Source organism: Crocosphaera sp. UHCC 0190, assembly GCF_034932065.1.
Classification (GTDB): domain Bacteria; phylum Cyanobacteriota; class Cyanobacteriia; order Cyanobacteriales; family Microcystaceae; genus UHCC-0190.
Map to the genome: position 1 here is coordinate 57,672 of NZ_JAYGHP010000004.1, position 115,343 is coordinate 173,014.

Consider the following 115,343-nt stretch of genomic DNA (forward strand, 5'->3'; position numbering starts at 1 on the left):
CAGAAACGCCCCCACCTTCCCCAGCAGAGAAGAAATGGGTAGCGATCGCTTCTCCCATGGTAGGAACATTTTATCGCGCTCCGGCACCGGATGAAGCTGCCTTTGTAGAAGTAGGCGATCGCGTGAGTAATGGCCAGACGGTTTGTATTATTGAAGCGATGAAATTGATGAATGAAATTGAGGCGGAAACCACAGGGGAAGTGATGGAAGTGGTAGTTGCTAATGGGGAACCTGTCGAATATGGACAAACTTTAATGTGGGTGAATCCTAGTTAACCTGAGTTCATAATATGAAATCGCGCTTATTTTTGCTACAAATGACTGGAAGGGAGCAAGGGGAACAATTATTTGTAGCATTTTTTTACTTGATATTAGATGAATTATGAATTCTTTAGGAAAGGTTTCAATCCTTCGATTAATGATTGCGATTAAATCGTTCTATGGACTGTTTTAAAGCGTCGGAAGACTTTTGAGTTATTAGGTAGGCTTTAAAGGGTTCTTTTTGGCTTAAATAGTTGGTATAAATGGCTTGAAGATAGGGAGCAAAGTCTGAATTTTTCGCAATATAGGTTTCAAAAAAGGCTAAAGTTAAGGCATTATTGTATTGACTTAATAATTCAGGACTGGGAAGAGTTAAATTAGGAACAGAACCAATTAAGTCGGTAATTCCTGCATCTAAATTTGAGAAATCAAGGTGAGCTTGTCCTTCAATTAGGACTAAATATTTATGGGGAGTGGTAAACCAAGGAAAAGAGCGAACCTGTTCAAAAATAGCGGGAGTCGCGGGATCATACGTTCCTGCTCCAATAAATACAGGGATCTGAATTTTACTTAGTCCTTTTTGCCCAAAAATACTACTATTAACGGGGTTGACAGCTAAAATTGCTGTGACTCTTTCATCCCGAAAATCATAATCTTTCCTTTCTAATTTTAAGGCGCGACATTGAAGTAATAAGGAAGTATTTAAGTAACTCAATTCTTGGTTACATTCCTGTTTTAAATTATCAAAATTAAGGGTAGCTCCTGCAATTGCTAAAGCAGTATAACCGCCGAAAGAATGCCCGACTACACCGACATTTTTTAAGTCTAATTTTCCCTCAAAGTCTATCTTATTGCGTCGCTCTAATTGGTCAATAACATAACTAATATCTTGAGGACGGTTGACAAATTCCTTAACCTCAAACACTTCCCTTCTGTACCCTTCTAAAAGATTTTGAATTTGTTGGTAATCACTGCCTGGATGTTGAGGAATAACAACAACAAAACCATAGGATGCAAGATAGTTTGCTTCTTTCAAAAAATCTTCAGGACGAGAGGCTAACCCATGAGAAAAAATGATGACAGGTGTTTTATCTTGTCTCAACTTTTGGGGTCTATAAATATCAACATAAAAACGACGATTTCTTTTTTTATCAGTAAGTAACCAGGTTTGTTTGGGGGAAATGTCAAATTGTCCAGGTTTGGTAATATCTAGTAATTGACTAAAATAAACCTGGGGAGATTTTTTGGCTTCAAGGTTTGAAAGAATGGCAATTTCTTCTGTGAAAAATTCTGTTCCTTTAATCACAGTTTCTATAGCTTCAGATAAAGCGATAGAGGATTCAATATCAATTTGCATATTGGTAGGAAGTTTTTTGAGAAAATTAATTAGGGTTAATCCTTCCGGCTCAAAAGCTGCTTGTACCATCGCTCCTCGCAGGGCATATTTACCATTACGTCCCCCTTGAATAGCCACATAATTACCAAAAAGCTTGAGAATTTCTTCTCCAATTTCTGTATTAAAAAAACGAGAAAGTTGAACGGGACTCACGGGGGAAGCTTGAATCAGTGCTTGTCGAAAATTGGCTTTTTGTTCTTCATCAACCCCTGCCATATTAAGATAAAATTCTAAGTTGTCATCAATAATTCCCTCTCTGGCAAATTTTTCTAAAGAATTGACTCTAACTGATAGGTTTAATGAACCATAGATTAAGTAGATTTTTTCGGCTGCTTGGATAGGTAAAATTGTTAGTAAAATAGCTAGAATACTCAGGGGTAAAGAAATCAGAAACGGTTTAAATAACCAATAATTAAAAGCCATAACTTAGCGGGTGAGAGGATAGCTAAAAAACAGGATTGACGTTTTTAGACAAATTAAAAACATTCGTCTAAAATTGTTCTATTTACATTGTAAATTTTTTTCTGTAACTTGAATTAAAATTATGGGATGATGACCTATAATAATCTTTAACTGTTATATGTTGATGACAATGTCTAAAAATTTATCTTATTGGTTATTAGGTCTATTATTGATTGTGACGACAACAACCATAACCCAATATTTTCAAGTAGGAATGATGGGATTAACTGTATTTATTTTAGCCTATTTAACCAAAGGAATGCGACGCAGTAAACTTAAAAATCACATTCCATCAAACGCGCGAGAAAAAAGTTAGCTAATTTAGTTCCGTAGGGAGAAACCCACCATTGCATGGGTAATTGACCTTGGGGTGCGGATAAACTAAAATTCATAGTATCATAGTCTTTTAGTCCTAATTTCTTGGGGTCATCTTTCCAGCCAAATTTAAACGCAGCTTCCGATAAAACCTTAAAACTTCCTTCCATAACTGACTGAGGTGTTCCCCCCACTTCTTGATAAATTTTTAGTTGAATACTAAACCCAAAATGCTCATTACTATAGCTACACCATAGTCGATCAATAACTTTCAAGACATGACTTGGATAGGTTTTTAGATCTCCAGGAGTTAGATCGTCTTGTGAAGCTTTTCCTTCTACTTCTAACATAACTTTCATGGTTTCTTGATCTGCTTCTTTGAAGTTTCCTGCTGCTAATAATTCCTGTAATTTTTCATAGCGATAAACATCCGGTAATAACAACAGAACTTTCTCTAATCTTTGCTCTAGTTGTGTAATTCGTTTCGTCAATTCTAGTTCTTTTTGACTGGGTTCATTGAAGTCAATCTTAGAATCTAATTCGGTCATATTTTAAAAATCCTAGGGTTAATTTAAAAGGCGAAAAGAATCGAAAAAGCTGAGAATATTGGTCGAAATTTGCTCAACATTATTATTTTGTCCAGCCGCCAAAACATAAATTTTTTGATTAATGAGATAAACCCGGAAACTAATAAGTTCATCTTCATGTTTCATGGTTAATTCTTGACCTAAATATTGTTGCCAAGTAATATCTTTATCTGTTAATAAAATAAAATTTGTCTGTTTAACAATACCCTCTCTTACTGCTAACAATAACTGAGTTGGGTTAGCCAGTTGAGAGGAGGATAAATCCTCAGAATAGGCAGCAACAAAGCGATAGGGTTTGGGTTGAGTAGCAAACACTTCAAAGGATAAATTACTCTTACCTAAATCTAGGATAATCGTTTCCAGACTTTGGATTCCTTGAGGCATCCAAACTGAAAAATTACCATCTCTAAAGAGAAATTTTTGCCATTGCAATTGTCCGCTATCAATGGTTAAAATTTGGGCCGGATGTTCAATTTCTGTTGCCGGGGTTTCCGGTTGTTGTTGCAGTCGTTGAATTTCCTGTTCCATTAATAGTTGTCCATCTCGAAAAAAAGTCGGACGATCAAATCTTCCTTGGGCCAAAACTTGACTTATGGGATCACACAAACAACCTAAAATCAGAAGAAATCGTAAAAAATTCACACTTAAGCTAATTCGCATTCAATTAATCGCATAAAACAAAAAGTCGCCATTTTAAACCCATAAGGAGACTTCCACCAAATTGCCGGAAAACAACCTACTGGAGCCGATAAGCTAAACTCTAAATTATCATAGTTATCCCCTTGCCATTGTCCATTTTTGCGCCAACCAACGCGATCGCCATATTTCTCCAGGATATCGACATTTTGACTGCGTAGGCTGTCTATATTGCCCCCGACTTCCTCATACAGACTCAACTGTACACTAAACCCAAAGCGATCGCCGCTATAGTCTCGCCACAGTCTATCAATGACCTGGAGAATATTACAGGGCAATTTCGTCATATCATTAGGAGTCATGTTGTCTCGATCTCTGTTGACTGCTTCGAGGATGACTTGGGTGGTTTCTTGATCTGCTTCTTTGAATTTTCCTGCTTTTAATAAGGCTTGTAATTGGCTATATCTGTCAATATCCGAGACTAATTTCAGTTTTTCTTCTAAATCAGCGACTCTATCCGTCAAAGCTTGCAATTGGGTGAAAATTTCGCATAATTCAGGGTGAGTTTCTAGGGTAAATGGGTCAGACATAATTAGGATGAAACCTCATATTGATGATATCTTAAGAAAGTTCAGACAAATCTCAGGAAATTCTCAGTTCTCCTCGTTTTAATGATCTTACAACTTAAGCAGACAGGAAATTCTCGGCAGTTTGTTGATCATTTGAGCATTGCTTTTAATTTCTCTATTCTAGTTTACAAAAAGGAACGCATTCTGTGACTGATATGGTGACTTCCCAATCTTCCCTTAATTCTCCTCTTTATGATATCGAAAAAACTGTCTTTGAACGCTATCAAGAAGGGGCAAAAGTGCAACAACCTAGTTTATGTTGTCCCACTGACTATGATGGTAAGTATTTAGAGATTTTACCCCAAGAAATTATTGAAAAAGATTATGGTTGTGGTGATCCAACTCGCTATGTATCTGAAGGGGAAACGGTTTTAGATTTGGGTTCGGGAACGGGAAAAAATTGCTACATTCTGGCCCAAAAAGTCGGTGCTAAGGGTCAGGTTATTGGGGTTGATTTTAATGATGAAATGTTAAAAATTTCCCGCAAGTATCAACTGGAAATTGCTGACAAAATAGGTTATAAAAATACTCAATTTGTCAAGGGTAAAATACAAGATTTAACCTTAAATTTAGATCAAGTTCAGACTTGGTTATCTAACCATCCAATTCAATCAATTGAACAATTAAGTCAGTTTGAATCTGAATGCGATCGCTTGCGTAAAAATTCCCCACTGATTGCTGATAATAGCATTGATGTGGTCATTTCTAATTGTGTTTTAAATTTAGTTCATCCCCAGGATAAAGCACAGCTATTTCAAGAGCTTTATCGGGTCTTAAAACGGGGAGGAAGGGCTGTTATTTCTGATATTGTTTGTGATGAAAATCCTACCGCAGAAATTCTCAATGATCCCGATTTATGGAGTGGTTGTATTGCTGGTGCATTCCGTGAAGAAGAATTTTTAAAAATGTTTGAAAATGTGGGATTTTATGGCATTGAAATTCTCGCACGAGAGGAAACTCCTTGGCAGGTTATTGATGGGATTGAATTTCGTTCCATGACGGTTCGTGCTTATAAAGGGAAGGAAGGCCCTTGTTTAGAACGCAAGCAATCTATTATTTACAAAGGCCCTTGGAAACAGGTACAAGATGATGATGGACATATTTTTTGTCGGGGTGAAAGGATGGCAGTTTGTGACAAAACTTATCAGATTTTAACTCGTCCTGAAAGTCCTTATCAAACAGAGATTATTCCCGTGCCTCCCTATCAAGAAATACCCCTAGAAGAAGCCACAGACTTTAGTTGTAAAAACAAAGCAATTCGTCATCCAAAAGAGACAAAAGGGGCCGATTATAAACTAACAGAAACCAACCCAGTAATGGACTGTTGTAGTCCAGGAGAATGTTGTTAATTAATGAATCAGAATGAGAAGAATTTTAGATAAATTACTATTCTTCTCTTAATTATTTATCATGATTTTTAGGAATAAAGATGGTTACTTTAAATTCTCAATCAATTATCCCATTTACTCAAACAACAAAGCAACCCCTTACTAAACAAAAAATTACAGTATTACAAATCAATTTAGGGAAACGTTGTAATCTTGCTTGTAACCATTGTCATGTAGAAGCAGGGCCAAAACGAACAGAAGAATTATCCCCTGAAATTTGTCAACAATTAATCGAATTAATTAACCGTTTTCCTCAAATAAAAACCGTTGATTTAACGGGAGGCGCACCAGAAATGAATTATGGGTTTCGTCCCTTGGTAGAAGCGGCTAAAAAAGCCCAAAAAGAGGTAATTGTACGCTCTAACTTAACCATCTATTTTGAGCCTAATTTTGAAGATTTACCAGAATATTTTGCTAAAAATAAATTAAGAATCATTGCTTCTTTACCTTGCTATTTAGAGGGAAATGTGGATAAACAAAGGGGTAAAGGAGTTTATAATGAGTCAATTCATGCTATTCAACTATTAAATAAATTAGGGTATGGAAACGATTCTAATTTAGTGTTAGATTTAGTTTATAATCCCCCTATCCCTAGAAATGAAAACTTTTCTTTAACCCCTGACCAAATTAAATTAGAAAAGGACTATAAAACATTCCTTTGGGATAATTTTAAGATTGTTTTTAATCATCTCTTTACTATCACGAACATTCCCATAGGTAGAACTAAACATTATTTACAAAATCAACATTTATATGTTCCTTATCTCAAGTTTTTAGAATCTCATTATAACCCAGGAACTATCGAGCATTTAATGTGTCGTAATGAACTATCAATTGATTACTTAGGCAACATTTATGATTGTGATTTTAATCAAATGGAAAATTTACCCGCTACCTTACCCAGTGGAGAAAAATTAACCTTAGAAAAGCTGTTAAGTCTAGAAAACTTAGACATAATTAATGAGATAAAAACGGCCCCTTATTGTTATGGATGTACAGCAGGAAGTGGTTCAAGTTGTGGAGGTTCCTTGATTTAATTAATAGATCAATAATGAAAAAATAATGTTTAAACTGGGAGGAATAGCTGTGTTAACTGCTGCTTTGATAATCGCTAATAAACAATTAGAAATATCTAGTTTGCTCAATATCAATGAAATCTTACAAAACACTTTACAATGGATAGATAGCCTAGGAAATATTGGTTATCTTGTCTTTATTCTTGTTTATGTGTTAGCAGCAGTTTTCTTGATTTCCGGGGCGATTTTAACCCTTGGTGCTGGTATTATTTTTAATGTAGTAAAAGGCTCAATTCTAGTCTCTATTGCCTCAACTTTAGGCGCAACAGTTGCCTTTTTAATTGGAAGATATTTAGCTAGAGGATGGGTAATAAAACAGCTTGAAAAATACCCTAAATTTCAAGCAATTGATAATGCCGTCGCTCAAGAAGGTTGGAAAATTGTGGGGTTAACTCGTCTTTCTCCTCTGTTTCCTTTTGTTATTTTAAATTATGCGTTTGGTATTACAAAAGTTTCTTTAAAAGACTATATTTTAGCTTCCTGGATAGGAATGATGCCTGGTACTATTATGTACGTTTATCTTGGTTCTTTAATTGGTAATATTGCCACTCTAGGGGCAGGAGAAAGAGCAAAAACACCCTTAGAATGGGGCTTATATATTGTCGGATTAATTGCCACAGTTTTAGTGACAGTTTATGTAACTAAAATTGCCCAGAAAGCCTTAAATAATCAGATTGAAGAAGTATCCGTAAAAAGAGAATTATGAATAGACAATTATTGAAATTATCAACAAATAAAAAGTCAAAAAAACTCTTAAAATATGCTAATTTGTTTATCATTCTTTCTATCACTTTTTTATTATATTTATGTTTTTTTGGCCCATTAAACATCGTTTTTAATCATCACTTTTGGGTTAAATCTTTACAAACTTATGATTGTTGTACCGTTCCCTTATTTATTAATGCCTACATTATTCTCACAGTTTTAGGAATTCCTGGAACAGTTTTGACCATCGTTGGCGGCATTCTTTTTGGCATTATTTGGGGAACCATTTGGTCAGTTATTGGAGCTACATTAGGGGCCTTAGGGGCATTTTTGATGGCTCGTTATTTGTTACGAGATTATGTAACTAAAAAATTCAATAAGACAGGCATATTAGCTCAATTTCAACAAGCCATATTAAAGCAACCAATTCAATTTGTTTTAAGCATTAGACTAGCCCCAATTTCACCGTTTAATGTGGTTAACTTTCTGTTTGGTTTAACTCCCATTAATTGGTTATCTTATACCGGGGCAACCTTGATCGGAATTATCCCAGGAACTTTCGCTTATAATTGGTTAGGAGTCAGTGGAAATAAAGCATTACAAGGCAGTGATCGCTTTTCTTTTTTCCTGGCATTAGGTTTTTTATCACTACTATCGATTATTCCTTTTGTTTTCCGTGGTTTCTCATCCATCAAATCAAGTCAATAATTGTACTAATTGAGATAATTGTTGTTGATTAAATGCTTGGCGCAAACTGCTAGCAATATTTTGAGGATCTAAACTGACTAAAATATAAGGCAGTTTGGCGGCTGCTAGTTGCTGTAATGCTTCACTTGGTTGAATTTTTTCACTTTTTCCTAATTCAATATAATCGCTTCCCTGCTTCAATTCTTTAATGACAACAGGGGCTAAAGTACGATAGGAATGTTGAGGATTTGCAATGGCATCAGCAGCAATTTCTGTTAAAATTTTCCAGCTTTTCTCCTGGGGAAAAACTTGACCTAATTGAGTACATAATTTCTGAAGCATTTGACGATTTTCGGAGTTTGTTTTCTCTTTAAATAGAGACAACATTTGCTTGAGTAAGTCTTTAACTTGCTCAAAACTATCTTCATCACTTTCAGAACTTATTGCGGATGTTCCTCCATCTAGAATTTGATTGAGATAAGTTTGAAGTTCCACAAAAAATGGTTCTGACTGTTGAACAATAACATCAGCTTCTTCGGGTTTTAGACCAAAAGTCCCCTGGAGTTTGTCAACTAAATTTTGTAAAACATCATAGGCTTTTAAGAACAAGGATTCTAACTTTTGATCCGTGGGAACTGTATTTTCTTTCAGAATTTTAAAAGCATCTTCTAAACGATGAGCAATCTTTTGAATACTGCCATAGCCTAACATGGCCGCTCCCCCTTTAATAGAATGGGCTGCCCGAAACATTTCATTGAGTCTTTCTTGATCTTTGACGACAGCAGATAATTCTAAAAGCCCAGTTTCAAGGGTTTCTAAATGTTCTTTGGCTTCTTCAATGAAATAACCGAGTATTTTTTGCTGATCCAAAATTGTTTCCCCCTATTACCAATAAAGTTGTCCTGATTTGATGAAGGCAACCCATACTAAAGCCTACAGTTTTAGCATTCCCTAAAATGGACAAAAAATAACAGGGAGAAAATTATATTATCTTATGGTTTCTTGATCAGGCTTAACGCTCCGATCAAGCTACCAAAGGCTAAAATACCCACCACGGGCGAACTTTCAGGGATAGCAAGGCTTTGGAAGGCGAGATCGCCAATAAATTGATGGGTAGCAGTCGAGGGGTGCAAATCATCCCAAAACAGATATTGATCGGGATTGTCGCATTGAGAAGGCACTGCTGGTGGGGGAGTAAATAAGGGAGAATTGACCAAGCAAGGGGCATCAACAACGTTAAAGCCAAAATCAGTGGGACGGGTAATGGCATTCTCAAATAAAGAGGCAATATCGAGCAATTTTAGATCAATGCCAGGAAGTAGGCGCAAATTATCAATAGATTGGGATAGGAGAAAATTATGACCTGCTGTAACTTGATTTAAGCTATTAACCACTTCTGTCCCTCGGCTAAGGGCTAAAGGGGTTTGACCAAGGGCTGGTAAATTCCCGACCAAAAAATGGCGAGAACCCAGGTTGTACAAGGTTTCTACGGCTGCCGAAAGATTCGCTACTGGCTCACTGGGATCAGTAATTCCACCCCCTAAATAATCATTGGCTCCAGCCCAAAGAATATATAATGCGTTAGGATCTGCGGTGCTATTTGCTGTTTGAAATTGAGTAATTTGTTGCTCTAATCCAACTAAACCAGGTAAGGTGATGGGAAAAGTATTTTCCTCACCTGTTGTCGCGCTATTAGTAGAAAAATTAACGCCGTTTTCATTAGTACCCCCCGCTAAAATGGAGACAGGTGGGAGGGGAATTCCTAGACGGTTTGTTAAGCGATCAAGCCAAATGTCGCCGTTAGCAAATCGTCCATTAACATAGCCTAAACTCTCAGGTGGCACAATGGGAATTAAGGGGTTGCTTTCATTCGCTGCTGTGGTAATTAACAGCGTGTTTCCCGTGTCTGAAAGGGAGTCACCAAAACCATAAATTCGGGAAAAAGCAGAGGCTAAGGCAGGATTAGGAAAAAGAGACGCGATTGCTAAGCTTAGGGAGCTAGTTAAGCATATACTGGAATAGAATTTCAACATTTTAATTTGGGGTGTAACAATTCATTCTTATCTGTTTTTTTAAACGTTAACTATTGATTGTCACTATCTGGAATATTGATACAAAAGTTTACATCTTAAGGAGTATTTTTCAAGATATTCAATGCTTTTAAGTCTCCTCAACTCTTGATGAGATGAGTATAATTGTAATCAGAATAATTAAGGTAAAAATGTCTAATCTAGTAACATTAAAATCAGAATATCGGTGTTTTGGCGGCACAGTAGCTTATTATACCCATCAGTCTCAATGCTGTAACAGTCCGATGAATTTTGCGGTTTATTTGCCACCTCAAACAGCGACACAAAAAGTGCCTGTTTTATATTATTTATCAGGATTAACTTGTACGGAAGAAAATTTTACTGTAAAAGCTGGCGCACAACGTTATGCGGCTGAATATGGAATCATTTTAGTTGCCCCAGATACCAGTCCCCGACAGACAGGAATTCCAGAAGAAGATGACACTTGGGACATCGGTAGTGGAGCAGGATTTTATGTTAATGCAACCGTAAATCCTTGGAAAAAACACTATCATATGTATGATTATGTCGTGCATGAGTTGCCCGAATTAATAACCAAAGTTTTTCCTGTAAAAGCAGAAAAGCAAAGCATTTTTGGTCATTCAATGGGAGGACATGGGGCGTTAATTTGTGCCTTGAAAAACCCTGATAAATATTGTTCTGTCTCCGCATTTGCTCCTATTACAGCACCGATGAAATGTCCTTGGGGACAGAAAGCATTCAAAACTTATTTAGGGGATGATTCATCTATTTATTCCCATTATGATGCGAGTGAATTGGTGAGGAAACACCCTTTAAAATATCCAATTTTAATTGATCAAGGGACGGCTGATCAATTTTATGAGCAGCAGCAATTATTACCAGAAATTTTTCAACAAGCTTGTCAACAATCAGGACAAGAACTTATCTTAAGATTTCAGGAAGGCTATGATCATAGTTACTTTATGATCGCCAGTTTTATGGCAGATCATATCCGATTTCATGCTCAAGTTTTAGGTGATTGAAGCTAATTCATCTGCGATTTTTTGCTGGTTTAAGTCTCTACCAATAAAGACTAAACGAGTTGTTTTTTGTTCATCAGGTTTCCAAAATCGATCATAAAAAGTGTCAAAGCGATCGCCAACTCCTTGTAATACTAAGCGCATCGGTTTATTAGGAACATTGACAAAGCCTTTAATGCGATAAATTTCGGTTTTTTTAACAATTTCTTTGAGGGTTTCAACTAAAGTTTTAGGATCAAAAGCTTGATTAACAATAATCTGAATTGAGTTAATTTCATCATCATGATCGTGTTCTTCTTCTTCGTCATGATGACTGGGACGACTGTCTAAATTATCCTCTACAGCAGCATTAAAACCTAATAAAATATCAGGATTAATTTCTCCTTGATGACAGGAAATAACCTTAACTCCAGGACGTAATTCTTGAGATAACCAGGCTTTAATTTGAGTTAGTTGGGTGTTGTCAACCAAATCGGTTTTTGTTAATAAAACCAAATCAGCACAAGCTAATTGATCCTCAAATAATTCTTCAATTGGAGTTTCATGTTCCAGGTTAGGATCGGCTTTTCTTTGCGCTTCTAATGCTTCTAAATCTCCGACTAATGTTCCTGATGCTAAGGCTTGACAGTCCACTACTGTGATCACACCATCTACCGTTGCACTGTTACGAATTTCGGGCCAACGGAAGGCTTGAACTAAGGGTTTTGGTAAGGCCAAACCAGAGGTTTCAATTAACATACAATCAAGGGACTCTCGCCGTTCTAAAAGCTGTTGCATCGTGGGATAAAATTCTTCTTGAACAGTGCAACATAAGCAACCATTTGTCAGTTCTATAATATTATCATTGGGGTTATCCCCTTCCTCACAAATTTGGCAATCTCTAAGTAATTCTCCATCAATTCCTACCTCTCCAAATTCATTGACTAAAACGGCAATACGTCGGTTTTGATTATTTTGTAAAAGGTGACGAAGCAGAGTGGTTTTACCTGCGCCAAGAAAGCCTGTAATGACAGTAACGGGTATTTTGTGCATCGAGTAATTCCATCAGATAAACATTCTTTTTAAAGCGTATCATAGTTGGTTGATCTTGAAAATGAAATCAATAATTCTTTAACTTAGGGCATCTTATTATGATTATAACTTAGTTCCACAAATCTTACAAAAATTGGCATCTCGATCATGAAATCTTAAACCACAATGGGAACAAATATGATTGCTTTGTTGAGTCTGTTGTAAAAATTTTTGAGTTAAGATGCTAATTTGCCAAGGAATTAAAATAACACCAGAAAAAATCATAATAACTGTGACAATTCTGCCAGCTTCAGACAAGGGAATAACATCACCAAAACCGACAGTTGTCATGGTGACAATAGAAAAATATAAGGCATCAAAAAAGTTCTTAAAAACCCCAGGATTACTATAATGTTCGACTTGATAAATTGCCCCTGAATAAATAAAAATTAGAGAAAATAAAATCAAAAATATTCTCACTAAAATCATTCCGTCGTCAGATTTTATCCGAAAAATAGATGTTTCAAAATCAATCAAACGAAATAATCTTAAAACTCTAAACCAGCGCAGAATACGAATATAACGAATATCAAGAAACCCGACAAATAAAGGTAATATAGAAAGTAAATCTACAAAAGAGAAAAAGCTGAATAAAAAGCTTTTTTTTGAATCTGCACACCAAAACCGTAGAATATATTCAACAGTAAATATTCCTAAAATAACAGTATCTAATTGTTTTAAAAAAACAAATATTGATGGAGGTATTGAATAAGTTTCAATCACAAAAATAGATGAAGAAAGCAAAATTAGTCCAAGAATAATAAAATTGATAGTAATACCAATTGCACTATCAAAATCATCAATATAATAAGTAATTTTTTCCTTAATTACACCTATTTTATTTTCCATATTTATTTAAAAATCATCTTTCATTTTCCTAAGTTTACCAAACAATCTAACCGGATTATTAATACCTAATACAGCTTGTAAAATAGGTTGATCCCATCGTAAAAAAGGATTCGTTTTCTTTTCTTCTCCTAATAAAGAAGGAACGGTTGCTTTTCCTAGATAACGGTTTTTCTCTACTTGATGATAACGGGTTTGTAAATCAAGATTATTGGGATCAACAGTTAAAGCAAATTGAAGATTATTTAAGGTATATTCATGAGCGCACCAAACACGAGTATTATCAGGTAAGTTTCGCAGTTTTGTTAATGATTGAACCATTTGACTTGGGGTTCCTTCAAATAACCGTCCACACCCTCCTGCAAATAGAGTATCACCACAAAATAAGTCTCCTATTTCTTCTGATGAATTAGGCGAAAAATAGTAAGCAATATGAGCAAAAGTATGACCAGGAAGAAAATAAATTTCTGCTATATTACCAGCAAATTCTACTTGATCACCTTCCTTTAAATATACTTGTTGTCCGGGAATTCTGCCTTTGTCCTTACTACCTCCATAAACAATAAGATTAGGAAACTTTTGTATTAACGCTTTATTGCCTCCAATATGATCGGAATGATGATGAGTATTGAAAATAGCGACTAATTTTGCCTCTAATTTATCTAAACATTCTATAACAGATTGAGATTCCCCTGGATCGACAACAGCAGCCTGATTAGTTTGGGGATCATGCAGTAAAAATATATAATTAGTGGAGAAGGCAGGAAGTCTTTTAATTTCCATTGTGTTTCTGGTAAAACTTGTCTATATTTAGTGTAATATAAATTGAGTAGCTTGAGATATTTACTCCAGTTACTTTAACTTTCATAGGATAGTTATGCCAAAAGTAGAAAATAATGAAAATAACGCAAATTGTTGATCGGTTACGGGAACTAACCCAAGTTAATGTCCAAAATAATTGGTTGGCAACTTCAGAACAGATCTCTCCCAATTCAATTAATTTTAATAAGTTACAAGTAATTGAAGCTAATGATCAAGGATATTTAACGTGGGAAGCAGGACATAAAGTTAAATGGTTAATACAAAAAATCCTGATTCCTGAACAGATGAAAGGTTATCTTTTACAGGGACTAAGCTTAAGATTATCCTTAGCTTGGTGGGCAGAAATTGCTCAAATTTTTGTCAATGGAAATCTAGTTCAAGAAGGGGATTTATTTGATTCTTCAGCGAGAATTTTATTAAGTACATCAGTTCAACCAGGACAGGAAATTATTGTCGCTTTACGCTTAGTGAGTCCAGGTCATGATCTTGGGGCATTAATGAATTCTTTATTGCTTTATGAAAGTGATTATAATTCCATTGATCCTGGATTTGTTGCCGATGAAATAACTATATTATACAATTATTTATCTAAGTTTAAATCAGAACAATTAGAATTATTGGAACAGGAAGTTAATAAAATAAACTGGAGTAATGTCAATAATACTAATAAGTTTAATGGTGAATTAATTAAGTTACGTCAAAGTTTACAACCCTTAAGTGATAGGATTCAACAGCGTAATTTTAACATAGTAGGTCATGCTCATTTAGACATGGCTTGGTTATGGACAGTTGACGAAACTTGGGAGGTTGCAGAACGGACATTTCGTTCCGTAATAAATTTACAAAAAGATTTTCCTTACCTCACATTTGGCCATACAACCCCTGTTCTTTATGAATGGATAGAAAAACATCGTCCCGAATTATTTAAGCAGATTCAAGCCTCATATAAAGCAGGTAGATGGGAAATTTTAGGGGGAATGTGGGTCGAACCAGATGTTAATTTAGTGTCAGGGGAATCCATTGTTAGACAACTTTTGTACGGACAAAGATATATTAAAGAAAAGTTTGGTAATATTACTCAAGTCGCTTGGTTAATTGATAGTTTTGGCTTTTGTTTACAGTTACCCCAAATTTTAAAACAGAGTGGGATTGATTATTTTGTAACAGGAAAACTTCACTGGAATAATAGTTTTAAATTCCCTCATGGTGTCTTTTGGTGGAAGTCTCTTGATGGCACAAAATTATTAACACTTATGTCTCCTCCTAATGTGGAAGGAGTGATGAATACTCATCCGATTACGATGACTAATTATAGTATTAAATGGGAGCAACAAACGGGGTTAAAAGAAATATTTTGGATTCCAGGAGTTGGCGATCATGGCGGTGGGCCAACCCGTGATATGTTAGAAGTTAGTAAACGTTGGCAACAGTCTCCTTTCTTTCCTAAAATTGATTTTATCACCGCTAAAAATTACCTTGATAAAGTTAATAATAGCATTGATAGCAGATCAGATATTCCGGTTTGGGATGACGAATTATATTTAGATTTACATCGCGGTTGTTATACGACTCATGCAGATCAAAAATATTTTAACCGTCGCAGTGAAGAATTATTATATAAAGCAGAATTATGGTCATCTTTAGTCGCAATAATTGAGAAAAAATCAGTTGATAATGAAATCAAGAATAAGCTAGAATTTGCTTGGAAAAAAGTCTTATTTAATCAGTTTCACGATATCTTACCAGGAACCTCTATTGCTGATGTTTTTGTACAAGCAAATGAAGATTGGCAAATAGTACAAAACATTGGCAATGATATTTTAGAAGATGCTTTACAGTGTATCATTAATTCTATTAAATACCCCTCTCCTCCTCAGATAAATGCTCAACCTATTGTTATTTTTAATCACCTAAACTGGCAAAGATCTGAAGTTGTAGAAATTGATGTTATTGATAACAACTGGAATGTTTATGATCTCGAAGGGGAAAAATTACTATCCCAAATATCCAGTGAGAATAAACTATTATTTTTAGCTGAAAATATCCCCTCTGTTGGTTATCGGGTTTTTTGGTTAGTCCCTGGTAAAAGTTATGTAGAAGTTCAGAAAATATTGCAGCAAAATGTAACTATTTTAGAGAACAAATATTTAAGAGTTAAGATTAATTCAGATACAGGAAACCTTGATAGTATTTATGACAAAATTAATGATATAGAAGTTTTAAAAGGACAAGGAAACCAGTTACAAAGTTTTCAAGATAAAGGACAATATTGGGATGCTTGGAATATTGACCCTGAATATCACAATTATCCTCTACCTGACACAGAATTAAAATCTATTGAAACCCTAGAAACTGGCCCTATTAAATGGCGAATTAGAGTAATTAGACAATTAGGTAATTCAGAATTTTCTCAAGACTATATCTTACAAATAAATTCACCTATTTTAACGATAAAAACTCAAGTAAATTGGCAAGAAACTTATGTTTTAGTCAAGGCATCTTTTCCCCTAAACTTAACAGGTGATTATACCAGTTATGAAATTCCTTTTGGAACTATTCAACGCACGAATTTTCCTAAAACTCCTCAACAAAAAGCAAAATGGGAAGTTCCAGCCTTGAGATGGGCTGATTTAACAGATAATAGCAATAACTATGGGGTCAGCTTATTAAATGACTGTAAATATGGTTATGATAGTCAAGGCGATCGCTTACGACTGACTTTATTAAAAAGTCCCCGTTGGCCTGATCCAAATTGTGACAAAGGGAACCATCAATTTACCTATGGTATTTATCCCCATAAAGCAACATGGAAAGATGCAAAAACAGTCCACAAAGGTTATGAATTTAATATTCCTTTACAGGTTGTAATTCCTAATAATAAATCTGATAATATGGGGATATTGCTGCCTATTTTTCAGGGATTAGAAATAGAACCGAATAACCTAATTTTAGCTGCCTTTAAACCAGCAGAAGATGGCTCAAATAGTTGGGTTTTGCGGTGTTATGAATCTGAAGGAGAATTAGCTAATATTCAGATTAATAGTGATTTAGGATTAAGTTTAGGTGAACAACTAAACTTATTAGAAGAAGCTGTTAATCAAGAAGATAATATCAAACCTTGGAAAATTGTTAGTTTTCGTGTAGGGGTCAACGGCCGTTGACCCCTACCATAGATTTATTCCTCAACTTTTTCCAGCATTTCGTTGATATCCTAAGAGATTAGTGAAAACTCGTAAATTCAGTATTCCCCAGTTTCTAGGGAAAGACACCATGAAGTTTCTAGTCGCAGTTGATTGTTCCGAGTCCACGGAAAAAGTTGTCAAAAAGGCTGAAGAAATGGCCCAAGCATTTTCAGCTAAACTATGGCTTTTACATATTGCAGAACCCGAACCAGATTTTTTGGGATTTGACACCGGGCCACAATCAGTCCGAGATCATGTGGCCAAAAGATTTCAGGCTGAACATTCTCAGATTCAAGCGATCGCAGAAAAATTACGAAACACAGGGATAGATACGACGGCCCTTCTGATACAAGGTTCAACAGTAGAAACCATTCTTAAAGAAGCAGCTAAGCTTGATGTAGATATGATTATTATCGGTTCTCATGGACGAAACCCCATATCTGAAATATTTTGGGGTAGTGTTAGCAAAGGAGTGGTATCTAAGTCTGAATGTCCAATTCTGATTATTCCAACCCATTGAAATGGAAAGTTAACAGCATAGAAATCCTCTAAAAATCAGGTAATTAACTGTAGGGGCAATTCATGAATTGCCCCTACACAACCCTTAAATCTTAGCCTCTTCTAAGATCAATTTAGAACGCTTCACAGTATCAGGAATACTAATCGGATAATCTCCCGTAAAACAAGCAGAACAGAAACTATTGGGATCTTCTCCCGTCACATCTAACATTCCTTGCCAACTTAAATAAGCTAAGGAGTCAACCCCAATTTGTTGACAGATTTCTTCAACGGATTTTGTGGCCGCAATTAATTGACTTTGGTTATCCGTATCGATACCATAAAAACAAGGATGGGTAACAGGAGGAGAGGAAATTCTCATGTGTACTTCTTTAGCCCCTGCATCTCGCAACGCCTTAACAATTTTACGGCTAGTGGTTCCCCGTACAATGGAATCATCCACCATGATGACCCGTTTACCATTTAACACATCTTTGAGGGGGTTTAACTTCATTTTGATCCCAGATTCCCTCATCTTTTGCGTCGGTTGAATAAAAGTCCGTCCCACATAACGATTTTTAATCAACCCTTCTCCATAAGGAATACCCGATACCTCAGAAAACCCGATCGCCGCAGGAATACCAGAGTCGGGAACCCCCATCACTAAATCCGCTTTCACACAAGATTCTCTGGCTAATTGGTGTCCTAAACGTACCCGATAACTATACAATGTCTCATCGTGCATCCAGCTATCAGGACGGGCAAAATAGATCATCTCAAAGATACATAATTTTCGTTGCGGTTCGGCTGCCCAATGGAAAGAGGCTAACCCCTCCTCTGTGATCCACACCAGTTCCCCTGGTTCCACATCCCGCAAATATTCTGCCCCAATAATGTCTAATCCGCAAGTTTCCGAGGACAGCACATAACGCAGAGGATCACCGTCTAAAACACCAATCACCAGAGGACGAATGCCATGGGGATCTCTGACACCCATGATCCCTTGGGGGGTTCCGATCACTAAACTGTAAGCCCCAGAACAGAGTTGAAAAGCACTAATTGCCCCCTCTAACCAGTCCTTCCCTTGATCAACTTCTTGGGCGATCGCCACTGCAATCATCTCGGAATCGGTGCTAGTATTGAAGTCACAGCCCCGTTTTTCTAAGATTTGACGCAATTCTAAGGTATTGACAAGATTGCCATTATGTGCTAGGGCTAAATTTCCGAGGCGGGTTTTGAGGACAGCAGGTTGAGCATTGGCTCTATGACTTGAGCCTGTGGTAGAGTAGCGAGTGTGTCCAACGGCTAATTTGCCTGTCAATTGATCTAAGGTTTCTTCTTTAAAGACTTGAGACACTAGCCCCATGTCTTTGTGTAAATGTATGACATCCCCTTCTAGGGTAGCAATACCGGCCGATTCTTGGCCGCGATGTTGTAGGGCATATAATCCAAAATAGGTAAGCTTAGCCACTTGTCTTTCGGGGGCATATACCCCAAAAACCCCACAAGCTTCTTCCGGTTTATCTAAGGGGTAATCAGAACAATCAACATCAACAGGGTTGTTTAATAACTGATGAGTTAGGGAGGGTTTTTTTTTGGCAGTCATGCTAGGGGTTAACTCCTGAAAGCAGCATTAGGGAGAATAGGTAGGGGAAGGTTACGCGAGGATAATTAAAGAATTCTTAACAAATATTTAACTTAATCTTACCAGGGATTGACAGGTTTAGAGGCTCCAAGAAAATTTAGTTATTTGGGCGATCGCCTTCAACATTTCAGCCTTTTCTCGGCTTGACCTAGTTTAGACTGCCTTGATCTTAACAAATATCTTAAGTTTCAATATTTAGTACAGATATATCTAGCACTAGGGTTTTAGATAATGCGATCGCCTTTTATTAGTCCTTATTTTCGCCAACTCAAGGACAAGATATTGCTGTTTTCAAAGACTTTTTTTATGCCCGAAACAAGGGTTTATAAGCGTACAGATTCTCCATTATCCATATAATATCATGTCAAGTCAAGTTTGACAAGCATTTTTTACAACCATTTTCTGTGATAAAATCACAATAAAAGGGTAATTATGGGATATTAGATTTAGAGAAAAAAACATTAGTTGCGCTTAAGGTTTAAGGGTTCCTCCTCGAATCACCCAACCAACTAAACCACTGATAGTTGACGTTATAGTGATAATTACTATTTGTCTCCAGTTCTTCAGTTCCCCTACCTTTTCAGCTAAATCTGGGATTTTATCCATTGATGGTTTCCAGTCTGCTTGACGAGTTTCGATGACAGCTAATCTTTCTTTGATCTCTGTTTGACCTTTTTCTAAAGTTTTCTGTCCCTCCTCTAAAGTTTTCTGTCCCCCCTCTAAAGTTTTTTGTCCCTCCTCTAACCGATCAAAACGATCATTTATCAAGTCTTCTAGTCGTTTGAGATCATTCTCTGTTACTTTTGACATTGTTTGATTTTCCAATTAGATCGATTCTACTTCTAACTTTATTGTACACTTATACACTATTTGGCAATAAGGATTTATGGTTCTACCGAACTTGCCATGTAAAATTAATAAATGAACACAGGCTAAAGCCTTATTCTATAAGCACAAAGGCTGTCTACACAGCCTAATTCTAAGCCTGGGTAGCCAGGCTTTGTTCCTATAGCTTAACCCGATCGGGTTTAAGCCTATAATTTTTAATCGTTTTACATCCTAGGTTCGGTAGAGCCGGATTTATAGGGATAACATCATTCATTTTATCCCAATTTATTAAACAAATTAACTTTTTAATCTTCTTTCAATTGCATTTGACCAAACATCAATAATATTCTTAACTTCTACATTAATAACTGATGAATTATCAGACAAAACAACAGTTAGTTTATTAGATGTTACCTGACCTATCTTTTGCCAATTATTGACTGATTTCTGACGTAGATAAGTTTCCCAGGTTTCCTCATATTCAGGACTAACAGAGACAATAATTTGACCGCAAACTTCCCCAAATAATAAAGTATCTAAACGCATCTTATTATTATGATTAAGCTTGATTTCTGCCCCTAAATTTCCACTAATACAACATTCAGCTAAGGCAATAGTTAACCCACCTTCTGCACAATCATGGGCCGATTTTATCCAACCTTGACGAATTCCATCACGACAAACACTCTGTACCGAACGTTCAGTACAAAAATCAACAATCGGGGGCTTTCCTGCCACAATTTTATGAAGACTCGCTAAATATTCCGAGGCTCCCAAAGTGGGCTTTTGGTCAACCCCTAATAAATAAATTATATCTCCTTCTTTTTGCCAGCCTTGCCCAGAAATTTTCGTAATATCTGGTATTAAACCTACCATTCCGATGACGGGGGTGGGATAAATAGGTTGAGGTTTTCCTTGACTATCAACTGTCTCATTATACAGAGAAACATTACCCCCTGTAACTGGTGTATTTAGTTCTTGACAGCCTTCAGAAATACCTTGACAAGCTAAGGCTAATTGCCAATAACCAATCGCATTTTCAGGACTACCAAAATTCAAATTATCCGTAATAGCTAAGGGTTCGGCCCCCACACAACTGAGGTTTCTTGCCGCTTCTGCAACAGCAGCTTTTGCCCCTTCTAAGGGGTCTAAATAAACATAACGAGAATTACAGTCAGTGGTAGCAGCAACCCCTATTTTACAACTATCAGGTTTAGCCTCAATGGGACGAATACGAATGACTGCGGCATCTGCCCCACCTGGTAACATTACCGTATTATTTTGTACTTGATGATCGTATTGACGGTAAACCCATTTTTTAGAGGCAATAGAAGGAACATCCAATAAAGTTAAAAGGACATCATTCCATGTTCTAAATTCCCCGTTAATCTCAATGCCTTCTGCTGTATAGTCAGGTAAACTTTCCTCTGTCCATTGCCAAGCTTTTTGGGCGTATTCTGGGGGCGTTTCTAGCAACTGATGATGATAAATTGGGGTATTATCTGCTAAGGCGTTGGCGGGAATTTCTGCGGCAATTTCTCCCTTAAAGAAAATTCTCACAATGGGATCACTTATCACTTCTCCTGCTACTACTGCTTGCAGTCCCCAACGGTGAAAAATATCAATTAATTCCTGTTCCCTGCCCTTTTTTGCCACAAATAACATTCGTTCTTGGGACTCAGATAATAAGTATTCATAAGGAACCATTCCTGTCTCCCGAACTGGAATCTTATCTAAGTCTAATTCAATGCCAACTCCTCCATTTGCCGCCATTTCAGAGGTAGAACAAGTAATTCCTGCCGCTCCCATATCTTGGGCCGCTACCACTGCACCCGTTTTAAAGGCTTCTAAACAAGCTTCAATTAAAGACTTTTCTAGGAAAGGATCACCAACTTGAACAGCAGGGCGATCATCCATTGATTTATCGGTTAATTCTGCACTGGCAAAACTGGCCCCACCCATGCCATCTCTACCCGTAGTTGAACCCACATACAATACAGGATTACCAATACCTGAAGCTCCCGATTTAACGATGTCTTCAGTCTCCAGCAAACCCAAGGCCATGGCATTAACTAAAGGGTTGCCATTGTAAGCAGGATCAAAGTAAACTTCACCCCCTACAGTTGCGACCCCAACGCAATTACCATAGTGGGATATCCCCTCAACAACTCCCGCAAAAATTCGTCGGTTTCGGGCATTTTCTAAGTTCCCAAACCGCAAAGAATTTAAACTAGCAATGGGACGCGCACCCATAGTAAAAATATCCCGTAAAATTCCCCCTACTCCTGTTGCTGCCCCCTGAAAAGGTTCGACAGCAGACGGATGATTATGGGACTCAATTTTAAAGGCTAATCTTAACCCGTCTCCTAAGTCAACCACTCCTGCATTTTCTCCCGGCCCCACTAAAATGCGATCGCCTTCTGTGGGAAACTGTTTGAGGAGAGGACGAGAATTTTTATAACAACAGTGTTCTGACCACATCACCCCAAACATCCCTAATTCTGCTTTGTTGGGGTGTCTTCCTAACCGTTTGACGATTTCTTCATATTCCTGGGGTTTGAGTCCTTCTGCGGCTATTTCTTCGGGGGTAAAGGGTGCAGTCATGGGGTTTTATAGGGGTTGTAGTGCCAGCAATGTTTTATTGTATCGGGAATTGGCAATTTACGGGGGTAACTGGGTTATTTTTTAATAATTTATTGTCTCTAATTCTCTATTCTAGACATTTTTGAGTTACTTATGTTGATAAAGATTAAGGGTAAAATTATCTAATTCCCAAGTTCCTAATAAGGGTTGAGTTTGTTGCAGTTGATAGTAAGGTTCTAAAACTGTTTTTACTTGCTGTTTTTCTTGTTCTGTACTCGTTTTACCCCAAACGGGACGCGCACTATCTAACCAAATAACTCTTTGGTATTGATTGGGTTTTTGGCTTAAGCTTTTTTCTAAATCAGTCCCAATTTTATCAGATTTTTGCGCGAGTAAACTAATGGGAGAAGTGCTAGGAAGATAATAAGCTAAGCGTAAAATATGGCCCCAAGCTGGAGAATTGATCACAATTAATGTGGGGGTATTCGGTTGCTGATTAATGATATCGGCGACTTGATGAAACATCCAACGGGGACGGAAACTAAAATCAGCGATGCTAATAGTTAAATATAAGATTAGCATGACTAAAATTGCCGGGTTTTTAAACTTACCTGTCACCTTTTCGATGGCAATAACTAATAACAATAAACAACCAGGAAGTACAAAAATAACGGAACGTCCCCAGCCAAAACCCAAAGTAAATTTGCCTGTGATAACGTCCAAAGTTAACATAATGATTAAAGGGAATATTCCTAACAGTAACCCGATAATTAGAAGACGATATTCTTGCTTTTTGTATAAAAACCAACTACAGCAGCTTAAGACAATAAGGACTAAAATCCCCCCGAATGTTGTCACAAAAGTGGGTAAAATACTCACCCAGTCTCCTAATAATAAATGAATTCCTAATACATCAATAAATTCCTGTAGATGTTTCAAGGTTGCTGCTAACAAACCATTGGGACTAGCAAATCTTTCTAAATCTGCATTTCTTAATTGTTGTCTGGTTCCCCATAATAACCAAGGAATTGTCACAAGAATACTGGTAGTTAAATAAAGAGCATATTGCCACCATCTTTGTCTATCTAAATAGAAAACAAGTGCAGCTAATACCAAAAACCAGCAAGCAAAATAATAAAAAGTCATAAATCCTGCTGCTGCTGAAATGATTAATAATAATATCCATAAAAGTTTAGATAATTTGGGATGATTAGAGTTATCTTGACAAGTATTAACAGAAATTAATTCCATTAAAGACCAACTACTTAATAAAACCCAAAATATGAGCGAACCATACATTCTTACGTTTAAAGAATGAAAAAGATAATAAGGATTTAACCCTAATAATGCGGCAAATAATAACCCTCCTTGATTACCTAATAAATATCGTCCCAACCCATAAGCACAAACGAGAGAACCCAGACTAAATAATGCTATAATACTCCGCATTGCTGCCTCAGAATTACCCCATAGTCTTAACCAAAAATGTTGTTCTAGAAAGAAGAGAAAAGGATGGGGTTCAGCCACTAATCCTTTCAGAAAATTTGCCAAAGTTTTCACTGAGTCAGTAGGATTATTTTCAAGAGGAATTTTTAATAAATCACTGTAATTTGCTAATAATACTGGGACATCTTTAGGGGGTTGATAATTGATTTTTTGCCCTGTAGAAAGTAATAAGGATAATACCTCATCATACCAAAATTCTCGACTTTCTAAATTTATAAGTCTCAGGATGACAGCAATAGCAATGGCACTTAAAAGAATGATATTAATGGTTTTTTTTGAGAGTTGCATCACTTAGTTTTCCTTAGACTGTTGAGTTAGCAAATTTGATAGATATAAACCTTCGCGCATTGCTATTGTACTAATTTTGCCGAGATAATTTTTCTAATGAAACCCCATAAATTGGATACTTACCAAATTTATTGATAAACTTGAATTGAATTATAAACCATTTATTGTTAACTTGGAAGCTTAAGTTTTTTGTTGATTCATTAGGAAGATCACAGGAACGATTAGAATAACAAATATAAATAAACTCTTGATATCCCTTATTTAATAAAATAGCTGACAAAAGCTTTAAATCTTTTTCTGTATTAGCTTTCAAAAATATTTTTTTATCTTTTAATGCAGGTTCTAATACTTGACCAACAAATTGATTAGATATCATAATTATTTTACGGTCATCTTCACTTAAAAATTCAAGGGATGGTATTACATCAGTATGAGCTTTTTTGAGATAAAGTGTGGCTGAATAAGTATTAGTATAAATACAGATAACCAGTAAAAATGTAAACAATGAAACATAAATAGTTTTGAGAATTTTATTGTTAATTGTTTGGCTAGAATTAAACTGATAAATAACCCAGATAGAAACAAGGGGAATTAAATTTAATAAAAAGCGAGTACCCCATTGTTTTCCACCAGGAATTAACCCGGCACTTCCTCCGGGAACCATTAAAGAAACCCCAGCAATAAATAATAAACAAACTAAACCAATTATGACTTGTAAATAGTCTGATGACACTTTTTCTTTTTTTAAAATAATCTGGACAATAATTAAGCTACAAAAAGCAGTGATAGGGAAGAATTGTAGAAAGGCTTGTGTTAATTGTTTAAAATTAGTAGTTGCTTCTTTTAATCTATCTATTAAAGAGGCTTTTTCAATGACTTGAATCCCATGAATTCCCAAATAATGATGATAGATTAACTGATTACAAATAAAAAACAGACTAACAGATGATACCGTTGAAATCAAAAAAATATTTTTCTGAGTTATCGATAATTTAAATGGGTTTAATTCAAGTGAATTAATAAATTTCATAGGAGGAATAAACTTAATTATCTCAGGTAAATAAATTAACAATAAAACCAGGAAAACAGCCGATAAACATTCGGGTCTAAACCAAACCGAAAATCCCAATAAAAAACCACTAATAATAATTAATAAATTAAAAAATCTTGATGTATTTTGAATGATCAAAGGCAAAAAAGTACCTGCAAAAACCAGAAAAACAGCCAAGGTATGTTCCCAATACATTGCACTATATACTGTTAGAGGAGAACCAAAAATTAATAAAATTAAAGCCAGAGAAGTTATCAAAGAATTAAATTTTAACCAAAGACAAACCCGATAAAAAAGTCCCCAAATTCCCAAAGTAGTCAGCAAAGGAATTATATATAAACCTCGATATCCAAAAAGATTATAAAAAGGAGCAGTAATCAAAGGAAAACTAAAGGGAAATGTGATATAATAAAGACCATCAATATCATAGAAAAAAGGTTTCTCATAAGGATATAAACCTTGACTCCAAAGCTGCTGTACCCAAGACTCAGAAGGAGGTAATAAATCAAAGCGAAATTGTCCCGTACTTAACTGTTGTGCCAACAATGATTTTAGTCCAGCATCCCCACTAAAATAAACCCCTTTCGGAATCTGTGCCTGAAGATAAACAAGAAACAATATTCCCGCTACAATAGTAAATATTGGTAGAAATGATCCTTTAATCTTCATAAAACTCCTGTGATTAATCAAATTGAATCCATAACAGCTATTTTAGACCAAGCAGAAAACAAAATAGACTTATCAGAATTAGAGGGAGTTACGCTTCTTTCTCAAACGGAAGAAATCGTCATTAATAAAATTCGGCAAACTGCTGATAAACTCCGTCAAAAACAAGTGGGAGACACCGTTACTTATGTCATCAATCGTAATATAAATTTTACCAATATTTGTGAGCAACATTGTAACTTTTGTGCCTTTCGACGAGATGCGGGAGATGATGGCGCATTTTGGCTTAATATCGGACAAATTCTCGAAAAAGCTGCCGATGCTGTCCAAATAGGAGCCACAGAAATTTGTATGCAAGGAGGGTTAAACCCTGAAGCAAAATTACAGGGAAAATCCTTAAACTATTATCAACGATTACTTAGCAGTTTAAAACAAGAATTTCCTCAACTTCATTTACACGCTTTTTCTCCCCAAGAAATCCAATTTATTGCCAGGGAAGATAAGATTAGTTATGCTGAGGTTATTATAGCCTTAAAAGAGTCCGGTTTGGGGTCAATGCCAGGCACGGCTGCAGAAGTTTTAGATGATAGGGTAAGACGCATTATTTGTCCTGAAAAAATTGATACTGAAACCTGGTTAGAAATTATTGGTTTGGCCCATAGTTTAGGAGTTAATACCACCAGTACCATGTTATGTGGTCATATTGAAACACCACAGCAACAAATACAACATTTTAGGCATTTAATAAACTTACAAAAAGTAGCCATTGAAAATAATTATCCCGCTAAAATTACTGAGTTTATTTTATTACCGTTTGTGGGACAAGATGCACCGCAAGCATTACGAAAACGGGTGAATAGAGATCAACCTAGTTTAGAATCAACCTTATTATTAACAGCAGTTTCCAGAATTTTCTTAGGAAACTGGATAAAAAATCATCAACCAAGTTGGGTTAAACTAGGTTTAAATGGAGCATTACAAGCTTTAAACTGGGGTTGTAATGACATTGGAGGAACTTTAATGGAAGAACATATTACCACCATGGCTGGTGCAATGGGAGGAACTTTTATGGAGGTAGAAACCTTACAAAATGGGATCAAATCTCTCAACCGTCCCTATCAGCAACGAGGTACATTATATGAAGTTTATCATTAATTCACTTAATTAAATCTATCCCTTTGCAACTTGCCGCGACAATTAAAAATTAATCAACCCCTGATCAAAAATGGCAAAAATTGGGAATACTAACCTTAGTATCCTTATCACTTTCCATTATGAAACTAAAACTAATTGCTTGGGGTATTGGTATTACAACCGTCGCTGCAACAGGTTTTGTCGGACTGGTTTACCTGGTAAACTTACCCTATCCTATGATTCGCCGCCCCGTCTCAAAAGTTGCCCCTTTATTATTATTACCCAGTTATATTGAGATGGATCATAATTACCGAGAAGCGATCGCTCACGTGGAACAAGCGGATCAATTAATTCACCATGTTTCTAGTTTTGATGATATCACATTAGGGGAAAAAAAAGTTAAAATTGCCCAACAAAATTTAGATAAATTACCCGTTTGGTTTATTGGATATGAACCCAAACGCTATTGTCAAATGTTTAGTTGTAGTTGGCAGTTTACCCTTGATGAATTTGAAGCAGCAAGAAAGCAAATTGGACGAATGGAAGCGATTATTTTTCAACAAAAAAATGCTTACAATACTTATCAGCAAGCGGCAGGGAATTTACAACAAGCCCAAAAAGACTATCAAACCGCTATTAACCCACAGCAAAAACAAACCATTCTTACCAATTGGCAACATTCCTTAGATGAACTGCAACAACTTCCTGCTGATACCTTTGCTGCTACTTTAGCAAGTAACCAATTAGAAATGTATCAAAGAGATTTTCAAGCAGTAGCAGGAGATATGGATGGACTAAAAAAAGGAAATACCATGATTCAAGCAGCACAACAATTCTCTTTAGCAGCAACAAACCTTTGTAAAAATCCTCCTCATCCAGTTGAAAAATGGCAACAATGTGATAAATTATGGCAACAAGCAATTGAACGATTAGAAAAAATCTCTCCTGAAGAAACTAGCTATTTAGCAACTCAAACTCTCTTGGCACAATATCAAAGTAATTTGGGTATAATCAAAATTCGAGAGAAAATAGAAGCAGATTCAGTAGACGCATTAGAAACAGCAAAAGACGAAATACAACGCCGTCAAACATCCTATGCAAAAAGAATTGAACCAGAAGAAAAAGGAACCTTTGTCAGTGAATTACAAGGGACAATTGATCAATTAAAAGAAGTCCAAACAGGAACAAGTAGCTATCAAGAATCCCAGGGATTATTAAAATTAGCGCAAGCAAAATTACAGGAAGTATCAAAATGATGATAAATTGGGTTTCTTTCTCTCAATATTTACAGATAGGGACAATTTAGTTAACAATAGATAAGAGATACTTTATCCTGCTTATCTATGTCTAAACCCCAAACCGCCCCAAACCAAACCTATCATGCTATTTTAGAGACATTAAACCACCTGATTGAAGTAGTAGCAAAATTGCGATCGCCTGATGGTGGATGTCCTTGGGATTTAGCCCAAACCCCCCAAACTTTGATACCATACATAATAGAAGAAGCCTATGAGGTAGTTCATGCCATCAGAAGCGAAGATCAAAATGCCATTGCAGAGGAATTAGGAGACTTACTATTACAAGTAGTATTACAGGCACAAATTGCTGATGATCATGGACATTTTAACTTAAAAGAAGTGGCGCAAGGTATCACCGAAAAGTTAATTCGTCGTCACCCTCATGTCTTTGGAGATGTAACAGTTAAAGATGGAGAAGAAGTGGGACAAAATTGGGAAAAAATCAAAGCAGAAGAGAAGGGAGAAACCCCAGAAATTTCTCAATTATTGAGTCGAAAACTAGCTCATTACAATCGAACTTTACCCCCCTTAATGGCAAGTAGTAAAATCTCAATTAAAGCAGCAAAAGCAGGATTTGAATGGGAAAATATTGAAGGGGTTTGGGATAAATTTTCAGAAGAATTAGCCGAATTTAAAGAGGCATTAGAAACCGATAATCAAGAACATCAACAATCAGAATTAGGAGATTTACTCTTTACCATAATTAACCTGGCGAGGTGGTATGGTTTAGATGCGTCTGAAGCATTAGCAGGAACAAATGAACGGTTTATTCAACGTCTTTCCAAAATGGAAACATTTGCCGATCGCCCCTTAACTGATTATAGCCTAGAAGAATTAGAAAACCTGTGGCAACAAGCCAAGAAAAAATTAAACCAATAAGCTATAATTCAAGAACAGCTAGAACAATTTTTATGACATTAGATCAAGAAAAAGCCAAAACCCCTTCTCTATCTGAACAGCAAAAAAACAACAAAAATACCCGATGGAAAGCTTTATGGGAGAATGTACAAATTATTGTCATTGCTCTAATTTTAGCCTTTATTATTCGTACCTTTATTGCTGAACCCCGCTATATTCCCTCAGAGTCTATGTATCCCACCTTAGAAAAAGGTGATCGCTTAGTAGTTGAAAAAGTTTCTTACTATTTTCATGCTCCCCAACCAGGAGATATTATTGTGTTTGAACCCCCCATTCAATTACAATTACAAGGGTATAAAAAAGAGCAAGCATTTATTAAAAGAGTCATTGCCAAAGGAGGAGAAACCGTTGCCGTTAATAATGGCAAAGTCTATCTTAATAATCAACCCCTTGATGAAAAATATATCCTAGAATCTCCTGATTATAACTTACAACCCGTCCAAGTTCCCGAAGGCTATTTATTTGTCATGGGAGATAATCGTAACAATAGTAATGATTCTCATGTCTGGGGATTTTTACCCGAACGAAATGTGATTGGTAATGCTGTTTTTAGATTCTTTCCTTTCAATCGAATTGGCAGTATTGTCAAGGGAAATTAAAACGAAAACTCAATAACAATTAACTTATAGTAAAATATTATTAAGGATCTTTCTTCCCCAATTGTTTAACCCGATTAACCACTCAAGAGGAGATTTCTGTAGATGGCTGCTACCGATTATAAAGATTACTATGCCATACTAGGAGTGAGCAAAAACGCCAGCGCGGACGAAATTAAAAAGGCGTTTCGGAAACTAGCGGTTAAATATCACCCAGACAGAAACCCTGACAATAAAGAAGCAGAAGAACGCTTTAAAGAAATTAGTGAAGCCTACGAAGTGCTATTCGATAGCGAAAAACGCCAAAAATACGACCAATTTGGGCAATATTGGAAACAAGCTGACCAAAGTGGCTGGCCCGGCGGCAGTAACGTCGGTGTCGATATGGGAGGCTTTGACTTTAGCCAGTATGGTAACTTTGAAGAATTTATCAATGAATTATTAGGACGCTTTTCTACCCCTGGTGGCCCTGGAACCGGAAATTATAGCTACCGTACCACCACAGGCCCTACAGGCTATAATCCTTATAGTAGCGGCTTTGATAGCCAAACCCCTGCCCCTAACCGAGAAGCAACCCTGCGTCTCACCTTTTCAGAAGCCTTTCGTGGGGTACAAAAACGCCTCAATTTAGGCAATGAAATCATAGATGTGCGAATTCCTGCGGGGGCCAAAACCGGAAGTCGGGTTAGGGTAAGGGGAAAAGGGGCCGCCAGTCCTTACAGTCAAAATCGAGGAGACTTGTATCTGAATGTGGAACTTGAACCCCATTCCTTCTTCCAATTTGAGGATGATAACTTAGTCTGTGAAGTGCCTATTACCCCAGATGAAGCAGTTTTAGGAACAGCAGTGGAAGTTCCTACCCCTGATGGCATGGTGACGGTTAAAATTCCCCCTGGTATTCGTTCTGGCCAGTCCCTACGTTTACGGGGAAAAGGATGGATACACCCCAAAGATGGACGGGGAGATCAATTAGTTAAAATTGTGGTTGATACGCCCCAAAACCTCACTGCTACCGAACGAGACTATTACGAGAAAATTCGTGAAAGTCGTACCTATAACCCCCGTAGCCATTTATCCAGCATTCGGTTGTAGGGGTAATTCATGAATTACCCCTAAAGATAGAGTCTTTTATGGCAAAATTTGAGAACCAGTCCAACTACGGGTGACTAATTGCCCATAGGTCACTGAATCAGCATCCTTGGCTAATAAGGTGTTACCTTGAGGCGTAACCGCCACCACCGGCCAATCTTCATCCCCTAACATTCCTGAGCGAAACAAGACTTCATTGCCATTATTATCATTCCATCCTAAAAGAATCGCCGTTTGATGATCCTGGGGTTTTGGGGTGGGGGTAACTGTGGTGGTTTGATTCGTGTCTCGCTCCCAAATGACAGCATAATCTGTCACATCAGAAGTGCTAAAAAATCCTTCCATTTGACGAGATAATAAGCGATCGCCATTAGATGACCAAGAAACAGGTATTAAAATTGACATAATCCCTGGTTCATTTTCCGGGTTTTCCCCATCGTGCAAATGCTTGGCCAGGGGAGAGTCTGGTCGAATGACTTGTAATTCTCCTGTCTGTAAATTCTCCAAAAACATCACACTCGTGGCTTGAGACTCATGGAGTTCCGGTGTCGCTATCATGGAAATACGGGTATAAGCCGCATATTGGCCATCAGGAGACAGTAAAGCTTGACTGCGATAGTATCTTTGTCCAACTGTCCCTTTGCTGCTAAATTCTTGCTGAGTTTCGATTAACCACTGCCAAGGAACAGGAAAAGGACTATCTAGGGGGTCATTAGGTACAGTGGATGACTGCGATTCAGTCTCACCCTCAAATTGAGCCAGGGATGACTCCAAAGAAACCGTTTCTACTCCATAATCCATCTCAGGGGGAATAAAATTAGTTTCTGCATGAACAGATAAAGGCGTAGCGAGTAACCATCCCGTTAATAAACAACCAGCAGAGATGGTAGAAGGAAACCATTGATGAGCCAAGAAGCGTTTAAACATAGGAGTTAGAAAACGGGAGAATATAGCGTGAGCAATCTTGGCGAGGAGTAGAAATGAGTAAGTGAGCGATCGCGCTTGGGTTAGGGAATTAACCTACCAATAGCAGGAGTCAGAAGTCAGAAGTAAAACCCTATACCCTTAGTCTCTGAAGAAGATTGCAGTGTTCCTTCTAGTTTAAAAGACTTCACGTTTTTGAAGAAGGAAAATGTTGCACAATGTTAACCAATGCCAATAGACTTAACTTGTTGACTTTTAAGTTCTATACTGAGTGGTATTCGTTGTCAAGATTTTTTTAAGCATCTTAATTATTTAGCCCGATTTAACCCGCAATTGTTACATCAATTTAACGAAAGGGGCCCGAAAGTCCCAAAACATTGCAAAATGTAAAGAACAAGTTGCTCTGATCTATCCCTTGATAACTACCCGTGACTGAACAGTTAATTCAACCGAAAGATGCTATACAACGGCTAACCCTAATTTTCGTAGCCGTTATTGTTGTTGTTATTGTGGTCATGGTTGGTTCCTATCTCCATCAAATTTCTGATCCCTATATTAATCAAGTGTTATCTCTGACAGGAAATATCGAAAGAGGTCAGGCAATGTTTGAAATTAATTGTGCGGGATGTCATGGATTAAAAGCAGATGGCAGTGTGGGGCCGAGTTTACATCATGTTCAAAAGCATAAATCTAAACTCAGTCTGATTCGTCAAGTAACCAGCGGCCAAACCCCACCGATGCCACAATTTCAACCAAATCCCCAAGAAATGTCAGATTTATTGAGTTATTTAGAAACACTTTAAAATAGAAAGATGATTTAGACAAAAATAGGTAAAAATAATGGTTATTTCCTCGATAAACACCCAACCATTTTCACGAATTTTAGACCAGTTAAACAATTATAATCTTGAAAGTGATCAACTATTGATTTTAAGTGGTATCCCTTGGGAAATTTATGCTGATTTATTACAATATTTGGGAGATTCACCTTTATTTCGAGTTATTTATGATCAGGGAATTTTACAAATTATGTCCCCCAGTAGTCGTCATGAAATTGACAAAGAAAATATTGGAATCTTGTTAGAAACCTATTTATTAGAAATGGGAATTAGATTTTATTCTTTAGGTTCAACAACCTGGCGGAGTCATCATGTAAAAAAAGGAATTGAAGCCGATAAATCCTATTGTTTTGGTCAGAGAAAAGATTTGCCTGATTTAGCCATTGAAGTCGTTATTACTAGCGGGGGAATTAATACCCTAACAATTTATCAAGCCTTAGCAATTCCTGAAGTTTGGTTTTGGCAAAATAGACGGTTAAAAGTGCATTCTTTAGTCAATGGAACCTATACAGAATCTAATCAAAGTAAGTTATTACCTAACCTAGATTTAGACTTGTTAACCAGTTACATAGAATGGGATGAACCCTTTGATGCTGTCTTAGAATTTAAGAAAAAGATTAAAAAAATTGATTAATCCATCCCCACACTTTCTAACGCTAACTTCACGTTTTTTCTCACAGAATTAGCCGAAATATGTAATGATTCCCTTTCTTGTTCCGTCAGTTGAACCTCTAAAATCCGTTTCACCCCGCGACATCCCAAGAGACAAGGAACTCCAAGATAAATATCCTCCAACCCATATTCTCCCGTCAAATAAGCCGCCGTTGGTAATAAACGAGATTGATCTCGTAAAATAGTTTCCACCATCAAACAAGCAGAAGAAGCGGGCGCATAATAAGCCCCTCCCGTTTGTAATAATTTCACCACCTCAGCCCCACCATTGCGCGTCCTTTCCACCAAACGCTCAATAGTAGCTTGGTCCAACAATTCAGGAATAGGAACCCCGTTAACCGTACAGTAACGAGGTAAAGGTAACATCAAGTCCCCATGACCCCCCAAAACCAACGCCGTCACATTGGCCGTTGAGATACCCAATTCCATGGCAATAAAAGTCTGTAAGCGGGAAGAGTCCAAAACCCCGGCCATTCCCATCACCCGTTGGGGAGGCAGTCCCGTCGCCTTCCAAGCCAAATAGGTCATCACATCGAGGGGGTTGGTAATGATAATAAAAATGGCATCAGGAGAGTATTTAATCCCTTGCTGAGCCGCATTAACGACAATTTTGGCATTAATTGCCATTAGGTCATCCCGACTGATACCAGGGGTTCTGGCTCGCCCTGCGGTAATCACAACGACATCAGATCCTGCTGTCTCCTCATAATTATTCGTGCCAATAACTTTGCTATTATGGGACTCAATGCCTTGAGCCGCCATTAAATCCAGGGCAATGCCTTGGGGTAAGCCTTCAACAATATCCAGTAACACCACATCGGCTAGATCTTTTTCGGCAATGCGTTGGGCTAAGGTGCGTCCGACATTGCCCGCACCAATGACGGAAACACGAAAGGATTGACAAGGAAGCAGGGAGTCATGGGAGACAGTCATGATTATAGTAAATTGACGCTTATTCTAAAGGTTCTAGTTGGTCGATGCGTAGCCAAACACTGGGGGTAGGGACTGAAAACCTAACTAGGGCGTATTCGTCAGTCAGTTCAAGAATTTCTCCCTTGGTTTCAAACATATAGGGAGGAAAACGGGTATCACTGGCCTTGGCTTCCAGGCTATTATTTAGCTGTTCTCTTACAGCGCGAACTAATGCACCTTTTTTTATTTTAGCTGCCATGATGGTTCATTATGGGAATTTTCCTTACTAAGTTTCGATTGTACACGCAATCTCTAGACAAGGTTCCTTAAAAATTTGTAATTTTTTGAGTCAGATGCCTTCTTCCTCCTGCCTCTAAATCATTAAGTATTTTTGTTCTGATGCAAGATCTCAGTTAAAATGAGAAACGGACATTCTAACGAGACACTTGAGAATATACATGGATATTCGTGGGACAGATACCCCCTTATTAGACTGGAGTGGAGATGCACTCGCTCTTGGTTTATTTGAAAATGCCACAGAGATAACGGGAGAATTAAAGCAGTTAGACGAAAAACTGGGGAGAACTCTACAAGAATTAATTACAGAAGCAGAATTTGAAGGAAAATCTGGGACTAGCGCAGTCACTCGCGTTGGTGGTCAGAGTTCTGTCCGTAAAATCATTTTAGTCGGTTTAGGCAAAGCGGATGAGCTAAAATCAAACACCCTGCGCTTAGGGGCAGCAGCGATCGTCCGTTTAGCCAAAAAAGAGAAAGTCAAAACCCTAGCCATCAGTTTACCCTTGGTGAATGATGATGCAGCAACCACCACGGCTGCGATCGCCGAAGGGTTAATCTTACCCTTACATCAAGATAACCGCTTCAAGTCCGAACCCGAAGACAAACCCATGAAACTAGAAACCGTAGACATTTTAGGGGTGGGGGAACAAGGGGAAACCATTAAACGGGCCCAAATTGTTTGTTCTGGGGTCATTTTAGCCAGGGAATTAGTAGCGGCCCCTGCTAATAGCGTAACTCCTGTTACCTTTGCTGAAACTGCCCAAAAAATCGCCACAGACTACGGGTTAGGAATCGAAATTTTAGAACAAGAAGACTGTGAAAAGTTAGGCATGGGGGCATTTTTAGGGGTTGCCAAAGCTTCTGATTTACCGCCTAAATTCATTCATTTAACCTATAAACCAGCAGCAACCCCCAAACGCAAAGTCGCTATTGTGGGTAAAAGTCTAACCTTTGACTCTGGGGGTTTAAACCTGAAAGTGTCAGGGAGTGGCATTGAAACCATGAAAATGGACATGGGAGGTGGGGCCGCGACTTTGGGGGCCGCCCAAGCGATCGCCCAATTAAAGCCCGATGTAGAGGTGCATTTTGTTTGTGCAGCTACGGAAAATATGATCAGTGGGCGGGCCCTGCACCCTGGGGATGTTTTAACTGCTTCAAACGGCAAAACTATCGAAGTTAATAATACTGATGCTGAGGGACGGTTAACCTTGGCTGATGCTTTGGTATTTGCCGAAAAATTAGAAGTTGATGCGATCGTAGATTTAGCTACTCTTACCGGGGCCTGTATTGTTGCTTTAGGAGACAATATTTCTGGGTTATGGAGTACAGATGATAATTTAGCCGGAGAAATTAAAGCCGCAGCAGAAGCAGCCGGGGAAAAGTTCTGGGAAATGCCCTTAGAAGAAAAGTATTTTGAGGGGTTAAAATCTCCCATTGCAGATATGAAAAATACGGGGCCAAGGGCCGGGGGTTCGATTACGGCTGCGTTATTTTTAAAGCAGTTTATTAAGGAGACTCCTTGGGCCCATTTAGATGTGGCCGGGCCAGTTTGGGGTGACAAGGAAAATGGGGTTAATAATGCAGGGGCGACGGGTTTTCCGGTGCGTACCCTGGTTAATTGGGTGTTAAGTTAATACAGAAGGTGGGAGTGTCAAATTGTAGGTTGGGTTGAGGTAACGAAACCCAACATTTCTCACCAACAATCTTAATTTTTCTGAAAGCGGCGATGTTGTTCAAGCAATGTAGAAAACTCCTCAGCATTTACTGATCCATATAATTCGTTTTTAGGTTGAGCATCAACACGATCCATTAATGCTTGAAATGCTGCTTGATCACCTCGATTTTCTAGAACATATTTTTTCAGTTCTTCCATGGTCATCATTTGAAACTTAGATTTCATTAACAAATCTCCAATTTCCATTAGGGTAAATCTCAATCAAAATTTACTCTCCGGTTATAATTATTGCATTTCCAGTCCTCTGATCTAAACGTACCATATCCACAGAAAGGTACATACTTGTGAGGTTCTGACAAAGCTCGAAGCATCGAAACGCCTGTTGAGTTGTTGGCAAATATTCCGCCCCCCTTGACTATAACTTAATTTATCTCACGATACAGTGCGATCTGCTCCGCAGTGCCTTCGGCAACGCCGATTTTGTAGTGGGTTGTTTCAACTAAATTGGTGCATTAGTAGAGTGGGCATTGCCCACCCTACAATAATTAACGGCCAGGCATCGTGTATTTAAAGTTCGTTGGTCCCGTATAACCAGAAACTTTGGCCAATTTTTCAGGAAGTTGGGCTCCTGAGAGTCTTTCTCCCTTAATATCCCAAGTAGGAAAAGATTCAATTTTAGCCGCCGCACAAGCATCAGGCTGAGGATTTTTCCCTCTGGGATCACATTCAATATACGTTATTTCTTGGACTGCTGCTTCTCCCAATAACTGTTTTTGTTCATAACAGTGGGGACACCAAAAGGCCCCATACATTTTGCCTCCAACCTTAGTGAGATTTTGGGCTAAAGCAATTTCTGCTTCCCCTGACTCTGTAGTGATTTTCCAACCATCAGGAGGCTGAGGGGCAGTAGTTGTTGTTTCAATGGGTAAACGTCCTTCAGCCGTTGGCCCGTTAACATTAGCATAAACTCCCAAGGTTCCGACTAAGGTAATCATCGCAACGACAATGGGAATAAAAAAGATTTGACCCACTTCTTCCCATTCTCGACCAAAAATACTTAATCCCATTAAACTAAGGGAGAAGATAGCAGATCCAATACAGTAATAACAAACAGACTGCAATTCAGTGGCTAAAATATACATTAAATAGCCACTAAAAACCGCCATAGAAGTTCCCCCTGCTAAGAGGAATAACCATGTCCACTCATCTAATTGTTTTCTGAAACTTTTATTACTTTCCGGTTTAATTAATAAAGGCCCCAAGGCAGCCGTGGCCATACTACTATAAGCAAGAAACCCAAATAAACTTAAGGGTAAGCCAAAAACAAGGGCATAGGGACTATCAAGAACACTTTTACATCCAGAGACGAAGTTTTCCGCATCTCCGGCCCCACAGGCTACTTCCCCCCCACTTAGTTTCGTAATGGTGAGATAGGCGGTTAGAATCGCCCCCGCAATGGCGATCGCACCGATGATCGGACGGGACCAACGATAAATCCAAGGAACAGAACGTCTACGACTCATAATAGTTACGATTTAGCAAATCATCATTACTGCTGATTTTAGCAAGGTCTTACGTTGTCAGTTTGAGAGGTTGCTGAGATTTTGATTTTTCTTTAGATGCACTCACTTGTTGGGCCGCTTCTACAAATTGGGCCACCCGAATGGGATCAATGGGTTCGCTGATTTTGCCATGACGTTTCAGGGAACTGGCCACAATTACCCCATCTGCTGCGGTCATTAATTGTTCAATATTATCCCAATTAGCCCCACTCCCAATAAAGACAGGGGTTCCTTTAGCAGCGGCCACAGCTAATTCTAAGTCTTCGAGACTGGGGGGACTACCTGTGGCCCACCCTGAGAGAATGACCCCATCAGCAAGTCCTCGTTCAATGGTATCTTGAACTGCTGTGGTTAAGTTGGGAGTTCCTAAGGGTCGGGCGTGTTTGACTAAAACATCGGCTAAAATGGCCACGTCGGCAGCTAATTCCCGGCGATACTTTAGTAATTCATGGGCCCGCCCTTCAATTAACCCTTGATCGGTGGCCATAATGCCCGTTAAGACGTTGACACGGATAAATTGGGCATTAATCGTAGACGCGATCGCCATCGCCCCTAATGCGTCATTTCTTAGCAAGTTAATGCCCACAGGAACCACCACCAGGTTTTTGATGCGATCGACAATTAAGGTCATGGCACTAATTACGGCCGGATCTACCCGATCTTTGGTAAAGGGGGCATCAAAGAAGTTTTCGACAATAATACCATTTACCCCCCCTGCGGCCAGGGCGGTGGCTTCTTGTTCAGCCCGTTCAATGACTGCTGTTAAACTGCCTCCCCAACGGGCAGAAGTGGGCAGGGGTAAGAGGTGAACGACACCAATAATTGGGTTTGTCGTGTTGAATGTTTGAGTCAAGTCCACTGAATCTACCTAATGGTCGACTACGGTTGATGCCGTCTGAATTGAGAACCAACTACAAATTGTATCTTAATTGGGAACCGATCAAGAAGTCAGAAGTTGTCGGGGCGGGTTTTTGTCGAAAATCGATGATTCTCACCAATCGGTTAAATTAACTCGCCCGCATAAAAGTCAGACGTTAATTTTTGATGATAAGTCTAAGCTGAAAACGCCTTATTATCTTGAGCAAATAACCAGTCTAAATTAGCTTTAATCATTAATTTTGTCTGATGGTTTCTTGGAGGTGCTTGTCTGATTTTAGCTTCATAACTCTTGCACTACAGTAGGCCAATGCACTACCCACCTTATCCCTTTTCAACTTTAATCGTTCAATAATCTATATTTTGAATTAAATATTATTAAAATACTTGACTTCCCCCCCCTTGTGCTATGGTTGCGGCGTTGATGTCAAATTTTCTAAATTTAATCGTTTTTGAGAAATGAGAAAATCTTTGAACCTAACTTTAGCTGGCGTGATTTTAGGGACAAGCACACCTCTGTTATTAGCTGGAGAAACTTTAGCAGCTACCCTACCTAATTTAGCCCCAGGTTCCCAGTTTCGCTACGTCTTTGTGACTTCTGAAACTCGTGATCCTAGCAGCACTGACATTTCCGACTATAATACTTTTGTCAATAATGTTGCTGTTCTAGGGACTGAAACTAGCAATATTCAGGGAGATTGGAAAGCGATTGTTTCTACGGCTACTACCAATGCTAAGGTTAATACTAATACCCTTGGAGATGCTGGAGTTCCTATCTTTCGAGTTGATGGGGTAAAAGTCGCTGATGACTATAGTGATTTGTGGGATTTTAGTATAGATAATCCCATCAACATTACTGAAAATGGCGTTGTAGGAGGCACGTTTTTCGTATATACAGGCTCTCCCGACATCTTGGTATAAAATGTATAATCAGCTACAATACTTAAGATGGTGGGTTACGACGCGGATTAAAACTTATTAGTTTTTCATCAAAATCATAGCCGCGTCTAACCCACCCTACGAATTATAAGCTTTACTTATCACCACAAGTACGGGAGAGCCTCCCTGTATGCCATCTCTTCTATTCAAGAGGTTCCAGCAGCAGTTCCCGAACCCTTAACTATTTTAGGTGCAGGAACGGCTGTTGCCTTTGGTTCTGCTTTCAAAAGAAAATTGTCTCAAAAGCCGGCGAAACGAAGTTAATTATCATAATTCGTGGGCATAACGGTATTATCTTTGTACAAGTTTGATGATTGCTGTTTCTGATGGTAGGGGTCAATGGCCGTTGACCCCTACAAGGTTTAGGAAGATAATAAAGTTAGTTCCCTAGCAATATTTCAGATAGGAGTTTAACTGATGAGTCAAACACCCATCACTGTGACTTACTCGTTAGAAGAAATTTTAAAGGAGATCAACGGTAAATTAGACACCCTTCAAAAAGATGTTAATGATCTCAAAATAGGACAAGTGAGATTAGAAGAAAAATTAACAGGAGAAATCAAAGCCCTTGATATAGAAGTCAAAGGAATTAATAAGAGATTGGATAGCCAAGAGTTTATCAATCGTTCTGTGGCAGTTGGCTTTATTTTAGCGATTGGGACAGGGATAATTAAACTATTCTTCCCAAACTTTCCTAACTTACCCCATTAATTAAGACTTTCCCTCGTTAATAATTAATGATCACCAGTGTATTTCTCTACTGTGATCAAACATTAAACCTAAATAACATCACATCTCCTTCTTTAACGACATATTCTTTACCCTCGCTACGCACTAAGCCTTTTTCTTTCGCAACCGTCATGGTTTTACAAACAACTAAATCATCATAAGCGACGGTTTCAGCGCGAATAAATCCCCGTTCAAAATCCGTATGAATAACTCCTGCTGCTTGGGGTGCTTTCATCCCTGCATGAATTGTCCAAGCGCGAGTTTCTTGGGGGCCAGTGGTTAAATAAGTCCTTAAACCCAATAATTCATAAGTTGCTCTAATTAAGGATTTTAAACCCCCTTCTTTGACTCCTAATGCTTCTAAATAATCCGCTTTTTCTTCGTCGGGAATTTCTACTAATTCTGATTCTACTTGAGCAGAAACAATGACAACTTTTGCCTTATCAATAGCGGCAATTTTTTTGACTTCCTCTACCCAATCATTCCCTGTAGCTAAGTCATCTTCTGACACATTAGCAGCATAAATAATCGGTTTACGGGTGAGAAGTTCCAAGGGTTTAATTAATTCGTCTTCTTCTTCTGTTAACTCAACATGACGGGCCCCAATTCCTTCATTCAGCGCAGCGACAATCTTCTCTAATGCGGGTATTTCTTCTTGGCCTTCTTTTTTGCCCTTAACTTGTTTTCTCACCCGTTCTAGGCGTTTTTCGGCTTGATATAGGTCAGCTAAGGCAAGCTCTAAATTGATGACTTCGATGTCTCTAGTGGGGTCAACGGAACCGGAAACGTGAATAATATCATCATCATCGAAACAGCGCACGACGTGAACAATAGCATCTACTTCCCGTATATTAGCTAAGAATTGGTTGCCTAAACCTTCTCCTTGACTTGCGCCTTTAACTAATCCGGCAATATCCACAAATTCCATGCGGGTAGGGACAATTTTCTCTGATTTTGAAAGTTCTGCTAGGATGGTTAATCTTTCGTCAGGAACAGCGACAACCCCCACATTCGGTTCTATGGTACAAAAGGGGAAGTTAGCAGCCTCTGCCTTGGCATTGGCAACTAGGGCGTTAAATAGGGTCGATTTACCGACATTGGGCAGTCCAACTATTCCAGCTTTTAGCATTTATCGCTTATTCATGATCAATGAGTCCTTATTCATTATCAGTGATCAATGAAAAATAATCAATTTACCTATTGTCTTTTAAGAATTAATTGCTTGACGATAAGCACGAACCATTTGCGGTTCTTCAGCAGGATCAATATATTCGGCTAATTTATTCAAATCAAGTTCAGATAATAATTGACTTTGCGATGTTTCTTGATACCCTTCATCGGTATTAATCAACTGATAAAGGGTAAATTTACCCCCTTGCCAAAATAATACTTCAGGAACGCTTCTTTTTTATAAGTTGCTGAACCACACCCGTATAAATCAATCTCTTTTTCTAGGGCATAAATTTCAATTAAACGTCCAATCAGCGTTTTGATCATTTCATCTTCTGGAGAATTGGTCATAATTTCAAGATTTCCTTCCAGATAACTTAAACGCACTAATGGTTTATGATTGAACATTTGTACAAGATTTTCGTATTCTTCCCAAGTCATATTGCTTAAGTGAATACGGGGTTCTGCTATAATCGAATTGAAAAGTTTTTCTAGATCCGATGTTGCAATATCTAAGGTAACTTTCATACTTGTTTTCTGTTAAAAATGATTCTTGATGATTCAATCATGATAACGGGAAAATTTTCAGAACCAAAATTTAGGTTGTAGCGATCGCATCTCTGAAAAAAGTCCCCTCACTATCTTTCAGTCTATAATCCCACAAAATAGGTAGTTTTGCGTTAAATCTGATTTTTGGCATAAACAGGCCTGAGACTATCATTCGTTAGTCTATCATAAGTGCCTCAAGTGGCGCAAGCTCGTTGCTCAATTTTTCTGATTTTTACCTCGACGGGACTCTTTTGGACTTTTTGAATATATATAAATTATTCAAAACAATAAAATTTATATGATAAGCAAAATTTATACGAAAGAATATTTTAAGATATCTTGGGCAATTGTGTCTTTAATTTCACTCATGGGTCATTAAAATTTGCAGCATTTTTTCCCCTAAAAGTTCTGGTTGTTCAATCATGGACATATGACCACAATTAGGGAGTTCAATCACATTATTTCCTTGATAATTAAAAAGTTCATGAAAACTCGCCAAATACTGGACATATTTCGGTTCCATTACCGTATCTTGTTCCCCTGCAAAAAAATAAACAGGTTGCTGTAAACGGGCAACAATTTGAGGTAATAAATGGACTTCATTTTCTGTAGTAGAATCCAATAAAGATCCTAATGCTGCTTTGGTATCTGCTCTCATTAAATCTAACACTCTTTGTCTTCCCCAACGTCTTTCTAGGGGACTTGCCACCATAATTCTTGAAAAGAGAATGTCAATTAATGGAACATAAGACAACCAACTAGGACGCAGTTTAACCAACTGTTTTCCCGCAGAACGAAACCGTTCAAATTCTTCTTTTAAATAAATTCCACCCCCCGCATTTAAACAAATCACTCCTTGGACTCTTTCAGAACAAATATCCGCACCCCATAAGGCAATACTTCCCCCTAAAGAATGACCAATTAACCAAGCTCGTTCAATGCCGAATTTCTGCAATAAAATGTTGAGATCTTGAGCATAAGCTGCTAAAGTATAGGGGGACAAATCTTGAACCCCTAGAGTCGTTTCTTCCGATTGAGTGGGGCAATTCATTGAAGAGTAAGCCTCAGAAGATACTGAATGAGAATCCCCAAATCCTCTGAGATCGTAAATAAGACAGGCATAATCGGGGGATAGCTGTTCAATTAAGGGCAACCAATATTGACGGCTTAATAACCAGCCATGAATGAAGATTAAAACAGGTGTAGAAGGCTTGGGAGAAGGAGAAGTTAGCTCGTAGGCGTGTGGAACTCCCAAGATATCAATAGTCGGCATATATTTATCCTACCCTATGGGTAAGTCATGATCGGGTTAACAGTCAAAATAACTCAACAATAATGGCCCGTTTCTAGTATAAATTATAAAGAACCGTAATGCTTAACTTTAGGATCAGGAATCATGGAAAATTTTGCCAAAGGACTTGAATAATGCTGTTTATCAAATCACTATTAATTTTACTAATCAAAGGGTATCGAAAATTTATTTCCCCTTTATTTCTACCCAGTTGTCGCTTTCAACCAACTTGTTCTCAGTATACATTAGAAGCGATTGAAAGGTTTGGTGTTTTTCAAGGAAGTTGGTTAGGAATTAAACGAATTTTGCGCTGTCATCCTCTACATCCTGGTGGTTATGATCCCGTTCCTCCTATTAATAATAATGGCTCAAAACTGAAATAGGAACAATCTATATATATGATTAACTTAAGAAAGGCCATTTACTATGAATATGTTGATAATATTACTGTAGAAATTTTTGATAAATATAAGTGGGGACTAAGACGCTTAGGGGTAAATTTTTCCCAGGAACTTTTAGAAACGATTGTCTATTGTCCGCAAAATTTAGAAAGTACCTTAATGGCCTTTTGTGCTTGGGTTTTATGGTTAAAAGCAAAAGGTGAAAAAACTGATGCTCACAACTTATCCGAAACCTTAATCAATGCGTTACGCTCAGAACAGGGTTGGAAACCTTTTGAGTTTCAAGCAGCATTTCTGGCAGAACATCATGACATTTTAGCGAGTCCGAAAGACGCAATTTGGGAAGTAGCAGGTCAACAGTTAGGAGAAACTGTAAGAAATCGACTCATTGCTGATATTTCAGAAGAGGGGGAAATTTTGTTTCAAACCAATCTCATGCTTAATGAGAAAGAAAAGCAACAAATTGATGAGTTAAAAACCTATATTGCTGATTTGTACCTATAAGTCTGCTAAGCTTTCCCTGAGAAGAGTAAGTCCAAGTAACTAAAAATTACTCTCAATAAAACTCAAACACATTGTAAAGATTGTTTGCTGAAATCTGTAAAGAATCTGTCCTTATTGGCAAAAATACCCTTATTTTTAGATTAGAATGTAGGTCTTGTTGATTAAGAGTTTACTTATGAGGCGCAAGATTATGGGGGTTGATTAGCACCACTCCCAATTAAATTGAGGTGTGAGGATTCCTATCATGTTAAAGTCAATTGCTTCAATAATCAAGATAACACCTGCTGTCCTGGGTGTTCTGTGTTTTTTAATACCATCAGCGATCGCGGCTCCTGACCAAGAAAGTCTTTTTGACGAGAAAGAGGAAAATCGAGAAACCGTCTCTCCCCATGAAGCATTAGGGGTTATCCGTAACCGTCCCCAACTGCAAACCCCCCTTAACCGAGATCACTCAAAACAGTTTGAGGACTCAGGAACGACCCCTTCCATGGGCCAAGTTACCAGTATCTCGGAATTACAGGATGTGTCCCCAACAGACTGGGCCTATGAAGCATTAAGAAGTTTAGTAGAACGCTATGGTTGTATTGTGGGATATCCCGATCGCACCTATCGCGGAAACCGGGCCTTAAGTCGTTGGGAATTTGCTGCGGGGTTAAATGCTTGTCTCAATACCATTGAACGACTCCTACAAGAAAATGTAGCGGTTTTACGGGAAGATATCGAGAAATTAAAGCGTTTGGCCCAAGAATTTGAGCAAGAATTAGCCGCTTTAGGGGCCAGAGTTGGTAATCTAGAACAACGGGTTTCTTATCTCGAAGATCATCAATTTTCCACCACCACCAAGTTAAATGGAGAAGTGATTGTTACTCTCTCTGGTGCTTGGGGGGAACGGGCCCTCGATTTCCGTGAGCAAGATTTGTTCGACCAAGGGTTACTGGAAAGACGACGGATTGATGATCGTGGAGTCATTGGTCATCGGACGCGCTATAACTTTGATACCAGCTTTACGGGGGAAGATTTACTAAAAACCCGTTTTGAAAGCGGAACCATTGTTAATTGGTCAGACCCCACGGGAACGGAAATGGCCCGTCTGGGTCATGATTCTCAAAGCGATAGCACCACGTTTATTGATGATGTCTATTATCGTTTTCCCATTGGTAACTTAACGACTTGGGTGGGGGCTAATTCTTTAGATATTGATGATATCTTTGATGTGGGCAACCCTTTCCTCTTTGCAGAAGAATCAGGGGCCCTCTCTCGCTTCATTCGTTATAATCCTCTGACGTTTCGGGGGTCGGAAGGCCGAGGTATCGGGTTAAACTACAAGTTTAATGAAGTGTTTACCCTCAGAGGTCTTTATCTAGCTGGTAATGGGAATGATCCCTCTTTGGGTAATGGTTTGTTTAATGGTAATTACAGTACGGGGGCCCAATTAGGGATTTATCCTGACGATGCTCTCAGTTTTACCCTGACCTTCTTACATACCTATTTTGCCAATGGAGAGTCAGATATTTCGTCGAGTACGGGTAGTTATGTGGAACCTGATAACCAAACCTCCCAAACAGGTCAAGGGATTGGTAAAGACCCCTTTTTAGGGGCCCCAACTATTCGAGATAGTTATGGCATTACAGGAAACTGGCGGATTAATGAGACATTTAACTTCTCTGCTTGGGGAGGTTATGCCCTGGCCAGGGCCCAAGGGTCGGATGCAGATGGCAATAGTCGTAAAGGGTTTGGGGCTGATGTTTGGGTCTGGAGTGCTGCCCTTTCTGTGGTTGATTTGGGTAAGGAAGGAGCCGTTTTAAGTGTTGCGGGTGGTTCCATTACTAATACACGGCGTATTGATGCTCTTACGGGAGATTTGGCCGTTCCTGACCAAGATACCCCCTATATTGTGGAAACCCAGTATAAGTATCCAATCAACGATAATATCTTGATTACTCCTGGGGTTTATGTGATTCTGCAACCCGATGGTAATAACAATAACAATAGCATTTGGGTTGGTGCGATTCGGACGACTTTCACTTTTTAATTATCAAAAATTCTTTCCCTTTTCTCACAGGAGAGGGGGAAGATTTTTTTTGTTACAAAAATCAACAATCCGGTCTTAAAATCAGTTTTTGCCAAAGCAAGCCTGTGACTTTGCTCCATCAGTGTATCATAAGTACCTCAAAAGGCGCAAGTTCGTTGAGCCATTTTTGCCGATTTTCTCTCTCAGGATGACAAATCAAGGTTTTCAGCTTATATTAGATATTTAAAATGTAAATTGCATTACAATAATTTTTTATGATATAACAAGTAGAGGCAATTCATGAATTACCCCGACACAGAGGAGTATTCCCTATTTCAAGAATTACTCAAAATTATTGCCCAAATTCTAACCGTGCTTGTTCTACCATCTCAACTGTTACCTCGTCTAACCCCGCGGCCCTAGCTAATTCTTCGATACGTTGTCTGGCTTGGGTTCGTACAAAAAACGGAATATTTTTGAGTTTTGCTTGAGCGTCTGCCGTCCAACGGGGACTGTCTTCGATATTAAAATTATTCATAGTTTTCTCTATTTACCTAACTCCTAACTTGATTTTATCATGGTCAGTTGTCTAGAAAATCTTGCATTAACAAATAGTAAAAAAATCATCCTATCCCCACTTATAAAGTTAACCTAACAATTAAATCAGAGAATGAGAATAAATTGAGTCAATGAATAATCAAAGTGATCAGTGGTCAATTGTCCGTCAAACTTTCCAAAAAATTTGGGGGTATGAAAATTTTAGATCTCCTCAAGGAGAAATTATTGAATGTTTATTAAATGCTCAAGATGCAATTATCGTGATACCAACAGGAGCAGGAAAATCCTTATGTTTTCAACTTCCTGCTTTATTACAAAAAGGATTAACTTTAGTAATTTCTCCCTTAGTTGCCTTGATGGAAAATCAAGTTTATGAGCTAAAACAAAAGCAGTTACCTGCAGATTTATTACATAATGAGATTCCTAAACCTCAACGAAAAAAGACTTTAGAAAAGGTCAAAAAACAACAAATAAGATTACTTTACTTATCCCCAGAAACCTTATTAAGTCCTCCTATTTGGGAAATATTAAAAAGTCCTGAACTTAAAATTAATGGACTAATTTTAGATGAAGCCCATTGTTTAGTGGAGTGGGGAGAAACCTTTCGTCCTGCCTATGGACGTTTAGGGGCAGTTAGACAAGCATTATTATTAAATAAACCCCCAGATACTAAAATTGCGATCGCAGCGTTTACAGCCACAGCAGACCTCAGAACTCAGGGAATTATTCAACGGGTTTTACAATTAGAAAATCCGCAAAAATTTTGTCTCAGTCCCTATCGTGCTAATCTCAATTTAAAGGTTAAAATAGCTTGGACTCCTCGCTGTCGGAATCATCAACTTTTAAACTTTATTCAAAGTCATCAAAAACAAAGTGGATTAATTTATATTCGTTCTCGTCGAGAGAGTGAAAGTCTAAGTCAATGGTTAGCCTCTCTTAATTATAAAAATACAGCTTATCATGCAGGTTTAAGTCCCCAGCAAAGACGAGAAATTGAACAAAGATGGTTAGAAGAAAACTTACAATTTGTGGTATGTACTTCAGCCTTTGGGTTAGGAATTAATAAACCGAATGTGCGCTGGGTTGTTCATTTTCAAGCCCCTTTTTTACTATCAGAATATTTACAAGAAATTGGACGAGGAGGAAGAGATGGGAAAAAGACAGACAATTTAACTTTAATCAGTGAACCCACAGGATGGCTTGATTCCAGTGATCAACAAAAAAGACAGTATTTTTTAAAGCAATTAGAGAAACAATATCAACAGGCAAAAAATTATGTTAAGAGAATACCCCAAGAAGGAAATATACAAGACATTACCCAAGAAATACCCCAAGGAGAAATCATTTTATCATTATTACATCGTTGGGGACAATTACAATGGTTAGACCCCTTTCATTATCGTCTCAAATCATCTTCTATGTCTGTTAATTTAGCTAAAATCAAGCAAATATCTCAACAAGCTTCTCAACAAATGAATCAATATTTAATGACTCGTAATTGTCGTTGGCAATATTTATTAAATGCCTTTGGTTTTCCAGAAGAAGCAAAGGGGTGGAACTGTGGTCATTGTGATAATTGCCGTCGTCATTAAAATTGAGTTTTATTTAAAATTATTGAAGAAACTCTCTCATATACTCATTAACTAATTGAGGTTTTTCTTGTTGAACCCAGTGACTACAATTAGGAATATATTTGAGGGTAAGGTTTTCTACATAATCTTCTGTTCCATAGGTTAATTCTTTCCCTAATGCGGTATCATTTTCACCCCAAATCATTAACACAGATATTGATAGCTTTTTCCAGGGCTGTTCTGAGGTTTTAAAGACTCCTTGAAAGATATTTCTATAGTAATTTAACATAGCAGTTAATGCCCCTGGTTTTGCTGCTGCTTCTCTATAACAATCTAAATCTTCTTGACTAAAAGCACTTTGATCGACTACAGTCTTTTTAAAGATAGAGGCAATTAATTGATAATTATTTCTTTGTAATAACCACTCTGGCAATTTAGGCAGTTGAAAGGCAAATATATACCAACTTTTTGATAATTGCTGAAGGGTTTTTAAACTCTGTTTAAATTTGGCTGGATGGGGAAGATTCATTACAATTAACTTCTCAACCATCTCAGGATAAGAATTGACAAAATACCAAGCAATAGCTCCTCCCCAATCATGGGCCACTAAGATACAATTATCATAGCCTAATCCTTTAATTACTCCTTCAATATCCTTCACTAATTCACTAATATGATAAGCCTTTAAAGCTTGGGGTTTATCACTTTTATTATAACCTCTTAAATCTAAAGCAACGACATTATAATTCTGAGAAAATTCAGCAATTTGATATCGCCAAGAATACCAAAATTCAGGAAAGCCATGCAACATTAACATCAATTTACCCTGTCCTTTAGTTACATAATGTAATTCGATACCGTTACTTTGAATGTAACCCTCTTGCCAACCTTTTTCTAAAGTATAGTTAACCATGTTTTTTAAGGATTTTTAGAAATATAGTAATAATATAGACGAGATAGGGCGGGTTTATTGAACAAATGGCCTTGCCACAGGGTCAACCATTCGAGGCGCGATCGCCATTTTAAAAGAACAAAACCGGAAATCTTCTTAAGGATTTGCGATTGGACGTTACATTGACCGCTAAAATGAGCTACTGCAACCATAAGAAAAAATAACCGATCACCCCTACAGAAACGAATTATGGCAAAAGTTCTTGTATCCGACCCCATTGACCAAGTAGGTATCGATATCCTCTCCCAAGTGGCGCAAGTAGACGTTAAAACAGGACTGCCCGCCGAAGAATTAGTTAAGATTATCCCTGAATACGATGCCTTGATGCTTCGTTCTGGAACCCGTGTCACCAAAGAAATTATTGAAGCTGGTACTCAACTCAAAATCATTGGTAGAGCGGGCGTAGGGGTCGATAATATTGATGTTCCTGCTGCTACCCGTCAGGGTATTGTCGTGGTTAACTCTCCCGAAGGCAATACCATTGCTGCGGCAGAACACGCCTTAGCCATGATGTTATCCCTATCACGCTATATCCCTGATGCTAACCAGTCCGTCAAGCATAAAAAATGGGATCGCAAAAAATTCGTGGGGGCCGAAGTTTACAAAAAAACCTTGGGCGTAGTAGGGTTAGGGAAAATTGGTTCCCATGTAGCCAACGTGGCCAAGTCAATGGGCATGAAACTCTTGGCTTATGATCCTTTTATCTCCCAAGATCGGGCCGAACAGTTAGGTTGTACCCTAGTTGATCTCGATCTACTCTTCTCCGAATCGGATTATATTACCCTACATATCCCCAAAACCACCGAAACCAATCATCTCATCAACAAAGAAGCCTTGGCCAAGATGAAACCGACTACCCGCATTATTAACTGTGCGCGGGGCGGTATTATTGATGAGGATGCTCTAGCTGAAGCCTTGGCCGCCGGTCAAATTGCCGGGGCCGCTTTAGATGTGTTTGAAGAAGAACCCCTAGGAGAGTCCAAACTCAGAGACTTAGATAATATAATTCTGACTCCCCATTTAGGCGCATCTACGGCAGAAGCACAGGTAAATGTGGCCATTGATGTGGCAGAACAAATTCGAGATGTTCTCTTAGGTTTACCTGCTCGTTCTGCGGTTAATATTCCCGGACTCACCCCCGATGTCATGGAAAAAATGCGCCCTTATTTGCAATTAGCAGAAACCTTGGGCAATTTGGTGGGACAATTAGCAGGAGGACGCATTGAACGCTTAACGGTGCGCTTACAAGGGGAATTAGCTACCAGTAACAGTCAACCCATTGTTGTCGCTTCCATTAAGGGGTTACTATCCCAAGCCTTGCGAGAACGGGTAAATTATGTCAATGCTGCCATTGAAGCGAAAGAACGAGGTATCCGTATCATTGAAACCCGTGATGCTGCCATTCGGGACTATTCTGGTTCTCTCCATCTTTCGGCCCAAGGTTCTATGGGTGAACATTCTGTGACGGGTGCGTTATTGAGTGATGGCGAAATTCGCATTACTGATGTGGATGGTTTCCCCATTAACGTGCCTCCCAGTAACTATATGTTATTTACTGTTCACCGGGATATGCCAGGGATTATTGGGAAAATTGGCTCTCTGTTGGGCAGTTTTAACGTTAATATCGCCAGTATGCAAGTGGGACGCAAAATTGTCCGAGGTGATGCTGTTATGGCTGTGAGTTTGGATGATCCTTTACCTGAAGGACTGCTTTCTGAAATTATTAAAGTGGCCGGCATTCGAGACGCTTATACCGTTAAACTGTAACTACTGTAGGGGCGAATGGCCATTCGCCCCTGTTTCTGTTAATGTTTACCGTAGGATTCCATGTCAACTAGCTGGTGGGAAATTAGTGTCTTATGTCACCCCAATTTGGAAGAATCCATTTTTTGGCGGTTAGAAAAGTTTGGCTGTTCGGGAACCTCCAGGGAAATTAAAGGAAAATCCTATATTATTCGGGCCTATGTTCCTCAAATTAAATATCAATCTTTGGATATCTCGGCCTTATCCCTTTGGTTACAACAGGATGCTTTAGTATTAGAATTGCCCCAACCCCTCACCCGTTGGAAGTCGATTGAAGATGAAGACTGGTCTAGCAGTTGGAAACAATATTGGGAACCCACAGAAGTTGGCGATCGCTTTCTCATTTATCCGGCCTGGTTAACTCCCCCAGAAAAAACTGACCGGATCATTCTCCGTCTTGATCCTGGGGTGGCTTTTGGGACGGGAACTCATGCTACCACGCAACTTTGTTTAGAGTCCCTAGAAATGCGTTTATCTGATGTGCAACATGAGCTAGTTATTGCTGATATTGGGTCAGGATCGGGTATTCTTTCTATTGGGGCTATTTTGTTAGGCGCAACAAAAGTTTATGCGGTGGATACTGATCCTTTGACCATTAAAGCAGCCCAAGAAAACCGTGAACTTAATCAAATTTCTGCTGATTCTTTAGTGATTAATCAAGGCAGTGTTGAAAAATTATTAGAATTGCTTCCTGAAGGGGTAGATGGAATTGTTTGTAATATTTTAGCTGAAGTAATTATTGAGTTGATTCCTGCATTTTCTAAATTGGCAAAACCTCAATCTTGGGGGGTTTTAAGTGGGATTTTATTAGAACAATCTCAGGCGATCGCTGATACCCTAGAACAACATGGATGGGTGGTGGCTGCCCTCTGGAAACGTCAACAATGGTGTTGTATTCAAATTCGCAAAGCTCAAGATTAGGCTGAAAATTGGATTTAATCATGGCTCCATCATCATAATCCACCAAATTAGTCCTGTCAGCTATGCTCCATAACTCCCTAAATATGATTTTTTTGTTAAGTTTTGTTAAAAATAATTGCAAAAAGTTGCTCTTTCTGGCTTGATAGATAGGTGAGGAAAGTAATTATTACCTTAATAAACATGATTAATAGGGACTAATTAAATATTAGTTATGTTAGGAAGAGAGAGATCTAGAGTTAGGATATTTCTTGACAAAAGATTGAATCTATCTGCATTAATTTTTAGCTAACTTTTTTAGGAGATTTTTAGGAAATGCTCAACAAATTATTGCGTCGTGGGAAGAAAGAAGAATTTTTCTTAGAATTAGATGAATCAAAAGGAGTTCCCCCAGCAGAGGTAAGCGTAACTGCGGCAACGGAAACCCCTGCCCCTCAAGCTGAGATAGTAGCTGTGGTTGTTGAAGAAGAATCGACTAAAGCAGAAGGCAAGAAAAAAAGCAAGAAAACATCAGTTAAAAAAGCAGCAAAAAAACAAGATCCCAAACCAGAAGTTGTTGCCCCAATGCCAGTGGTTGTTAAAAAACAAGAACCCCAAGAAGTCGAATTTGCCACTAAATTTTTCATGGTTCCCACCTCTCGTCGTCGTCCCGGCCCGAGTTTAAATACTTTTAAAACAATGGCCCGTCAAGTCAAAACCCCTCGTGGTTAAGCTTGAGATGAAAAGTTTAATTAACTGTTAAGTTTCGTTTTGGTTGTAGTCTAGAACCCCAGTTCTAGGCTATTTTTTATATGTTTGGTCTTTCCTTGATTATTTATGCAAATTCTCTTTTTACATCCCAATTTTCCCGCCCAATTTCGTCATCTGGCTACTGAGTTGGCTAAAAATCCGAAAAATCGGGTTGTCTTTGGCACAAAGCGCAAGGAAGGGCAAATTCAAGGGGTTGTAAAAGCTATCTATACCCCTTCCCGTGAAGCCCGTCCCGAAACCCATCATTATGTGCGACCTTTGGAAAATGCGGTATTACAGGGCCAGGCGGTTTATCGCATTGCTGAACAATTGAAGAGTCAAGGGTTTGTGCCTGATGTAGTCTATGGCCATTCAGGGTGGGGGCCGACTCTTTTTATTAAGGATATCTTCCCAAAAGCTGAATTATTATGCTTCTTTGAATGGTTTTATCATGCCCATGGAACCGATGCAGATTTTGATCCCAAAGAGCCCTTAAATGCCGATGCTGAGGCGAAAATTCGCATTAAAAATAGCCCTATTTTAACAGATTTATATAGTTGCGATCGCGGGTTATCTCCTACTTATTGGCAACGAGAACAATTCCCTCCAGAATTCCATTCTAAAATTACGGTGCGTCATGATGGGGTTGATACGGACTATTTTAAACCCATACCTGGGGCAAAATTAGTTTTAAATGATAAAAAATTAGACTTATCAGAAGTAGAAGAAATTGTTACTTATGTGGGGCGAGGAATGGAACCTTATCGGGGGTTTCCTCAGTTTATGGAAGCGGTTTCTATTTTATTAAAAAGACGACCAAATTGTCATGTGGTAATAGTAGGAGAGGACAGAGTTGCTTATGGGCGATCGCTACCGGATGGAAAAACTTATAAACAGTTGATGTTAGAAACATTTTCCTATGATTTATCTCGTCTTCATTTTACAGGATCTTTACCTTATTCTGAATATTTGAAAGTGATACAAGCTTCCTCCGTTCATGTTTATTTAACCCGTCCTTTTGTCTTATCTTGGTCGATGTTAGAAGCCATGTCTACAGGTTGTGTAATTCTGGGTTCCAATACGCCTCCGGTTCAGGAAGTGATCGAAGATGGGGTCAATGGGTTATTAGTAGATTTCTTTGCCGTTGATAGAATAGTTGAGCGCATTGAGGAAGTTTTAGAGCATCCTGATAAGATGGCAAAATTGCGGGTAAAAGCGAGGGAAACCGTGCAAGAAAGATATGCTTTAGCTAAGTTATTACCTGAACATATTAAGTGGATTTGTCAGAAACCTTAAACTAATAGGGCTGCCTCAATTTGTTCTAACCACCCTTGCCAACATTTTTCTCCTTGCACTTCCAATAATTGAGCATATTTTTCTGTCTCTTGACGTAACTCAGCTACCGTTACCCCAGGGGCATGATTAATCTCACAAGCATGACCAATAAACCAACGTTCTAAGCCATTTTTCGTCACTTCTGGATGAAATTGTATGGCCAGTCCACAGTTACCCCAAGCAAAGGCTTGATTAGGATATTTCTCACTAGAGGCTAAATGGGTTGCACCTTGGGGTAAATCAAAGGTATCACCATGCCAATGTAATACTGTTTCTCCTGGTTGGGCTAAATATCTCAAAGAAGATGCTGCCCCGGCTGCCGTTAGTTGAATGGGAAACCAACCAATTTCTTTTTCATTGCCTGGATAAACTTTTGCCCCCAAAGCTCTGGCCATTAGTTGCGCTCCCAAACAGATCCCCAAAGTAGGTGCATCAACCTTTAAACGTTGTTCTAAGAGGTGCAATTCATCTTTAATGAAGGGATAATCTTGGTCATCATAAGCACCAATGGGGCCACCGAGAATAATCACTAATTCGGGTTCGAGTGGGTTAATATTGCTTAAATCATCAGATCCAGCCTCTAAGTAAGTGATCTCATAGCCTTTGGCTTGTAATACGGGAGCTAAAGAACCGAGATCCTCGAACATCAAATGTCTAATAACCAATGCTTGTTTCATCTTCCTATTTCCTGTTTATCAATCAACGTAGGGTGGGCATTGCCCACCTTACTCAAACTTTTTAATCTTCAATTTTTGGTTGAAACTTTAAGGAAACCCCATTCATACAATATCGTTGTCCAGTGGGTTTCGGTCCATCGGCAAAAACGTGACCCAAATGACCACCACAACGGCTACAATGAACTTCAGTTCTAGTCATAAAGAAAGAGCGATCTACTGTTGTTTCAATTGCTCCTTCGATGGGGTTAAAAAAGCTAGGCCAACCCGTTCCACTATCATATTTTGTATCAGAAGTAAACACAGGTTGTCCACATCCAGCACATTCATAAATCCCCTCACCATATTGTTTATCAAGGGGACTGGCTCCAGCCCTTTCTGTACCATGTTTACGCAAAACATTAAACTGTTCTGGGTCAAGAATTTCTTGCCATTCTTGTTCTGTTTTTGAGACTTCAAATTGTTTATCTGAGGTTTTCATGATGATTACTTTCCTGTGGTTAAGATTCATGGGTTTAAGAGGATTAAACCCTAATAAAATTGCTGTATGCTCATTCCTATTCTATATCAATTGTCGTCGGAGAACCTTCCCCTTGACCCTTACTAGATAGGGGTTTCCGGTAGTCCATATAAAGGCGATCGCGCCACAGGAAAAAGCTATCATAAGCGGTATTATCTGCTAAACCAGGAATTCCCTTACCTTTCAGTGCATTAGGAATGTCTAAATAGTCGCCCCCAGGTTGTTTCAAAATAATACTTAATCCCGCAACTGCCAAATCAGCTAAGGTCGGTTCATCTCCCACTAAATAGGAACGATGTTGTAAAATAAGACTGAGGGCTTCTAAATCTTGTTTCAGGGCTTTGTTGGCTTCCTTAACGGCATCTGGCCCGAACCCTGCACCAGTTCCTAAAATACTTAATAAATCCCCAGGGACTGCCCCTAATATAGTTTTTAGGAAATCTGGTACTTCTTTTGGTAACATAGAAGTACGGAAATTCGGGTTTTGATTTAACGCCCCAACAAAAGCAATTCTTCCCTTAACTCCAATAGATTCATCTGCCCATTCCTCAATCAATAAACATTGACCCCGTAATAAAGGATCAGTAGGAATAATGGGTTTTTCAGGATATTTTCTATCTAAATAAAAGGCGATTTCTGTTGAATCAGCGATGATGGTATCTCCATCCTTTAAAACCGGAACTTGTCTTTGACCCGACATTTTATAAAGTTCTAACTGTCCAATGCCTGGGGTAACTTCGATTTTGCGATACTCTAACCCTTTGTAATCGAGAATCAATCGGACTTTCTCAGAATATTGAGAGATCTCAAATTGATATAATTCCAGCATCGGGCTTTCTCTCCTCAAGAATAAGAATAATTACCCTTTACTGTAACGTTTTTTAATGATTTTGCCACTAATTATTTTACAGGTAGAACCTCTCAGGAAAAATATGTTATAATGGGAAAACAGACAAAATAAATAGTCATCAATTCTTTAAAAATCTGCAATTTTTCAACAAATCAATTGAGATTAACTAACACCATGACAGTTAATCTTTGACATCGAGTATAAAACACAGCATAGAAAAGTTAGAACAAGGGAAAAGGTTATATCGATTATAAGCAAGTTGTTATATCTTCTCTTGACCCTTTCTGTCTACTTCCCTAAGATTATCGGAGGGTAAAATAGTGACAAAAAAGCGATCGCGGCGACGAATCATTGTTATGGGGGCAGCCGGACGGGACTTTCATAATTTTAATCAAGTTTACCGTCAGAATCCAGAGGTAGAAGTTATCGCCTTTACTGCTGCCCAAATATCAGGCATTGCCAACCGTTCCTACCCCCCTATTTTAGCAGGTTCTCTCTATCCAGAGGGCATTCCTATTGTTGATGAAACCCAATTAGAAACCTTATGTCAACAAGAAAACATCGATCAAGTCATCTTTGCTTATAGCGATGTCACCCATAGTCAAGTGATGCACATTGCCTCTCGTGTTTTAGTGGCCGGGGCTGACTTTTTATTATTAGGGCCCGAACATACCATGTTAACCGCTAAGGTTCCGGTAATTGCCGTTTCTGCGGTGCGAACAGGTTGCGGGAAATCTCAAACCACTCGCTGGTTATCCAAATTATTGCGACAAAAAGGCCTAAAAGTCGCTATTATCCGTCATCCTATGCCTTACGGTGACTTAGAAAAACAAAGGGTGCAACGTTTCACCACCTTAGAAGACTTAACCCAGGCGAATTGTACCATTGAAGAACGGGAAGAATACGAACCTCATTTGGTTGTTGGTAACATCGTCTATGCTGGGGTAGATTATGAACTGATCGTTAAACAAGCCCAAGAGGAAGCTGATATCATTGTTTGGGATGGAGGAAATAACGATTTTCCCTTCATTCGTCCTGATTTACACATTGTTTTAGTTGATCCCTTGCGGCCGGGAAACGAAACCACCCATCATCCAGGGGAAGTGGTGTTACGCATGGCCGATGTGGTGATTATTGCCAAGGTAGACGCGGCTGCTGATGCTGATATTCAACAGGTGAGGGAAACGGTACAACAGGTTAACCCCAAAGCCCTCATTATTCGTGGTAAATCGCCCATTACCTTAGAAAACCCCGAATTAGTGCGAGATCGCCGAGTTTTAGTGGTAGAAGATGGCCCCACCACCACCCATGGAGGAATGGCCTACGGGGCCGGTTATATTGCAGCAACTCGGGCCCATGCAGCAGCAATTGTTGATCCCCGTCCCTATGCGGTGGCTGAAATTGCCAAGATTTATGAAAAATACCCGCATATCGGGCCAGTATTACCAGCAATGGGCTATTTTCCTGCCCAATTAAAAGCCTTAGAGGATACCATTAATCATGCAGAGGTTGATGTCGTTATTGCTGCTACACCAAGTAATTTAGGGGCATTAATTCAAGTCAATAAACCGATCATTCGGGCCCGCTATGAATTTGCTGAGGCCCAAACCCCAGGGTTAGGCGATCGCATCGAACAATTTTTAACTACGATCTTGTAGGGGTAATTCATGAATTACCCCTACTATGTGTAACAAATTGTAAAATTGAAAAAGTAAATTTAGACAAAGTGTCTCTTAAACTATGTTATTGCGGCCTGAACAACGAGAAAAACTCGATCCTACCAATGATCAGGATTTTTATGCCTTTCCCCGTTTTGTCACTCATGTTGATCAGGGATTTATTGACCAATTAACGACTCTTTATCGGCAACGTTTGCAACCGAACACCCGTATTTTAGATTTAATGAGTAGTTGGGTGTCCCATCTTCCTGATGATATAGAATTTTCCCATATAGAAGGCCATGGAATGAATCAAGAAGAGTTGGACAAAAATCCTCGTCTTGATCATTATTTTGTCCAAAATCTTAATGATAATCCTAAATTCCCCCTAGATAATGCTAGTTTTGATGCCGTATTAATTGCAGTTTCTGTCCAATATTTACAGTATCCTGAAGCTATTTTTTCGGAGATTCATCGTATTCTTAAACCTGGTGGTATTGTGATTATTAGTTTTTCTAATCGAATGTTTTATCAAAAAGCGATTACTATTTGGCGTGATGGCACGGATTTAAGCAGAATTCAATTAGTTAAAGGGTATTTTCAAGAGGTTTCAGGATTTAACAAACCAGAAATCATTAGTAATACATCTCCCCTACCCAGTTTCTTACAAATATTAGGAATAATTGGCTCAGATCCCTTCTATGCTGTGATTAGCAGCAAAAAGTAATCACAATCAGATCAAAACAAAACTCAATCTGAAATATTTCCATACGACCCAGATTGAGGAGTTTATTGAAATTTTAAGTTTTCTAAAGTTCCTTGATTAAACCATCAAGAAACGTTAGATTATAGAGGAAGATAATAGACAGATCACAAAATTAAGATTAAGTTAAAAAAACAAAAAATAGCACATTTTCCATGATAATAAATAATAGAGACGAATCCAAGAGATTTCGAGATAATTGTAAGGTTTTCCGTGGCTTTATTGATCAAATTAGTGGAAAAATCTCAGATGAGTAATCAAACCCTGATTTCTAACTTCTCCCGTTCCCGTATTTCTATTTCCTCACAAGTGATTGATGAAATGAAAGAGGAACCAATGAGGGACACGAATATGTTACAAACAATACAAATTCCTTGGTGGATTATTATTCATACAAATGTTCCTCTTTGTACTTACTATTTTGGACCTTTTGACAACTTAGAAGAAGCCAATAATGCTCAATTGGGCTACATTGAAGACTTAAATCAAGAAAAGGCTCAAGACATCAAAGTGATTATAAAACAGTGTCAACCCACAAATTTAACCATCATGAAGGGATAAATCATGTAAAATAAAAAAGTTGTATTCGGTAACACAGGCAGTGATCGAACGTTATACCCTGCCCGAAATGGGCCAACTCTGGACAGATACTTATAAGTTGAAAACCTGGCTACAAGTAGAAATTGCTGTCTGTGAAGCACAAGCCGAATTAGGATATATCCCCAAAGACGCGGTAGAAGAAATCAAAGCCAAAGCCAATTTTGACCCCCAACGGGTACTAGAAATTGAGGCAGAAGTGCGTCATGATGTGATTGCTTTCCTGACCAATGTTAATGAATATGTGGGAGATGCTGGCCGTTACATCCATTTAGGGTTGACCAGTTCAGATGTTCTAGATACAGCCCTCGCCTTGCAGATGGTGGCCAGTCTTAATTTGATTTTAGAACAGCTAGAAGACCTAATCCAAGCGATCCGATATCAGGCGCAACAACATCGTAACACGGTGATGGTAGGGCGATCCCATGGTATCCATGCGGAACCGATCACCTTTGGGTTTAAATTGGCGGGATGGTTAGCAGAAGTCTTGCGGAACCGTGAACGGTTAATTAATTTACGTCAGTCGATTTCTGTTGGCAAAATATCAGGGGCCGTGGGAACTTATGCTAATGTTGACCCAAGGGTAGAAGCTTTGTCCTGTCAGTATTTGGGACTTGAACCTGATCTCGCTTCCACTCAGGTTATTTCCCGCGATCGCCATGCAGAATTTGTGCAACAATTAGCCTTATTAGCGGCATCTTTAGAACGCTTTTCAGTTGAAATTCGGAACCTGCAACGGACTGATGTTTTAGAGGTGGAAGAATACTTTTCTAAGGGACAAAAAGGGTCTTCTGCTATGCCTCATAAGCGCAACCCGATCCGTTCTGAAAGGTTGACAGGCATGGCCCGTATTATTAGAGGATATACAGTAGCGGCTTTAGAAAACGTTGCTTTGTGGCATGAAAGAGACATTTCTCATAGTTCTGTAGAACGGGTGATGTTACCAGATACTTGTATTTTGACCCATTTTATGTTAAAAGAAACCACTGATTTAATTAAGAATTTATTGGTGTATCCTGATAACATGAAACGGAATATGAATGTTTATGGTGGGGTCATATTTAGTCAACGGGTGTTATTATCTTTAGTAGAAAAAGGCATGATGCGGGAAGAAGCTTATCGAGTGGTACAAAGTTGCGCCCATAAAGCTTGGAATAAAGAGGATGGTAACTTTCATGATTTAATTAGCAAAGATGCCCAGGTGACTCAATATTTGTCATCTGAAGAGATTGAAAAATGTTTTGATCCTCAACATCATTTACAAAATTTAGACACAATTTATCAACGGTTAGGAATTTAAAAAATGCGGCTCTCCCGACATCATGGAGAAAAATGTTTGTTTATGTTACATTATGGGCGCAAGCGTTGCGCCCCTACAGTGGGATAAATTTCGTTTTTGTAGGGGCGTATGGCATACGCCCTTTTTCGATAAGATGCGCTTATCACCATAAGTACGGGAGCCAAAAATATTAAGCTTTATTAGCTTTCTTTTGAGCAAGTTTACGATTGAAAGCAGTACCGAAAGCAAGAGCAGCAACAGCACCAAGCATAGTTAAAGGTAAGGATTGGGGGTAGTGTTAGAGTTAGGGAATAGATTAACGACACTATTAGTCGCTAATACGCTTGTTTTTGTGCTATCTAATAAGTCAATGGTTAAATCAAAATCCCGTGAAAAAGGTTGTGAAACTCCTCCATTGGTAAAAATATAGGCATCAAGACTAATTTCACTTAAGTTTATCGCTTGTGAACCAACTGCTACAGTAATATCAGTCGTCCAAGGCCCTCCAGTGTGCAGGTTGCGATTGACTGCAAATAGGTTTTGTGTATCCGTAGTATCAAACAAATTAAAAGTGTATATAAGAGAAGGGGGGAAGTCAAGGGTAAATTTATCTTTTTAGAATTATATATATTTTGCAAGGAAAGGAATATATTAGTAGCAATAAAAGCTCAATATTTCCTCAATTTAATCTCGTTGAAAAAATTCCAGAAACCTTACAATCTGCCCAAAAAATAGGGAGTGCCAAAGCATTAAAAAAGTTTCGGATCTGGGTTCAACAAATAATTAATCACTAAATCGGTAATTTATTGTAAAATAGGAGGCCGTGATTAAAAGTATAATTAAGTCTAAGGAGTAGGAACAATGGCCAAACGAGTTCAAGTAGTATTGAATCAACCCATCAATAAATTAGGGAAAATTGGCGATCTTGTGGAAGTAGCCCCAGGATATGCGAGAAATTACCTCATTCCCCAAAAATTAGGGGTTATGGCGACACCTGGTATTCTCAAACAGGTAGAACAACGTAGAGCAAAAGAAAAAGAGCGTCTCTTAGCCGAAAAACAAGAAGCACAATCACGGAAAACAGCCCTCGAAACCATTGGACGCTTCACCATTCGCAAGCAAGTTGGGGAAGGGGAAGCCATTTTTGGTACTGTTACCAACCAAGATGTTGCTGATGCAATTCAAACAGCGACTAACCAAGAAGTAGATCGTCGTGGTATTACTTTACCCGAAATTAGTCAAACTGGGTTCTATAAAGCTACCGTTAAACTTCATCCTGAAGTCAGTGCTGAAGTGGAAATTCAAGTTGCACCCCTCTAGAATATTGAGGATTTTTGATTGTGCATACTTAAGCTAAAGCGCATTTAAAATGCGTTTTAGCCAGGCCAAAGGCACTTAAAAAGAAATATTATATTCCACATGATATACAGATTTCTCGTAGGGGTTTAACACTGTTAAACCGACACACTGTTAAACCATTGGCATAAATGGTTCTACCGAACCTACCATGTAAAACTATTAGAAATTATACGCTTAAACCCTTAAGGGTTAAGCTATAAAGACAAAACCCGCCTACGCGGGTTTAATTTAGCCTCCGAAGGGAGGCTTCGTTTATATAGCATCAGACTTTAGTCTGTCTGTCGATGTTAATTTAACATAACAAGTTCGGTAGAACCGCATAAATAAAGGACATAATACTATTATGTCCCTACGTAAGTCTTTATCCTTTGATTAGATCATTGATATTAACAAGCAAGATAGTTGTGTTACCTAGAAGAAAAAGGAACCACATCATGAAAACGACTAATATCAATATAATACTTACCGTCAGGCGATCGCCTGAAAATATCAACTAATTTCTGATCCCATAAAATTTGTTGATGATTATAAAAATAACGGGCATGAATAGTTTGAGAAAAGGTTTCATCAAGTCCCGTTAATGTCACCCAAAGTTCTGTTTCTTCTTCTGCTAGTAACTCAGAAGATGTCCCAAATAACGGACTTTTTTCATCAATGGGGTGCATTATTTGCCAACTTAATCCAAAAATTGGGGTCTGCGATCGCAATAATTCAAGGTCATAAAAACGACGCATATAATGACCTTCACTACTGATTTCATTACGAACTAAACTAACGCGAATTTGCGCCTCTAAAATTTGATTTTCTCGTTGGTTAGCTGCGCGAAATATCAGAGTAGGAACCCCATTGAAAGGACAAATAACCGCCACTTGACTAAACAAAACTCTAGCAGTGGGACGAGAAAACCTGGCAAACATTAACCCTGTTAAAATAGTTAATAATAATAGTCCTGTCCATACTTCTAAGGTAACTAAAATTTGAGCATAGAGGGTTTCAGGATACATTGAACCATAACCCACAGTAGATAAGGTTTGAATACTAAAGAAAAAAGCATCTTTAAATGATCCTGATTTCGCGTTAACAATACCTTCTCCTGTGGTTAAATAAGCAGAAGCAAAGATAATATTAATCCCCAAATAAAAAATAGTAGTTAATAGCAAAAATCTTGGCCAAGAAAGGGCTAATAACCAATGATATAAATCATTTCTTGCTGGATGAAGTAAATCGATTTGTTGTAGCGGGTTTTTCGGTTTTATTGGTTTTAAAGAAGATTTGTTTCGGAAAAAAAAGTGATCTCCTCGAAACAATATTTTTTGGAGTTTAAAGTTTTTCATTATACTGTTTCTTTATCTTTTTTTGCCTCTTTAGTAAAGCGAACTTCATACACCATTAATCAATATCTCCCAATACTTCATCTAGGGAATAGGTGTCATTTTTGGCAATTTGTTGTAAGGATCTTTGTAAGCTTTCTCTTAAGTCTGGAATAGAAAGTAATTCGATGGTTTCTTGGAGACTTTCATAACTTTTTTGAGAAATGAGAATAGCAGAATCTTGTTGACTTTCTATTTCATATATTTTATTTTCTTCGATAACCGATTTAACGAGGTTCATCAAATCTTCTGAGAGATGGGTGATTTTTAGCTTTTCCATCATGTAAATTTCTACTGCTGGTTAAATGTATCCAGTAACATCATATCGTTTTAGCTTTAATCTTTTCCCTTCAGTCTTATCACCCAGTAATCTAGAATACATCCCCTTAATATGCCCTAATCGCTTAAATTATATTAATTTTCCAGAAAATACTTGACTTTCCCCCCCCCCGTGCTAGGTTGCGCTGAAAGCCATTATTTTTTGTTGAGGAGCAATCATGTCTTTAAAAACGTCTTTAGCTGTTGCGGCTACCGCCATTAGTTTAACTGCCTTCACCTCTCCTGCTCAAGCTGCTTTGTTCAATTTTTCCTATACTTTAATTGGTGGGGATGTTCTCTCTGGGATGTTGGATGGAGATGTGCAAGGAGACGGAGACACAGTGAGTGTTAACTCTATCTCTATGCCCCTGTTTAATGGCGTTGCTGGCCCTGATTTGCCTTTTGTCGTTAGTAATAGCGCAGGGCCGAGCTTACCTGCAACCGTCAGTTTTAGTGGTTCTGTGATGGATATCATTGCTTGTACTAACTCAGACTGTGGTGATGGTTTTCTGTTTGATGGGTCCATGTACATTAGTGGTGTGTCTTACGGTGATGCTTTTGAACCATACAACCCTAACAACTGGAGCTTAACAGCTAAAGCAACTGAAGCAGTCCCCGAACCTGGTAGCGTTGTTGCCTTATTAGGTTTAGGGTTAGGCGCATTGGCTTTGAATGGCAAAAAACAAGCTTAATTTATGGTTATTCTCGATAATTAAATTTGTGGGGGTTAACGGTGTTAACCCTTATTTTTGGTTGTGATGACACTTTTTACGGTTGCTACTTTTTGAAAATTCATTTAGACTTAAAAGTATAGTTTCTTGATTGTTTTTAACACACATAAAATGATTCAAAAATCCCATGATTAATAGTATCAAACAAAAAGCGATTGTCGGTAAAAATGGCAAAATTGAACTCTCAGAAACCGAGTTAGAAGAAGGGTCGATAGTAGAGGTTATTGTCCTAGTAGAATCTTTAACAGAAGAAGACGAAACTGATTATTTATTACGTTCTCAAGCTAATAAGAAACAGTTGCTTGACGCATTAGAAAATGTCAAACAAGGTCAAGTGATTTCTGTGGATTTGCATGAATATGAGAAAAGTTTCCTTTGAAATGAAAGCCTTTGAACAATTGCAAATACATATTACCCCAGAACTTCACCGTAAACTTGCTATTGAAGCTACCGAAAATAAAGTAAGTTTAAATGGTTATGTGAGCCGTAAATTAGCTGCTAATTCTTGATATTTATTGATTTTCATTTATAATTTAAAGTTAATTCTAAACAATTAGTTAGAGGAAAAAAATGCCTAGTTATCCTGGAATTTCAAGTGAAGCGTTTCGTCATCCCCTTGATAAACAAGCGGAACAAACTTTAAGAAGTGTTCCTGGTTTTGATTTGGTTGCGACTAGCTTTATGGAATATCTCTATGAACGACCACAACAAATCTCTTTGATGGGCAATAGTATTAAAGTTGGCCCGAGGCAATATTCCACACTTTATGGAATTTTTCGAGAAGCGGTTTATGATTTAGATATTAGTCCTGAACCCTTAATTTATGTGAGTCAAAATCCCATTGCAAATGCTTATTCTTTAGGTAAACAGCAACCCTATATTGTCTTAAATGCGGGTCTTTTAGACTTATCTGATGAAATTGAATTAAGAACTGTAGTTGCCCATGAATTAGGTCATATAAAATGTGAACATAGTTTGTTAATTCAAATGGGAATTTGGGCGATGGGGGCCGCTTCTTTGCTGGGGGAATTAACTTTAGGTTTGGGAAATATTATTAGTACAGGATTGATTTTTGCTTTTTATGAATGGCGAAGAAAAGCCGAATTATCAGCAGATCGCGCCGCTTTATTAGTGATAGATGATCCTGAACCTATTTTTAGAATGATGATGAAAATGGCAGGAGGAAGTCATAAATATGCCCATGAATGTCATTTAGATGAGTTCTTAAAACAAGCAGAAAAATACAGAGAATTAGATGAAGATGATCTCAATCAAGTCTATAAATTTTTGATTTATAATGGAGGGAATGGAGTCTTTTTATCCCATCCTTTTCCGGTTGATAGAGTTCATTATTTACAAAATTGGGCTACTTCTAGGGAATATCAAGATATTCGCCAAGGTAACTATAAAAGGTCAGAAAAAAGTGGTTCTGTAGAAGTGGACACAAATAGTGAAGCTGAAAATTTGCGCCGACAAATTGAACAACTTCAGCAGGAAATTGAGAACTTAAAATCTCAAGATAATCAGGCATAAATAGTTTTAATAGTCAAAGCCTGTAGAGGCAATTCATCAATTGCCCCTACAATATTAATTTTGATCAAGGGCTTCTAGTTTAACCTGAATTAATTCTTGAATTTTCAGAATCACCCCTTATCTCCAAGGAAAAAAAGTTAGGGAATAAAGATATTTCTTAACAACACTTCTCAAGAAGAGATTGAGCTTTTGAATTGGGGCTTTGTAGACGCATCTTAAACTTAACATAATCTGCTTGTTCGTGTCCTTTATTTTTGCTCATCCTGCCCAAAATTCACAAAAACTTGCTAATTTATTGATAATTGCTGAGATTGAAATTCCTACTCTCTATTAGCAAAGCTTAATTTTGTGTAATAACTTACCTTCTCTCAAAAAAGTTGTCGTTAAACTAGAGACTATCGAAGGAGCCAAGTAAAGCCTATGGTAACGCTGCTAGAAAATCCCTTTCGCGTTGGATTACGCCAAGAAAGAACCCCAGAACCCTTAATACTCGTGATTTTTGGGGCTTCTGGCGATCTCACGCAACGCAAACTCGTTCCTGCCCTCTACAAAATGAAACAGGAACGACGACTACCCCCGGAATTAACCGTCGTTGGGGTAGCTCGTCGAGATTGGAGTCATGACTATTTTAGAGAACAAATGCGTCAGGGAATCGAAGAATTTTCTGACGGCATTGGTAGTGAAGAAATCTGGGCAGACTTTGCCGAAGGACTATACTACTGCTCCGGTAACATGGATGAAGCCGAGAGCTATCAAAAATTAAAAGTCTTTTTAGAAGAATTAGACGGCAAACGAGGAACCAGAGGCAACCGCGTCTTTTATCTTTCCGTTGCGCCTAATTTCTTCCCCCCTGGTATCAAACAACTAGGGGCTGCCGGGATGTTAAGTGATCCCATGAAACATCGTATTGTTATTGAAAAGCCCTTTGGAAAAGACCTCAGTTCCGCCCAGGTACTCAACCGCATTGTTCAAAAGGTTTGTAAAGAAGAACAAGTCTATCGCATTGACCACTACTTAGGGAAAGAAACCGTTCAAAACCTCTTGGTGTTCCGGTTTGCCAATGCTATTTTTGAACCCTTGTGGAACCGTCAATTTGTCGATCATGTACAAATAACCGTTGCTGAAACCGTCGGGGTAGAAGATCGGGCCGGTTATTACGATCATTCTGGGGCCTTGCGGGATATGCTGCAAAATCACCTAATGCAGATATTCTGTTTAACGGCAATGGATGCTCCCAACGCCCTCAGTGCTGACAGTATCCGTAACGAAAAAGTCAAGGTACTGCAAGCCACCCATTTAGCCGATATTCATAACCTGGAAAAATCAGCCATTCGGGGACAATATAAAGCAGGGTGGATGAAAGGAAAACCCGTCGCAGGGTATCTCGAAGAACCGGGAGTTGACCCCAATTCTTCAACTCCCACCTATGTGGCCATGAAACTGATGATCGATAACTGGCGATGGACAGGGGTTCCCTTCTATCTGAGAACAGGAAAACGCTTACCCAAAAAAGTTAGCGAGATCACCATTCAATTCAAAGATGTCCCCTTACACATTTTCCAATCAGCGGCCAATCAAAGCATTCCCAATATCTTGAGTATGCGGATACAACCCAATGAAGGAATTGCGCTGAGGTTTGAAGCCAAAATGCCAGGGTCAGAACTACGCACCCGCACCGTAGAAATGGACTTTGACTATGGTTCCTCCTTTGGAATGACCAGTGCTGATGCTTATCATCGTCTCCTATTGGATGCCATGTTAGGAGATCAAACCCTCTTTACCCGTGCTGATGAGGTAGAAGAAGCCTGGCGCGTGGTAACGCCTGTTCTCTCCGCTTGGGATGGCCCGGCAGAACCCAATAGCGTTCCCCAATATGAAGCCGGAACCTGGGAACCCGCAGAAGCCGAATTCTTGATTAACCGTGATGGCCGTCGTTGGCGACGCTTGTAATGTTCTGTAGGGGCGAACGGCCGTTCGCCTCTACAAAAATATCAAATTCCCAGTAACTCCCCAAACAGCTATGACCACTCAAACTCCCCCTCTCGTTTCCTTACAAGACCCCAAAGATGTCTCGATTGATGTCATTGAGGCAGAATTACGCAGTATTTGGAACGCTTACAGCAATAATGAAGATGGTATTGTGGCAACCCGCGCCACCACCTTCACTTTTATTGTTTATGAACCCGAACCCACTCAATATCTCTTAGCGGTTTTAGGCTTTTATACCGGCCCTATTGATGGTATTGCCGGGCCCCGTACCACTGCTGCCATTAAATCGGCTCAAAAAGCCTACGGACTGGAAATTACGGGCAAATCTAATCAAGCATTTATTGAAAAATTACAAGCAGAATTTGAGAAAGTCAAAGCAGAAGGTCAATTAAGCGATGCTCAACAAATGGTCGCTAAGGCATATTCTCCTGACTTAGAAGGAACTGGGGTAACTGATAGTATTGCTGCTTCTAACCCCTGCCGTATTATTACCCTCTGTCCCACTGTTGGCGAAGATGAAGGGGTCAAAGTTCAAGTATCTGCCTACTGTCCCATTAATAAGCGCAGTCAAAATACCCTAATCTGTTGTGAATATATTACCCTACGGGGAACTGCTGCCGCTTTAGAAAGAATTGGCGGTATTATCTCGGAATTGACCATCAGTGGACTGCCTACCTTTGTTTGGTGGAAAGCAAGTCCTCAACCCGAATATGGACTATTTAAACGCTTAGCCTCTCAAGGGGATACAGTTATCGTTGACTCTAGTACCTTTAGTAGTCCCGAAGAAAACCTTTTAGAAATTGGCCAAATGTTGGAACAGAATATTCCCCTGGCTGATTTAAACTGGGGAAGAATTGCCCCCTGGCAAGAATTAACGGCGGCTGCTTTTGATCCTCCAGAGCGTCGCGGTGCTGTTCTAGAAGTTGACCGCGTTACTATTGATTATGAACGAGGAAATGCTTCTCAAGCCTTGATGTATTTGGGATGGGTGGCCACCCGTTTACAGTGGCGGCCTGTTGCCTATGAATATGAAGGAGGGGACTATGATATTCGTCGCATTAAATTCCTCAACAATGAACAGAATACCATTGAGGCAGAATTAGCGGGGGTTCCCTTGGCAGACTGGGGAGACGTTTTAGGGGACTTAATTAGTCTTAAATTAAGTTCTACTAACCTACAAGCTGACTGTTGTACCGTGTTGTGTTCCGGGACTACCGGATGTATGCGTATGGAGGCATCAGGTGGGGCCCAAGCTTGTCGTATTGAACAAGTAACTTCCTTAGCGGATCAAAATACGGAACACCTATTAGGAAGACAACTGCAACGGTGGGGAACTGATCCTCTCTATGAGGAAAGTTTAAAAGTTACTATGGCTATCCTGAAATTAGCTAATAATAACTAATTGATTGTTATTATTTTTGGGGCGGGTTTTAGGGGTAAAGTTACTTTTAAAACTCGTCCTTTCTATTGAGCATAACCGAACAAATAGGCGATCGCCATCATATGAGATTTTTGTTAAACTATTTAGCATAGTCCCGAATATCAACACTAATACAGAACTGAACGTAATAGCCATCTGCCCCCCGTACTAATCTAACTCTTTTAATCTGATCAACAGGGTAAAAGTTTAATAATTTCGAGAGAACGAATCGCACAACATCCGTGTAACGGGGGTCTTCACCCCGACATTAAAAGATAAGGAAGAAGCTTGCCAAGAAGCAGCCGAAAACTACGAAGAACTTCTAATTACTCTATGAAGCAATGTCAGTAGGTCGGCATATACCAACGTCTTCCTTCAGAAATCCGTAATTTGGCAGACAAAAATTTTCCACCTGTAAATTTTGGGGCGGGTTTTGAGGGTAAAGTGACCTTTGAAACCCCCTCTTTTTATATTATGATCACAAGTCATAATTACAAATTGAGTGGCAACATAGTTTGCCACTCTTTTAAACTAATGGGAGCTAAATTTTTATGGAACATTCACTTGGATTTGGCATTACACCTGATTCAAAGACAACAGATTTTTTGTCTACCTCTTTACGCAAAAAACTAGCCTCTATTACTGTAATAGGGTTCAGTCTGGGAATGCTACAGGGTGGAATGGCCAATGCCCTATCCTTTCAAGGATTGGGTGATTTCCCTGGCGGTGATCTACTCCTTTCCACTCCTGTGCACAGCATCCCCACACTCCCCAACGATCCTTTCTTCAGCGTGTCCCTTGGGGGATCAAAGGATGGCTTAATAGCCGTCGGTGCTGGTAACTCCGTTAATGGTTATGAGGCATTCCGTTGGACAGAGGAGGACGGGATGATCGGTTTAGGAAGCCTCATTGGGACTCGTGGTTTAGAGCTAGGTCGTTCATACTACAGTATGGCCAGGGACACATCTCAAGATGGTTCAGTTATCGTCGGTCGTAGCAATTCAGTCAATGGTCTTGAAGCTTTCCGTTGGACCCAAGAAACTGGGATGGTCGGTCTTGGCGATCTCCCTGGAGGGGATTTCTACAGCATAGCTTTTGGGACATCGAACGACGGCTCGGTGGTGATTGGTTCTAGCAAATCCGCCAGTGGGGAAGAGGCATTTCGTTGGACTCAGGAGAGTGGGATGGTCAGTCTCGGCGATCTCCCTGGTGGTGGTTTCTACAGCATAGCTCAAGGAATATCAGCAGACGGCTCCATCATCGTCGGTGGTGGCCGCTCCGCCAATGGAAATGAGGCGTTCCTTTGGACCCAAGAAACTGGGATGGTCGGTCTTGGCGATCTCCCTAATGGTGGTTTTTTTAGCTCGGCCCAAGGAATATCGGGGGATGGCTCGGTTGTTATTGGTCAAAGCCGTGGTGATCGAGGGATTGAAGCCTTCCGCTGGACTCAGGAGAGCGGGATGGTCGGTCTCGGTGATCTCCCTGGTGGTGGTGTCTATAGCCTAGCTAGAAGTGCATCCTTTGACGGGTCCACAATTGTTGGTTTTGGCAGAACTCTCAATGGGAATGAGGCTTTTATCTGGGATGTCACCAATGGAATGAGAAGCGTTCGGGAAGTTCTAGTTGGCTTCGAAATTAATATGACAGGATGGGCATTAATTGAGGCGAGGGGAATTTCTTCCGACGGGACAAAAATCGTCGGTTTTGGCATAAATCCCGATGGAAAAGCCGAGGCATGGTTGGCTGACCTCACTCCGAATCAACTTCCTAACAACTCTATACTTCATAACAATTTTGTATCTACAGTACAAACATCTGAACCTTCTCTGTCTGCAGTACAAACACCTGAACCTACACCGAACTTTGCATTCCTCTCTGTCAACATTTTCGGTATAGCCTCATTTTTCTGGCGCAAACGCCAGAAAAATCTCTCATAATCAACCTAAAAGGCAAGAGTAAGTAGTCGTATATTAATAAACAATGCTGTGTTAAGAAATATTAATGAGACTTAAAGCCTTTGCCGTTGCCTATTACCTGTGTCCTGTTGCCTAACCTCACAATTAACTTGCTTGTAAATAAGCAATTCAAACCTTCATATCAGACCAAATTATTAGCAAAACTCACTCATTATGCACCTGTAACTTTTGGCCAATCTGCCCAAATTGCTAAGGTTAATCCTGGAGAATAAATATTAACAAACATGGTTTGACCATCAGGGGAAAAACACACTCCAGCAAACTCACTATTATTATAGGCATTACGGGCTAAACGATAACATTCTCCTTGAGGTGTTACTCCAATTAAAAACTGTTCTCCTGCGCCATCTTCACAAACAATTAAATCCCCAAAAGGTGCTAAGGTTAAATTATCGGGATAATCTAAAATTTCTGCTCCAGGAGATTCCACAAATAAAGAGATAGTTTCCTTAGCAGGATTATAACGAAAAATTTGTCCTTTTTCTGCATTTCCCCCACTGGTACAGGTGAAATAAAACTCACCCTTTGCTAAGCAAATACCTTCCCCTCTTTTAAAAATTGCTGCCCCTTTCTTTTGGGCTTCATAACGCAGAGTATCGTCATCAGGATCAACATTTTCAATTTGTACCCATTTGACAGATTTAGGTTGATTTAAAGGATAATTTTTACTGGTATCAATGCTGGGCATTTCTTCAATAACTAAGGCTTCTAAAATTCCTCCCGCTTGTAGATTTCCTGGTTGTCGGGGACGGAAACGATAGAAACAACTATCATTTTGGTCTTCTGTTTGATAAATGTAACCTGTGCTGGGGTCAACTGCAATGGCCTCATGACGAAATCTTCCCATAGCAGTTAAAGCGATTGGTTTTGCTATTTTGCTTTGAGAGGAAACTTCAAAATTGTAGCCATGTTTAACCGAAACATTGTCAGGATTTTCCTGAGAATTTAATTGAGGTGTCGAGATTTCTTCTTCACAACTAATCCAAGAATGCCAAGGGGTAGCACCTCCTGCACAATTGCGGTTTGTTCCTGCTAAAGAGACAAATTCTTGGGCTAAAGTACGATTCTTATTAATAATTAAAGTTGTGGTTCCTCCTTGAGATAAATGATCGTATTTATGTTCTTTTGATGCTATAACTCCAGGAAATTCATGGGGACTTAATTCATGATTCCGAATTAAAATTATTTGTCCATTTTCTCCTGGAAATGCTGCCATTCCATCAAAACTTGTCGGTACAGAAGTGCCATCACTCATGGATTTTCCTACCTGAGAAATCACTTGATATTGCCATCCTTTGGGCAGATCTAAGATACCATTAGGATCGGAAATTAATTTACCAAATTTTTCCGTTTCGGTTGTTTGTCCATTGGCCACGCGAGTATAATAATTTTTAAGGGAAACAGCCGCAACTCCTGTGGTTATACTTATTCCTGCTAAGCTGAGAAAATTTCTTCGAGATAACACCATATTAACAATAAACCCTTGGTAAACCCTAACCCTATTATACTTTTTGAGGGTCACGTTATTTTTAGATTAAGAATAGAACAATTAATGATTAATAATAAGTTCATATTAACTATTGTTAGATGGGTTCGCTGTAACAGCCATTAGTCCCCAAATCATCCCAAAACGAAATTTAGTTGCACGATAAATATTAAAACCAGCAGATACCAACAACTGATGTAATTCTGCTTGAGTATAGCATTTTTGATGAGCAGGATCAAAAATTTGTAATATCCAATCACAGATTCTACAAATAAGATAATCTTTACTCCAGTCAAGAATTATGAGCTTACCATTGGGTTTAAGAACTCTTTTCATTTCTGCTAATGCTATTTGGGGTTTGTCAAAATAATGAAAAGCATTTGCTGATATTACCACATCGAAAGAATGATTTATGAAATGCAGTGAATGAACTGAACCTTCGTATAACTCTACGTTAGCATAAGTCTGATATTTTGACCTAGCGATAGTCAACATTTTTTCTGATATATCAATTCCCGTAATTTTCTGTGTCGGATTTTTATCGAGTAAGAGTCGCTCAAATTCACCTGTACCACAAGCAACATCTAAAACTGTAGCCTGGGGAGCAATTTCTTCCCAATTGTGGAGGAATTTAAGGGTATTAACAATGTAATTTCGCCACCGTACATCGTAGATATCAGCAAGTTTATTATATTGATTTCGCACTTTCACTTCATTCATATCAATTATCAACTATTCCTCATATCCCATCATTTGTAATTGATATAAACTGTGATATAGTCCATTGTTATCTAATAATTCTTCGTGAGTTCCTGACTCTATAATCTCTCCTTGCTTTAAAACAAAAATCCGATCAACATCCCGAATTGTTGAGAGTCTGTGAGCGATAATAATTGCCGTTCTATTAGTTAATAAATGTTCTAATGCTTCTTGAATAAACGCTTCTGTTTTCACATCTAAATTAGCTGTTGCCTCATCTAAAATTAAGACATGAGGATGACGAATGGCAACCCGTGCAAAGGCTAATAATTGTTTTTGTCCTCCTGATAAATTGGTTCCTCTTTCCCTTAATTGTGTATTATATCCTTGGGGAAGCTCTTCAATAAAACGATCAACATTTGTTAATCTTGCTGCTTCTTTAACTTCTTCTAGAGAATAGTCTTCTCCTAGGGTAATATTCCGTTTAACATCCCCAGCAAACAGAAAACTTTCTTGTAGAATTATCCCCACATATTGGCGTAATTCCTTCTTAGAAATCTCTCGAATATCAACCCCATCAATTAAAATTCTGCCCTCAGTTGGTTCATGAAGACGAGATAAAAGACGAATAATTGAACTTTTTCCTGCTCCCGTTGGCCCCACTAAAGCAACCTTTTCCCCTGGTGAAATGGTAAAATTTAATCCTTTGAGAACAAACTCATCTGGTTTATAACCAAACCAAACATTATCAAAGCAAATTTCTCCGACTTTTTCCTGATATTTACGACTCGATAAAAACTGAATATCTTGCTCTGATTCTTTGATTTCAATGGGTTCTTGCATTAATTCTGTAATCCTTTCAATTGCAGTAAAACCCGCTTGAAACATGGTAAATTTATCTGCAAATTGACGTAATGGATTAAACAAACGTTGAGCATATAAAATAAAAGCAGAAAGGGTTCCAAAAGAAATCGTATTGTTGGTAATAAAAATTCCCCCTAACCAAATTACACTTGCGATCGCTACCAAACTAATCCATTCTAAAGTAGCAGAAACGGCAGAATCATAAAAAATAGTTTTATCCGTTGCTTGGCGATAATCTTGATTAATCACCCGAAATAATTCACTATTAAATCGTTCTCGTCGAAATAATTGTACTACATTAATGCCGACAATATTTTCTTGCAGCATGGAATTAAGGTCTGATAATTTTTCCCGTGATTTATAATTTGCTTTCCGATATTGCCCTTGAAAATATACAATTAATCCTGCAATGGGAACCATCATTAATAACAGCATTAACGCTAATTTTACCTCTAGGGTAAACATTGTTATGATAATCACTAAAATATAAATTGCATCGCTAATAACCCCAATCGCCCCACTAGCAAAAACATCCCCCAATGCTTCAACATCACTGGTTAAACGAGTTACTAACCGCCCCACAGGAGTCCGATTAAAAAAACTGGTTCCCAAAGACATCACATAGGTAAACAAATCTTCCCGAATTTCTGCCGTAATATTCTGTCCTAATTGTTGAACAATATACCCTTGAAAAGAAGTACAAATTAGACGAATAACAATGGTTATTAGTAAAAGACTGCTCAAAAATTGTAGCCCTTTTGCCACAGAAAGCTGTTCTAAAAATCCCCAAGTAGACTCTTGACGTAAGACAGAAATCGCCTGTCCAATAATTAGGGGTTGTATCGCACCCGCAACCGTTAATGGCAATAATAAAAGCGCGGAAAGCAATAATAAACGGGGATGACGACGCACATAAGGCAATAACTTTAAGATCAGGCCGCCATCACTTTCACGAATACGATGGACAGATTTAGCAGGATTTGACGGGGAAGAAAAAGCCATAGGGAAATTGAAAATTATTAATCATTGTTACTTAAGTTAACATTTGTCTAGGGATAATTGTTGAATTATCCCGACTAGGAATGATTAATGATTAACCAAAGGTGGGATCAAAAACTGGCGATCGCAGACCCTTTCTAACTGGGCCGCTACCCGTATTAATGTCAACTCATCGGCTGGTTTTCCCACTAATTGAACCCCCACAGGCAAACCATTGTCATCTTGTCCCATAGGCAAGGTTATAGCGGGTAAACCACAGGCATTAAAGGCCGGACAAGGGGCTACCCAATGCTGAATTTTGACTAAGGTTTCTTCGGGGGATAAATTCGCCCATTCTCCAACTTTGATCGGTTGATGTAAATAAACAGGCAAAACTAACAAATCAAAATGATCAAAAAATGCGACAATTTTACGGGAAATAAGCTGCATTTGACGGACTGCCTGTAAATAGTCTCCTGCACTTCCGGCCTGTTCTTTTAACCAATAATTAAAAGGACTTAAGGCTGCGTCAGGAAGTCCCGCGGCCCCTACCCCTGCTTGCCAAACCTTGATAAACGGTTCAATCAATTCCTCAATGGAAGGACATCCCATTTCTAAATGATGGCCCATAGTTCCTAATAATTTAACGCCTTGTTCAACTGCCGCTTTAACGACGGGTTCCGCTTGATTAAACGGGGGAATATCATAAGTATAGGCAATTCTTAGGGGAGGTGAAACCTGTTGTGTCGCGGCTAAAAAGGGAATTTCGGGAGGGGGCAACCAATAGGGATCACCTGTAATATAACCAGACATCACATCTAACAAGGCCGCAGCGTCAGCCACAGTTCGGGCCAAGGGGCCATTACTGGAAATACCGCTTTGATAGTCTCCCACCGGGGCATGGGAAATTCTACCTTTAGCGGGTTTGATCCCCACTAAGCCACAACAAGCAGCCGGGCCACGAACGGAACCCCCTCCGTCGGAACCTTGGGCAATGGGGCATAAACCCGCAGCAACAGCGGCCGCTGCCCCACCGCTTGACCCCCCTGATGTATAGTCTGGGTTCCAGGGGTTACGGGTTGGGGGAAACCCTGGGGGTTCTGTGTAAGGAAATGATCCCAGTTCCGAGGTGGCGGTTTTGCCCAGAATAATGAACCCTGCCCCTTTTAAACGCATCGTTACCCCATCATCATAGTCAACGATGTTGTTTTTTAGGGCAGCAACTCCATAGGTGACGGGCATTCCTGCTACTGCGTTGAGATCTTTGATCCCTGTGGGAACCCCAAAAAATGGGGGCAGCAATTTGAGATCAGATGTATTAATCAGTTGTTCGGTTTTGGTTTTGGCATCAGCTAGGGCCATGTCTACGGCCACAGTGAAAAAACTACCGAGTTGGGAGTCATAGCGGGCGATGCGATCGAGATACAGTTGGGTTAATTCTAAGGGAGAAATTGTGCGATCGCGGATTAGTTGGGCCAATTCTAAAGCAGGTTTAAAGGCTAATTCAACAGAATTCATGACAATTTTTTTAATATTTTTGTTTTCAGATCAGGATACAAAATTAATTACCCAGAATATTGTAGGGGCGGGTTTTTGTTAGAATCTATGATTCCCACAAATAGGTTAAATCAACCCGCCCCATCTTATTACCCAAATATAATTATTAAATCTCTCGATCAAAGCCAAATTTGTCCCGAATTTCGGCATTAAAATACTGTCCTTTTGAGGGAGTTGTTTCTAACTCTTTATACACCGCTTCTGGTACGTCATTATATTTGTAAATACTCCCGTTAACAAATTCAACTTTGAGGATTTTTTTATCGCCATCATAGTCAAAAGATTTAAGGGCAGCACTCTGACTTTTTAGCAGGGGAAAGGCGATGACATCCCGAATACTTGCGGAATCTGTTAATAACATAATTAGGCGATCAATGCCAATTCCTAAGCCTCCTGTGGGGGGCATTCCATATTCTAAAGCAGTTAGGAAATCTTCATCTACACTATGGGCTTCTAAATCTCCGGCTGCTTTTTGGGAAGCTTGTTCTTCTAATCTTTGTCGTTGATCAATGGGGTCAGTTAATTCTGAAAAACTATTGGCTAATTCTCGACCCACAACATATAATTCAAACCGTTCTACTAATCCTGGTTTGCTGCGATGGGGCTTAGCTAAAGGTGAAATTTCTACAGGAAAATCAAGAATAAACGTTGGTTGAATTAGGGTAGATTCAACGGTTTGTTCAAAGGCTTCATTGAGTAATTTACCGAGAGAAGTACAGCCATCAGGAATGGCTAATCCTGCTTTTTTCATGGCTTTTTTGCCTTCTTCTAAGGTCTTAAATTTATCAAAATCTAAGCCGCTTTTCTCTTTAACAATATCGTGCATTGTTACCCGTCGCCAAGGGGTTGATAAGTCAATTTCTTCCTCTTGATATGTAATATTTAATGTGCCTAAAACTTCTTTCGCTGCTGTGGCAATAATCTCCTCAGTTAGCCTCATCATATCATTATAATCTGCATAAGCTTGATATAATTCAATGGAAGTAAATTCAGGATTATGTTTGGTAGAAACCCCTTCATTACGAAAGATTCTGCCCATTTCAAATACTTTTTCAAAACCACCCACGATCAACCGTTTGAGATGTAATTCTGTGGCAATTCTGAGATATAAATCCATCTCTAAGGTGTTATGATAAGTAATGAAAGGTCGAGCCTCTGCTCCTCCTGCTTCTGATTGTAAAACTGGGGTTTCTATTTCAATAAATCCCTGTTGATCTAAGTAGCGACGAATAGAAGCCGTAATCTCAGCCCGACGGCGAAAAGTTTGCCTAACTTGAGGATTAACAATTAAGTCTACATAACGCTGACGATAACGTTTTTCTGTATCTGTTAACCCATGCCATTTATCCGGTAAAGGTAACAGAGATTTGGTTAAAATAGTGTATTCTTTTACCTTAACGGAAAGTTCTCCTTTTTCCGTTCTTTTAATGATTCCTTGGACTCCAATAATGTCCCCAGTGTCGGTTAACTTTTTGAGGTGATCAAAGGCATTTTCAAGATCACTCATGTAATCTTGAATTTCTTTTTTATCTAAATATAATTGAATAGTTCCTGTTTCGTCTTGTAAACTAAAAAAAGCCAATTTTCCAAAGACACGACGGGCGATAATTCTGCCCGCGATCGCAACATTTACCTCAATTTCTTCCCCATCTTTGAGACTTGCATATTTATCTTGTAATTGTGCCGCATTATGGGTAGATTCCCATTGATAAGCATAAGGGTTTAACCCTAATTCTTTCAACTGTTCAACTTTTTCAAGACGGGTAGCACGAATTTCTTCTAAACTAGAGGCAGATTGGGGTTCTCGTTGAGGTTGATTGGAAGACATTGTTAAAATAACTCGAAAAAAGCAAAAAAAGATTAAGCTATGGTCAAATCAGGTTTACCCTTATTAACCCAGGCTTTTATTATAACTGATTAATTCATCTTGATCATTAAATATTTTACTATTTTTTAGCATCTAATATAAACTCTTGCCAATCATGATCGACCATTTATTTTTCGACTCGATTAAAATACTGTTTTTATTATTTACTAACAGCTATCATTGGTTAGTCAGTTACTGGGAGAATTTTCAACTTACCCTTAATTAATATCAGATAAAAACTTTTTTTAAGGCATATTTTTCCCCTTGTTTTTTACCCTTAAAAGCTGGCAATAAATTACGAGATGCCATGCACCTTAAGTTACCAAAACTCTCATCAAATTCGACCAAAATTATAGCCCAAAAAAGCAGTTATTTGGTTTGGATAGATGAAGCAGAAATAATCATTTCAGCAATTAAGCAATTAATGAAAGTATAATAATACTGACAAATATTATCTTACCAAAATCCCCGTTTACCGCTAGGCATAACAGTTCGCCAATTAGTTTTAGCCAGAGAGATTTGAGCCTCAGTAACTTGGGCAGAACTCAGATCAACCCCACAGAGATTTGCCCCCTGTAAATTAGCATATTTTAAGTTCGCCCCACAGAGATTTGCGCCTCTTAAATCTGCCCCATCTAAATTAGCATAACCCAGATAAGCTTCACTCAAATTAGCATTTTTCATACTTGCCTGACTTAAATCAGCCCTTCCCAAATCAGCACGAGATAATTCTGCCCCTTGTAGATTAACACGACTCAATTTAGACTCATAGCAATTAATACCTGGCAAAAATGCTTTAGCTAAATTCAGTTCATTTAATTCTTGATTAGCAAAATCTCGTCTTCCTTTTTCATAAGCAGCTAACAGGGTTTTTTCCTGCCATTTCTTTGCTTTCTTAGCAGAAGATGCTTCTTTTGAGGGAGTCGAACCATTGCTGCGGCGACGACTACCCCCTTGTCCTTGAGCAATATTGTAACTAACATTAGCCGCCGGACTAACCCCACCTTCCACAGAAGTCGAAACAACCCGCCCCACCTCTGTAGAAACCGCCGAAACGGGACTGCGTTTAGAGATATGGGTATTCGTAGACGGGGAAAAACGGCCCGTAGTTGAGGAGGGAGTGATTATCCCTGTGCTTGTCGGAGTGGAGGCATTCGTATTAAACCCTGAAATCATGGTCGTCATGCTATCTTGCATCCCCTGTTCATAGGGGGCCATAGCCATAGCATCTAAAACCTCCTGAGCCGACTTGTAGCGATGTTTGACAGAGACTTCTAACATTTTTTTGAGAACCTTGGACAAAGATTCACCAATATCAACGTAGGGTTCCCAAGCAATTTCCCCCGTTTCGGGATCGCAACCAATATCTTTAGGGGTTTTGGCTGTCAATAAGTAAACGCAGGTGACACCAACCGCATAAATATCACTAGAATAGACGGGACGCATGGCCATTTGTTCAGGGGGAGCAAACCCGGCTGTTCCCACGGCAAAGGCGGTAAAAGCCGTTTGTGCTGAGGCATTACTGGCTACCATCGAGTTAACTTGGTTTTTAACGGCACCAAAGTCGATTAATACCATTTTGCTGTCTTTTTGGCTGCGAATGAGGTTAGCGGGTTTAATATCGCGGTGAATCACTTTCTGGGAGTGAATATATTGCAAAATGGGGAGGAGTTCCGTCAAAAATTGCTTAATTCCGGCTTCACTGAAAGGGCCTTTTTTCTTGACCTCTTGATGAAGGTTATAACCTTTGACATATTCTTGAACCAAATAAAATTCCTGATTCTGCTCAAAGAAATCCAATAATCGGGGAACTTGAGGATGATTTCCCACAATTCCCAAGGTATGGGCCTCACGCTCAAATAATTCCTTGGCCATTTTATAGACTTGAGGATCATCGGTTGCTGGCCTTAATTGTTTTACCACACAAATTGGATTCCCTGGAAGGGAGAGATCAGCTGCCCCAAAGGTTGCACCAAAGCCGCCTTTTCCTAGAATGCCTAGGGGTTGATAACGGTTGTTTAGTCGCAGTTGAGAGCCACAGGATTGACAAACCTGGACATTATTGGGGTTTTTCGGCTGGGCGCAAGACGGGTTTACACAGTAGCTCATTCAATCTCACCGATGTCACATTTTGGACTTTGACCAATCGGATTCAAAAGCGGTCAAGATCACCGAAGTTTAGTCATCTAGTTTTAATATTCCCCAAGTTTCTCCAAAAGTAACAGGTAGGGAAGAATAATCTCCACTAAAACCTCACTCAACAAAAATTCTGCCCTGAGGACGATCATAAAACCCCGTCGGATAATTAGGTAAACTGTCAATCATCTCCCCTAATTAGATAAATAATATAGATTATAATTTACTTAATATAAATACAAGTCGTTTCCAGATACGATTATCAATGATTAATTCCCCAGAAGAAAACCCTACCCAGAGAATTGCGACAACTAAAGATCCTCACGCTGATTATCGTCACCTTGATTTTGAGAAACTCACTCCCATGAATCAACATTATGTGACGGTAAAAAGACAATATCCTAATGCGTTATTAATGTACCGTGTCGGGGATTTTTTTGAATGTTTTTTTCAGGATGCGGTCACAATTTCTCAAGAATTAGAAATATCTTTAACCAGTAAAGAAGGGGGTAGAGAAATTGGACGGGTTGCCATGACAGGGGTTCCTCATCATGCTTTAGATCGTTATAGTCGCTTATTAGTAGAAAAAGGCTACGCTGTGGTTATTTGTGATCAAGTAGAAGACTCGGCTCAAGCTGCGGCTGAAGGGCGAATGGTAGACCGACAAATTACTAAATTACTAACGCCTGGAACCTTAACTGATGACGGGATGTTATCGGCAAAACGTAACAATTTTTTAGCGGCTGTTGTCATTGCAGGGGAACATTGGGGCCTTGCCTATGCTGATATTTCAACGGGGGAATTTTTTACAACTCAATCAAAAGAATTATCAAATTTAAACTTAGAATTATTACGCTTACAACCCTCAGAAATTTTAATTCCCACTAATGCCCCTGATCTGAATAGTTTATTACGTCCTGGGGAGAAATCTGAGTATTTAGCTGAAGTTTTGCCCGACTGTTTTTGTTATTCCCTGCGATCGCAAACAATTTTTACATTAAATGAAGCCAAACCTAGACTTTTAATTACCTTTGGAGTACGCTCCTTAGAAGGGATGGGATGTGAACATTTACCCCTAGCAATTCGTGCAGCTGGAGGGTTATTAGAATATATAGAAGATACCCAAAAAGCCCATCAAGTTCCCCTACAACTTTTACGGACTTATAATCAGGTTGACTTTCTTATTTTAGACCATCAAACCCGTCGCAATTTAGAAATTACTCAAACCGTAAGAGATGGAAGTTTTCATGGGTCTTTATTATGGGCATTAGATCGCACTTGTACTGCGATGGGAGGACGAGCATTACGCCGTTGGTTATTAGAACCCTTACTCACAATTAAAGGAATTAATGCGAGACAGGATACAATTCAAGAATTATTTGAAAACCCCTCATTAAGACAAGATTTACGACAGTTATTACGGGGTATTTATGATTTAGAGCGCATTAGTGGAAGAGTAGGAGCAGGAACAGCAAATGCCAGAGATTTATTATCCTTAGCAGAGTCATTAGTTAAGTTAAAAGACTTAGCTGAATTAGCCCAAGAAGGCAGTTCACCCTATTTAAAAGCCCTGCAAAATATTCCTCCTGAATTAGAAAAACTTGGTCAATATGTGATTGATCATTTAGTAGAATCTCCTCCTTTACATTTAAAAGATGGGGGGGTAATTCGAGATGGGATTAATGCTGATTTAGATGCCATGCGTCATCGTCTGCAAGATGATCGTCAATGGTTAGCCAATTTAGAATTAACAGAACGACAAAGGACAGGAGTTCCTAATCTTAAAGTCGGATATAATAAGACCTTTGGTTATTATTTAAGTTTACCTCGTAGTAAAGCAGAACAGGCCCCGAATAATTATGTAAGAAAACAAACCTTAACCAATGAAGAACGTTATATCACGCCTGAATTAAAAGAGCGAGAAACCCGCATTTTAACGGCACAAGATGACCTCAATAAATTAGAATATGATGTTTTTGTCGAATTGCGTTTAAAAGTGGCTCAGAAAGCCCAAGAAATTCGGCAAATTGCGAAAGCGGTTGCTGCGGTTGATGTGTTATCGGGATTAGCAGAAATTGCGGTTTTTAAAGCCTATTGTCGTCCAGAAGTGGTTGAGGGTAGACTCATCGAAATTAAGGACGGTAGACATCCCGTTGTTGAACAATCTTTGGCCGCAGGTTTATTTGTTCCTAATTCAACTTTTATGGGAGATAATCAAGGAGAAGGAACCCCTGATTTAATTATTTTAACGGGCCCAAATGCCAGTGGAAAAAGCTGTTTTTTAAGACAAGTGGGACTGATTCAATTAATGGCCCAAACCGGAAGTTTTGTGCCAGCAACCTCTGCAAAATTAGGCATCAGTGATCGCATTTTTACCCGTGTGGGGGCAGTGGATGATTTAGCCACAGGACAATCAACCTTTATGGTAGAAATGAATGAAACGGCTAATATTCTCAATCATGCAACTCAAAAATCCTTGATTTTGTTAGACGAAATTGGCAGGGGAACGGCTACCTTTGATGGACTTTCTATTGCTTGGGCCGTGGCGGAATATTTAGCAACAGAAATTCAAGGCAGAACTATTTTTGCCACCCATTATCATGAATTAAATGAACTTGCATCCATTCTTAGTAATGTGGCAAATTATCAAGTTACAGTACAAGAATTAGCCCATGAAATTATCTTTTTACATCAAGTTCGTCCAGGGGGTGCAGATAAATCTTATGGTATAGAAGCGGGAAGATTAGCGGGTTTACCCCCTTCAGTGATTAGTCGTGCTAAACAGGTAATGAATCAGATAGAAAAACATAGTAAAATAGCTTTAGGTTTACGTAAAGGCATCAAAAAAGTCAGTCCTATTAAGGATAATAAAACCCAAGAAGAATTAATTGAACAATTAGATATTTTTGGGAATTAGTTTTGATACACTCGTAATAATACCAATTTCCTAAAGTCAAGCTACATATTTTTCTAGGGGTCAACGGCCGTTGACCCCTACAACATCTTCAGCTTTAATTACTGTAGGTTGTAATACTGTAAGATGAAAGTCTTTGCGCGTTTTAGCACTCAAAAATTTACGTTGTAAAGTTTCCCATTCTTGCCATTTCTGATAACGGTTTTCCCGTAAAATTTGAGAACACATAGGCATCTTTTCTATGATATTATCACCAAACACATTATCAAGAAACTCAGCTAAAACAAAACTATCTTGAATATCTCCTAATACTGTTTGTATATCTTTGATATCTGTGAGATAATCTTGATATGTATCCCCATAAAAATGCGTAAATAGTTCCATATTATAGCGGGTTCGTTTGGCTTCTTTCCTTAAATCATGCAAAATCAGACCTTGTTGCATTAATAAAGTTTCTACTGCTTCCTGAGATAAACCATCAGGAAAAAATGCTTCCCCTTCTCTAAATTTAACCCCAATAACCCATCCTGAATGAAGCATAAATTGACTGACTTGAGGTAAGAGAAGATCTGCTAAAATTTCCTGAATATAAATAGCAGCAATATCATGATAATTTGGTTGATTTAACCACTTTTCAAAGGATTCTTTGAGTTTTAGGTAATTTTTGCTATTTAACAGTTTTTTTACTCTTTTAAAAACTTTCTTTCTTTGTTTAGTTACATACAATAAAACTTGGTCTAGATATTTTTGTTCTTTCGATGGCAAAATTGGATAATATTTATTATCTAAAGTATCTTCCAAAACATCAAGATCTCGTAAATTACCTAATATTTTTGCAATGTTGCCTACCTTCTTTTCTTGAGCATTTTTCGGTAAATCTAAAGCCGGATTAAATCCATTAATAGCACTTCTTAAACGTCGCATTCCCACACGCATTTGATGTAATTCTTCGGGATCTTTATCCTCTAAAACAGCTAATTCATACTTCAGAAATTTATGATAATGTTTGGCGATCGCTACATAGGCCCAGTCACCAAAGGTTGTCGGTTCATGTTCTAAATATTCCGTCATTTTGCTACCTCCTAATGACACTTTACTCGAAAGGTTGTACTATATCTTTGATGGGTTTTCTCTTAATCAACTTTTACTTTATCTTCATTCTAAGCCATGAAATTCCAAAAGTTATCGAAAAGTTAAGTAATTTTAAGCTGAACTTAACCCTGTATTTGACTGGTTAGAATTTATGGGTTTAATTAGCTATACTAATACTTCACCTTATCAGACTTGTAATACCATTTTCATCAACTTGGACTATAGAGGTGGATGTTGTAGGAGTCAACGGCCGTTGACTCCTACAAAAATGCGTAGCTAGACTTTAGGAAATTAGTATAACTTAGTAGCAAAGTGCATTATTTTCTCTTTCTGTCTTCCCTTATAAGCGTCATCCTATTTACCCTTATGGGATGTCAAAAAACCTCTGTCACGCCTCAAATTGAGTCATCTCCTATCGTCATTCCTTCCCCAACTCCGACGGTTTCTCCTGCATCTCCTGAAGAACGAAAAAAAGCTGCTGAGTTGCGACAATTAGGCTTAAAATATCGTCAACAGGGTCAATTTTCTGAGGCACTCAAAACCTTAGAAGAATCTGTTAACCTTGATCCTCAAAATCTATCTGGGTTAGTATTATTAGGATGGACATATCATTTAGCAAAACAGCCAGAACCCGCCATAAAAAACCTACAAAATGCTTTAATTGTCGATCAAAATCATGTTCCTGCCTTGAATGCTTTGGGCATTGTTTATTTGGTGAATAATAATTTAGAGCAAGCCGTTAAAATTCATAACCAGGCGATTACCTTAAAACCAGATAATGAAATTGCTCACTATAATCTAAGTTTAGCTTATCATCTTCTAAAACAATATGACATAGCCCAAACCCATGCTCAAAAAGCAACATCTCTCGAACCCTATAACCCCCATCCTTGGGTAGCTTTAGCCATAATTTATGAACAGCAAGGAGAAACTAAATTAGCCCAAGAAGTTTATAATAAAGCTATCTCTTTAGATGGTCGTTACCGTCAAACTAATTTTTTAGATCATCTCACAGAGGCCGGATTTAGCACAGAGCAAATTCAGCAAGTTAAGAACATTTTACCGAGGCTGTAGTCTCGGAGGGAACGGGGGACGGGGAACGGGTAACAGTAATTTCTGTTTCCTTAGTTCAACCCGTTCCCGCATTTTCGCCCCCGTAAGCATTCCCCTATCGACTACTCGATAGAAATGGCCTGAGGCCCAGACCCATTATCTTTGGTATTGTCCGTGTAGGTAAAATTGGTCAGTCCTTGCTTTTGGAGCCAACCTTTTAAGGGATCTTCTGACAGTTTGAGTTTAAGCGCACCGGAGACAAGTCCCCCAGTAAACGCTAGGGGTTGCTGGACAAATTCTTTGACAATTGGCTGTAATTCGTCGAAGAACATTTTAAACCTCCTGGTTTGATTCAGATTTGGGGTGAATAATGCCCCCTTTAAATGTTAAGTTAATTTAAGTTAATCGGATACTGTTGAGCCGTTATTTTGCTATGTCTGTTACTAAAGATACATCAAAGTCTATGAATCGTGGGCTATTAACCACAATTATTTTGTTAGGTATTGTCATTATTTGGATCGGTGCTAGACTGATTTTTCCTGATGTTCCTACGATTTTTGCTGGGACAATACCGGATAATTTAGGGAGCAATAATGGACAATTAGCCTCTTGTCCTAATACGCCAAATTGTGTCAGTTCTCAAAGTAAGGATGCAGAACATTCGATTAAACCCTTATCCTATCAGGGGGATAATTCAGACGCGATCGCTAAGCTAAAAACCATTATTAATCAACAAGAGCGCAGTCAAATTATTTCAGAGACTGATGATTATCTTTATGCTCAATTTACGAGTCCTTGGATGGGATTTGTTGATGATGTTGAGTTTTATGTTAATTCCCAACAAGGAAGAATAGAAGTGCGTTCAGCTTCTCGTTTGGGTGAATCTGATTTAGGGGTAAACCGTCAAAGAATTGAACAAATTAGACAGGCATTTAAAACGACTGTAGGGGCATAATAATATTATGCCCTCCTTATGATCTACGGGCTTAACATTGTTAAGCCCCTACTCAACTTATCATATAATTACTATGCAGTTTATTATTGAAGCAATTAAACAATCTCCGAATCATTGTATTACTTTTGCGGATTATATGAATTTAGTTTTATATCATCCCCAAGAGGGCTATTATAGTTCTGGTCAGGTGAAAATTGGTTCCCAAGGTGACTTTTTTACTGCTGCTTCTTTGGGGTCAGATTTTGGGGAATTACTAGCCGAGCAATTTATCGAAATGGCGGATATTTTGGCAGAGAAAGAGGGATTTACTCTGGTCGAAATTGGCGCAGGTTCAGGAGTTTTAGCCGCAGATATTCTAACTTATTTGCAGAAACATTATTCTGATTTTTATGATAAATTTAATTATGTTATTATTGAAGAATCAACGGGATTGATTGAACAACAAAAAGCCTTACTTAAAGATGTAGATAAAGTTACTTGGACATCTTGGGAAGATATTAATGATAACTCAATTATTGGCTGTATTTTTAGTAATGAATTAATTGATGCTTTTCCTGTTCATCAGATAGTCATTCAAAATCAAGTATTAAAGGAAATATATGTTACTTGGGCAGATAATCAAATTAAAGAAATTATTCAAGATTTATCAACCCCTAGATTATTAGACTATTTTAAATTAATCGAGATTGATTTTCCTAATAATACTTATCCTGAAAATTATCGAACAGAAATCAATTTAAAGGCATTAGATTGGTTAGAAACTGTTAATAATAAACTCAACAAAGGCTATTTATTAACCATAGATTATGGCTATACTGCCCCTAAATATTACCATCCACAACGCTATCAAGGAACATTAAAATGTTACTATAAACATCGTCATCATCATGATCCTTATCTCAATATTGGGCAACAAGATATTACGGCTCATGTGGATTTTACCGCTTTAGAAAAACAAGGAAAATTGCTAGAATTAGAAACATTAGGATTAACAGAACAAGGATTATTTTTAATGACATTAGGATTAGGGAATCGCTTATCAGAATTATCTAATGGGAACTATAGTTTACCAGAAATTTTCAAACGTCGAGATGCTTTACATCAATTAATTGATCCCACCGGGTTAGGAGGATTTAAAGTTTTAATTCAAGGAAAAAGTTTAACTGAAAAACAAAAATCCCAAACATTAAAAGGATTAAATCGACCTTTTTAATTTGTCTAAAGTTTTATGTCGTTGCTTAAAAATAGTTTATAAATAGAACATTTTTTGTTGTAATATGTAGTTACAACTAGCATAGCTTTCTAAGCTCAGTACAAGTCTTGCTTTTGACAGACAGCCTAGAAGACTGTGTTACCATTTACATCTCAAGCATTTACTAATAGAAGCACTAGATAGGTTTTATTAAGATAATGAAACATTTAAAAATTGTTCTTTGTTTATTAATAACTGGTGGGAGTTTATTTTTGAGTCCCACCTTAACTGTAGCTCAACCTTCAACATCTCTCAGATTATCCACAACCGGAGTAAAAACAACAGAGGAACTTTTAAACAAAGTCTGTAATTTTCTTAAAGAGCGATCAACTTTTACGGTTGAAATAGATATTACCTATGACAATATTTTGCAATCTGGAGAAAAAGTTCAATACAGTGCTTATCAAAAAGTTTTGGTTAATAAACCCAATCAATTGCGTTCAGATTATGTTGGTGATCAACGCAATACCAGCTTTTATTATGATGGAAAAAACTTCACCTTATTTAATCCTAATTTGAATCTTTATGGAACAAAACCTGCGCCTTCTAATCTAGATGAAGCAGTGAATAATATTGAGGAAAAATATGGCATTACTATTCCCATGTCTAACCTATTTGTTAGTGATCCTTGTAATGCTATTAAATCAGAAATTCAAGAATCTTTATATCTGGGATCTAGTTTAGTAAATCGTGAATCAACCTATCATATTTTGTTGGTTGGAGAAACTAGAAATATTCAACTTTGGATTAGTCAACAGGAACCATTTGTCCCGCTTAAAGCGATTATTACTTACAAAGATTTACCAGAGTCACCACAATATACAGCTATGTTTTCTAATTGGGATTTCAAGCCAGAAATCGGGTCTGATACCTTCACTTTTAGCCCATCCGAAGATACGTTTCAGATTGAATTTTTGCCTTCCGATAAAGGAAATTAAAAACAAATAAAAGTTGTATTTTAGCACTAACAACGAGATAAAATCATGAAACGTTTTTTCCGTCAATCTTTAATTACTTTTGTGGCTATTCTATTAGCGACCAGTTTACTATCAGTAGATGCAACTTACGCCCAACGTCGCGGAGGTGGTAGTCGTGGGGGAGGGAGTAGCTATCGCGGTGGTGGGGGTGCATCTTCTAGAGTTAATAGTAGTGTCAATTTGCAAAATCGCGGTAATTTTAATGGGTCACGTTCCTCTGAACGTTCTATAAACTCTCAAACTCGTCAAGGAAACCAACAAACTCGACAAGGTAATATTCAACAAAACCAACAAACTCGACAAGGTAATATTCAACAGAACCAACAAACTCGTCAGGGGACTCAGCAGGAACGTCAAACAGAACGAACTGAGAGGACTAATACCCGTCAACAACAACAGACAGAAAGAACTAATACTCGTCAAGAACAAAGTACAAACAGACAACAAAATCGACAAGATTTTATTGATGATAATTATTATAGAGGTGGCTGGTATGGAGGAGGTTATTATGTTCCTGCGGCTTGGGGGTGGGCAGGTTTAGCAACGGGTTTAGCCATTGGTGCGAGTGTTGCTTCTCCTCCTCCTTATTACGACACAGTTTATCTGGGTTCCACGTCTTATATTTATTCAGATGGCATCTATTTTGAACCCACTGGCAGTTCTTATGTCGTGGTTGCGCCCCCTACTGGTGCGGTAGTGTCCTACTTACCAGAAGGTTGTAGCCAAACTCAGGTTAATAATACTGTTTACTATAGTTGTAGTGACATTTATTATGAGCCATTCTATCAAAATGGCAGCACGGTTTATCGAGTTGTCAAATTATGATTTTAACAGTATCAGAAATTAAATAAATAGAGAATCGAGAAAAGAACCCTTATAACTTCTGACTTCGAGCAAAGCGATAAAAAATCCCCACCAAAAAGGCAGGGAAAGAACAAGAGAAAAGGGCCGAACTCATAGAGTTTAACGACCAAGCTTTTGAGAATAGGCAACCATTCCAGCACTTACAACCTGTCCATAGGTATCTAAGCGATCTTGTTGTCCAGCACGAGTGGGAGCAAAAAATGTATCGGTTAAGCCCATTGAGGCGAACATGATGGTAGCGGCGAGAATGATGTAGTTGCGGACGATGGTGGTGTTGTTGGTGGTGGTGGTAGACATTTTCGTGACCTCGTTTCCTCTTGTTACCTTCAATATATGAGGTGAATAGGGGTGATGTCAGTCCCAAAACTTATGTATATTAAGGGTTTTAACCGTTCCCTTTCTCCCTTGCGAAGTGGAAATAAGTGGAACTTTTTCTAATAGACATCTCCAAAAGCCCAAATTTTACCCCGATGATACAAGGTTTTGAGGTTAATTTCTGGAGATGTCTAATGGGCCATAGTAAGCATCCAACTATAAGCAACGATAAGCACGAAAACCAAGCCTATCAGAAGTTCTGCGTGAGTAGAAATCAAATTTGACCAACTTTCTCGGAAAAAATGCAGACTTTCTCGCCGTTTCTGTCCCAGTTGTTTCATTAACCTTTCAACTTCTCTATCAACTTCCTCTATAGATATTTGACCTTGCTTGTAACGAGATTCGATCTGGTCTAACTGTTGCCAATATTCTTGGGTTGCTTCAAAAAGGTTAGGAAACATAGTTGATAAGGGGTAGGGTAATCTCAAAAAAGACTGATGAACTGTAACGTTGTGTTAACTTGATCATAAGAAAAGTTACAAAAGTTCACAATGAGGGTAATCCGTACCTGATACCAAATCCGGTTATGATAGGCCATGGTCAAAAGTCCCAGAAGTAGGCTCAATTCATGAATTGAGCCTACGGATATGATTGTAAAAAAAACCAGTCCAAGGAATTAACTTGAACTGGGGTTTAGGAGTAGCCAATGAAGGGTGAAAAGATCAATTCAACGGCTTACCCTGTATACGGAGACACTTTTATTTTGCGTAGCTAGAAGGGCGACGCTTCAAAACTTAACAGACTGGCTTTACTCACGAATGTTTGATCATCCTGGCAATCATGACCAGAGATGATTAAACTTTGTTCCCATGCAACATTAAAATTCTGAATCAGAGTCTCGATATTCATCATCTTTCAATTTCCGTTGTTGTTGAATTGATTCCTGAAACGCACCAATCACAAACCCTAATGCTGCACCACCAATGAGAAAAATGGTTTTCCTTTGTTCTCTTTGGGCTATTTTTGTCAGAGCTAAACCAAACATTGCACCAATAAGTGCGGTCATAATGCCAGCAAAAATAACTTTTCTAATATTCATAATTGTTGACTTGAAAAATTTCTTAATTGATGTTTTATCATCTATTTACATAAACACAAAAGAATAAATTAACAACAAAATTGTGCTGACAAACAGTAGATGATTCATCCAATCATTAAACGTCCATTTTTTAAACATTTTAGTTATTTACTCCTTAATTAAATGGTTGTTTGATTGAAGTTTTGATGTAGAGACGTTATCCATAACATTTCTACCGATGATAATTTATTTACTCATGTTCAGAAGATGTCCTAAAAATCGGGGTGGGTTCTTCTTCTTCTTGGGGTTGAGTCGGAGGGATTTTTTTCCCTTTTCCTCCCCCACCTCCTGGAGATGTGGGCGGTTTTTGACCTCCTTCAAGAATATATTTTTCAAAGTTTTTAATCACAATATAAAGAATAGGAACTAACACCAAACTTAACACCGTTGCTAAGGCCAAACCCCCAAAAATTGCCGTTCCCAAAGACCAACGACTGACTGCCCCCACACTCGAAGCACTTAATAGGGGAGCAAACCCCACCAAAGAAGAAACTGCCGTCATCAAAATGGGGCGTAACCGTTGTTCAGCCGCCGTAATGGCTCCTTGGCTAATACTCATGCCTAAATCACGAGCTTGGTTAGCAAATTCCACGATTAGAATGGCATTTTTAGCCGCTAAACCAATCAACATCACCAACGCCACCTGAGCATACATATTATTATTTAAAATGGGCCAGATGCCGTTTCCAGGGTTAAAAGGAGCAGTTTGCACAAAAGCCACCCGTAACCAAATCATGCCCAACGCGCCCAAAATAGCCAAGGGAACCGTCAATAAGATGATGATGGGGTCAATATAGCTTTCATACTGAGCAGCTAAGACCAAAAACACCATGACAAATGCTAAACCAAACACGATAGGGGCAGCCCCCGCAGAGCTTTTTTCCTCTGCTGCGGTGTTAGTCCATTCATAACCAAACCCTGGTTGTAAGGTTTCCCTGGCTACTTCTTCCATCACTTTGATCACCTGTCCTGAACTATAACCAGGAGCAGGAGAGGCAATTAATTTAATCGCCGGATAGGTTTTAAAACGGGTCAAAATGGGGGGATAGGTAATTCTTTCAGGGGTAACTAAATTACTTAATTGTACAATTTCCCCATTGCGCGATCGCACATACAAACGGCCAATATCATCAGGGTTGGCCCGATTTTCTGCTTTTGCTTGAGCATAGACCCGATAGAGACGACCTTCAAACACAAATTGATTGACATAATTAGAACCAATATAGGTTTGTAGGGTTCTTAAAATATCTTGAATGTCAATATTTTGGGCTTTGGCCTGTTCCCGATCAATAGACATAGTGATCAAAGGACTATTAAAGGTAAACGTGGTAAAAGTTCGCCCAATTTCTGGTCTTTGATTCGCTGCCGCCATCACTCGTTGAGTATTATCAATTAAAGCATCCATGCCCTTTAATTGACGATCTTGGATAAAAATTTCTGAGCCATCAAAACTACTTAAACCATCAACTGGGGGCGCATTTGTAGCAAAAACCCTTGCTCCTGAGACTTGTTGAGCAAAGGCCCGATTAAGATTTTGAATAATACCAAAGGCTGATTTTTGGGGGCCGGGGCGTTCTTCCCAAGGTCTTAATTTAATAAAGGTCAGAGATTTATTAGCATTTCTTCCTTCAAAGGAAAATCCGGTCAAGCTGATCACATGATCTAAAACTTGATCAGCATTTTCCATGTTTTGAATAATCTTAGTCGTTTGCTGATCAATATCATAGGTATAGTTGAGGGAAACTCCAGGAGGTGCTTCCGTAATGCCGAAAAAATAGCCTTGATCTTCGGCCGGAATAAAACCTGATGCCATCGTTGTATAAATCCACCAAGTCGCAATTAATCCCCCAATAAACGCCGCCATGATGATAATTTTGATATGGGTAAGGAAGGAAATAAAGCGACGATACCCTTCCCGAATTAAATCAAACCCTCGGTTAAACCAGCGAAAAAACAGGGCTAAGGGGCCATGTTGTTCTTCCGGTGGCCCTAATAAAATAGCCGCCATAGTAGGGGAGAAAGTTAGGGCGTTGAAGGTAGAAAAGATAACCGCAAAGATGATGGTTAAAGCAAACTGACGGTACACAATACCTGTTGTCCCTGGAAAGAAACAAACAGGAATAAATACGGCCATCAACACCACCGAGGTCGAAATTGTTGCCCCAAATAATTCATCCATGGAGTCCATCGCTGCTTGCATGGGGCGCATTCCTTGGGCCAACTTACTCGAAACCGCTTCCACAATTACGATCCCATCATCCACCACTAACCCTGTCGCTAACACACAAGCAAACAGACTTAACTGGTTGAGGGTGAACCCAAAGGCATTTAAACCGATCATTGCCCCTACTAACGCAACAGGAATAGCAATACCAGGAATAACGGTGGTACGCCAATCTTGAAGAAAGACAAAGATCACCAGCACAACTAAAGCGATCGCCTGAATTAAGGTAATGCTTAAATCATTAAGAGACGCATTGACAAATAATGTATTATCTAACCCAATAACCACCTTTAACCCAGGGGGAAAATTCGGTTCTAACTCAGCCATTTTGGTCTTGGCAGCTTCAGCAGTTTCTAAGGCATTACTTCCGGGTAATTGATAGATTAAAAAAGACACCCCTGGAGAACCATCTACATTCACTAAGGTGTCATAGTTTTCCATACCCAGTTCAGCATAGCCTACATCCCTAATGCGGATTAAGGTGCCATTTTCCCCTACTTTGACCACCATATCTTCCGCTTCATCAACGGTGGTAAATCGTCCCGCAACCCGCAAAGGTAATTCAAACTGTTGGTCTTTTGGAGCGGGTTGTTGCCCAATTCTGCCGATTCCTACCTCAAAATTCTGTTCATTAATCGTCCCTACCACATCTAACGCCGTGAGTCCTCTGGCCGCTAATTTATCGGGGTCAAGCCAAATTCTCATGGCATAGTTAGCACCCCCAAAAAGAGTAACGGAACCCACCCCTGGCAACCCTTTCATCTCATTCCAGATGTAGCGATCGACATAGTTATAGAGAAATGTTGTATCATAAATGGGTTTACCATCGGGGCCATTTTCGGCATAAAACCCATAAACCAGGGTTAAACTGGGAGATTGAGTATTGGTTCTGATCCCTGCTTGGTTAACCACCGAGGGTAAAGTAGATTGGGCTTGGGAAACTCGGTTTTGGACAAGTACCTGCGCCGTATTCCGATCAATTTCTGTCGGAAAGGTGACGTTAACGGAAACATTCCCCGTATTATCGGTAAAAGAGTCAATCCATCTAACTTGTTCGGTTCCGTTGATTTCCCGTTCTAACACAGTGGTAACGTTATCTTCAGTCGTTTTGGCATCTGCCCCAATATAATTGGCCGTTACCGCTACCTTTTTCGGTGCAATTTCCGGCAACTTATCCAATGGTAACAGGGCCATAGATATAGTTCCCAAAAGCACAATCACAATGGTGCAGACGGTACTTAAAACTGGTCTTTTAATAAAGGCGTTTGATAAGGAAAGTAACATAAATCCTTGATCGCTGAAGGACTGGCGAAAAACTAATTTTAGTATGATTGTAGGAGATAATCTGAATAATTATCCCAATTAAGGTAAGAAATATATAAAAATTACTCCCTCCCTCCCAGCTTGTCCCGAAGTTAATACCAATAGATTACCAAACCCCAACAAGCTATTTATTTCTCTTGGTTTCCACTTTTTTCCTGTAACGTTCTCTTAATTAGTCCCAAGATTTCCCTTATTTATGGGACTGACATCCTCAAGTTTCCAAGCTAAATTGATATTAAGGGCAAAACGCAGATAAACACGATAACCGTACTGTCTTCGGCTAACACCTGCCTCTACAAGTTATCTTCAGATGCGGTGTGTTGGGTGTGAGGGGTCATTGTTTTTGGGGAGAAGTCGTTATTTTAACGATTTCTCTTTCTCGCTAAAAGAAGATCTTGAATCCAACGTTCAACGCGATCGCCCATAGCGGTTAAAGAAAATTCATCTTCTGCCTGAAGACGACAAGTTTGACGGTTAATCTCATCTAAACGGGGAATCTTGGCCACTAAGTCGGTAATACTATCTGGTTCAATCAAAAATCCTGTTTTTCCATCTTGAATAATTTCTGCGGGGCCACCTCGTCGATAAGCAAGAACAGGAACCCCACAGGCTAAGGCTTCAATTACTACCTTACCAAAAGCCTCTACCCATTTTTGGGTCATCAACATCCCCTTACAACTACCTAACGCTTCCTGTAAGGCTGGTTGAGGGAGAAAGCCTAAGTATTCTACATCAGCATCGGGATATTTATTACAGATAGCTTGCCAATAGTCAGGATCTTGCATCATCCCCATCACTTTCAAGGGCATTTTAACCTGTTGGGCGGCAGCGATCGCATCTTCTAAGCCTTTTTCGGGAGAAATTCTCGACACCCAAGCCAATTGATTTTTGGCAGTCGGAGAAAAGCGATAAGACTCTACGTCAATGGCATTGGATAAGAGGCGCACATTCTTTAAGCCAAATGTCTCGATTTGGGCTTGAGTATAAAAAGCCACCTGTAGAGGATATTCATGAGCAATTTTAATCACCGCCTCATCCATAAATCGAGAAATCGAACTCATGACAATAATATGAGCCACGGGACATTGAAAAAAGGGAGTCAGATAGAGGGGAAGCCAATCGTAGGCAAAATTAAGAATCAAATCATAGCGATTTTGTTGCGATCGCGCATATTCCCACATATTAGCCAAGAGGGAATTGGGGGGCAAAATTATGGGGCTGTCTCGATCTTGGGTTTGGGCGGGAATTTGTACGTTACCTTCAATTTCAATCACGGGAATGTCTGGCAATTTAGATCCCGCAGCGGCCATTACTTCGACTTCATAACCCCGCCGTCGCAATGCCGTGGCAATATTATATAAGGTGAGTTCTGCCCCTCCACCAAAACCAGACCCCAAAAAGCCCACTGAGGTAGCCGCAAACAGAATTTTAAGCATAATTTCAAGATTAACCTAGAAAATTCAGAAAAATGACGATTGCTCCCCCCTTACATTATATCCCCTGCTTGGGGACGTAACAAAACTTCTTCTGGTACACAATGGGGAGATAGATTATAACAGGCATAAACAAGATCGGCCACGTCTTCGGGTTGAATAAAACGCTCAGGCGGTAAATCTGTCCCTTGCCAACTATCGGTTATGGTCGCACTGGGCAAAATAGCGGTTACTTTAATATTATGGGGTTTTAATTCTTCCCGCAGCACCTTAGAAAAGCCTAAGAGAGCAAATTTAGTAATCGTATAAGAGCTACCTTTAGGATAGGGAATTAAACTAGCCACTGAACAGATATTAAAAATATGTCCTTGTTTTTGTTTCATAAATGGTTCTATCAACTCCCTGGTGAGATAATAGGCACTATAGACATTAGTTTGCATCATTAATTCTAGATTTCCCTCTGGTTCATCGTAGATTTGTCCTGGAATAAATAACCCGACATTATTCACCAGTACATCAATCATTAAACCTGTATCTTGAATAAATTGGGCAAACCGTTTTACTTCACTTTTTTGGGATAAATCAGCAGCAAAACAATGTAACTCTATCTCAGGATATTGGGCTTTCAGGGCTTCTAAATGAGAGGATTTTCGGGAACAAACCAAGGGAATAAAGCCCTCACTGACAAATTTTTCCAAAATTGCCCGACCAATTCCTTTGCTACCACCTGTAATTACAATCGCTTTTTTCGTCACCCCAGATCTCCCAAATAGTTTTAACTAGATTGAATGATACTACGATTTCTGTTTTTCTCTCTTTGATATTCAGAACTTGTTATGCTAAATCAATACCGACCTAATAGTTTTACATAGTAGGTTCGGTATAGCCAATTTTAAGATCTTAATTTTCCTAACCATCGCCATAATTTTGCGCCCCATTCTTCTAAGCGATGAATGATTAAATCAAACCATTCTAAGACCCTAACTAATGGATGTTTGATATATCCGGTTGACTTGGCTTCAGTTTCTACCCAGTCTGATGAGACTTGCTCTATTTTATTTTTAGGGGAAGGTTGAATAATTGATGAGGGATTAGAAAATGGTTTAACGAGAGATTTATTAACTTTTTTAGGGGCAGTAATTCCTTTTAAATTTGATTGACTCTTAGTTAAAGATTTAGAGGATTTTGGGGGGGCTAATTGACGTTCAATCTTTTTCTTTAAAGATTTTATCGGATTTTTGGGTAACTTTTCAGACTGGGGTAAAAATGCCGGAGAAATCGGGTTAGGGATATCCTCTAAAATAGAAGAATTTTCCCCATATAAATCATCCCAAGACAACCAAGGATCGTCTATCTTTTCACTATTAAATCCCTCTTGAGAAGCCTTAGCTGATGTTAATATTTTATCGGATTGCTTTTGTTTTAATTGACTATTTCTCGAAGTTTTACCAAAAAAGTAATCAATGGCTGCATAAATTAAAACTTGCAAAGAAAATGGATCGGAATTATCAGCATTTAGGGACGAATTAGCTTTTTTTTCTGGGTTTACTCCCCATTTTTCCAGGATTTGCCAGGGTTTTTCTAATACCTGAATGGACTCTGAACCCTCTATTAATGAAGGGTTGCTGTCTGGAGAAGAAGATAATTTCTGTTGAGAAGTTTTAGCAAAAAAGTAAGCGATCGCCTGTTGAATAATATTTTTAAGTTGTCCTAACTTATCTGAAGATGTTTCTGGAATTGTTTTTTCCCAGTTAGCTAATTGATCATCCAGTTGCGTCAATAAGGGGAAAGTTTCACTTGAGGTGGAGGAAGTGACTTGAGAAGAGGGGACAAGAGATGATTCTCCAAAGAGATCAATGGCGATCGCAACGGGACTGGTTTGCACCCAACGCATAATCTGCCAAAACCAACGAATAGGGGGTAATACTTGCTCTTGACGTTGGGAAAATGTCGGGATTAATCCTAATTTTTCCTGAGTTTGGCTTTGTTTTAAATCGTACCAATAATTAGCGATTTCTAGGCTAATTTGTCTCTGTAAATAGATTTGTTGGGACTCAGACAAAATATCTAGGGTGCTGTTATCTTCGGTGACTAAGACTAAATGATGATTGTTGATCTCACTGGCCATTCCTTGGATGAGAATAGGTAAGTCAATCGAGTTATTTTCTAAACTGTTGAGAATAGCATCGGGATCTGAGAGAGATTCCTGAATTTTTTGGCGTATTTTTCGGGTTAAATTGCTTAAATATGGAGCATTTTCCTGATTTTGCTCATTTAAGATCTCTGTCTCCTCTAAGCATCGTTCCGCCTCTTCTAAAAGCCGTTTGAGGGGACGATCAACCTGTTGGGGTGCCTCTATGGTTTGATGGGGTAAGACAGCTTGTTTAAAGGTGTTTCCTAGCCGTTTTTTGGTGCTGCGTCCCGCTTGTACCATAAGATAGATGGGGTAAATCAGGATTTGTGTTCCCCATTCCACAGCTATTCTGAGGTGTTGCGCGGACTGAAATAGGCGATCGCGCCATCGTAGAGATTGACGGTTCAGAAAGTTAAAGAGTCTGCTTTTATAGGGACTATGATCAGAAGATGACATTGCGCTTGCTTAGGGGCGACTCAATTGCTTTTTATTATGCCTGAAAAGGGCAAAAAATGATAAATTATCTTCTTTGTCCATAACGAGCATTAGATAACTTTAGAGAAATTTAATTGAATTTATCTTTTTATATAGTAGTATTTTTTTCTTTTAAAATCAAGGATTATTAACATTATTTCAAAAATAAATAGATTTTTATTCTTTAATCTTTTCTCAATCTTTGACAGACTGTCTTTGGTAATATCTGGATAAATTTTCTAGGATGATAATTATTTGTTGCCAAATCTAGTTGAGGCTAAGATGATGAAAAATTATTCTCATGACTTCCTGAAGTTTATTATCTTGCTAATCACCGTTTTATTTTGTGTCGGATTTTCAGCACAAGCTAATTCAACTTTGTCTCAAAAGTCTCAAGATTCTCAACTATTTTATCAAGGCATTGCTCATCTTAACCAGGAAAATTATCAACAAGCGATCTGGCATTTTACACAAGTCATTAATGAAGATTATCCCTTAATAGGGGCGGCTTATACCAATCGCTGTTTAGCCCATTTACAATTAAATAATAATCAGTTAGCTAAACAAGATTGTACTCAAGCTTTAGCCTTAAATTCCGAGAATATAGAAGCCTATTTGAATCAGGGAATGGCTAATTATCGCTTAGGTAATTTTTCAGACTCTTTAGCTGCTTATCAAGAAGTGATTAAACGAGATAAAACTGATTATCGTGCTTATTATAATCAAGGCTTAGTTTATTTTCAATTAAAGGACTATGATCGTGCTTTAGAGGGTTATGAGAAGGCTTTACAATCTCACCAATTAAAAGAAGTATCTTCTAAAGCAATGATTTATTATGATCGGGGGTTAGTCCATTTACAATTAGGGGATTTTTCCTCTGCGATCGCTGATTTAACTCATGCCATTATTTTAGATAAATACAATGATAGAGCTTATTACAATCGAGCTTATGCCTATCAAAAAAGTAAAAATTATCGATTAGCATTTAGAGATTTTAATGAAGTCATCAAATTAAACCCTCAGTCAACATCAGCTTATGTTAACCGAGGAATTGTAGAGCAGAATTTAGGATTTCAAACATCGGCTTTTCAGGATTTTCGGATAGCCATTGAACAATATAAACAACAGGAGAAAATTATGGCTTATGAGGAAACCCTGAGTTTAATTCAGCAGCTAAAACGGATTATTGCTCAATCTCATGAAACCCTAATTGCTTAAATTAAGTCAGTGGGGATTGCCCACCCTACAGATATTATTTAACATTATAAATTATAGGTTTCTAGCCACTTTTTAGCTTGTTCTCTAATTATGTTAGAAATATTTTCTTTTGTTGCATTTGGCCAATAAAACTGGACATCATCATATCTGAAATCATCTAAAGCATTCCAAAGCAAATAAAAATCAAAAATTTCTTCTAAATAGTCCCAATTTAAACATAATTGATGAATTTCTCCAATCCCTTGAGCCTGAGAAATCTTGCCGTTGATAAAGTCTTTTAAAAGGACGGCAGTGTAAGCAAGAACTGCTGCTTTCCCTTCAAGTTTATAAACATTAAATTCTTGTAGAGTTTTATCGACATAATAAGTAATTTCTTGACGATTATTGACATGGGTTAATCCTGCTAAAATACGAAGACTAGGACTATCATAATCCATCATTAATAAAGAAACTGCCCAATCAATAATGTCTTCTAGAGGGACGCATAATGCACTAAATACTTGGGCTTTTGTAAAATCAGACATTTTTTTACAATAAATTTATCCATCTCTATTCTCATCATAAAAGATTAACTGAGTTTAACTTAAATTATTTAAGAAACGTAAAAATCTTGAATAGTTAAGCAAATTAATGTCATAATAGTTATATATAGTTAAATAATCTATCAATTAAAATGTCCCTACAAACCACAGAAAAACTATACAGTTTTGAAGACTATTGTACCTATGATGACGGCACAGACAACCGCTATGAATTAGTTGATGGAAAATTAGAGCTAATGAACCCACCTACCTTTCGACATTTACTGATTGCTGACTTTATTCAAGATATGTTTAAAGCAGAAATTAAGCGTCTTGAATTGCCTTGGTTATGTTTTAAAGAAGCAGGAATTAGAACAGGATGGCGTAAATCTCGATTACCAGATATTTATGTAATTCCTATCGAACAAATTAGGGAATATCTCGATCAATCTGCCATTGCTCAAACTTCACCTTTATTAGTAGTAGAAATTGTAAGTCCTGATTCAATTAAACGGGATTATCGTTATAAACGCTCAGAATATGCTGCCCTAGAAATACCTGAATATTGGATTATTGATCCCTTAGAAAATAAAATATCTATTCTTTACTTGGATGAGGGACTCTACGAAGAAACTAACTTAACCAATGACCAAAAAATTCAATCAAAAATTTTTACTGAATTATCTCTAACAGTTCAAAAAGTCTTAGAAGCTGGAAACTATTAATTATCAAATCATTGAGAAAATATTATGATTAAAGTTGCTGATATTATGACCCAAGATGTTGTTAAAATTCGCAGTTCAGCAACCATCTTACAGGCTGTTAAATTAATGCGAGAAAAGGTAATCCGTACCTTAATTGTAGATCGTCGTTATCCTGAAGATGCCTATGGAATTATTACTGAAACTGATATTATCAATGAAGTTATAGCTTATGGAAAAGATCCACAAAAAATCAGAGTTTATGAAATTATGACTAAACCCTGTATTGTCGTTAATCCTAACTTAGACATTAATTATGTAGCCAGACTCTTTAAAAATACAGGAATTCGTTGCGCTCCCGTCATAAAAGATGAACTTATAGGCATTATTTCTGTCACCGATATTTTAAGTAAAAGTGATTTTTTAGATAACCCTAGAGAAAAAATATTAATCCAAGAAATTGAACAAAAAACAAGAGAAGCACGTCATATTTGTCAAGAATTTTCTCATGATTCTCAAAGATGTCAAGAAGCCTGGCTTTTAGTAGAAGAATTGCAAGCAGAAGCGGCATTTAAAGAGGGTAAAAAGCCTAACAAAACTGCCTTACAAGAATATTTAGAAGAATATCCTGAAGCCACAGAAGCATTATCCTTAGATAATTGGTGTAGTGGCTAAAAAGTCCTAGGGGCAAACTAGAAAAATGGTAGGGGTGAATGGCCGTTGACCCCTACTATAAGGTAATTAGTAACCTAAAATTAACCTATTCTACCGCTAATATAATCTTTCGTTCTATCTTGAGAAGGACTATCAAAAATCTCCTCAGTTAGTCCAGATTCTACCATTTCTCCTAAATACATAAACGCAATATAATCAGAAATTCTCGCCGCTTGCTGCATACTGTGAGTGACAATAATCATAGTCACTTTTTGTTGCAGTCCACTCATTAATTGTTCAATACTATTAGTGGCAATAGGATCAAGTGCTGATGTCGGTTCATCAAAAAGAACAATTTCCGGTTCTGTTACTAATGCTCTGGCAATACACAACCTTTGTTGTTGTCCCCCAGATAACTCATAAGCAGAGGTATTTAGGCGATCTTTTACCTCATCCCATAAAGCAGCATCTTGTAATGCTTTTTCTACCTTTTCATCAAGAATACTGCGATTTCTTTCACCCCTTACCCGCAGTCCATAGACAACATTTTCATAAATTGACTTAGGAAAAGGATTAGGTTTTTGAAAGACCATACTGACTCGCATTCTCACTTCAATCGGGTCAACAGTAGGGCTTAAAATATTTAAAGAATCAACTCTAATTTCCCCATCATAACGATTTCCTGGATAGAGATCATGTAAGCGATTAAAACATCGGAGTAAGGTTGTTTTTCCGCAACCAGATGGGCCAATTAAAGCAGTAATTTTTTGCTCAGGTATAGTTAAATTAACATTTTTAATGGCATGGAAATCACCATAATAAAAATTAAAATTTTTGACTTCTGCTTTAGAATTAACGCTCTCTAAATTAGCTGAATTATTAGAAAAATGCTCTACCATTTGATTCCTTGACGTAGACGATAACGTAAATAAATTGCTAACCCATTAATGCCAAGAGTCATCATTAATAAAACTGTTCCCGCAGCAGCAGCATTGATTTGAAACTCTTGTTCAGGACGAGATACCCAAGCAAACATTTGAATGGGTAATACAGTAAATGGAGCATTTAACCAAGCAAAAAACTGTTGAAAGTTAAAGAAAGGAAAGGTATTTTGCAGAGGAATAAAAGGGAAAATGCTATCAAAAGGTGACTCCGGTAAAAAGGCAATAAATGTTAATGCACCAATGGTAATAACCGGAGCAGTTTCGCCAATTGCGCGGGCTAATCCGATGATAATTCCTGTTAAAATACTTCCTAGAGAATAGGGTAAAATATGATCCCAGACTGTTTGCCATTTCGTTGCTCCTACGGCAAAAGCTGCCTCTCTTAAGCTAGTAGGAATTGCCCGAATTGCCTCACGGGTAGTAACAATAACAACAGGTAAAATTAGCAAAGCTAAGGTTAATCCTGCGGTTAAAATACTCTGACCCAATTCCAAACGATAAACAAATAATCCTAATGCTAATAAACCGTAAATAATGGAAGGAATACCAGCTAAGTTAGTGACATTAATTTCAATGATGGCAGCTAACCAATTTTTGCGGGCATATTCTTCTAAATAAATACCAGATGCTAACCCGATAGGAATTGCAGCTACCGCAGTTACGAACATTACTAAACTACTTCCTACCCAAGCAGAAAGAATGCCCGCATTTTCCGCTTTACGGCTCGGAAAAGAGGTAAAAAATTGAGGGGTTAAACGGGGAATTCCTTCAATGACAATTTGTAAAATTAACCCCAATAAAATGAAGGTTGCCACAAAAATTATCAATAACCCAAAAATAGCAAATAAACTATCAATGAGTTGACGACGGGAGATTTCAGAACGAATTTGAGTTAACTTTGCTTGAGACATACAATTAATAAATTTCTCGATAATGTTTAGCCAAAAAATAACCGATTATATTTAACAGTAACGTCATCAAGACTAAGGTTAATCCAGCAGCAAAAATTGTTTGATATTCTAGGGTTCCATAGGGTAAATCCCCTAAACTTACTTGTACAATATAAGCAGTAATTGTTGCACCTTGTTCGAGAGGATTTAGGGTAAATTGAGGTAATAAACCTGCAGCAATCGCCACAATCATTGTTTCACCAACTGCACGGGAAGCACCTAAAATATAAGCGGCTCCAATACCAGAAATAGCGGCGGGAAAAACCACTTTTAAGGATGTTTGAAGACGGGTTGCACCCATTGCATAAGAACCTTCTCGTAAAAAAGTTGGAACTGCTCGCATGGCATCTTCACTAATTGAACTTATTAGGGGAAGAATCATTAATCCCATCACTAATCCACCACTTAACATATTAAATGTAGGCAAATCTGCTAATAGTTTTTGTAGCAAAGGAGTGACAACTAATAAGGCAAAATAGCCGTAAACCACGGTGGGAATAGATGCTAATAATTCTAAACTTGGCTTAACCCATTCTCTTAATTTAGGTGAGGCAAATTCACTCAAATAAATCGCCACAATAGTCCCGCAAGGAATTGCCAGTAAAAGGGCGACTGTTGAGGTGACTAAGGTGCCTGATAGTAATGGCAAAATGCCATAATGTTTGTCACTAAATAGAGGAGTCCATTCCGTATCGGTGAGAAACTGAATGATGGGAACTTGTTGGAAAAAATGCCAAGATTCTGTTACTAAGATATCCAGAATGCCAAAGGTAGTAGCAACAGAAGAAAAAGCTGCGATAAAAAGGGCAAACTCTATAACTTTCTCCCACAAATTGCGGATAAAACGAGAAGAAATCTGCCCTTGATGAATTTCCTTAGACAAAGGTTGTGTCATAATTTAGCGAATAGCTTGAGTAAACTTCTGCTTATGAGCTTGATAGTCGGTGCGAGGAATAGAACGCACTTCTTTGACTAATTTAGGCGCATTGTCTAAATAGTATTGTACGAATTCTTTAACAGCAGGTTTGCTTTTTGCAGCTTCAAGATTAACGTAAATAAAAATAGGACGACCTAAAGGTTTATAAGTCCCATCACTGACTGTTTTAGATGAAGGAGCAACCCCATCAATCTTTAACGCTTTGAGTTTATTTTCGTTTTCTTCGTAGTAAGTAAACCCAAAATACGCCAAGGCTTTGTTATCATTAGCAACCCCTTGAACTAACACATTATCATCTTCACTAGGAGTATAATCAGTGCGACTGTCTCCCGATTTACCCATAATTTCTTCGGTGAAATAATCAAAGGTTCCTGAGTCAGCACCAGGGCCATAAAGCTTTAAAGGCGCATCAGGCCAACTGGAATTTACCTGCTTCCATTTCATGATTTTTTTTGTAGCTGCGGGTTCCCACATCTTTTTAAGTTCCGCCGTTGTAATATTAGTTAAAGGGTTATCTTTTTTGACTACAACGGTAATTGCGTCATAAGCAACAGGAATTTCTAAATACTTAACTCCTGCTGCTTTACACATTTCCTTCTCTTTATCTTTGATGGGTCGAGAAGCATTAGAAATGTCGGTCTTAACAGCATTATTATCAGAACAGAATTTCTTAAACCCGCCCCCTGTTCCAGAGATACCTACTGTTACTTGAACAGCACCCCGTTTTTTGTTTTGAAACTCCTCAGCGACAGCTTCAGTAATGGGATAAACCGTACTCGAACCATCAATTTTAATGACTGCACGACCTTGAGAATTAACCGGAATATTGGTCAAACTAACTAAGGCTAAACCTAGGGCAAATGCACTAGCGAAAAGCCAACGATTGATTCTAAAGTTCATTGCTTGACTATCCTATGCTTTGAGATTGAACTTATTGGCTAGATGTAAGCCGGATCTATTATTTCAAATAAACTGTCTAATAGGGTTAATAATAAGTAAATAAACGATTAAACTTTAGCAAATAAATATTCATTAATTGTTTCTTAATACGTTGTTAATTTTTACCTGAAAAATTTTCTCCGTTGAGGGCAACAAACGGGTAAATTTATGACTATCATCTAAAAGGGAATGTTTACCCTAAAAACGTTGTACCTCATCCTGTTGAGAACATTTATATTGAGTCAGATGAAATTGATTAAGCAGACGAAAAATTGGCTTTTAAGCTTGCGGTTCTTATTTCGGCCTATGTTCGTTATTTCTCTGGTTTTGCATGGCTGGCTGCTTAATTTACCCCTTCCTTCTGCTTCTAAACCAGAGTCTAAGAAACCGGAAGAAATTAAGGAGAAAGTACAAATTACTCGGTTAATACCCCCTTCTTCTCAAAGCACTTCTCAAACTAAACCAACTCCCACCCCTGTCAAGTCTCCTCCTAGAATTAAACCGACACCTAGTCTTCCTAAAATTACAGCACCACGTCAACAAATCCCACAAATTTCATCACCTTCTCCTCAGCGGAAAATAACCCCTAAGCCTCAAAATTCTTCCCCTAAAAGTTCCTCACAACCGCCAAAAAAAGAAGCTAAACCCACCCCAACCCCGAAAGCATCTCCGAGTAGTCAACCCAGCCCAAAACCTTCCCCTTCCCAACCTTTACCAGAGGCAAAAATCGATAATTCTGCCGTTGCTAATGAAGCAGGTTCTAGTTTACTTGAAGAATTGCGTCCCAGAATTTTAAAACGCTTAGAACAAAGTACCAATGATTTAGCGGAAATGGAAAAATACCTAGATAGTTTGCCCATACAATTTATTAAAGATGAACAAATTTCTTTCTTTTTAACGGAACAAGAGCAACTAAAATCAGGGGTATTAGGCTCATTAAATATTCCACAAACTAATCCTACTAATGCTTTTTTTGACTATATAGAACCCGTCGTGAAAAATGAACTAGGATTTGAAATTACTCAATTAGAACCTGACTATGGAAACTCCATATTATATCAAGCAAAAAATTCATCAAACGTAGTTTTTTATATGAGTATTGTAAAATTAAAAGGAAGTGGTGCTTTCTTAGTTTTATGGCCAGATAACCCTAATAAACCTCAATAATAAAATATTACTTAAGGTTTAAGGCGATCGCTATCAATACAATGAAAAAAAACAAAATCTGAATTGCTGGTCAGGGATAGCAGTATAAAGAATTATTAAATTGTAGCGATCACACTTAACAAGTATGTTCTAGCATATATTTTTCTAGTACGGCATTAATTAAAGTCTGATATTCTTGGGAAGATTGCTGTTTATACCAAGCAACAACCGAGGGATCAAGCTGTAGAGTTACAGGAACTTTTATCGGAGGATTAACAGTAGCTTCTTGCCAAAATTTGGCATCAGTAGCAGGTATATCTGAATAATCTATATCAGAATCTTTTATCTGACCAAGGATCTTTAATTGTTCCTCTCTCGACATACTCATAATAAATCCTCCTTTCCTCTGCATTAGCGCGTCTTGTAGATATAAGCCGTATTTTCTGCCCTCGTAGAGTATACACCGTAACTAAGATAAATTCTCCTAAAAGTCCCAAAGCGATTAATCTTTCTTCGCCGTAGTCTCTGCGATTATCAGGTTTTGAGATCCAGACTCCTGAAAAGATTTCCTTAGCAAAATTAAAGTCGATCCCGTGTTTTTCGATATTGATGTTGTTCTTTTGGTCATCCCACTCGAACTCCATCTTTTGACTCTAACTCCATAAAATAATAAATTATACTGCGATCGCAAATAAATAACTACCTAACAATGTTAACGAAATTTTGAACACTATTACCGAATCCGACATACTTGATAACAATACTTCACGGAAATTGTTTTAATTTCCTTACAAATCATTTTTTTATTCCCCTTCAAATCCTAAAGAAACTCGCTCTCCTCCCACATCTCGCAATTGAGTTAATACTTGAATTACTTTTTCATAGGAAACATTGGGTTCTGCTACTAATAATATTATTCCCTCTTTCTCTCGATTCAAATAATCTTGGACGGGTAACATAACTTGCTCTAAATTGTCTAAATTATTGTTATTTATTTTAAACTTCTCATTAGATTGAATGGTAATTAATAAGTAATTAGGTTGTTTTGGGATGGGTTCATTCTCAGCTTTTTGCTCACTGGGTAACTGAATATTAACCCCTTGAGGACTGGGGGTTAATTCCATAGAAACAACCACAAAAAAAGCTAACACAGCAATCATAACATTGAGCATCGGGATAATATCAATATTTGGCATAGAAGAGCTATGACGTTGACTTTTAAAGCGCATATTACTCCTTATTTTTTATCATCAATTGCTAAAAATACTGAGCGATCACTAACGGTTCCTATCTTTTTTAAGAAGATAGAAATCTGCTGATAAGAAAGTTTTTTGTCAGCTTTTATAATTACTTGTCCTGATGGATTTTTAGACAAAAAATCTTCTATTTTTGTAATCAATTCAGGTTCCGTAAAAGTTTGATTAGCCATCAAGATTTTGCCCTGATTATTCAAGCCAACAATCAGGGTTTTGGGGTTTTCTTTATTTTGACTAGATTCCCCTTTAATACTGCTATTAGGAAGATTAATATTCCCTAAATTCTGCCCCGTCAATGTTATTGATGTGATAATAAAAAAGATCAAAACTGACATCATGACATCAATCATTGGCACTAAATTTACTTCAGGAATTGATGAGCCTCGCTGTTGTTTAAACCGCATATATTTCTTTTAATAATTCTCGACAGTAATGGAACTAGGGGGCGGTAAAACAGTTGTTCTTTGCTTATTTTGAACAGAAGGTTCATACCAAAATTGACGATAAATTAGTTCCAATTCTGTTCCTACTTCTGCAAAATAATCAACTTGGCCGGCTTGAAAAGTCACAGAAACCCGATAAATTAATAAAGCTAGAATAGCCACAATCATCCCTGCTGCTGTGGTAATTAAAGCTTCAGAAATACCCGCCGCAGCTTGAGAGGTTTCTGCCGCACTTCCCCCTTCTCCAATTTTTAAATTACTAAACGTTGTCATCAAACCTGTTACCGTTCCTAATAATCCCAATAAAGGAGCAACAGCAATCACAGTTTCTAAAAATTTATCCCCTTTTCGCATTTCAATAAACTCCTTATCTCCCCTCGCTTCCATTGCTAAACGAAAGGTTTCTGGTGTGGGTTGTTTTAATTGTAGGGGGGCTAATAAAAAGCGTCCAATGGGTAAAAAACGGGCGTGCTGAGCAATTTTTTGCGCTTCATCAAGATCGTAACGAGCCGTTTCTAAAACATCATGAACAATGCGATTTTCTTGACTTAAAAGACGTATCCAAAACCAAGTTCTCTCTAAGGCAATGGTGATGGTAAAAACAGATAAACCTAATAAGGGCCACATCACTAGGCCGCCTTTCAAAAATAAGTCGTAAACGTGGGTCATGAACCTAAAAAATTGCTATTATTTCTAGAAATTGACTGTTATCATTATTTGACAGCAAGGTTAAAATAACGTTAACTGATTGTTTTTTTGCTATAGTTGAGTTATTAGGGCTTAATATTATTAAGGCCTCTAGGATAAGATTAGGACTGGCATAAACAAACCTAACACCAAACTGAATGTCTCAAGAAAACTCACCTTCATTAATGATTCCTCAACTCATTGTCGGGTTAGGCAACCCAGAAGCAAAATATGATAAAACTCGTCATAATATTGGTTTTGAAGTCGTGGATAAGTTAGCCGATGCTTGGCAATTATCTTGGAAAGAAAACCGCCGTTTTCAAGGGATGATCGCGGAAGGAAACAGTCGCAATAATCAAAAAGTTTACTTGCTTAAACCCTTAACCTATATGAACCGTTCAGGACAATCTGTGCGGGCGGTTACGGATTGGTATAAACTAAATTCAGCCGATGTTTTAACCATTTATGATGATATGGATTTGCCCATCGGACGAATGCGAATGCGACTATCGGGTTCAGCAGGAGGACATAATGGGATGAAATCAATTATTGCCCATCTTGGCAACCAAAATTTTCCCCGTTTACGCATTGGTATTGGCAAGTCTAATCATACTGATGAAACGATTTCCCATGTTTTAGGGCGATTTTCTCCCGATGAAAAAGTTATTATCGATAAGATCTTTCCCCTAGTGGTAGACGCGGTGGAAATGAGTCTCAAACAAGGCATTGAAAAAGCCATGAGTCTCTTTAATAGTCAAACCGTCACTAAATAGGGTACAATGGAGTATTGTATGTTAATGATATTCGTGTAGTCTATTCACGGGAGGGGTCATTGGAGCCTAGATTTATTTTAAAAGTTCTTTGGTTAGATGCTAACGTAGCGATCGCAGTTGATCAAGTGGTCGGAAAAGGAACCAGTCCCTTAACCGCTTATTTCTTCTGGCCACGTAATGATGCTTGGCAACAATTGAAAGATGAATTAGAAGCAAAGCATTGGATTTCTGAAAACGAGAGAATTGAAATTCTTAATCAAGCAACGGAAGTTATTAATTATTGGCAAGATCTTCGCAACCAAAACAAAAACGTTACCATGAAAGAAGCTCAAAGTAAGTTTCCTGAAGTCGTTTTTAGTGGTAGTAATTAATACCATTTTCATCAACTTGGACTACAGATGTGGATGTTGTAGGGGTCAACGGCCGTTGACCCCTACGAGAATGTGTGGCTAGACTTTAGGGAATTGGTATAATCAAATTAACTAACAGAAAAGGGGGTTTGCTTTGGGTAGCAACTTCCTTTTTTGCTTTTCAAACCCCTGGGAAGAGAGAAATTTCCCTCTTCCTAATTTCTTCAGACTACAAAGGTCGATAAACCCGATAATTGATGTTGGGGAAGATATTATCAATTTCTTCCACCTTTTCTAACCAACCGGAATCAACCTTACCCTCTCTGAGATCGTCATAAAGCTTGTTGAGTCGCAATAAATGCGATCGCGTCCGACGCACTGCATAGGGAACCATAGTCCCTGTTCGCATAATAAAGGCCCAGTCAGAGGATTGAGCTAATAATAACTCCCGTGCGGCCTGATTTAAAGCCCTCCATTCCAACTCATCAGCAGGTTCGCGGGAACTCAATTCAATCATCCGTTCTGCTGCTTTATGGAGGTGGGGATAAATCCAGGTATTGGTATGGTTTAACCAATATTCATGGAACCCCTTATAACCCCAACTCGACTGAGAAGGACGACAAACCTGTTGAGTAGGATTATCCCGTAAATAGTCCGCTAAATGAGTCATATCAAAGGTATTTTGGTCATACCAGGACTTACGGAACAGGTAATCAATAAACCAAGGGCCCTCATACCACCAGTGACCAAATAACTCAGCATCATAGGGAGATACCACCAGAGGGGGACGTTGCATAATTCCCGCCAAATTCCCCACCTGTTGCTCGCGGTTGTACATAAAATTGGCTGCGTGTTCCGCCGCCTTTTCCTTAGCCCAATAGGGGTCATAGAGAGCTTTATCAGACATCGCCCCCTGACGATTAGTAATCTTATGATATTTAATCCCAATATTTTTGCGCTGACCATTTGGCATGATGTAGGGCTTAATATATTCGTATTCCGCTTCCCAGCCTAAATCTTTGTAAAATTCCCGATATTCAGGATCACCAGGATAACCCACCTTAGAAGACCAAACCTGTTGAGAAGATTCATGATCTCGTCCAAAGGCCGCCACCCCTGCTTCCGTAAAGATGGGGGCATAAGTGCCATAACGAGGGCGAGGACGAGCATATAAAATCCCATGACCATCCACTAAAAAGTAACGTAAACCAGCGTCCGCCAGCATCCGTTCTACCCCTTCATAATAAGCACATTCCGGCAACCAAATTCCCTTGGGAGGACGGCCAAAAGTTTCCTCATAATGCTCACAAGCGACCTTAATCTGGGCCCAAACCGCTTGAGGATACATTTTCATCAAAGGGAAATAACCATGAGTCGCCCCACAGGTAATAATTTCCAGGTTATTACTATCCAGAAATTGTTTAAAGGCTAGAATTAAATCCCCGTTGTGGCGTTCCCAGGTTTCCCGAATTAGAGCAAATTCCTTGTGATAGAACTCAGCCAAGTAGCGAATATGGCCATTATGTTCGTTATGCTCAATTTCCTTTTCAATCAGTTCTTGTAACTTGGCTAAATGCTCATCATAACGCTCTTGTAATAAGGGGTCGCGCAACATCGACACCAAAGGCGGTGTCATACTCATGGTGATCTTGAAATCTATGCCATCCCGCTTAAGTCCTTCAAAGACATGAAGGAGAGGAATATAGGTTTCTGTGATCGCTTCATAAAGCCATTCTTCTTCTAAAACATAGTCACTTTCCGGATGTCGAACAAAAGGTAAGTGAGCATGAAGGACAAGGGCGACGTAGCCAAGAGCCATAGTAGTTCCCAATCGTGACGATTTAAGTTTTTACGGTTAAACTTTAAGATTAAGTCTAGTTGATTTTATACTATCTTAAGATTCTAGAATAGAATGGATAGGAAAAAAAGCTTCTTGTGACCGAGCCTTGCAACAAGATTGTCCAATGGTTCCAATAAACATTAGAATCAATCCAATTCCTGCTTGCTGTCGGCTCGAAATAGAGTCTAACCTAATTGTAAGTATATAGTATTGAGTTACAGTGCTAGAACCTCCCAACCTCCAAACAACCACTGAATCTGCTCAGCCCGCGCTCCCATCAATTCAGCTACTGTTGTTTGTCGATGAGCGTCCCAGTTCTCATGAACATATTAAACAAATCCGAGATTATATTGAAACAGTCAAAAAGGATAATCCTTGTGACCTAGAAGTCATTGAAATTCATGAACAGCCCCACCTTGTCGAGCATTTTCGTCTAGTGGCCACACCAGCCTTAGTAAAAGTAGCACCAGAACCCAGACAAACCCTCGCCGGCAGCAATTTGGTCAATCAACTCAAGAAATGGTGGCCCAAATGGCAAGGGGTCCTAGAAGAACAAAAGACCATCAACCTGAATCACCAAGACGAGAATCATTCCTCTGGGATCATCAACTCCGTGGGCTATTCAGCCGAATTAATGCGCCTCTCCGATGAGATTTTTCGCCTCAAAAAAGAAAAAGAAGAATTATTAGAACAGCTAAAATTTAAAGACCAGGTTTTAGCCATGTTAGCTCATGACTTACGTAGTCCCCTCACTGCGGCCTCTATTGCGGTTGAAACCCTGGAACTAGCTCAGAATCAAGAAAATACGGCCCGTCATCACAAACTCAAAGAACAACTTCATCAACAGGCCCGTAAACAGTTTCGGGTGATGAACCGTCTGATTACGGACATTTTACAGGCCTCGAAAAGCATGAATGCTCAGTTAGAGGTACACCGCAGTCAAGTTAATCTACCTGCTTTGTCGGAAGAAATTTTATGCCAATACCAAAATTTATTGGCCGAAAAAACCTTAAAATTGATTAAGGACATCCCTCAAGATGTACCCGAAGTCTACGCAGACGAAGAATTAATTCGTCAGGTGATTGTCAACCTGCTTGAGAATGCGATTAAATATACCCCAGAGGGAGGAGAAGTGACTGTCTCAATTCTCCATCGTACTACCCAAAAAATACAGGTTAGTGTTTGTGATACCGGGCCAGGCATTCCCGAAGAAAAGCGGGAGCGAATTTTTGAAGGTCATTTCCGGTTAAAACGAGATCAAGGAAAAGAAGGCTATGGATTAGGTCTTTCTCTCTGCCGTAAAATTGTTCGTGTTCACTATGGCCAGATTTGGGTTGATAGTGTTTTCGGACAAGGCAGTTGTTTTCATTTTACGTTGCCTGTATATCGTTAAGGGGAACCATGGGTAATCTATTGATGAGGTGTGGTAGGTTCGTCTCACTAACTGAAAAGACAATATTCGCTCAATAATTTAACGGATATGCGTAAAGCCTTAATTATCGTCAATGCTGAAGTAAAAGCAGAAGGTACAATCTATTTGGCCTCCCCTGCAACGGAAAAAATGGTGATGGCCCTGGAAGCGGCGATCGCGGCTGATTCCCCCAAGACTCAAGTTGAGGTGATGGCGGCCGCTACTTTGTGGTCAAAAAACTTCAAAAGCCAAAAACCTGATGCTAATTTGCTCTATTGTCCCCTAACCATTGATATTCCTGCTTGGTTGCCCTTTCCAGGACAAAAAATTTATCAAGATTGTAAGGACGTTAAGGCCAGACGGCAATGGGTTGAAAAAAAACTGGGCCACAAAACCACTATTGGCGATACTTGGTTAGGGGATTTATGGTTACCTGTCGCTTTAACCCCAACGGAATTAGTCTATGGGGAAGTGATTGGGGAAGGAGCATTTCCTAATTCTTATGAGCAACCGATCAACCTTGATCGGGGTTTGCGTCGTCCTTTGTACGATTTAGCCCAAGGATTATTGGAATCCCTAGATGCGCCGCCTTCTGTTTACCTGCTGCAATTTCGGTTAAAAGGTCAGACCATTGTTTTTGACCGTTTATGGCCGTTTCCGGCTGCCCCCACTATCGCCTCTGTAAGATCTCAGCAACCTAATTTATTTACCTGCTATTGGCGTTGTTTAACCCATCAACCCATTGCTAATCTGACAGGCACTCCTGTCTAATTTTTCGCTAAAAAGGCTACAATACTAACATTGTAGCTGATTTCCAGGGAACTAGCATCAAGAGAGTTAACAGAAAATCTTGTCGCTCGTTCCCGATTCCTTTGTAATCATTAAATTGATATGTTAATTAAATGGAGTGAGTCGGTTAAAGATGGGGTTGAAGCGAGTAAACAGATCTTTGAATTAGCCAGAGTTCTCAAAGAAAATAAGGATAACGAAACTTTTAAAGAAGTCGTTTCTCAGGTTTCTTCTCTGCTGGATATTTTAAATGCTCCCTTGGGTCAAGTGGCGGCGGCTTCTTTACCTTTTGTTTCCATTGCCACTGGTATTATAACTTATATTGTTGAGAAAAATCAACAAGAACTAACCCTAGAACAAAGTATTGGATTAGTGGCACAAACCGCCTATTTAGAAAGTATTCAAAGTTTTTTTAGAAGTCATTTTGACTTGACACAAACCTTAAGTAAAGATCCCGCATTAGCAGCCACATCTCAAAAAATTAAACAGTTAGGTCAAACCCTCAATGTCGAACGAGAAGAGGCTGAACAAGCCTTAGTTTGTTTTCATGAATCAAAGTTAGC

The 115,343-nt window shown here is 38.5% G+C and carries 116 protein-coding genes and 1 pseudogene (2 of these 117 cut by a window edge); 55 read left to right on the top strand and 62 right to left on the bottom strand.

Features of this window, described 5'->3' with window-relative positions:
- Positions 1 to 275, top strand: partial view of an acetyl-CoA carboxylase biotin carboxyl carrier protein gene (accB, locus tag VB715_RS07775; RefSeq protein ID WP_323300629.1) — the 3' portion only. It extends 202 nt beyond the left edge of the window; 275 of the gene's 477 nt are visible here — the last part of the coding sequence; the start codon falls outside the window, past its left edge; its stop codon occupies positions 273 to 275.
- Between the two features lie 139 nt (positions 276 to 414).
- On the opposite strand, the gene VB715_RS07780 is transcribed toward accB, so the two are convergent.
- Positions 415 to 2,079 (bottom strand): alpha/beta hydrolase, encoded by a 1,665-nt coding sequence (locus tag VB715_RS07780; RefSeq protein ID WP_323300630.1) that lies wholly within the window; start codon positions 2,077 to 2,079, stop codon positions 415 to 417.
- Positions 2,080 to 2,248: 169 nt separating this feature from the next.
- On the opposite strand from VB715_RS07780, the gene VB715_RS07785 reads away from it, so the two are divergent.
- Complete coding sequence (locus VB715_RS07785) at positions 2,249 to 2,434, top strand: hypothetical protein (RefSeq protein WP_323300631.1); 186 nt, start codon at positions 2,249 to 2,251, stop codon at positions 2,432 to 2,434.
- Here VB715_RS07785 and VB715_RS07790 read toward each other — a convergent pair.
- Genes VB715_RS07790 through VB715_RS07800 form a run of 3 tightly spaced genes read right to left on the bottom strand, consistent with a single transcriptional unit; the run spans position 2,394 to position 4,246 of the window.
- A complete protein-coding gene (locus VB715_RS07790) occupies positions 2,394 to 2,981 on the bottom strand; it encodes a GUN4 domain-containing protein (RefSeq protein WP_323300632.1) in 588 nt (195 codons plus the stop codon). The two genes, VB715_RS07785 and VB715_RS07790, sit on opposite strands and share 41 nt — an antisense overlap.
- 18 nt (positions 2,982 to 2,999) lie before the next feature.
- Positions 3,000 to 3,680: a hypothetical protein gene (locus VB715_RS07795; protein ID WP_323300633.1), complete on the bottom strand. Its 681-nt coding sequence runs from the start codon at positions 3,678 to 3,680 to the stop codon at positions 3,000 to 3,002.
- The gene (locus VB715_RS07800) at positions 3,665 to 4,246 is read right to left on the bottom strand and encodes a GUN4 domain-containing protein (protein WP_323300634.1); all 582 of its coding nucleotides are present in this window, start codon (positions 4,244 to 4,246) and stop codon (positions 3,665 to 3,667) included. Before VB715_RS07800 ends, VB715_RS07795 begins: the two co-directional genes overlap by 16 nt.
- A 194-nt stretch (positions 4,247 to 4,440) precedes the next feature.
- Between VB715_RS07800 and VB715_RS07805 the strand changes: the two genes are divergently transcribed.
- From VB715_RS07805 to VB715_RS07820, 4 genes are all read left to right on the top strand, one after another.
- A complete protein-coding gene (locus tag VB715_RS07805; RefSeq protein ID WP_323300635.1) occupies positions 4,441 to 5,634 on the top strand; it encodes a methyltransferase domain-containing protein in 1,194 nt (397 codons plus the stop codon).
- An 80-nt stretch (positions 5,635 to 5,714) separates the two neighbouring features.
- Positions 5,715 to 6,710, top strand: coding sequence for an arsenosugar biosynthesis radical SAM (seleno)protein ArsS (gene arsS, locus VB715_RS07810; protein WP_323300636.1), 996 nt, complete (start codon positions 5,715 to 5,717; stop codon positions 6,708 to 6,710).
- 25 nt (positions 6,711 to 6,735) lie between these two features.
- Positions 6,736 to 7,455, top strand: coding sequence for a TVP38/TMEM64 family protein (locus VB715_RS07815; protein ID WP_323300637.1), 720 nt, complete (start codon positions 6,736 to 6,738; stop codon positions 7,453 to 7,455).
- Positions 7,452 to 8,162: a TVP38/TMEM64 family protein gene (locus tag VB715_RS07820; protein ID WP_323300638.1), complete on the top strand. Its 711-nt coding sequence runs from the start codon at positions 7,452 to 7,454 to the stop codon at positions 8,160 to 8,162. The genes VB715_RS07815 and VB715_RS07820 overlap by 4 nt, the downstream gene beginning before the upstream one ends.
- Here VB715_RS07820 and VB715_RS07825 read toward each other — a convergent pair.
- The gene (locus VB715_RS07825) at positions 8,151 to 9,011 is read right to left on the bottom strand and encodes an Hpt domain-containing protein (protein WP_323300639.1); all 861 of its coding nucleotides are present in this window, start codon (positions 9,009 to 9,011) and stop codon (positions 8,151 to 8,153) included. The two genes, VB715_RS07820 and VB715_RS07825, sit on opposite strands and share 12 nt — an antisense overlap.
- A gap of 122 nt (positions 9,012 to 9,133) precedes the next feature.
- A complete protein-coding gene (locus VB715_RS07830) occupies positions 9,134 to 10,174 on the bottom strand; it encodes an SGNH/GDSL hydrolase family protein (protein ID WP_323300640.1) in 1,041 nt (346 codons plus the stop codon).
- Positions 10,175 to 10,362: 188 nt separating this feature from the next.
- Here VB715_RS07830 and fghA point away from each other — a divergent pair, with 188 nt between their 5' ends.
- Positions 10,363 to 11,214 (top strand): S-formylglutathione hydrolase, encoded by an 852-nt coding sequence (gene fghA, locus VB715_RS07835; protein ID WP_323300641.1) that lies wholly within the window; start codon positions 10,363 to 10,365, stop codon positions 11,212 to 11,214.
- Here fghA and cobW read toward each other — a convergent pair.
- From cobW to gloB, 3 genes are all read right to left on the bottom strand, one after another.
- Positions 11,203 to 12,243, bottom strand: coding sequence for a cobalamin biosynthesis protein CobW (gene cobW / locus VB715_RS07840; RefSeq protein WP_323300642.1), 1,041 nt, complete (start codon positions 12,241 to 12,243; stop codon positions 11,203 to 11,205). The genes fghA and cobW overlap by 12 nt on opposite strands.
- 102 nt (positions 12,244 to 12,345) lie before the next feature.
- A complete protein-coding gene (locus VB715_RS07845; protein WP_323300643.1) occupies positions 12,346 to 13,131 on the bottom strand; it encodes an ion transporter in 786 nt (261 codons plus the stop codon).
- Between the two features lie 6 nt (positions 13,132 to 13,137).
- Positions 13,138 to 13,911 (bottom strand): hydroxyacylglutathione hydrolase, encoded by a 774-nt coding sequence (gene gloB / locus VB715_RS07850; RefSeq protein ID WP_323300644.1) that lies wholly within the window; start codon positions 13,909 to 13,911, stop codon positions 13,138 to 13,140.
- A 113-nt stretch (positions 13,912 to 14,024) separates the two neighbouring features.
- Here gloB and VB715_RS07855 point away from each other — a divergent pair, with 113 nt between their 5' ends.
- Together VB715_RS07855 and VB715_RS07860 are read left to right on the top strand one after the other, a co-directional pair.
- Positions 14,025 to 17,111 carry an alpha-mannosidase gene (locus tag VB715_RS07855; protein WP_323300645.1) on the top strand — a complete coding sequence of 1,029 codons (3,087 nt, stop codon included), beginning with the start codon at positions 14,025 to 14,027 and terminating at the stop codon, positions 17,109 to 17,111.
- A gap of 61 nt (positions 17,112 to 17,172) precedes the next feature.
- Positions 17,173 to 17,652, top strand: coding sequence for a universal stress protein (locus tag VB715_RS07860; protein ID WP_323300646.1), 480 nt, complete (start codon positions 17,173 to 17,175; stop codon positions 17,650 to 17,652).
- Positions 17,653 to 17,736: 84 nt separating this feature from the next.
- On the opposite strand, the gene purF is transcribed toward VB715_RS07860, so the two are convergent.
- From purF to VB715_RS07885, 5 genes are all read right to left on the bottom strand, one after another.
- On the bottom strand, positions 17,737 to 19,236 hold the full coding sequence (gene purF, locus VB715_RS07865; RefSeq protein WP_323300647.1) for an amidophosphoribosyltransferase: 1,500 nt from the start codon (positions 19,234 to 19,236) through the stop codon (positions 17,737 to 17,739).
- Between the two features lie 510 nt (positions 19,237 to 19,746).
- Positions 19,747 to 20,085, bottom strand: coding sequence for a hypothetical protein (locus tag VB715_RS07870; protein WP_323300648.1), 339 nt, complete (start codon positions 20,083 to 20,085; stop codon positions 19,747 to 19,749).
- Between the two features lie 315 nt (positions 20,086 to 20,400).
- The gene (gene purL / locus VB715_RS07875) at positions 20,401 to 22,707 is read right to left on the bottom strand and encodes a phosphoribosylformylglycinamidine synthase subunit PurL (RefSeq protein WP_323300649.1); all 2,307 of its coding nucleotides are present in this window, start codon (positions 22,705 to 22,707) and stop codon (positions 20,401 to 20,403) included.
- 126 nt (positions 22,708 to 22,833) lie between these two features.
- Positions 22,834 to 24,480: a glycosyltransferase family 39 protein gene (locus VB715_RS07880; RefSeq protein ID WP_323300650.1), complete on the bottom strand. Its 1,647-nt coding sequence runs from the start codon at positions 24,478 to 24,480 to the stop codon at positions 22,834 to 22,836.
- Positions 24,481 to 24,550: 70 nt separating this feature from the next.
- Entirely contained in the window at positions 24,551 to 26,200 is a 1,650-nt protein-coding gene (locus VB715_RS07885) for an LA_3751/LA_3752 family putative glycosyltransferase (protein ID WP_323300651.1), read from the bottom strand.
- Between the two features lie 9 nt (positions 26,201 to 26,209).
- Between VB715_RS07885 and cofH the strand changes: the two genes are divergently transcribed.
- From cofH to VB715_RS07910, 5 genes are all read left to right on the top strand, one after another.
- On the top strand, positions 26,210 to 27,352 hold the full coding sequence (gene cofH / locus VB715_RS07890) for a 7,8-didemethyl-8-hydroxy-5-deazariboflavin synthase subunit CofH (RefSeq protein ID WP_323300652.1): 1,143 nt from the start codon (positions 26,210 to 26,212) through the stop codon (positions 27,350 to 27,352).
- Positions 27,353 to 27,471: 119 nt separating this feature from the next.
- Positions 27,472 to 28,587: a hypothetical protein gene (locus VB715_RS07895; protein WP_323300653.1), complete on the top strand. Its 1,116-nt coding sequence runs from the start codon at positions 27,472 to 27,474 to the stop codon at positions 28,585 to 28,587.
- An 87-nt stretch (positions 28,588 to 28,674) separates the two neighbouring features.
- The gene (gene mazG / locus VB715_RS07900) at positions 28,675 to 29,508 is read left to right on the top strand and encodes a nucleoside triphosphate pyrophosphohydrolase (RefSeq protein ID WP_323300654.1); all 834 of its coding nucleotides are present in this window, start codon (positions 28,675 to 28,677) and stop codon (positions 29,506 to 29,508) included.
- Positions 29,509 to 29,540: 32 nt separating this feature from the next.
- Entirely contained in the window at positions 29,541 to 30,146 is a 606-nt protein-coding gene (gene lepB, locus VB715_RS07905; protein ID WP_323300655.1) for a signal peptidase I, read from the top strand.
- A 102-nt stretch (positions 30,147 to 30,248) separates the two neighbouring features.
- Positions 30,249 to 31,235, top strand: coding sequence for a DnaJ C-terminal domain-containing protein (locus VB715_RS07910; protein WP_323300656.1), 987 nt, complete (start codon positions 30,249 to 30,251; stop codon positions 31,233 to 31,235).
- 36 nt (positions 31,236 to 31,271) lie between these two features.
- On the opposite strand, the gene VB715_RS07915 is transcribed toward VB715_RS07910, so the two are convergent.
- On the bottom strand, positions 31,272 to 32,159 hold the full coding sequence (locus VB715_RS07915; RefSeq protein ID WP_323300657.1) for a hypothetical protein: 888 nt from the start codon (positions 32,157 to 32,159) through the stop codon (positions 31,272 to 31,274).
- Positions 32,160 to 32,584: 425 nt separating this feature from the next.
- On the opposite strand from VB715_RS07915, the gene VB715_RS07920 reads away from it, so the two are divergent.
- Both VB715_RS07920 and VB715_RS07925 read left to right on the top strand, forming a co-directional pair.
- On the top strand, positions 32,585 to 32,959 hold the full coding sequence (locus VB715_RS07920; protein ID WP_323300658.1) for a cytochrome c: 375 nt from the start codon (positions 32,585 to 32,587) through the stop codon (positions 32,957 to 32,959).
- A gap of 37 nt (positions 32,960 to 32,996) precedes the next feature.
- Entirely contained in the window at positions 32,997 to 33,629 is a 633-nt protein-coding gene (locus VB715_RS07925; protein WP_323300659.1) for a Uma2 family endonuclease, read from the top strand.
- Here the strand turns inward: VB715_RS07925 and mdh are convergent.
- Together mdh and VB715_RS07935 are read right to left on the bottom strand one after the other, a co-directional pair.
- Positions 33,626 to 34,600 carry a malate dehydrogenase gene (gene mdh / locus VB715_RS07930; RefSeq protein ID WP_323300660.1) on the bottom strand — a complete coding sequence of 325 codons (975 nt, stop codon included), beginning with the start codon at positions 34,598 to 34,600 and terminating at the stop codon, positions 33,626 to 33,628. The genes VB715_RS07925 and mdh overlap by 4 nt on opposite strands.
- Before the next feature lie 19 nt (positions 34,601 to 34,619).
- The gene (locus tag VB715_RS07935) at positions 34,620 to 34,838 is read right to left on the bottom strand and encodes an NAD(P)H-quinone oxidoreductase subunit O (RefSeq protein WP_323300661.1); all 219 of its coding nucleotides are present in this window, start codon (positions 34,836 to 34,838) and stop codon (positions 34,620 to 34,622) included.
- 199 nt (positions 34,839 to 35,037) lie between these two features.
- Between VB715_RS07935 and VB715_RS07940 the strand changes: the two genes are divergently transcribed.
- Positions 35,038 to 36,510 (top strand): leucyl aminopeptidase, encoded by a 1,473-nt coding sequence (locus VB715_RS07940; RefSeq protein ID WP_323300662.1) that lies wholly within the window; start codon positions 35,038 to 35,040, stop codon positions 36,508 to 36,510.
- 71 nt (positions 36,511 to 36,581) lie between these two features.
- Here the strand turns inward: VB715_RS07940 and VB715_RS07945 are convergent, their stop codons facing one another.
- From VB715_RS07945 to btpA, 4 genes are all read right to left on the bottom strand, one after another.
- On the bottom strand, positions 36,582 to 36,776 hold the full coding sequence (locus VB715_RS07945; RefSeq protein WP_323300663.1) for a DUF6887 family protein: 195 nt from the start codon (positions 36,774 to 36,776) through the stop codon (positions 36,582 to 36,584).
- Positions 36,777 to 36,819: 43 nt separating this feature from the next.
- Entirely contained in the window at positions 36,820 to 36,948 is a 129-nt protein-coding gene (locus tag VB715_RS21960; protein WP_416336915.1) for a DUF6888 family protein, read from the bottom strand.
- 148 nt (positions 36,949 to 37,096) lie between these two features.
- Positions 37,097 to 38,074: a vitamin K epoxide reductase family protein gene (locus tag VB715_RS07950; protein ID WP_323300664.1), complete on the bottom strand. Its 978-nt coding sequence runs from the start codon at positions 38,072 to 38,074 to the stop codon at positions 37,097 to 37,099.
- Between the two features lie 49 nt (positions 38,075 to 38,123).
- A complete protein-coding gene (gene btpA / locus VB715_RS07955) occupies positions 38,124 to 38,972 on the bottom strand; it encodes a photosystem I biogenesis protein BtpA (protein WP_323300665.1) in 849 nt (282 codons plus the stop codon).
- Positions 38,973 to 39,460: 488 nt separating this feature from the next.
- On the opposite strand from btpA, the gene VB715_RS07960 reads away from it, so the two are divergent.
- From VB715_RS07960 to VB715_RS07970, 3 genes are all read left to right on the top strand, one after another.
- The gene (locus tag VB715_RS07960; RefSeq protein ID WP_323300666.1) at positions 39,461 to 39,910 is read left to right on the top strand and encodes a hypothetical protein; all 450 of its coding nucleotides are present in this window, start codon (positions 39,461 to 39,463) and stop codon (positions 39,908 to 39,910) included.
- Positions 39,911 to 40,072: 162 nt separating this feature from the next.
- The gene (locus VB715_RS07965; protein ID WP_416336918.1) at positions 40,073 to 40,192 is read left to right on the top strand and encodes a PEP-CTERM sorting domain-containing protein; all 120 of its coding nucleotides are present in this window, start codon (positions 40,073 to 40,075) and stop codon (positions 40,190 to 40,192) included.
- A gap of 153 nt (positions 40,193 to 40,345) precedes the next feature.
- On the top strand, positions 40,346 to 40,639 hold the full coding sequence (locus VB715_RS07970) for a hypothetical protein (protein WP_323300667.1): 294 nt from the start codon (positions 40,346 to 40,348) through the stop codon (positions 40,637 to 40,639).
- A 55-nt stretch (positions 40,640 to 40,694) separates the two neighbouring features.
- On the opposite strand, the gene ychF is transcribed toward VB715_RS07970, so the two are convergent.
- The 4 genes from ychF to VB715_RS07990 form a co-directional block, all read right to left on the bottom strand.
- Positions 40,695 to 41,786, bottom strand: coding sequence for a redox-regulated ATPase YchF (gene ychF, locus VB715_RS07975; protein ID WP_323300668.1), 1,092 nt, complete (start codon positions 41,784 to 41,786; stop codon positions 40,695 to 40,697).
- A 78-nt stretch (positions 41,787 to 41,864) separates the two neighbouring features.
- Entirely contained in the window at positions 41,865 to 42,008 is a 144-nt protein-coding gene (locus VB715_RS07980) for a hypothetical protein (RefSeq protein ID WP_323300669.1), read from the bottom strand.
- Positions 42,005 to 42,355, bottom strand: a complete 351-nt coding sequence (locus VB715_RS07985; RefSeq protein ID WP_323300670.1) for a hypothetical protein — start codon at positions 42,353 to 42,355, stop codon at positions 42,005 to 42,007. Before VB715_RS07985 ends, VB715_RS07980 begins: the two co-directional genes overlap by 4 nt.
- 382 nt (positions 42,356 to 42,737) lie before the next feature.
- Positions 42,738 to 43,649: an alpha/beta hydrolase gene (locus VB715_RS07990; RefSeq protein ID WP_323300671.1), complete on the bottom strand. Its 912-nt coding sequence runs from the start codon at positions 43,647 to 43,649 to the stop codon at positions 42,738 to 42,740.
- Positions 43,650 to 43,810: 161 nt separating this feature from the next.
- On the opposite strand from VB715_RS07990, the gene yidD reads away from it, so the two are divergent.
- From yidD to VB715_RS08005, 3 genes are all read left to right on the top strand, one after another.
- Positions 43,811 to 44,050: a membrane protein insertion efficiency factor YidD gene (gene yidD / locus VB715_RS07995; RefSeq protein ID WP_323300897.1), complete on the top strand. Its 240-nt coding sequence runs from the start codon at positions 43,811 to 43,813 to the stop codon at positions 44,048 to 44,050.
- A 15-nt stretch (positions 44,051 to 44,065) separates the two neighbouring features.
- Positions 44,066 to 44,572 carry a hypothetical protein gene (locus VB715_RS08000; protein WP_323300672.1) on the top strand — a complete coding sequence of 169 codons (507 nt, stop codon included), beginning with the start codon at positions 44,066 to 44,068 and terminating at the stop codon, positions 44,570 to 44,572.
- Between the two features lie 244 nt (positions 44,573 to 44,816).
- Positions 44,817 to 46,604 (top strand): iron uptake porin, encoded by a 1,788-nt coding sequence (locus VB715_RS08005; protein WP_323300673.1) that lies wholly within the window; start codon positions 44,817 to 44,819, stop codon positions 46,602 to 46,604.
- A gap of 331 nt (positions 46,605 to 46,935) precedes the next feature.
- On the opposite strand, the gene VB715_RS08010 is transcribed toward VB715_RS08005, so the two are convergent.
- Positions 46,936 to 47,121: a PCP reductase family protein gene (locus tag VB715_RS08010; protein ID WP_323300674.1), complete on the bottom strand. Its 186-nt coding sequence runs from the start codon at positions 47,119 to 47,121 to the stop codon at positions 46,936 to 46,938.
- A gap of 151 nt (positions 47,122 to 47,272) precedes the next feature.
- Between VB715_RS08010 and VB715_RS08015 the strand changes: the two genes are divergently transcribed.
- The gene (locus VB715_RS08015; protein ID WP_323300675.1) at positions 47,273 to 48,733 is read left to right on the top strand and encodes a RecQ family ATP-dependent DNA helicase; all 1,461 of its coding nucleotides are present in this window, start codon (positions 47,273 to 47,275) and stop codon (positions 48,731 to 48,733) included.
- 19 nt (positions 48,734 to 48,752) lie between these two features.
- On the opposite strand, the gene VB715_RS08020 is transcribed toward VB715_RS08015, so the two are convergent.
- Together VB715_RS08020 and VB715_RS08025 are read right to left on the bottom strand one after the other, a co-directional pair.
- On the bottom strand, positions 48,753 to 49,625 hold the full coding sequence (locus tag VB715_RS08020; protein WP_323300676.1) for an alpha/beta hydrolase: 873 nt from the start codon (positions 49,623 to 49,625) through the stop codon (positions 48,753 to 48,755).
- Between the two features lie 5 nt (positions 49,626 to 49,630).
- Positions 49,631 to 49,816, bottom strand: a complete 186-nt coding sequence (locus VB715_RS08025) for a hypothetical protein (RefSeq protein ID WP_323300677.1) — start codon at positions 49,814 to 49,816, stop codon at positions 49,631 to 49,633.
- Positions 49,817 to 49,853: 37 nt separating this feature from the next.
- Between VB715_RS08025 and serA the strand changes: the two genes are divergently transcribed.
- From serA to VB715_RS08045, 4 genes are all read left to right on the top strand, one after another.
- Positions 49,854 to 51,431, top strand: a complete 1,578-nt coding sequence (serA, locus tag VB715_RS08030) for a phosphoglycerate dehydrogenase (RefSeq protein ID WP_323300678.1) — start codon at positions 49,854 to 49,856, stop codon at positions 51,429 to 51,431.
- A 60-nt stretch (positions 51,432 to 51,491) separates the two neighbouring features.
- A complete protein-coding gene (prmA, locus tag VB715_RS08035; RefSeq protein WP_323300679.1) occupies positions 51,492 to 52,388 on the top strand; it encodes a 50S ribosomal protein L11 methyltransferase in 897 nt (298 codons plus the stop codon).
- Between the two features lie 312 nt (positions 52,389 to 52,700).
- Positions 52,701 to 53,096, top strand: a complete 396-nt coding sequence (locus tag VB715_RS08040; RefSeq protein ID WP_323300680.1) for a hypothetical protein — start codon at positions 52,701 to 52,703, stop codon at positions 53,094 to 53,096.
- 105 nt (positions 53,097 to 53,201) lie between these two features.
- Complete coding sequence (locus VB715_RS08045) at positions 53,202 to 54,410, top strand: glycosyltransferase family 4 protein (RefSeq protein WP_323300681.1); 1,209 nt, start codon at positions 53,202 to 53,204, stop codon at positions 54,408 to 54,410.
- Here VB715_RS08045 and VB715_RS08050 read toward each other — a convergent pair.
- From VB715_RS08050 to VB715_RS08060, 3 genes are all read right to left on the bottom strand, one after another.
- Entirely contained in the window at positions 54,407 to 55,126 is a 720-nt protein-coding gene (locus VB715_RS08050; protein ID WP_323300682.1) for a glutamine amidotransferase, read from the bottom strand. The two genes, VB715_RS08045 and VB715_RS08050, sit on opposite strands and share 4 nt — an antisense overlap.
- Positions 55,127 to 55,187: 61 nt before the next feature.
- The gene (gene msrB / locus VB715_RS08055; RefSeq protein WP_323300683.1) at positions 55,188 to 55,604 is read right to left on the bottom strand and encodes a peptide-methionine (R)-S-oxide reductase MsrB; all 417 of its coding nucleotides are present in this window, start codon (positions 55,602 to 55,604) and stop codon (positions 55,188 to 55,190) included.
- Between the two features lie 76 nt (positions 55,605 to 55,680).
- Positions 55,681 to 56,472 carry a glutathione S-transferase family protein gene (locus VB715_RS08060; RefSeq protein ID WP_323300684.1) on the bottom strand — a complete coding sequence of 264 codons (792 nt, stop codon included), beginning with the start codon at positions 56,470 to 56,472 and terminating at the stop codon, positions 55,681 to 55,683.
- A 341-nt stretch (positions 56,473 to 56,813) separates the two neighbouring features.
- Here VB715_RS08060 and VB715_RS08065 point away from each other — a divergent pair, with 341 nt between their 5' ends.
- From VB715_RS08065 to purB, 4 genes are all read left to right on the top strand, one after another.
- The gene (locus VB715_RS08065) at positions 56,814 to 58,151 is read left to right on the top strand and encodes a cyclic 2,3-diphosphoglycerate synthase (RefSeq protein WP_323300685.1); all 1,338 of its coding nucleotides are present in this window, start codon (positions 56,814 to 56,816) and stop codon (positions 58,149 to 58,151) included.
- 82 nt (positions 58,152 to 58,233) lie between these two features.
- On the top strand, positions 58,234 to 58,878 hold the full coding sequence (locus VB715_RS08070) for a methyltransferase domain-containing protein (protein ID WP_323300686.1): 645 nt from the start codon (positions 58,234 to 58,236) through the stop codon (positions 58,876 to 58,878).
- Between the two features lie 285 nt (positions 58,879 to 59,163).
- Complete coding sequence (locus tag VB715_RS08075; protein WP_323300687.1) at positions 59,164 to 59,475, top strand: DUF1816 domain-containing protein; 312 nt, start codon at positions 59,164 to 59,166, stop codon at positions 59,473 to 59,475.
- Positions 59,476 to 59,515: 40 nt separating this feature from the next.
- Positions 59,516 to 60,811 (top strand): adenylosuccinate lyase, encoded by a 1,296-nt coding sequence (purB, locus tag VB715_RS08080; protein ID WP_323300898.1) that lies wholly within the window; start codon positions 59,516 to 59,518, stop codon positions 60,809 to 60,811.
- Between the two features lie 169 nt (positions 60,812 to 60,980).
- Here the strand turns inward: purB and VB715_RS08085 are convergent, their stop codons facing one another.
- Complete coding sequence (locus tag VB715_RS08085; RefSeq protein WP_323300899.1) at positions 60,981 to 61,061, bottom strand: PEP-CTERM sorting domain-containing protein; 81 nt, start codon at positions 61,059 to 61,061, stop codon at positions 60,981 to 60,983.
- Positions 61,062 to 61,063: 2 nt separating this feature from the next.
- Complete coding sequence (locus tag VB715_RS08090) at positions 61,064 to 61,354, bottom strand: hypothetical protein (RefSeq protein WP_323300688.1); 291 nt, start codon at positions 61,352 to 61,354, stop codon at positions 61,064 to 61,066.
- 297 nt (positions 61,355 to 61,651) lie between these two features.
- Between VB715_RS08090 and rplI the strand changes: the two genes are divergently transcribed.
- Entirely contained in the window at positions 61,652 to 62,110 is a 459-nt protein-coding gene (gene rplI / locus VB715_RS08095) for a 50S ribosomal protein L9 (protein ID WP_323300689.1), read from the top strand.
- A gap of 446 nt (positions 62,111 to 62,556) precedes the next feature.
- Here the strand turns inward: rplI and VB715_RS08100 are convergent, their stop codons facing one another.
- Both VB715_RS08100 and VB715_RS08105 read right to left on the bottom strand, forming a co-directional pair.
- Positions 62,557 to 63,483, bottom strand: coding sequence for an ion channel (locus tag VB715_RS08100; RefSeq protein WP_323300690.1), 927 nt, complete (start codon positions 63,481 to 63,483; stop codon positions 62,557 to 62,559).
- Positions 63,484 to 63,538: 55 nt separating this feature from the next.
- Positions 63,539 to 63,802, bottom strand: a complete 264-nt coding sequence (locus VB715_RS08105; protein WP_323300691.1) for a type II toxin-antitoxin system Phd/YefM family antitoxin — start codon at positions 63,800 to 63,802, stop codon at positions 63,539 to 63,541.
- 214 nt (positions 63,803 to 64,016) lie between these two features.
- Between VB715_RS08105 and VB715_RS08110 the strand changes: the two genes are divergently transcribed.
- The 6 genes from VB715_RS08110 (at position 64,017) to opcA (ending at position 69,492) form a co-directional block, all read left to right on the top strand.
- Positions 64,017 to 64,529, top strand: a complete 513-nt coding sequence (locus VB715_RS08110) for a PEP-CTERM sorting domain-containing protein (protein WP_323300692.1) — start codon at positions 64,017 to 64,019, stop codon at positions 64,527 to 64,529.
- 166 nt (positions 64,530 to 64,695) lie between these two features.
- Positions 64,696 to 64,947, top strand: coding sequence for a hypothetical protein (locus tag VB715_RS08115; RefSeq protein ID WP_323300693.1), 252 nt, complete (start codon positions 64,696 to 64,698; stop codon positions 64,945 to 64,947).
- Positions 64,928 to 65,077, top strand: a complete 150-nt coding sequence (locus VB715_RS08120) for a toxin-antitoxin system HicB family antitoxin (protein ID WP_323300694.1) — start codon at positions 64,928 to 64,930, stop codon at positions 65,075 to 65,077. Before VB715_RS08115 ends, VB715_RS08120 begins: the two co-directional genes overlap by 20 nt.
- A 61-nt stretch (positions 65,078 to 65,138) precedes the next feature.
- Positions 65,139 to 66,101 (top strand): M48 family metallopeptidase, encoded by a 963-nt coding sequence (locus VB715_RS08125; protein ID WP_323300695.1) that lies wholly within the window; start codon positions 65,139 to 65,141, stop codon positions 66,099 to 66,101.
- Positions 66,102 to 66,521: 420 nt separating this feature from the next.
- Positions 66,522 to 68,051, top strand: a complete 1,530-nt coding sequence (gene zwf / locus VB715_RS08130; protein ID WP_323300696.1) for a glucose-6-phosphate dehydrogenase — start codon at positions 66,522 to 66,524, stop codon at positions 68,049 to 68,051.
- A 70-nt stretch (positions 68,052 to 68,121) separates the two neighbouring features.
- Positions 68,122 to 69,492: a glucose-6-phosphate dehydrogenase assembly protein OpcA gene (opcA, locus tag VB715_RS08135; protein WP_323300697.1), complete on the top strand. Its 1,371-nt coding sequence runs from the start codon at positions 68,122 to 68,124 to the stop codon at positions 69,490 to 69,492.
- A 121-nt stretch (positions 69,493 to 69,613) separates the two neighbouring features.
- On the opposite strand, the pseudogene VB715_RS08140 reads toward opcA, so the two are convergent.
- Positions 69,614 to 69,724: pseudogene (locus VB715_RS08140) on the bottom strand (RNA-guided endonuclease TnpB family protein); the annotation flags it as partial.
- Between the two features lie 337 nt (positions 69,725 to 70,061).
- Here VB715_RS08140 and VB715_RS08145 point away from each other — a divergent pair.
- On the top strand, positions 70,062 to 71,447 hold the full coding sequence (locus VB715_RS08145) for a PEP-CTERM sorting domain-containing protein (RefSeq protein WP_323300698.1): 1,386 nt from the start codon (positions 70,062 to 70,064) through the stop codon (positions 71,445 to 71,447).
- A gap of 190 nt (positions 71,448 to 71,637) precedes the next feature.
- Here the strand turns inward: VB715_RS08145 and VB715_RS08150 are convergent, their stop codons facing one another.
- The 6 genes from VB715_RS08150 to VB715_RS08175 form a co-directional block, all read right to left on the bottom strand.
- A complete protein-coding gene (locus VB715_RS08150) occupies positions 71,638 to 72,954 on the bottom strand; it encodes an alkaline phosphatase PhoX (protein WP_323300699.1) in 1,317 nt (438 codons plus the stop codon).
- A gap of 105 nt (positions 72,955 to 73,059) precedes the next feature.
- On the bottom strand, positions 73,060 to 73,692 hold the full coding sequence (locus VB715_RS08155; protein ID WP_323300700.1) for a class I SAM-dependent methyltransferase: 633 nt from the start codon (positions 73,690 to 73,692) through the stop codon (positions 73,060 to 73,062).
- A gap of 12 nt (positions 73,693 to 73,704) precedes the next feature.
- Positions 73,705 to 75,537 (bottom strand): ABC transporter ATP-binding protein, encoded by a 1,833-nt coding sequence (locus VB715_RS08160; RefSeq protein ID WP_323300701.1) that lies wholly within the window; start codon positions 75,535 to 75,537, stop codon positions 73,705 to 73,707.
- 84 nt (positions 75,538 to 75,621) lie between these two features.
- Complete coding sequence (locus tag VB715_RS08165) at positions 75,622 to 77,031, bottom strand: amidase (protein ID WP_323300702.1); 1,410 nt, start codon at positions 77,029 to 77,031, stop codon at positions 75,622 to 75,624.
- Between the two features lie 145 nt (positions 77,032 to 77,176).
- A complete protein-coding gene (gene lysS, locus VB715_RS08170; protein WP_323300703.1) occupies positions 77,177 to 78,898 on the bottom strand; it encodes a lysine--tRNA ligase in 1,722 nt (573 codons plus the stop codon).
- A gap of 495 nt (positions 78,899 to 79,393) precedes the next feature.
- A complete protein-coding gene (locus tag VB715_RS08175; RefSeq protein ID WP_323300704.1) occupies positions 79,394 to 81,046 on the bottom strand; it encodes a serine/threonine-protein kinase in 1,653 nt (550 codons plus the stop codon).
- Positions 81,047 to 81,341: 295 nt separating this feature from the next.
- Here VB715_RS08175 and mutS point away from each other — a divergent pair, with 295 nt between their 5' ends.
- Complete coding sequence (gene mutS / locus VB715_RS08180) at positions 81,342 to 83,990, top strand: DNA mismatch repair protein MutS (protein WP_416336919.1); 2,649 nt, start codon at positions 81,342 to 81,344, stop codon at positions 83,988 to 83,990.
- 60 nt (positions 83,991 to 84,050) lie between these two features.
- Here the strand turns inward: mutS and VB715_RS08185 are convergent, their stop codons facing one another.
- Positions 84,051 to 85,058: a CHAD domain-containing protein gene (locus VB715_RS08185; protein ID WP_323300706.1), complete on the bottom strand. Its 1,008-nt coding sequence runs from the start codon at positions 85,056 to 85,058 to the stop codon at positions 84,051 to 84,053.
- A gap of 333 nt (positions 85,059 to 85,391) precedes the next feature.
- Here VB715_RS08185 and VB715_RS08190 point away from each other — a divergent pair, with 333 nt between their 5' ends.
- Complete coding sequence (locus tag VB715_RS08190; protein ID WP_416336916.1) at positions 85,392 to 86,153, top strand: tetratricopeptide repeat protein; 762 nt, start codon at positions 85,392 to 85,394, stop codon at positions 86,151 to 86,153.
- Positions 86,154 to 86,254: 101 nt separating this feature from the next.
- Here VB715_RS08190 and VB715_RS08195 read toward each other — a convergent pair whose 3' ends face one another.
- On the bottom strand, positions 86,255 to 86,464 hold the full coding sequence (locus VB715_RS08195) for a hypothetical protein (RefSeq protein ID WP_323300708.1): 210 nt from the start codon (positions 86,462 to 86,464) through the stop codon (positions 86,255 to 86,257).
- 101 nt (positions 86,465 to 86,565) lie between these two features.
- Between VB715_RS08195 and VB715_RS08200 the strand changes: the two genes are divergently transcribed.
- The 4 genes from VB715_RS08200 (at position 86,566) to VB715_RS08215 (ending at position 90,141) form a co-directional block, all read left to right on the top strand.
- Complete coding sequence (locus VB715_RS08200) at positions 86,566 to 87,087, top strand: DUF1499 domain-containing protein (protein WP_323300709.1); 522 nt, start codon at positions 86,566 to 86,568, stop codon at positions 87,085 to 87,087.
- Positions 87,088 to 87,160: 73 nt separating this feature from the next.
- Entirely contained in the window at positions 87,161 to 88,300 is a 1,140-nt protein-coding gene (locus tag VB715_RS08205) for a class I SAM-dependent methyltransferase (protein WP_323300710.1), read from the top strand.
- A 197-nt stretch (positions 88,301 to 88,497) separates the two neighbouring features.
- Positions 88,498 to 89,277 carry a DUF2092 domain-containing protein gene (locus VB715_RS08210; protein WP_323300711.1) on the top strand — a complete coding sequence of 260 codons (780 nt, stop codon included), beginning with the start codon at positions 88,498 to 88,500 and terminating at the stop codon, positions 89,275 to 89,277.
- 45 nt (positions 89,278 to 89,322) lie between these two features.
- Positions 89,323 to 90,141 (top strand): DUF6515 family protein, encoded by an 819-nt coding sequence (locus VB715_RS08215; RefSeq protein ID WP_323300712.1) that lies wholly within the window; start codon positions 89,323 to 89,325, stop codon positions 90,139 to 90,141.
- A gap of 138 nt (positions 90,142 to 90,279) precedes the next feature.
- Here VB715_RS08215 and VB715_RS08220 read toward each other — a convergent pair whose 3' ends face one another.
- The 7 genes from VB715_RS08220 to VB715_RS08250 form a co-directional block, all read right to left on the bottom strand.
- Positions 90,280 to 90,477, bottom strand: coding sequence for a hypothetical protein (locus VB715_RS08220; protein WP_323300713.1), 198 nt, complete (start codon positions 90,475 to 90,477; stop codon positions 90,280 to 90,282).
- 209 nt (positions 90,478 to 90,686) lie between these two features.
- A complete protein-coding gene (locus VB715_RS08225; protein ID WP_323300714.1) occupies positions 90,687 to 90,956 on the bottom strand; it encodes a hypothetical protein in 270 nt (89 codons plus the stop codon).
- A 416-nt stretch (positions 90,957 to 91,372) separates the two neighbouring features.
- Entirely contained in the window at positions 91,373 to 91,594 is a 222-nt protein-coding gene (locus VB715_RS08230) for a hypothetical protein (RefSeq protein ID WP_323300715.1), read from the bottom strand.
- Positions 91,595 to 91,823: 229 nt separating this feature from the next.
- Entirely contained in the window at positions 91,824 to 95,141 is a 3,318-nt protein-coding gene (locus VB715_RS08235) for an efflux RND transporter permease subunit (RefSeq protein WP_323300716.1), read from the bottom strand.
- A gap of 401 nt (positions 95,142 to 95,542) precedes the next feature.
- Complete coding sequence (locus VB715_RS08240) at positions 95,543 to 96,619, bottom strand: glycosyltransferase family 4 protein (protein ID WP_323300900.1); 1,077 nt, start codon at positions 96,617 to 96,619, stop codon at positions 95,543 to 95,545.
- 47 nt (positions 96,620 to 96,666) lie between these two features.
- Positions 96,667 to 97,368 (bottom strand): SDR family oxidoreductase, encoded by a 702-nt coding sequence (locus tag VB715_RS08245; protein ID WP_323300717.1) that lies wholly within the window; start codon positions 97,366 to 97,368, stop codon positions 96,667 to 96,669.
- Positions 97,369 to 97,505: 137 nt separating this feature from the next.
- Positions 97,506 to 99,203 carry a hypothetical protein gene (locus VB715_RS08250; RefSeq protein ID WP_323300718.1) on the bottom strand — a complete coding sequence of 566 codons (1,698 nt, stop codon included), beginning with the start codon at positions 99,201 to 99,203 and terminating at the stop codon, positions 97,506 to 97,508.
- Between the two features lie 303 nt (positions 99,204 to 99,506).
- On the opposite strand from VB715_RS08250, the gene VB715_RS08255 reads away from it, so the two are divergent.
- A complete protein-coding gene (locus VB715_RS08255; protein WP_323300719.1) occupies positions 99,507 to 100,439 on the top strand; it encodes a tetratricopeptide repeat protein in 933 nt (310 codons plus the stop codon).
- Between the two features lie 44 nt (positions 100,440 to 100,483).
- Here the strand turns inward: VB715_RS08255 and VB715_RS08260 are convergent, their stop codons facing one another.
- Positions 100,484 to 100,963, bottom strand: a complete 480-nt coding sequence (locus VB715_RS08260; protein ID WP_323300720.1) for a hypothetical protein — start codon at positions 100,961 to 100,963, stop codon at positions 100,484 to 100,486.
- 149 nt (positions 100,964 to 101,112) lie between these two features.
- On the opposite strand from VB715_RS08260, the gene VB715_RS08265 reads away from it, so the two are divergent.
- Both VB715_RS08265 and VB715_RS08270 read left to right on the top strand, forming a co-directional pair.
- Positions 101,113 to 101,685, top strand: coding sequence for a Uma2 family endonuclease (locus VB715_RS08265; RefSeq protein WP_323300721.1), 573 nt, complete (start codon positions 101,113 to 101,115; stop codon positions 101,683 to 101,685).
- A gap of 24 nt (positions 101,686 to 101,709) precedes the next feature.
- Complete coding sequence (locus tag VB715_RS08270) at positions 101,710 to 102,336, top strand: CBS domain-containing protein (RefSeq protein ID WP_323300722.1); 627 nt, start codon at positions 101,710 to 101,712, stop codon at positions 102,334 to 102,336.
- An 80-nt stretch (positions 102,337 to 102,416) separates the two neighbouring features.
- Here VB715_RS08270 and pstB read toward each other — a convergent pair whose 3' ends face one another.
- Genes pstB through VB715_RS08290 form a run of 4 tightly spaced genes read right to left on the bottom strand, consistent with a single transcriptional unit; the run spans position 102,417 to position 106,046 of the window.
- Positions 102,417 to 103,214, bottom strand: coding sequence for a phosphate ABC transporter ATP-binding protein PstB (gene pstB / locus VB715_RS08275; RefSeq protein WP_323300723.1), 798 nt, complete (start codon positions 103,212 to 103,214; stop codon positions 102,417 to 102,419).
- A complete protein-coding gene (gene pstA, locus VB715_RS08280; RefSeq protein ID WP_323300724.1) occupies positions 103,208 to 104,170 on the bottom strand; it encodes a phosphate ABC transporter permease PstA in 963 nt (320 codons plus the stop codon). Before pstA ends, pstB begins: the two co-directional genes overlap by 7 nt.
- A gap of 4 nt (positions 104,171 to 104,174) precedes the next feature.
- A complete protein-coding gene (gene pstC / locus VB715_RS08285; RefSeq protein ID WP_323300725.1) occupies positions 104,175 to 105,104 on the bottom strand; it encodes a phosphate ABC transporter permease subunit PstC in 930 nt (309 codons plus the stop codon).
- Between the two features lie 3 nt (positions 105,105 to 105,107).
- Positions 105,108 to 106,046: a PstS family phosphate ABC transporter substrate-binding protein gene (locus tag VB715_RS08290; RefSeq protein WP_323300726.1), complete on the bottom strand. Its 939-nt coding sequence runs from the start codon at positions 106,044 to 106,046 to the stop codon at positions 105,108 to 105,110.
- 285 nt (positions 106,047 to 106,331) lie between these two features.
- On the opposite strand from VB715_RS08290, the gene VB715_RS08295 reads away from it, so the two are divergent.
- Positions 106,332 to 107,252: a hypothetical protein gene (locus VB715_RS08295; protein WP_323300727.1), complete on the top strand. Its 921-nt coding sequence runs from the start codon at positions 106,332 to 106,334 to the stop codon at positions 107,250 to 107,252.
- Positions 107,253 to 107,367: 115 nt separating this feature from the next.
- Here VB715_RS08295 and VB715_RS08300 read toward each other — a convergent pair whose 3' ends face one another.
- The 5 genes from VB715_RS08300 to VB715_RS08320 form a co-directional block, all read right to left on the bottom strand.
- Positions 107,368 to 107,619: a BrnA antitoxin family protein gene (locus VB715_RS08300; RefSeq protein ID WP_323300728.1), complete on the bottom strand. Its 252-nt coding sequence runs from the start codon at positions 107,617 to 107,619 to the stop codon at positions 107,368 to 107,370.
- The gene (locus VB715_RS08305; protein WP_323300729.1) at positions 107,564 to 107,875 is read right to left on the bottom strand and encodes a BrnT family toxin; all 312 of its coding nucleotides are present in this window, start codon (positions 107,873 to 107,875) and stop codon (positions 107,564 to 107,566) included. Before VB715_RS08305 ends, VB715_RS08300 begins: the two co-directional genes overlap by 56 nt.
- Positions 107,876 to 108,034: 159 nt before the next feature.
- The gene (locus tag VB715_RS08310) at positions 108,035 to 108,460 is read right to left on the bottom strand and encodes a biopolymer transporter ExbD (RefSeq protein ID WP_323300730.1); all 426 of its coding nucleotides are present in this window, start codon (positions 108,458 to 108,460) and stop codon (positions 108,035 to 108,037) included.
- A gap of 8 nt (positions 108,461 to 108,468) precedes the next feature.
- Positions 108,469 to 108,891 carry a biopolymer transporter ExbD gene (locus tag VB715_RS08315; RefSeq protein WP_323300731.1) on the bottom strand — a complete coding sequence of 141 codons (423 nt, stop codon included), beginning with the start codon at positions 108,889 to 108,891 and terminating at the stop codon, positions 108,469 to 108,471.
- Positions 108,892 to 108,900: 9 nt separating this feature from the next.
- Positions 108,901 to 109,599: a MotA/TolQ/ExbB proton channel family protein gene (locus tag VB715_RS08320; protein WP_323300732.1), complete on the bottom strand. Its 699-nt coding sequence runs from the start codon at positions 109,597 to 109,599 to the stop codon at positions 108,901 to 108,903.
- A gap of 176 nt (positions 109,600 to 109,775) precedes the next feature.
- On the opposite strand from VB715_RS08320, the gene pth reads away from it, so the two are divergent.
- Together pth and VB715_RS08330 are read left to right on the top strand one after the other, a co-directional pair.
- The gene (gene pth / locus VB715_RS08325; protein WP_323300733.1) at positions 109,776 to 110,390 is read left to right on the top strand and encodes an aminoacyl-tRNA hydrolase; all 615 of its coding nucleotides are present in this window, start codon (positions 109,776 to 109,778) and stop codon (positions 110,388 to 110,390) included.
- Positions 110,391 to 110,449: 59 nt separating this feature from the next.
- Positions 110,450 to 110,761: a 30S ribosomal protein PSRP-3 gene (locus VB715_RS08330; protein WP_323300734.1), complete on the top strand. Its 312-nt coding sequence runs from the start codon at positions 110,450 to 110,452 to the stop codon at positions 110,759 to 110,761.
- 208 nt (positions 110,762 to 110,969) lie between these two features.
- Here the strand turns inward: VB715_RS08330 and VB715_RS08335 are convergent, their stop codons facing one another.
- Positions 110,970 to 112,559: a glycoside hydrolase family 57 protein gene (locus VB715_RS08335; protein ID WP_323300735.1), complete on the bottom strand. Its 1,590-nt coding sequence runs from the start codon at positions 112,557 to 112,559 to the stop codon at positions 110,970 to 110,972.
- A 241-nt stretch (positions 112,560 to 112,800) separates the two neighbouring features.
- On the opposite strand from VB715_RS08335, the gene VB715_RS08340 reads away from it, so the two are divergent.
- The 3 genes from VB715_RS08340 to VB715_RS08350 form a co-directional block, all read left to right on the top strand.
- On the top strand, positions 112,801 to 113,973 hold the full coding sequence (locus tag VB715_RS08340; protein ID WP_323300736.1) for a histidine kinase: 1,173 nt from the start codon (positions 112,801 to 112,803) through the stop codon (positions 113,971 to 113,973).
- Between the two features lie 87 nt (positions 113,974 to 114,060).
- Positions 114,061 to 114,762, top strand: a complete 702-nt coding sequence (locus VB715_RS08345) for a hypothetical protein (RefSeq protein ID WP_323300737.1) — start codon at positions 114,061 to 114,063, stop codon at positions 114,760 to 114,762.
- A gap of 120 nt (positions 114,763 to 114,882) precedes the next feature.
- Positions 114,883 to 115,343, top strand: partial view of an NACHT domain-containing protein gene (locus tag VB715_RS08350; RefSeq protein WP_323300738.1) — the 5' end (the start) only. 1,990 nt of this gene lie beyond the right edge of the window; the window shows 461 of its 2,451 coding nt (coding positions 1–461); it begins with the start codon at positions 114,883 to 114,885; its stop codon lies beyond the right edge, outside the window.

Bases quoted from the DNA above. Each gene is read 5' to 3' on its own strand.
- VB715_RS07780 (WP_323300630.1), bottom strand. From the start codon at position 2,079: ATGGCTTTTAATTATTGGTTATTTAAACCGTTTCTGATTTCTTTACCC.
- VB715_RS07785 (WP_323300631.1), top strand. From the start codon at position 2,249: ATGTCTAAAAATTTATCTTATTGGTTATTAGGTCTATTATTGATTGTG.
- VB715_RS07790 (WP_323300632.1), bottom strand. From the start codon at position 2,981: ATGACCGAATTAGATTCTAAGATTGACTTCAATGAACCCAGTCAAAAA.
- VB715_RS07795 (WP_323300633.1), bottom strand. From the start codon at position 3,680: ATGCGAATTAGCTTAAGTGTGAATTTTTTACGATTTCTTCTGATTTTA.
- VB715_RS07800 (WP_323300634.1), bottom strand. From the start codon at position 4,246: ATGTCTGACCCATTTACCCTAGAAACTCACCCTGAATTATGCGAAATT.
- VB715_RS07805 (WP_323300635.1), top strand. From the start codon at position 4,441: ATGGTGACTTCCCAATCTTCCCTTAATTCTCCTCTTTATGATATCGAA.
- arsS (WP_323300636.1), top strand. From the start codon at position 5,715: ATGGTTACTTTAAATTCTCAATCAATTATCCCATTTACTCAAACAACA.
- VB715_RS07815 (WP_323300637.1), top strand. From the start codon at position 6,736: ATGTTTAAACTGGGAGGAATAGCTGTGTTAACTGCTGCTTTGATAATC.
- VB715_RS07820 (WP_323300638.1), top strand. From the start codon at position 7,452: ATGAATAGACAATTATTGAAATTATCAACAAATAAAAAGTCAAAAAAA.
- VB715_RS07830 (WP_323300640.1), bottom strand. From the start codon at position 10,174: ATGTTGAAATTCTATTCCAGTATATGCTTAACTAGCTCCCTAAGCTTA.
- fghA (WP_323300641.1), top strand. From the start codon at position 10,363: ATGTCTAATCTAGTAACATTAAAATCAGAATATCGGTGTTTTGGCGGC.
- cobW (WP_323300642.1), bottom strand. From the start codon at position 12,243: ATGCACAAAATACCCGTTACTGTCATTACAGGCTTTCTTGGCGCAGGT.
- VB715_RS07845 (WP_323300643.1), bottom strand. From the start codon at position 13,131: ATGGAAAATAAAATAGGTGTAATTAAGGAAAAAATTACTTATTATATT.
- gloB (WP_323300644.1), bottom strand. From the start codon at position 13,911: ATGGAAATTAAAAGACTTCCTGCCTTCTCCACTAATTATATATTTTTA.
- VB715_RS07855 (WP_323300645.1), top strand. From the start codon at position 14,025: ATGAAAATAACGCAAATTGTTGATCGGTTACGGGAACTAACCCAAGTT.
- purF (WP_323300647.1), bottom strand. From the start codon at position 19,236: ATGACTGCCAAAAAAAAACCCTCCCTAACTCATCAGTTATTAAACAAC.
- VB715_RS07870 (WP_323300648.1), bottom strand. From the start codon at position 20,085: ATGTCAAAAGTAACAGAGAATGATCTCAAACGACTAGAAGACTTGATA.
- purL (WP_323300649.1), bottom strand. From the start codon at position 22,707: ATGACTGCACCCTTTACCCCCGAAGAAATAGCCGCAGAAGGACTCAAA.
- VB715_RS07880 (WP_323300650.1), bottom strand. From the start codon at position 24,480: ATGCAACTCTCAAAAAAAACCATTAATATCATTCTTTTAAGTGCCATT.
- VB715_RS07885 (WP_323300651.1), bottom strand. From the start codon at position 26,200: ATGAAGATTAAAGGATCATTTCTACCAATATTTACTATTGTAGCGGGA.
- VB715_RS07895 (WP_323300653.1), top strand. From the start codon at position 27,472: ATGAAACTAAAACTAATTGCTTGGGGTATTGGTATTACAACCGTCGCT.
- mazG (WP_323300654.1), top strand. From the start codon at position 28,675: ATGTCTAAACCCCAAACCGCCCCAAACCAAACCTATCATGCTATTTTA.
- lepB (WP_323300655.1), top strand. From the start codon at position 29,541: ATGACATTAGATCAAGAAAAAGCCAAAACCCCTTCTCTATCTGAACAG.
- VB715_RS07910 (WP_323300656.1), top strand. From the start codon at position 30,249: ATGGCTGCTACCGATTATAAAGATTACTATGCCATACTAGGAGTGAGC.
- VB715_RS07915 (WP_323300657.1), bottom strand. From the start codon at position 32,159: ATGTTTAAACGCTTCTTGGCTCATCAATGGTTTCCTTCTACCATCTCT.
- VB715_RS07925 (WP_323300659.1), top strand. From the start codon at position 32,997: ATGGTTATTTCCTCGATAAACACCCAACCATTTTCACGAATTTTAGAC.
- mdh (WP_323300660.1), bottom strand. From the start codon at position 34,600: ATGACTGTCTCCCATGACTCCCTGCTTCCTTGTCAATCCTTTCGTGTT.
- VB715_RS07935 (WP_323300661.1), bottom strand. From the start codon at position 34,838: ATGGCAGCTAAAATAAAAAAAGGTGCATTAGTTCGCGCTGTAAGAGAA.
- VB715_RS07940 (WP_323300662.1), top strand. From the start codon at position 35,038: ATGGATATTCGTGGGACAGATACCCCCTTATTAGACTGGAGTGGAGAT.
- VB715_RS07945 (WP_323300663.1), bottom strand. From the start codon at position 36,776: ATGAAATCTAAGTTTCAAATGATGACCATGGAAGAACTGAAAAAATAT.
- VB715_RS07950 (WP_323300664.1), bottom strand. From the start codon at position 38,074: ATGAGTCGTAGACGTTCTGTTCCTTGGATTTATCGTTGGTCCCGTCCG.
- VB715_RS07970 (WP_323300667.1), top strand. From the start codon at position 40,346: ATGAGTCAAACACCCATCACTGTGACTTACTCGTTAGAAGAAATTTTA.
- ychF (WP_323300668.1), bottom strand. From the start codon at position 41,786: ATGCTAAAAGCTGGAATAGTTGGACTGCCCAATGTCGGTAAATCGACC.
- VB715_RS07985 (WP_323300670.1), bottom strand. From the start codon at position 42,355: ATGAAAGTTACCTTAGATATTGCAACATCGGATCTAGAAAAACTTTTC.
- VB715_RS07990 (WP_323300671.1), bottom strand. From the start codon at position 43,649: ATGCCGACTATTGATATCTTGGGAGTTCCACACGCCTACGAGCTAACT.
- VB715_RS08000 (WP_323300672.1), top strand. From the start codon at position 44,066: ATGATTAACTTAAGAAAGGCCATTTACTATGAATATGTTGATAATATT.
- VB715_RS08005 (WP_323300673.1), top strand. From the start codon at position 44,817: ATGTTAAAGTCAATTGCTTCAATAATCAAGATAACACCTGCTGTCCTG.
- VB715_RS08010 (WP_323300674.1), bottom strand. From the start codon at position 47,121: ATGAATAATTTTAATATCGAAGACAGTCCCCGTTGGACGGCAGACGCT.
- VB715_RS08015 (WP_323300675.1), top strand. From the start codon at position 47,273: ATGAATAATCAAAGTGATCAGTGGTCAATTGTCCGTCAAACTTTCCAA.
- VB715_RS08020 (WP_323300676.1), bottom strand. From the start codon at position 49,625: ATGGTTAACTATACTTTAGAAAAAGGTTGGCAAGAGGGTTACATTCAA.
- VB715_RS08025 (WP_323300677.1), bottom strand. From the start codon at position 49,816: ATGGTTGCAGTAGCTCATTTTAGCGGTCAATGTAACGTCCAATCGCAA.
- serA (WP_323300678.1), top strand. From the start codon at position 49,854: ATGGCAAAAGTTCTTGTATCCGACCCCATTGACCAAGTAGGTATCGAT.
- prmA (WP_323300679.1), top strand. From the start codon at position 51,492: ATGTCAACTAGCTGGTGGGAAATTAGTGTCTTATGTCACCCCAATTTG.
- VB715_RS08040 (WP_323300680.1), top strand. From the start codon at position 52,701: ATGCTCAACAAATTATTGCGTCGTGGGAAGAAAGAAGAATTTTTCTTA.
- VB715_RS08045 (WP_323300681.1), top strand. From the start codon at position 53,202: ATGCAAATTCTCTTTTTACATCCCAATTTTCCCGCCCAATTTCGTCAT.
- VB715_RS08050 (WP_323300682.1), bottom strand. From the start codon at position 55,126: ATGAAACAAGCATTGGTTATTAGACATTTGATGTTCGAGGATCTCGGT.
- msrB (WP_323300683.1), bottom strand. From the start codon at position 55,604: ATGAAAACCTCAGATAAACAATTTGAAGTCTCAAAAACAGAACAAGAA.
- VB715_RS08060 (WP_323300684.1), bottom strand. From the start codon at position 56,472: ATGCTGGAATTATATCAATTTGAGATCTCTCAATATTCTGAGAAAGTC.
- VB715_RS08070 (WP_323300686.1), top strand. From the start codon at position 58,234: ATGTTATTGCGGCCTGAACAACGAGAAAAACTCGATCCTACCAATGAT.
- VB715_RS08075 (WP_323300687.1), top strand. From the start codon at position 59,164: ATGAGTAATCAAACCCTGATTTCTAACTTCTCCCGTTCCCGTATTTCT.
- VB715_RS08085 (WP_323300899.1), bottom strand. From the start codon at position 61,061: ATGCTTGGTGCTGTTGCTGCTCTTGCTTTCGGTACTGCTTTCAATCGT.
- rplI (WP_323300689.1), top strand. From the start codon at position 61,652: ATGGCCAAACGAGTTCAAGTAGTATTGAATCAACCCATCAATAAATTA.
- VB715_RS08100 (WP_323300690.1), bottom strand. From the start codon at position 63,483: ATGAAAAACTTTAAACTCCAAAAAATATTGTTTCGAGGAGATCACTTT.
- VB715_RS08105 (WP_323300691.1), bottom strand. From the start codon at position 63,802: ATGATGGAAAAGCTAAAAATCACCCATCTCTCAGAAGATTTGATGAAC.
- VB715_RS08110 (WP_323300692.1), top strand. From the start codon at position 64,017: ATGTCTTTAAAAACGTCTTTAGCTGTTGCGGCTACCGCCATTAGTTTA.
- VB715_RS08115 (WP_323300693.1), top strand. From the start codon at position 64,696: ATGATTAATAGTATCAAACAAAAAGCGATTGTCGGTAAAAATGGCAAA.
- VB715_RS08120 (WP_323300694.1), top strand. From the start codon at position 64,928: ATGAGAAAAGTTTCCTTTGAAATGAAAGCCTTTGAACAATTGCAAATA.
- VB715_RS08125 (WP_323300695.1), top strand. From the start codon at position 65,139: ATGCCTAGTTATCCTGGAATTTCAAGTGAAGCGTTTCGTCATCCCCTT.
- zwf (WP_323300696.1), top strand. From the start codon at position 66,522: ATGGTAACGCTGCTAGAAAATCCCTTTCGCGTTGGATTACGCCAAGAA.
- opcA (WP_323300697.1), top strand. From the start codon at position 68,122: ATGACCACTCAAACTCCCCCTCTCGTTTCCTTACAAGACCCCAAAGAT.
- VB715_RS08145 (WP_323300698.1), top strand. From the start codon at position 70,062: ATGGAACATTCACTTGGATTTGGCATTACACCTGATTCAAAGACAACA.
- VB715_RS08150 (WP_323300699.1), bottom strand. From the start codon at position 72,954: ATGGTGTTATCTCGAAGAAATTTTCTCAGCTTAGCAGGAATAAGTATA.
- VB715_RS08155 (WP_323300700.1), bottom strand. From the start codon at position 73,692: ATGAATGAAGTGAAAGTGCGAAATCAATATAATAAACTTGCTGATATC.
- VB715_RS08160 (WP_323300701.1), bottom strand. From the start codon at position 75,537: ATGGCTTTTTCTTCCCCGTCAAATCCTGCTAAATCTGTCCATCGTATT.
- VB715_RS08165 (WP_323300702.1), bottom strand. From the start codon at position 77,031: ATGAATTCTGTTGAATTAGCCTTTAAACCTGCTTTAGAATTGGCCCAA.
- lysS (WP_323300703.1), bottom strand. From the start codon at position 78,898: ATGTCTTCCAATCAACCTCAACGAGAACCCCAATCTGCCTCTAGTTTA.
- VB715_RS08175 (WP_323300704.1), bottom strand. From the start codon at position 81,046: ATGAGCTACTGTGTAAACCCGTCTTGCGCCCAGCCGAAAAACCCCAAT.
- VB715_RS08185 (WP_323300706.1), bottom strand. From the start codon at position 85,058: ATGACGGAATATTTAGAACATGAACCGACAACCTTTGGTGACTGGGCC.
- VB715_RS08195 (WP_323300708.1), bottom strand. From the start codon at position 86,464: ATGTTCTTCGACGAATTACAGCCAATTGTCAAAGAATTTGTCCAGCAA.
- VB715_RS08200 (WP_323300709.1), top strand. From the start codon at position 86,566: ATGTCTGTTACTAAAGATACATCAAAGTCTATGAATCGTGGGCTATTA.
- VB715_RS08205 (WP_323300710.1), top strand. From the start codon at position 87,161: ATGCAGTTTATTATTGAAGCAATTAAACAATCTCCGAATCATTGTATT.
- VB715_RS08210 (WP_323300711.1), top strand. From the start codon at position 88,498: ATGAAACATTTAAAAATTGTTCTTTGTTTATTAATAACTGGTGGGAGT.
- VB715_RS08215 (WP_323300712.1), top strand. From the start codon at position 89,323: ATGAAACGTTTTTTCCGTCAATCTTTAATTACTTTTGTGGCTATTCTA.
- VB715_RS08220 (WP_323300713.1), bottom strand. From the start codon at position 90,477: ATGTCTACCACCACCACCAACAACACCACCATCGTCCGCAACTACATC.
- VB715_RS08225 (WP_323300714.1), bottom strand. From the start codon at position 90,956: ATGTTTCCTAACCTTTTTGAAGCAACCCAAGAATATTGGCAACAGTTA.
- VB715_RS08230 (WP_323300715.1), bottom strand. From the start codon at position 91,594: ATGAATATTAGAAAAGTTATTTTTGCTGGCATTATGACCGCACTTATT.
- VB715_RS08235 (WP_323300716.1), bottom strand. From the start codon at position 95,141: ATGTTACTTTCCTTATCAAACGCCTTTATTAAAAGACCAGTTTTAAGT.
- VB715_RS08250 (WP_323300718.1), bottom strand. From the start codon at position 99,203: ATGTCATCTTCTGATCATAGTCCCTATAAAAGCAGACTCTTTAACTTT.
- VB715_RS08255 (WP_323300719.1), top strand. From the start codon at position 99,507: ATGAAAAATTATTCTCATGACTTCCTGAAGTTTATTATCTTGCTAATC.
- VB715_RS08260 (WP_323300720.1), bottom strand. From the start codon at position 100,963: ATGTCTGATTTTACAAAAGCCCAAGTATTTAGTGCATTATGCGTCCCT.
- VB715_RS08265 (WP_323300721.1), top strand. From the start codon at position 101,113: ATGTCCCTACAAACCACAGAAAAACTATACAGTTTTGAAGACTATTGT.
- VB715_RS08270 (WP_323300722.1), top strand. From the start codon at position 101,710: ATGATTAAAGTTGCTGATATTATGACCCAAGATGTTGTTAAAATTCGC.
- pstB (WP_323300723.1), bottom strand. From the start codon at position 103,214: ATGGTAGAGCATTTTTCTAATAATTCAGCTAATTTAGAGAGCGTTAAT.
- pstA (WP_323300724.1), bottom strand. From the start codon at position 104,170: ATGTCTCAAGCAAAGTTAACTCAAATTCGTTCTGAAATCTCCCGTCGT.
- pstC (WP_323300725.1), bottom strand. From the start codon at position 105,104: ATGACACAACCTTTGTCTAAGGAAATTCATCAAGGGCAGATTTCTTCT.
- VB715_RS08290 (WP_323300726.1), bottom strand. From the start codon at position 106,046: ATGAACTTTAGAATCAATCGTTGGCTTTTCGCTAGTGCATTTGCCCTA.
- VB715_RS08295 (WP_323300727.1), top strand. From the start codon at position 106,332: ATGAAATTGATTAAGCAGACGAAAAATTGGCTTTTAAGCTTGCGGTTC.
- VB715_RS08300 (WP_323300728.1), bottom strand. From the start codon at position 107,619: ATGAGTATGTCGAGAGAGGAACAATTAAAGATCCTTGGTCAGATAAAA.
- VB715_RS08305 (WP_323300729.1), bottom strand. From the start codon at position 107,875: ATGGAGTTCGAGTGGGATGACCAAAAGAACAACATCAATATCGAAAAA.
- VB715_RS08310 (WP_323300730.1), bottom strand. From the start codon at position 108,460: ATGCGCTTTAAAAGTCAACGTCATAGCTCTTCTATGCCAAATATTGAT.
- VB715_RS08315 (WP_323300731.1), bottom strand. From the start codon at position 108,891: ATGCGGTTTAAACAACAGCGAGGCTCATCAATTCCTGAAGTAAATTTA.
- VB715_RS08320 (WP_323300732.1), bottom strand. From the start codon at position 109,599: ATGACCCACGTTTACGACTTATTTTTGAAAGGCGGCCTAGTGATGTGG.
- pth (WP_323300733.1), top strand. From the start codon at position 109,776: ATGTCTCAAGAAAACTCACCTTCATTAATGATTCCTCAACTCATTGTC.
- VB715_RS08335 (WP_323300735.1), bottom strand. From the start codon at position 112,559: ATGGCTCTTGGCTACGTCGCCCTTGTCCTTCATGCTCACTTACCTTTT.
- VB715_RS08345 (WP_323300737.1), top strand. From the start codon at position 114,061: ATGCGTAAAGCCTTAATTATCGTCAATGCTGAAGTAAAAGCAGAAGGT.